We start from the raw sequence: 114519 nt of genomic DNA, 5'->3' as shown, positions 1-114519 counted from the left end.
CTCCCTGAACTACACCATCGCCAACGACGGCGACTCCGTCATCGTCCGACTCATCGCCCTCTCACCCTACAACTGCAAAGCCGATAGCACCGAACAATTACTTTACACTTTTACAAATCCGAAAGTTGGTTTCCTGGCTTCCGCTACGTCCGGCTGTCATCCTATGGCAGTTAACTTAGTAGATACAAGCGATCAGAATTTAGCGCTAGAATGGTATATCAACGGAACATTGATATCCACCGCCAAAAACCTCTCCATTGTTTTGTCCAATACGTCCCTCAATGCAGATTCAATTTTTGAAATTAAACTAATAGGTTCGCATCCCGGAACAGGGTGTAAAGACTCTTCAATTCAACAAATTATTGTTTATCCGCTACCGAATCCGGATTTTAATTATCAAAATGTTTGTCTTGGCGAACAAATTGCTTTTACCGATTTGTCCACCCCTGCTGACAGTATTGTGAGCTGGAAGTGGAATTTTGGAAATGGAGATACTTCGACAAGTAAAAATCCTACATACCAATACCCGGCACCTGGAATATACATCGTGTCCTTGGAAGTAACGGATTCGAGAGGTTGTAAAAATTCTGTGCAGAAACCCGTTACGGTAAGGCCACTCCCAGTTCCTGATTTTTCTGTTGTGACTGGTTGTGGATCCGATACTGTTTGTGTAGGACAGCCAGTCCAGATCACTGACTTAAGTACCTCGGACAGCTTGAGTGGTAACATTGTCCAATGGCATTGGGACATATTTAACAATGGTTCGATCGATTATTCAACCAAAAACATTGTTCACACATTTCAAACCACCGGATTGATTCCTGTAAAGCTAAAAGTTGTTACAGATCAGGGATGCAGTGATTCGATTGTGAAATTTGTAAGTGTGATTCAGAAACCAGCCCCATACTTTAAGTTATCTGCAGACTCCATTTGTGGTCCGGCAAGTGTAAGTATTACGGATTCAAGTCAGGGAATTATCAACTACTACTACTGGGAATTTTGGGCTCTAGATAGTGCCATGCAGAAGGTAGTATTTTATACCGATTCGGGAGCACAAGTCGCCAATACCCCAGTCTTAATGCCATCCTATAAGGAAGACACAACCTATTACGTCACATTGCGGGTAGGCAATTGCTGCGGCTATAACGAAATGACCGACTCTGTTGTGATTAAAACGCTCCCTGTAGGAAATTTTCTGGCATTGCCAGACTCGGGTTGCTCTCCGCTTCAGGTCACGTTTCAGTTGGATGGTTTGGTCGATGGAAGTCCCGATTCCGTAGTTATCGACTTTGGTTTTAACAATCAAAAGGTAACTGTATTTCCTGTATTTGTAAATACCGGTACAGGTCTGGTAAAAATCTGGGGGCAGCAGGTTCAAACCTTCACCTACTCAGGGACTTCACTCGACACTACTTATTTTGTGACTCTTACTGCATATAATGATTGCGGTGATAGCAGTAAGACCATTCCGATAAAAGTTGCGCCTAATACCGGACAGGCATTCTTTCAGAATACTCCATCGATTGGTTGTGCACCCCTGACGGTTCAATTTCAAAATTTCTCATTTGGTGCATCGTATATCGGATGGTGTTTTGACTTCAATCCCATTACTAAACAATGCATGGGTACCACAAGTATTCTGTCCAATCCATCTTATACATACTCCACACCAGGGATTTATACCGCTGCATTATTTGCCAGCAACAATTGCGGTTTTGATACCATTACCACTCAAATTGTTGTATTATCAAGCCCGATTGCTGATTTCGTGGCCAATACTCAAATATGTGAAGGAGATACCGTCTTTTTCCAAAATACCAGTCAGGCGGATTCTGGCTTGATTGTCCAGAACATCTGGCATTTCGGAACCGGTGATAGCTCTTTGCTCAGCCATCCGTGGTATGTGTATCAGACTCCCGGTACTTATCAGGCTTGTTTAAAAGTAATTACCAATTATGGCTGTCCCGATAGCATTTGCTATCCAATCACAGTATATCCAAAACCCACTGTTCAATTTTATGCGCAAGACGTATGCTTCAGTAAGCAACCGGTACATTTTTACGATTCTTCGACCGTTTCTTTGGGCAGTCTTGTGTCGACCATCTGGAAATTTGGTGATGGAAATACATCTGTAACGCAAAATCCACAGCATACCTATAGCCAGCCAGGTCAGTACACCGTAACGCTTATCAAGCAGTCCAATTTGGGATGTATAGACAGTGTCAAAAAAATTGTTAATGTATACCCTGATCCAGACATTGATTTTTCAATGATGCTCATTGCGGGCGACAGCTGTTCTGTGCCACAGACTTATCAATTTAACAATCTCAGCACAAATGCATTCGGATTTGTGTGGGATTTTGATTACATGCAAAATCCCGGTGTCAACACTTCTACGCTTAATAATCCCTCATTTACTTTCACTTCTCCGGGCATTTATCATGTTGCTCTAATAGGGGGCAATCAATTTGGCTGTTGGGACACAGTGGTCAGAACCATTCTGGTCGGAGATGGTGTAGTAAGTAACTTTACACCTGACTCAGCCGAAGGTTGTGTACCCTTGACAATCCAATTCAATGATGCCTCTCTTTATACTCAAGGAGTTGACAGTATTGTAAACTGGATATGGGATTTTGGAGATGGAACGACCGTAAGTGGAATTCCCAACCCGATACATACCTACTTCAACGCCGGAAGTTATACAGTGAAGCTTACAGCAGAGACCGCTTTGGGATGTCTTGACACTGTTACGAAGTCAGGATTTGTGAAGGCCTATTACAGACCAAAGGTGAATTTCGATTTTGAGAAAGAAAACATCAGGCGAGTCAGGTTTATCAATCAAACTGATGAAGGAGGAATTTTTACCATTTACAGATGGAATACAGGAGATGGAAATACAGCAGACTCAACAGACCTCACATATACCTATGAAAGGCGATATCTTGGCAATGATTCTGTGGAAGTCTGTCTCTATGCCCAAAATGTACTGGGATGTGATTCCATGATGTGTAAGAGAATCTGGCTTTGGAGATATAACCTTATAGTTCCCAACGCATTTGCTCCCGATCTGACGGATGTAGGTGAAGGCAATGTATTTCTGCCAAAAGGGCACAGCCTTAAGAAATACGAACTTAAAATATATGACACCTGGGGCAATCTGGTATTTCGTTCGGAGAAGTTAGATGAAAATGGATCCCCATCAGAGCCCTGGGATGGCCGGCATTTAGGCACCGGAAAAGTTTTGCCTATGGGGGCTTATGTCTGGACAATAATTGCGGTATTTGATGATGGAACCATTTGGCCGGGACAAATTCAATCAAATGGTGAATTGTTAAACTTTGGCACTGTGACTCTTATTAGATGAAAAAGAAAATATGGCATTTGATTATCCTTAATACGTGCATTTTATCACTTTTTACCAATGCTCAAAACCCTGTATTTTCTCAAATTCTAATAAATAAAAGCTACTTAAATCCAGCATATGCCGGTTATTCTGGAGACTTGACTTTTGATATGCAATCCAGAATACAATGGTTTAGAGTTCCTTCTTATTTTTTATCGAATGCCTTTGCAATAAACGGGGGATGCAACGCAAACCGCCTGGGATTTTCATTACAGGGCTTAAGCGATTTGAGAGGAGAGGGTTTTCTTCAAAATCACCGAATTACCGGAGCTGTATCCGTTAATTTACCAGGATACACAAGCAGAAAACTAAAAAATAAATTTTTACGCGACCGAAAAACCATCGTTTCTACCGGTTTAGCTATTGGCGTAGGCCAAAGGTTTTTAAATTGGGATAGACTGCTCTTTACTGACCAGCTCGATCATTATTTAGGTATCGTTAGAAATTCCAGTTTGGTAAATCCTCAAAATGTCGTCTCCAATGTTATAGTGGACCTGTCTGCAGGTTCCAGGATGAAAATGGAAATAAGCGATAAGGGTTCAAATATTTCGGCAGGATTTGCTATGTTTCACATCAACCGACCAGTAGAAACATTTTTTTACAGCGAAAACAGACTCCCGATCCGTTATACAGGTCATGTTTTTTTACACCTTCAAACAGAAAAGTATGTAAATAATGCTCAATTTCTTACAATAGGATGGGTTGGAAATTACCAGCAGGAGATGCAGACAAACATCGTTTTATTAATGCGGGATTTCAACTCTGGTTTTATGCTGGGTGGCGGCTTTAGATCAGAGCGAATTTATTTGTTGGGAAAAACAATCGATTCAATCGTTTTACAATTCAACCTCCGTCAAGGCGATGTTATCATAAATTACTCGTTGGATTTTACAGTCTCCTCTCTGGGAGTACATCGCACTTTTGGTACTCACGAGCTGGGCATCAGCTACCTAATGAGCGGTTACAATATGTGCGGTATGTTTTACAAAAGGAACAAAAGGGCTAAAACCGATTGTTTTTTTCTTTACGACGATTTGATGAAAAAGTCTAATTTCATTCTCATACAGCCATAAAAAAAACCATGCTTTCGCATGGTTTTTTAGTTCATAAACAAATAAAATTATGGGCTTACATAGTTAATGGATATGTTAAAATAAAAGGCACCGTCGGTTTGATTTCTCAGGGCATAGGGATGATCCCGCAGTAAATTGAAAAAATCCGATTGCCCTTTTTTCAGCCGGTCGGCATCAAAAGAATACATCACCCGATATCCTGCCTGAACACCCAGCCACCAAAATCCTGCTATCTGACGCTGATAATCTAGTCTGAACCGCAGCTCACCTCTGCGAATTAAAAAATTAACATCCTCAGTACTAAATTGGTTGATCCGATAGCTTGAGCCCTCAAGTTCATACCCGAAGAGCAACATGGAACGCGGACTAAAGGTGTAGCGACCGTGACCTCTGGCAGGCAAAAGAATTTCGGTGCCCCACTTTCTGCTCAGTGATGTCCAATTGTAAAGTATCAGAGGAATATAATTCATTCCACCGGCTCTGTAGGTTCTGGAAATTCCCAAAGCCCATTGCTTTCGGTCGTTTGGACGCTGTCCATATAAAACGGCTCCGGAATACAGCAATTGTCCTTCCAAAGGATTGAGCCATGAAAAATTGCCACTTAGATCCAACTGTATTTGGGCAATAATGAACTGCTTTTCGTCAAAAGGCACGTAAAAGGTATTAACCCAATTAACCGTCCTTAAACCATACTTATCAAGAGTATCGGTCATATGGGCTAGAGAATCTCTCCAGAATTCATGGCTGCGTTTTCGGGCTGTATATTGTACATCCCATGCATTGAGCATTGATTGCCAGAGAAACCGGTTATTGGAAATAACAGGCGTCATCAACTGAAGCCTGAGTCCCCCTGTATACGTAGCGAGGCCTTTTTCTGCATCAAAGTTCAGATTAGAGCTATCGGTTTGAAATGTCCCTAGCTCCGTAAATCGCATCTCATACGGAAGCTGAACATCCCATCCCAGGGAAAAGAACCGCTGAGGAGACAGCCCAAATATTCGGGCATTGGCATACGTTTTTGTAGGCGTACCGAGATATTCTACTTCACTGTAATCATACTCATCCTCATCATCATTCTCACTTTCTTCAGTGATTATCTGTGCTTTGAAGAGAAGGGGATGCAGTATCAGAAGAAATACCGTAAAAAGTGTTAATCGCTTAGCCATAAGAGATCAATCTTTCTTTTTAACGGCTACTCTGGTCCACACATCTGTACGACCAAGTGCTTTAACTCCTATATAGCCTCGAATATCGAGTGTATTTTCATCTTTCATTTTTATGACGCAGCTGTACGTGTTGCCATTTTCAGGGTCATAGATAGTGCCATCTACCCACTCGCCTTTATCGTTGTACACAAAATCTTTTAATATTCTGTAGCCTTTCAATGGCACTTGCCGCATGGATTCATCGGGATTGTTCTTATCTACTTTAGGCTGGTTGGTCACAGGATCAATAGGTTCGCGGAGCCATACAATCTTTCCGTAATATTTGTCTCCGATTTTTTCAATTTTAACACGTGCTTTTCCATGTGAGGGCTCCCATACACCGATTAATTTATCTCCCTCCACATTCTGGGCATTTGCCGTGGTCATACAAAACAGAGGAAGAACCAAGAGAGACAAGAAAAATCTGATCTTCTTCATAGCAACTAAGGTTTTAGTAATTAATAATTAATTTAAATTTAACAAGTGCGGAGAAATCATCATCCAAATCTTCTGCCAAATCCACATCAGCGACTACAGTTACCTGATCAAGTGCAAGGAATTTTTCTATTTTCTTTTGTTCGTTAGCTACAATCAAAGCAGGTTTGGTTTCGCCCTGGGGAATATTGTTGGCAAAAGCTATTTTCTGCATATCCACATTCCTCCCGGTAAGTTCAACCTTTAGATTTTTTACAGGAAATTCGGGAGCATATTCAATGACAACGGATTCAATGCGCGCTGATTTAATGGTATTATTTCTGAGATCATGCTCCGGAAAAAGTTCGCCAAGATTGACTTGCCAAATGCCAGTAGCTGTATTTGACCCCTCATACAGAGGCCCTTCCGCATATACTCTTACCGAAAACTCGGTCTCTGCTTCCTGGTTATCTCTGATGCAGGAAACTACGATGACCATTAAAAATATAAGTTGCAGAGTTGCGTAAACGAATTTCAGATTTTTTTTCATTTTAAATACACTTTAAATGGATGAACTGACAAATCTACAAAAACATGCTCCTGCAATGATGTGGAAAGCTGTATACCCGTTACATCACAATGTACAGGAAATGATTTGTGATTTCTATCTACTAAAACTGCAGTAGAAAGTGAGGCAGGGCGATATTTCAAAAGAGGTTTAAGTGCATAGAGCAAGGTGCTCCCTGTGTTCAATACGTCATCTACTACGACGATGTGTTTATTGCTTATATCTTTTAGTGCAGGAGTCAATACTGGATCAGATACATGCGGCTGGTCCTTGTCCAGCTCTATTTCGTAATGGTGGATTGTGATAGACGAAATTTTTTGAATGAATTCCTCCAATAGCCTGCTGAGAAAATTTCCGCGAGGCTTAATGCCCATAAGATAGATTTCATCTACCTGATAATGGTGCTCATATATCTGCCAGGCCATGCGCTCTATGATATGTACGATGCGCTTGTGGTCCAATACCTGAGTAATACGCTGTTCCATATGAGTATCAATAATCGATAGGGGGTAAAATTTTTGAGGATGCTTCACCGAAGCCGATTTTAAGTCCATCTTTTTCACAAAAACCTCTGATGGTCACCTGATCACCATCAAGGATAAATGTCCGAGAGGAACCATCTGCGAGTACCAGGGGTTTGGTACCTTTCCAGGCCAGCTCGAGCATGGAACCAAAGCTGCCGGGTTCAGGTCCGCTGATGGTGCCGGAAGCCATCATATCGCCAGCGTTTACATTGCAACCGTTTACGGTATGATGTGCCAGTTGTTGGCTTATATTCCAATAAAGGTATTTGAAATTGCTACGGCAAATGGTGGTTGAGACTCCTGATTCAGTCGTGAGATCCACTTCTAACTGGATATCAAAGGTTTTTGGACCACTGGTTTGCAAATACGGAAGCAATGGTTTTTCGGCCTTCGGCCCGTGACACCTAAAAGGTTCCAGAGCTTCCAGGGTGACGATCCAGGGGGAAATTGTCGAGCCAAAATTTTTTCCCAAAAATGGACCAAGGGGTTGATATTCCCATTTTTGAATATCACGAGCGCTCCAATCGTTGAAAAGCACCAGGCCAAAAATGAAGTCTTCGGCTTCATCCGCTTTGATTGGCTGGCCCAAGGGTTTTCCACGACGGGTAATGAAGGCAACTTCAAGCTCGAAATCCAGCTGACTGCTTGGAGAGAAAATCGGATTTCCTCCAGCAGATGGAACTATCTGGCCCCAAGGCCTGTGAATTTCGGTACCAGACACGACAATGCTCGAAGACCTGCCATGATATGCAATAGGCATGTGCAGCCAATTGGGCATCAATGCATTTTCTGCCCCTCTGAACATAATACCAACATTGGTAGCGTGTTCTTTGGACGAATAGAAATCTGTGTAATCACCTACTTGAACCGGCATCAACATCTGTGTAGAAGTGATAGGATAGAAAATCCTGGATTTTACAGCACTATCAGCATTTTTTAAAGCAGGATTTTCGCCCATGAGCAATTCCATCAGTTCCTTTCGCACTTTTAAATGTAACGCCTTGGGTAAGGCTATAAAATCGTTTAAACTTTCTTTCAAAAAAACATTGACATCAAAGTCAACAGGTAAGAAGCCCATCGCTGCCAAAGCGTGAAGATTGATGACCAAATCACCAATTCTGCTAACTGCTGCAACGCTGCCATCTGGCATCTTGGCCAGCCCGTAGGGCAGATGGTACACCGGAAATTCAGAACCATCAGAAACATCTACCCAGGTACTAAGGTTTTTTAATTGAGCGATATGCATTTGATTTGGATATTTGACAAGAAATTAGCGCTGCTAAAAATAAACACAAACCTAATTTTTGTATGTGGAAAGACGATTATCTCTTTGATCTGATCAAAAAAGAGAAGAGACGCCAGACAGATGGTGTAGAACTTATTGCCTCTGAAAACTTTGCTAGCGAACAAGTCATGAAAGCCATGGGGAGTGTACTCACCAATAAATATGCAGAAGGATTTCCGGGCAGACGGTATTACGGAGGATGTGAGGTAGTCGATGAGGTCGAAACCGAAGCCATAAACCGCGCTAAACTCCTCTTTGGAGCTCAATATGCCTGCGTACAGCCACACAGTGGCTCACAGGCGAATGCAGCTGTTTACCTGGCGCTACTAAAACCAGGAGATAAAATCATGGGATTTGATCTGTCACATGGAGGCCATTTGACTCATGGAAGTCCAGTAAGTTTCAGCGGAAAACTCTATCAGGCTGCCTTTTACGGGGTAGAAAAAGAAACTGGTCTTATTGACTATGAGAATGTTCGGAAGCGAGTTCTGGAAGAAAAACCCAAGCTGCTCATCTGTGGTGCTTCGGCCTACAGCCGGGATATCAACTATGCTAAATTTCGAGAAATAGCTGATGAAGCAGGAGCTTTCCTTTTGGCAGATATTTCGCATCCATCTGGACTGATCGCCAAAGGAGTACTCAACGACCCATTACCTCATTGTCATTTTGTAACCACTACTACGCACAAGACACTCAGGGGACCGAGAGGCGGACTTATTTTGATGGGTAATGACTTTGAAAATCCATTTGGTCTTAAAACTCCAAAAGGGGAGATACGAATGATGTCGTCTCTGATAGATGCAGCCGTTTTTCCAGGAGTTCAGGGTGGACCATTGGAACACATAATAGCAGCAAAGGCAGTTGCCTTTGGAGAGGCACTTACCGACAACTTTATGGCCTATATTCTTCAGGTGCAAAAAAATGCTCGTGCCATGGCGGGAGCACTGCTCGATATGAACTATCAAATTATCTCCGGTGGCACGGACAATCATCTAATGCTCATAGATTTAAGAAACAAAAACATCACAGGAAAAGCGGCTGAAACTGCCCTTGGCAAAGCAGGCATCACTGTGAATAAAAACATGGTACCCTTTGACGATAAATCGCCATTTGTCACTTCAGGCATCCGAATAGGAACACCAGCCATCACTACAAGAGGTCTGGATGAAAAGGACTGTATACAATTAGCCTATTGGATCAACGAAGCCATTATACATCACGATAAGGATAACCAATTGGCAAAAATTCAAAAGGAAGTGAAAAAATTTATGAAGCAATTTCCTCTTTTCCACTGGCATAAGATTTAGCGCGGATTAAGTTTTCGTTAATCGGAGAGTAAACTTACCTTTGCATCGGGCAAGTCCCATACAACCAGCTCCCCGTGAATCCCCCAGGTCAGGAATGAAGCAAGGGTGTCGGGTTGTAGCGGTGTGATATGGTAAGCTTGCCCTTCTTTTTTTTCACTACGTACCATGGAAGAAAATCCGTTAAGAGTTGTGATAACCGGCGGACCCGGAAGTGGAAAGACCACCATACTGAATACGCTGAAAAAAAGAGGTTATACAGTTTTTGAAGAGATTTCAAGAGAAATCATCAGGCATAGCCTTGCCACAGGTTCCGACGTACTTCCGTGGAAAAATTTGAATGAGTTTACCAAAGTAGTCTTCCAAAAGCGAGCCCAACAATATTACGAATGCAAAGAAGGCATCTGCTTTTACGACAGATCTGTGGTCGATTCTATTTCTTATCTGCCCCTTGACAATCTGAAACCCGATACAGAAATGAAGACCTGGATCAAAAACAACTCTTATTTTAAGACAGCCTTCATCGCACCGCCATGGAGAGAAATTTACAACCGAGATTCGGAGCGCAAGGAAGACTGGGATACTGCCCAACGAATTTACCAGTTCCTATGTGAAACCTATCGTCAATACGGATATACCCTCATACCCATTCCATTATACACACCGGATAAGAGAGCAGATTTTATACTTAAAACTTTAGAGTCGCTCACATTCCAAAATCTATAACCACTTTTATTCATCCAAAGAATTAAAAAGCCCGTAACCTTAAGATTACGGGCTTTTTGATTATAATAGTAAAACAACTACAGTTTGACAAATCGCTTTATTTCCCTAAAATTCTTACCTTCAATTTTGATAATATAGTTTCCTGCTGGCAAATCCCGCACAGAAATTTCAGCAGCATTGCCATCCTCAAGGGATAGCTGTTTGACAATGCGCCCAAATAGGTCAATAAAACTTACTAAGAAGGCTTCAGATTCAGGTGTAGTGATTGCGATCCTGTCGTTGGAAGGATTGGGATAAATCGATATTTCTGAAGTAAACTGTTCTCGTATGGAAACATTGCTTTTGTAAAAAAAGTCTGTCTTTTCAATCGGGTCAAAACCTGAAATTGATTTGATCTCAAAGATTTCATCCATAATCTTACCACCTGTATAATTTCGAAGATATCTATATCCGCTTGTATCGGGCATTGTGCTCATATAGTCAATAAACAATCTCCCGCTGAAATTACCTTCCGAATCATACGAAAAAATTTCTCTGTTGATAAGTACATAATTGTTGCCAGATAATTCTTCTACATCTAACTGTGTGATCTTGTTATTTGTCAAGGAAGGAGTTATTTTTCCGACTGTATACCAGCCCGAACCGTCGTACTCCTGAATGGTCAGATGGGTCAAATTACCTCCGCTGTAATTGGTCAAATATCTAGCTGATGGTTCGAATTGATTAGTTGCCAGATTTATTTCGTATTGCACATAAGAAGTTGGGCCATATTCAACCGAATAATTAAAATCACTAAACAGATTATATCTTGGATAGATTTCCAGAAGGATGGCATTCAAGCCCAAAAGCAAATCTTCTATCTTAATGTACCCTAGCTCCCAGGTACAATCTTCGAACTTCACAAAATCAATCGGATTTCCAATCATTAAGGGATCTATGGCTAACACAAAGTTCTTCTCTAATCCACTGAGGCTATCGTAAGTGATATTTTTTACGGATAAAACATTTTTAGCAAGACTTCCGTCGCTGGAATTAAAAAACCTAATTTCCGTTGGTTTGGTTGGGTCATTTCCCGTAACAAAGAAAATTGAATCATAGGAAAATAAATTCCAGGAATTGCTGACCCATTCGAAATATCTCACGACGATAAGTCTGCCTTGTGCATCGTAAGTAAATTCAATTTTTTCATCTGGCTGAGTGGAAAGTACCGGATTATTGTTTAACAATACGGAAACAGGCTTTGTACTGCCTGGGTATTGAAAATCGATTATTTGTGAAAGTGCGCCAAACTCGTATTTTTTTACATAATCAACTTTCAGCTGTGCTGAATACTGAAGTAAGTCATACCCCATAAAGACATACTGACTACCGTCCCAGAAATAGTTAACTAATGAATCTGGAATCATCACTGAAGTAGGTTTTTGGTGGTATGCTGGAGTAGCGGTTCCAACTGGTAGTTTCATCAATGCTTTGATTTGCTGAGCCGGATTGTTTAAAATTTTCTCGAGCTGCAGTTTTCTTTTGGCAGCTAAATCCTTTACAGGACCTGCAATGGAAATTGTACTCAACAGGAAAAGTACAAATAAGGTAGTTTTTTTCATGGCATCTTGTTTTTTCGCAAATTTTAATATAGGTAAAGATTAGCGGAGTATTAAAAAAGTTGAATTTGAACCTTTTTTTGCTGCATTAAACACTTTTTCTTTTGGCAAAACGATTGAGCGCGTGGTGATACACCTTCTAAAAATGGCCCTTCATCGCACATCAAGGCACATCTGATCATGAAATGATTATCGCATTTATCATTCATAAAGGCAACGGCGGTTCTTTTTCCGGATTGATCTTGTAAAAAATACTTTACAAATCTTCGATCCTCCAACTTGTGATATTCGACTTTGGTGATTTGATATCCGTCATTTGGCCAATATTTTAATACATAGTCGTTAAGCTCATCGGTATAATGATAGAAATATTTACCAATCTTGTACGCTTCCTCCATAGCACGGCGCCCGGCATATAAAGCCACCAGGCGGTCTCCTATAAAGCTACTGATCATAGGCTGACAATCCTCACATGCACATTTCACATCAACCCCTTCTATAAACATTTTTCCACGACAATCCTCTGAGCAAAGATGCCTGCATTCATAGACCCAACTTTCTTGTGCCAAAGCTGGTATCTGCACAAATAAAAATCCCAACAGATGACCAATCGACAGTATCGCTCTAAGTGAATTGAAGTTCATACCTGATGAGGTTTATATTCATGACAAAATAAAAGTAGAAAGACTCATCAGCAGAAGATTTGACCCTCTGCTTCATCACCGTAAATTTTAGATTCATGGCTCACAAACTTCATGGCAGACATCAGAGCCAGAAGAGCATCGAGGTGATGCCAGGAGGTGATGCCTTCTTCTGCAATTGAAATTTTAGGGTTGAAGAGGCAACACAAGAGCCGTCGACAAGTCAGAAGGTCTGATTTATTGCCTTTGTAGCCGTGTGTGAGTAGCGAAAGCTCGACTGCAAGGAGTTTAGGATAGGTTTCATACACTGGTATTTGATGGTTTTTCAGCTGGTCTTTAAGTCGGATAGCTCTGGCAGTAAGTCCGCCCAAAAACATTGGAGACATAGCGCCCGCCTGGACATCAGCCTTTCGGTAGAAATAGTCGGTACACCCTGCCAGGCCTTTGTACAACCCGGGTAGTGAGAGGGGAGCATCTAAAAACAGAGCATCAGGCCGGAAATGCAGTGCAGATTGAAAGATAAATTGGTCGGCATCTTCATCTTTCTTACAACTGAGAAAATATACCTTGGCACTTTCGTAAACAGCGATGGCAGTAGTGCCCGCATACCTGCTCCCAAAATCTACACCCATTAAAACATCTGTGGGGAGATTGTCTGTCACTTTACCTTGAATATTTCCCGGATTACTTTGGTTCTGTAGTTGAATATTTTCTCCAGTCGAGGTCTGATAAGGATGGGGTGCAATACATTGCCAATGGGAGCTAACGGAAGCTGATAGCTGACGATATCTGTAACCAGAACTCCTTCATCTGTCGTCTTAAAGTGGTGCTCGTGATGCCACATGCTGTAAGGGCCTATGCGCTGCTCATCCACAAAAAATTGGTTCCTGCGGATATGGGTGATTTCAGTGACCCATTCAGTAGGGATGCCCAAAAGAGGTCGTACAGTATACGCGATAATCAAGCCCTCATACATCTCTTCAGGCACAGGGGTCTTGATTATAAAACCCATATCAGGGGGTGTGATTCTCTGCAGGTTGTGTGGAGTGGCAAAAAATTTCCAAACATTTTCGATGGTATCTTTAATGAATACTTCTTCCCTGAGTTGATACATAAGTACTTTTTAGCTCTTAATTTTAAAATCAGGGGAATTGTTTACCAAAGCTCTTTTAAAAACAGAAATCGATTGGATTTAGTTTTCAATTACCTGCCACGTATCTTCAACGTTTCCTTACGCAGTACACATTCAAACAATACCCGATATTATGATGAGAATTTAGACCTGACAGTTTGATACAGAAAAGTGAAAATTCACAAATCTTTATGTGGTATCTTTCTTCTATTAATGGCGAAAAGGTAAATGAGATGATTTCACAATTCCCAATGAAAAAAAGAATTTGAATCCTATGCTGAATCATGAAAATTTGGTAAGTCCAATGTGATGCCGGATGAAATATTAAACCTAATGCATCCTGGTAGTAGAGTAAGGGGATAAACTATATTGTAAATCGCATGAGTACAAATACCAAATTGTGTACTTTCAACGCTATGGTCATTTAAAACGAAGATGAGTGGAACTCGTAAATGTGATAACAAAATTCATGATTTCTATTCCTTCAAACAAAAAAAAGTGTGGAATAGTTGCTTCAAAAAGATATTTAAATACCAAAAACCTTTCAAAAATTGTTAAAATGATTTTTTTTGTTTCGGTATAATCTGTATTGATTATTTTTGTCATGAAATTTAAAACTTATCAAAAATGGAAGCAGAAAAATTAACCCCAAAAACAGTTGCAAATTACCTGAAATCAAATTTTAGCAACAGAGGAGGTCTTAAAAGTGTATTTGCATCTCAATTTCTTTCAAAATTTGAACTCGAGCAGTTGGAAGCATTGAAAGCAGATATCGAAGCTGAAATCCAGGCTCGCTATGATGCTATCGCTCAAGAAAAGATAGCTGAAGTAGAAAAACTTGGCTACAAAGTAATCAAAGCCTAAACTGATAAATTGATATACTAAAATGCGGGCTGCTCTCCTGTACGGAGAGCAGCCTTTTTGTTGTTTATCTCAGCATATGGGTAATAGGTCTGTATAAGCCTGAAGGTTCATAAATAGATTTTGATGCATAGTTGAATACCTTATTAAGACTATTAAAACTCGAAATGCTGAAAAAAATCTTCCCTAACGCCGGTGAGTCAAAAGAATTCAGTTACTTAAGTATTCAACTTAATAATATGCGCAACTTTATATAGCAATTTTCGCTCAAAATAAATCAAGAGCAGTTTTTAGCATATATGGGATTGAATGAGGGAAATACTGATGTCTTTTTTGATGTTTTATAATAGTGGGCAAGGCAAATACTGTTGAGACAGATATTGAAGCACTGTAAAAAAAGCATGGTTGGAACCGGATGGAGGTTTTTGCTATTGCCGGTCATTTTGTTTTGATGTAACTGTTACAGGAAGGCTTATTTCATTACAAAAGAGGATTGTCGGACTTGTGAAAGTTTGATGGTGGAAATAATCGGAAGTTCAAAAAAGAAAAACACAATAAGAAATCAACTACAAAATTGAGTGATGGAAAATTGAAATGTCGGCAACAGGAATTGTGATGATATTTTCAATGGGAGGAAAAATATTCCATACCTATTTATTGAATTGTAGTAGTATACCTGTACTTCAAAAGTGCATGTAGGGACTTCTTCACTGCCGTCTGTGAATGAACAAATCGATTGATATCCTTCAAATCAAAATTCTGTACCGTGTCGTTAGTGGTTGATTGTAAATCTTTGTGTGAACCCGTTTTCAGGAATTTTTTAATGGATGCGCAGGTGATGGAAAATGAATCTGTGCATGTAATCCGGGTTGGATGTATACCCTAAATACTGAATAAACTAAAGTTGAAATCGTATGGAATTCTAAAAAATCTGCTGGACTGAAAATTTCCGCCATTCAAGAAATTACCGACATTCAATATGAATAGCTAATGGGTACTCATTGGGTAGAACTTTGAAGTTTCGATACATAATTTTCGGGGAGAATAGACAAAATTTTCTCAATTGCTGATGGGTGCTACAGGACCAAAAGCGTCTGCACTACATAGACATGGTACTTTGTATTGTTTTATTGAGTTCATAAATATTATGATTTTCTCCGGTCTTCTTAAAATTAGCTAGCAACTTAAACCGTACATGTTGTCTCTTGAGCCTTACATAAGAAGGTTCAGTATACGGAAAACTTCCAAAAAGAAGATGAAATCCCGGATACTCCAGCCTCAACTTCCGGATAATTTGAAGGCTATACGAAAATCTTTCCGGGTACTAAACAGTTATATGGCGCCGATTTCCAAGATACTGTGATACCAATAGCCTGTGTGAGCTCGAAAGGTTATAGAGGTTATAGAAAAAATTATTGCAGTGGCACAACCAAAAGGATATGAAGTCGCTTTTGCAGCATGTAATTAAATATGGATGGATTAGCATGGGATGTGAGTTATAAATTGTCGTGTAAATGATAAATTTCGGATTGGTTGATACGGCAGACCGGCTCATAAGAGGTATTGATATGGATGAGATTAATTTGGTGAGGATCAGACAAAAAGCAGGGTAGTATATCTCAAAAAATGGTGAAGAAGTGACGCGTGATGGCCTGGTTTGTATTTTTGACTGGTGTAGGGTAGGGTTTGCAGGTGTCCTTCAACCAATCAGGAAGTAGTGGTGTAATCTGGTGTTTGTAACCTGTTGACTATCTGAAGCTATCGACCCGGAGAAGTTTAAAAGGGTTTTAATGGAGATTTCACGTTGGTCGACAGGGTGATTCGGACTTAATTTGCCTGCGTTTAAGGGATCGTCGCCGATATGGAATGCGTGAGGGATGCGGAGGGCGCCCTTCTGGGCGGTGCGAAGCACGGAAGCGAAGCGTACCCCGGAGCAGCCCGACCCCGCGCGGAAAGGCCTACTGCAGTAGGCCGTCGAGCGGGGGCACGCCCAAATACAAAATATTGATGAAATGGAAAATATTCTTGAAATAGAGGGAGTATCGAAGGCTTATGGCCAGCATAAGGCGCTGTCGGATGTGACGATGTGTGTGCGAAGAGGTTGTTTGTTTGGGCTTCTTGGGCCCAATGGGGCTGGCAAGACTACGCTGATACGAATTGTAAATCAGATATTTACAGCTGATAGTGGGCGGATACTCTTTGATGGGAGTCTGCTGAGTGCTGTTCACCAGAGCAGGATTGGCTATCTGCCGGAAGAGCGGGGCTTGTACCGAAGCATGAAGGTGGGTGAACAGGCGCTTTATCTGGCAGGGTTGAAAGGGCTTGGAGAGATGGAGGCGAAAAGGGCTTTGAAATATTGGTTTGAGCGACTCGATATAATGGGTTGGTGGGACAAGAAGGTGGAGGAACTCTCGAAGGGGATGGCGCAAAAGGTGCAGTTTGCCATCACGGTGCTGCACGAGCCGGAGCTTTTGATTCTGGATGAGCCTTTTTCGGGTTTTGATCCGGTGAATGAGGGTGTAATCCGGGATGAGCTGATGGAGCTGCATAGGAGAGGGACGACCATCATCTTTTCTACGCACCGGATGGATACAGTGGAGGAGCTCTGTGAAGACATTGTGTTGATAGATCGCTCGAAGGTTGTGCTTAGTGGTCCGCTGGGGAGCATTAAAAAACAGTTTGCCAGAAAGGAGTGGGAAATCGTGGTGAGGGCCAGCACTGGTATGGACCTGCCTGTGGTAAGCGGATATGAGTGTGAAAAGCTCGGGCAACCGAACGGAGATATGGTGGTGAGGGTGATGGACAGGGAAAACAAAGGGATTAATGAATTTCTGACAGCTCTGCTGGCAACGGGCACGGGACAGGTGCAGGCAGTGCGGGAGATTCTGCCGGCTATGAAGGAAATTTTTATAGATGTGGTCAAAAATCAGAGGGATGAATAAGATTTGGTTGATTATCAGGAGGGAATTTTTGTTCAGGGTACGGAAGAGGTCGTTTTTGGTGATGACGATTTTAGGGCCTTTGTTATTTGGGGCTTTGATTGTAGCTCCAGCTTTGCTGTCGAACATTCAGACGGATACCCGCACCATTTTGGTGCATGATAAGGCGATGATTCTGGATTTTGAAGAGGGGAATGAGGACATCAGGTTTGTATACATCGACCCGAACCGGTATTCGCTGGAGGAGTCTAAGGCCATGGTGTTGGAAAAGGGGGAGTACTATGCGCTGCTATATGTGCCTACGGGAGAGAGCTGGGACCCGGATTTTATAGCGGCAGGGATTGCAATGTACAGCAAAAACGACATCAGTCTGAAGGTACAAGCCTTTGTTGAAAGTCTGATTAAGTCAAAGATACAGGAAGAAAAACTCAAATTGCTGGGGGTGGACCCGGCAGTGGTGCAGCAGAGTACAACGCAAGTGAGGGTGCGAACATTTTATCTGGAGGAGGCTACCCAAAAGGAGAGACAATCGTCGACGGAAGTAAAGTTTGTGTTGGCTTTTATCAGTAGTCTGCTCATCTACTTATTTATATTTCTCTATGGAAGTATGGTGATGCGAGGTATAATTGAGGAAAAGGCAAGTAGAATAGTGGAGCTAATCATTACATCGGTGAAACCTTTTCAGCTGATGATGGGAAAGATCATAGGTGTAGCTGTGACAGGATTACTTCAGTTTCTGATTTGGGTGGTACTGAGTTTTGGGATATATGTGTTGACATCTCAGTTGATTTTCAGGGAAAAGTTTGATGCTGCTCGTGTGCTGGCTGCCCAGAGGGCTGAACTGGATAGAGAGGGTAGTGCCTTGCCGATGGATATTGACCGTTCGATTGAGATCATCCAGGCGATTGAGAACATCAATTTTCCGGTGGTGCTGTCGTTGTTTTTGTTTTATTTTTTGTTTGGATATCTGGTATATGGGGCTTTGTTTGCGATTGTAGGGTCTACGGTGGACAATGAGACGGATACGCAGCAGATGGTGTTGCCCATCAGTGTGCCGCTGATTCTGGCCATATTGTCTATGACAGCTGTGGTCGAAAACCCGGACAGCAATCTGGCTGTAGTGCTGTCTTACATTCCTCTGACTTCGCCGGTGATCATGATGGCGCGTATTCCTTTTGGTGTACCTTGGTGGCAGATTGGGCTTTCGATGGTTTTTCTGGTAGGATTTTTTGTGCTGGCTGCATGGGTGGCGGGCAGGATTTATCGGGTTGGAATCCTCCGCTATGGCAAGAAGTACAATTTACGGGAGGTGATTAAGTGGTTTTCGTACAAAGTTTAAAGGGAGAAATGACCTAATCAATGAGCATATTTGCGCATAAGTTGCTTCCAGGTATCGTTTTTTTTAAAGAAGTAGAAGGTTACGGAGTTGTATCTGAGGTTTTGGTAGAAAGCTGTGGAGTGGTGATATATCATACTTAGACCTGTAATGCCGAATTCGGTATAAACTTCGGCAAGAAATTCCGTAATTCTGTCCGGATGCAGCTGACGAAAGTAAGGTGAACCTGACTGGATGACCCTTTGGCAATTGGACAGATATTTGTCGAGAGTGGTATATGGGAGGTCGTAGAAATCGACTTTGAAATAGTTTGGGTTGGAGCTATAGTACCGTACCTTGTACAGGTCGTTTTTTTCGGCGGGGAACAGATTGGGCAAATAGGTGGTGCCGGCGAAATATTTACCTCTTAGCTCTGCTCTTTTTTGTCCATGTGGTGTAGAGAAGTTTAGCCCAATTTCGTGACTAAAAGCATAACTGATACTGCCCAGGGTGCTGGCCGGCTCCCGGCTGATCATCCATTCATAAAAGAGACTTTTGCCAACTGGAAATACGACGCTGATGCAGAAAGCAGTAGCAATGGCCCATAAAAAACCGGTTTTCAGAGATTTATAGGCTTCTTCTGAATACTTTTGTCTGATGCGCTCTGAATTGGCTTTTCGGCGGAGCCATTCTTCTTTGGAAATGCCGTATTTGCGTTTGAAATGGTCTGTATTGGTGGATGTAGTGCGTTGAGGCTCGGCATGTGGAGTATAAGGAGGAGGCTGTGAGTGTTTTCTTTTTTTCTTAGTTTTTCCGGTGAGGTATTCGTAGGCTGATTGAATTTCTCTAAATCGGGAGTGATCGGCGGGGTTGGATGTGCGGTCGGGGTGGTATTTTTTGGCAAGAAGGCGGTAGGCCCTTTTTATTTCATCGGGTGTTGCACCGGGCTTCAGACCCAGAACAGCATAGTAATCGCGTGTGTGATTCAGTTTTTTTTAGTACAAATTTAAGCTGTACTGCTCAAAGATGAAGGGGCTGTTCGCTTGTGACGTGAATTTGGAGCTTGGTTATGGGATGCGGGAAAAGGAGTTTGTAAGCTAACAGGCTGATGGAACCGTCTCGATTCGGTCGCCGGGCTCCGTATTTGACATCGCCTTTTACGGGGTGGCCAATATGTGCCAGTTGACATCTTATTTGATGATGGCGACCGGTGAAGAGTTGAATTTCGACCAGGCTGTAGTTGCGATATTCTTCCACTGTTTGAAGGATCAACTTGGCTGGTTTTGCGGATGGGTGATTGGCTTCAACGACTGCGGATTTATTTGTTTTTTCATTTTTGGAGAGATAGTTCTGGAGAGTAATCTCTACTCCGGGAGGGAGGGAGCCTTCAACAAGTGCTCTGTAAATTTTTGTGACTTTTCGGTCTTTGAACATCTGGTTGATTCGCGCAAGGGCTTTGCTTGTTTTGGTAAATATTACCAGACCTGAAGTGGGTCTGTCAAGTCTGTGTGTGACTCCAAGAAATACATTTCCAGGTTTATTTTTAGTGATTTTCAGATAGTTTTTAACAAAGTCAGCCAGACAGGTATCGCCGGTTTTATCGCCTTGAACGAGCTCTCCGTGAAGTTTGTCGAGGATGATCAGGTGATTGTCTTCGTATCTGATCCGGTTGGGAAGGTCGGATGGAAAGGGGTCAGTATTGTTCGTTTTCATTTGGAAAATCACCGGATTTCACATCGGCTACATACTGACTGATGGCAGTGGTAATTTCCTGATAAAGATTGAGATATCTGCGAAGGAATCTGGGGTGAAACTGATAGGTCATCCCAAGCATATCGTGAATGACCAGGACCTGACCATCTACATCGGCGCCTGCTCCGATACCAATGACCGGAATACGGACTGACTGTGCGACTTTGCGACCCAGATCACTGGGAATTTTTTCTAAGACGATGGAGAAGCAGCCTGTATTTTCTAAAAGCAGGGCGTCGTTGTATAATTTTTCGGCTTCAGCCTCTTCGCGGGCTCTGACTGTATAGGTGCCAAACTTGTAGATGCTCTGAGGTGTGAGGCCCAAGTGCCCCATCACTGGGATGCCGGCAGATAATATTCTTCGGATAGAGTCGACTATTTCTTCCCCTCCTTCAAGCTTTACAGCGTGTGCACCTGATTCTTTCATAATGCGAATGGCACTATTGAGGGCCTGCTTGCTGTCGCCCTGATAGGAACCAAAAGGCAAATCGACCACTACCAGGGCTCTGCTGACAGCCCTTACGACTGAAGAAGCGTGATAAATCATCTGGTCGAGGGTAATTGGCAAAGTGGTTTCATGCCCAGCCATGACATTCGATGCTGAATCGCCTACAAGGATGATATCGATTCCGGCTGCATCTACCATCTTGGCCATTGTGTAATCGTATGCAGTAAGCATGGAGATCTTTTCTCCCCGACGCTTCATTTCCTGCACGGTATTGGTGGTTACTTTTTTTTCACCTGAAGCTGAGGACCTGGCTGTTGACATGTACGTTTTGCTTATTGAACAAATGCAAATAAAAGAAAAAGCTATCATCCAGAGGACGATAGCTTAAAATGGGTGAATAAAACCTTGGGTCAGGCTTGTGCAGCCTCTATGGGCACTACAGATACGAAGGATTTGTTGTCTTTTTTCTTTTTGAATTCGACAATTCCATCTACAAGGGCATAGAGGGTGTGGTCTTTGCCCATTCCGACATTTTTGCCCGGGTGATGACGGGTGCCGCGCTGGCGAACGATGATATTACCTGCGATTGCTACCTGACCGCCAAATATTTTCACGCCAAGTCGCTTGCTTTCTGATTCACGTCCGTTTTTGGAACTACCGACGCCTTTCTTATGTGCCATGACTTTAGTGGTTTTATGCGTTAATATCTTTTATAATCAATTTGCTGATGGATTGGCGGAACCCATTGAGTTTCTGGTATCCTTTTCTTCTCTTTTTCTTAAAGATGAGTACTTTATCTGCTTTTAAGTGCTGGTCTACTACAGCTTTTACGGTTGCACCTTCTATAACCGGGGCGCCGACCTTCACTCCGTTTTCATCCTCCACCAGTAAAACGCGATCGAATGTAATTTCATCGCCTACAGCGGAATGGAGTCTATTTACGAAGAGAGGCTGGTCTTTGCGTACTTTGTACTGATGCCCTGCTATCTCTACTATTGCGTACATTATTAGGGTATTTGATTTAGGGCTGCAAAGGTACATCTGATATCTAAATTAACACCCTTAAGGTAAAAATTTTTCTTTTAGTTTAGGATTTTGCAGCACACATGTTTGCTTGCGGCCAAAAATGACGTATCGCCTTCGTGCAATATGCGAATAGATGAACCAGAGAACCGGGCCTGGAAGCAGGTTGAAGATTTTTAGAAGCTTATATGGAAATCCAAGGATGTCGAGGAGTTTAAAAAATACTTCAGGCCCTTTAAACCATTTTCCATTGTACATCATCTGAACATATTCCTTTTCCGGGCTGGTAGTTGAATACTGGGAGTGAGTAATGCCTCCCAGGTTAGACAATAGGATTTTGTTTTCTTTGTCGACCCGGGCGATCCAATGTGAAATTTTTTCACACAATACACAGTCCGAATCAATAAAGATCACTGCCTGACGCATGCTACTTTTGTGCTTTAGTTGTAATAACCGAATTTATGCATAAAAAGTTAATCCAACTATTTCTGATTTTTAGTTTGGCACTTTCAGGCCATTCACAGGAATTACTCTTTGTCAAAAAGGATAGAAATTTATATGACCGGAGAGAAGCTCAAATATCTGCTACCGATTTTAAGCTCTTTGAATTTGACAACCATAAAATATTAGAGATTTTTAAAAGTGCTCCTGCTTGCGAGTTTTGGGAAAAGTGTTCGTTTAAATATCTGAGTATCCCCGCACCTGATGGGGGGATTTATACTTTCAAAATTGCACAATCTGGTGTAATGCCAGCAGCCATGATGGAGGAATTTCAGACCATACGAGCAATAAGAGGCTATTACATCAGCGGTGACACCTCCCTATACCTGAAGGCCGAAATCGGTCCCCGGGGTTTTACTGCTATGGTTACAGGCCATCCCGAAGGAAGTTGGTTCATCGATCCGGTGTACAGGAACAAACCAGAGCTGGCAATATGCTATTTTAAAAAGCACTTCTTCACTGACAAGCAGGCCCTTTGTCATTTTACGGGTGCTACGCTAAGGGATGATCTCAATCCGGAGCACAGGACCGAAAATATCGGCAACAATGTGGTGGTAGTTGAAAAAATCAGACGAGAATACCGGCTGGCAGTGACCACTACTGGCGAGTACAGCCAATTTCACGGGGGTACAATTCCCTCGGTAATGAATGCCATCATCACTACAATAAATCGTGTGAACAGCGTGTATGAACGAGATATATCCATCAGGTTGGTGCTCGTACCAAACAACAGCACATTAATATTTCTCGATCCAGCTACTGACCCTTTTCAGAACAACAACTCCAACCAACTGTTGACAACCAATCCCAATGTAATCAACAACGCTATCGGGTCAAATGCATACGATATTGGCCACAATTTCAGTACAGGAGGAGGTGGGTTGGCAGCTCTTGGCTGTGTGTGTCTGAGCAACAAGGCACAGGGCGTAACCGGAAGTTCAGCTCCCGTAGGTGACCCATTCGACATAGATTATGTGGCACATGAGATAGGTCATCAATTTGGAGCCAATCACACCCAGAACAACTCCTGCCAACGCAACGGTCCAACGGCGTGGGAACCGGGCAGCGCTTCCACCATCATGGGATATGCGGGCATCTGTCCTCCCAATTTGCAGAACAATTCGGATGACTATTTCCACATCGGTTCCATTGGTGAAATGTACAATTTTGCCATATTGGGCATCGGTAACAGCTGCGCCAATCGTATCACAACGCCTAACAGTGCTCCGGTTGTCGACAGTGTAGTATTGCCGAATTCTTCAATTCCAAAAGAGACTCCTTTCAGGCTGATTGGCTATGCGTCGGACCCGGAAAGCGACCCCATCACCTACACCTGGGAACAATTTGACACAGGTCCTTCCGGAGCCCCTAATAATCCTAGCGGAAATGCACCGATTTTCAGAAGTTTTCAGCCTGTGAGCCACGGAACAAGATTCTTCCCAAGATATCCGTCCATTCTCACCGGTGTAAATGTCGTAGGAGAAATTTTACCGACCTATGGAAGAAATCTCAGATTCAGACTCACGGTAAGAGACGGTTCTGCAGTCAGCTACCGGCAGGTACAACTGTCAGTGGATGGCAATGCGGGACCATTTGTCATCACCTACCCCAATCAGGGGGCAGCAATGAAGTCCGGAGTCATCTCCCGCATCACCTGGAATGTAGCTAATACCGATGCCGGAAACATCAATTGCAAAGAAGTTGACATCTTTCTAAGCACAAACAATGGTTCGACCTGGGAACACTATTTAGGTCGCAGGCCAAATACCGGGGAAGCCCTTGTTATTTTTCCACCAAACATCAGTGCTTCGGCCGCCAGACTTCGAATAGATGGGGTCGACCAAATCTTTTTTACCGTATCCAGATTTTTCAACATCAGCCCAGCTGTTTTAACCACTGAAGAATTGGCTGTTGCTACACTAAAAGCATCCATCTATCCCAACCCAAGCACAGCAGAAAGGGAATGCACCATCTATTTTGAAAAAGCAATCCATGGCAAAACAACCATTGCTATCACTTCACTTGACGGCAAAATAGTATACCAGGATTCGCTATTATTAGATGCAGGTATTCAACGGATACCGTTGATGGTTAAAGGTATAAGTAAGGGTACTTACATCCTTCGAATCACATCCTACGAAGGGGCTCAGTCCCTGAAGTGGGTAATACAATGAAGCCTACTGGTAGAGCGATGTGATTTTCTTCAATACGGATTCTCTCTTTCGGCTTGAAATGGAGAAAACTTCTCCATCGTTTAGCTCCAGGTAACCCCCACTGTACGGGAGGTATTTTCTTACATAATTAATGTTGACAATATAGGATTTATGAATACGTGTTAGTGATGTGTTTTGTAACATTTGGTCATAAAACCGGATGGGTTTGGTGGATTCAATTTTCTGTCCATCCGTTTTTATTATTATTGTGTGCGCTTTAAAGGTTTCAATACGGATGATTTCTTCCTGATTTAAAAAAATAATTCCTTCGTTTGTGTAAACGGGAATTCTATCGTCGACTCTTAGAGGTGCTGCAATCTGTTGTGGCAATTGCTTGGATAGGTCTGCCAAAGGAGTGCTTTTGGCTTTCCTGGCTTTATCAATGGCGGCTGACAATTCGTCCATGTCTACTGGTTTAAGTAAATAATCCACTGCATTAACTCTGAAAGCCTTAATCGCATATTCATCGTATGCTGTGATAAAAATGATGGCAGGCTCATAATCATCAAGGGCCAGCTGCATTTCCTGAATTAATTCAAATCCGCTTTCGTCATTGAGGTGAATGTCCAAAAGTATGATGTCCGGTTTATGATTTTCAATGACAGAAAGCGCCTGGTCAATGGTTGAGGCCGCACCAATTATTTTTACGTCGTTGCATACAGCCAAAACTTTAGACGATAGAGACTCTATAATTCCCTGTTCGTCGTCTACGATAAGCAATTTGAATACCTCCATAGATTCTATTTTACAATTGGCAAAACAAGGTGAACAATGGTACCCGAAGGTAAACCGTTAACATCCATTTTGTCATGTATTTTTATAAATAGCTGTTTTTTTGAAGTTTGACTCAGATATTCAAGTCTTTGTTTGTTGATTTTTAGAGCCAATGATTTTGATTTCACATCAGTTTTTACAGGTAATTCGGATGATTTTATCCTTCCTACCCCATTGTCTTCAATGAATACATCGATGATATTTTCCTTTTCACGAAGATAAAAGGATATTTTAATTAGACCTTTTCGGTCCTTCAAAGGTCGGAGACCGTGAATAATTGAGTTTTCAACATGTGGTTGCAGGATCATGGATGGAATTTGATGGTTTTCCAAAGCTTTTTCATCTGGAAAGTATTCAAATTCATACTCAAAAGATCGTTCGGCACGCATCTGTTCGAGATCGAGATAATTTTTAAGCAAATCAATTTCTCGCTTAAGCGAATGAAACCCCTTGTCACTTCCTTCAAGGATGAGTCGCATCAATCGGGTAAATTTATTCAAATGACGAACTGCCGTTATTTTATCTGCCTTCAGAATATAGCCTTCAATTGATTCCAGTGAATTGTATAAAAAGTGAGGATTCATCTGCAATCGGAGCGCTTTGGTTTCTGTTTCAAGTAATTGTTCTTTTAGAGCTATTTTTTCCTTTAGCTGTCGCATTCGCCACCGTATGAAAATAGAGACAACAAGTATAATCGCGAATGAAGATGAAAGGAGAAAATACCCTGTAAGATAAAATGGCTTCTTGATTAGAAAGGAAATTTCCCCCTCATCAAGCAGCTCGCCAGTACGAGTAAATAATTGATATAAGACTTTGTAACGGTTCGGAATCAGATTGGTCAGATACAGCTCGTTTACCGATGACACAACTGTATCGCTTTTTTGATCTGTAATGATGATAAAACGAAATAGAAAACTGGTCTCTGAAAAAATATCTGACACCGGTTCAAAAATAAAACTGAGCGTGTTTTCAAAACTTCTCAGGGTCAATGGTTTGTCATGAAATTTTTGTACACCATTGACCAGTAGTTTTTCAATTTTGAAATGTGTTTTGAGAGGTTTAAGAAAGTCATCTGATTCACTCTTTAAAATTCCATTTTCGCTCACTATAAAAATGTCGTTCCCATGCCGAACGACCGCATTGATTTGAACATTTCGGGTTAACCAGTCGGAAAATTTAAGGGTGTATGCTGTAGAATTGGAATTACCTGCAATCAGAAGCCTTAATTCATCAGAAAACACAAGTAGGCTATCTCGACCTACGGTTTCTATTAATCTGGGATTTGTCCCAAAATATCTTTGTTCAATTTTATGAAAATCTTTTAAACAAATCCTGTGCAATGTAGCATTTTCAAAAACCCAAATAGCTTTCGAAATTGTATCGAAGTGTACAGAAGTAATTTGGTTAAAAGGATACGATTTAAGCTCATGTAGTGAATCGAGGTTGCAAAGGACAAAAGTTATCATGTCCGGATCGATTAAAACCAGTAAACTATCCGATATTCTGTAATGTTTGATCCATGCGTTATTCAAGAAGTATTGATATTTTTTATCTTTAAAATAAACCAACAAGCCCTTGTCATTCAGAAAACTCAGCTGACCGTAAAATACATCTATATTGCCTATATCAAAGGGAAAATTCATCAGACGATAATGAAGCAATTGATTTCGATACCACTGATAAATACCAGTTTCAGTGTTGAACAATATGGAGTGGTCCATCCAAGGTAAAATCTGAAAAACTATGCCGGTATTCGTGTGAAAAAAATCTGATATTAAGCGAATATTACCTAAATTCAGGTCGCATTGCAACACTTTTTTTCCAAAAGATATATACAGATTATCATGTATGACTCTTTTGTCCAGAATTAATTTCCCAACGGGATAATCAAATGAAGTAAACGAGTAAATGGAATTTAAGAGAAAGCATTTTAATCGTTCGTTTTCAGAAACCCACAATTCATCATTATCAAATAGAAAAATTCTGAAGATATATGTTTTTGAGTTGATAATTTTTTGATTGTCATTTTCATCGATTAAAAAAATTTCATTTGTACCGGTAAGACCAACAATATAATTTTTATTTTTTTGCAGACTATAAATTTGATTTATGGGTTTATGCAATCTGACTTTGTCGATAACATTATGATTTTTTATTTTGATAATTTTTGAACTTGTAAACAGATAAATTATTCCGTTTCTTTCGATTGCATTAAGAATTTTTTCTTTACTTACATATACTTTTTTGATGGAGTTATCTTCCCATTCGGATAAGGTATAGTCACCCTGTATTACGTATAAACTAAGATGGCATGTAAATACTTTTTTTATATTTTTTAATTCGGATTTTAAGAGTAAAAAATCTGAAGTGTTTTTTTCGAATGAGAACAATTCACCGGTGTTTGAAAGGAAATACACGCGATTTTCAAACTGAACAAATTTTCGAATTTTCAAGGAATTTTCTAATGTAGCAATCAAGTAGAACTTTTTGCTTCTTTGACTGAAAAAGTACACTTCATGTTCGGATGCCACCAGAAGACTATCTGAATTGTAGAGAGCTAAGGCATTTACAAATGGGACCCTCAATCCCTCTGGCACACCATAGTAATAAAAGTTTCCTTTTCGATAGTTAATAAGGCCCTGACCTTCGCTGCCAAAAAATCGGAAGGTTTGGTCTATTAAAAGGGCATCGTTGATTTCTGTAGAATAAAGACCGTTTTCGATTCCAAAGGATTTGAACAAAATCGGCAGGTCATAATTTGAAAATGCTCTGGTAATCAGTAAATTACTTAGTATAGTGGCGATGATTATTTTTGAGTGCATTTAATTACTTTTAGTATAATATTATTGCAGCAAATAATTTACCCCATTGCACAAGGTTTTTTTTTCAAAAGTATTGCTGGTAGTTGTTTCATCACTGATTCCCATTCCGCCTATGCAAGGGCAGCCCCTTGGAACAGCTGTTGGTATGCGGGCTTTAGGAGTTGGGGGGATTTATACTGTTTTCGGGGATGCCTTTACGGCCTTTAATAACCCGGCTGCAGGACAAGACATAGAAGGGTCATCGATTGGCCTTTCGGTGCAAAACAGGTTTGGAATTTCCGACTTAAATGTTTATCATTTAGGCGTAGTACAAAGAATCAATCGGACAAGCATTCTCTCCTTTGGCATTGGCTCCATGGGAATTGAAGGATTTTCTGAGAATCACTTCTTAGTGGGTTATGGACTTCCTTTATCAGAATTATTGTCCGTAGGCGTCCGAACGGGATTGATTCATTATTTCCTGGCTGAACGAGGTCATTATCTCCAGCCGATAGCAGACCTGGGTAGTTTCTTTTCGCTTAATCAAAGGCTTAGCTTTGGCATTGTAATTCACAATCCTTTTCAAATCAGCCGAATAAAAGAATACAACGATTATATGCCGGTAGGTGCTTCATTTGGTACAAGGTACACAGCTGGAGAGCAGCTGTTTTTGTTCGCTGAAATTTCAAAATTTGAGCTTCTGCCAGCGCAATTTAAAACTGGAATAGAATGGGGTTGGAAAAAGCATCTTTGGCTCAGGACTGGTTACTCACACACAAACTCGGCCTTCAGCCTTGGGCTGGGTTGGGGATACAAAACCCTGCGGGTCAATCTGGCATTTGTGCATGTAGCACTCCCGGGTGGAATTTCAGGTGCTGATGTATCCTATTTATGGTAAATAAAGTACTTATCACCGGTTTTTGCATCCTATTTTGCTGGTTTATAGCCAGCGGACAGATTGAACTCAATGAGTTGGAACAAGAAGTGGAAGCGATTACCGAAGTGGCGGGAGAGGATGCTGATGTCATTCAATGGGCTGAAAATCTGGACTATTTCAGAGATCATAAGATTAACCTCAACACAGCGGGAAAGGAATTGCTTTCACAGCTTGGATTTTTAAATGCGTTTCAGATATTCAATCTTTTGGAGCACAGAAGAAAATATGGTAGAATAGTCACATTTTACGAGCTTGGGTATCTGAATGGCTTTGACGAGTCGGTCATCAAAAAACTTGAAACATTTACTTATTTGGGTGAAGTCGAGCCCCGGAAATTCAGCTTAAAGGAAATGCTGACACGCGGACGACACCTTACCGTGATGCGGGTACAGTTGGGACTTGAAGAACGTCGAGGATATTTGCTTCGAAGACAGGTAAGAGCCGGAGACACCACTATTGGTAGCTACTATTTAGGTGACCCGAGCCGCGTATTTATCAGACACCGATACACGTTCGGAAATCAGCTAAGTTTTGGATTCACTGGTGAAAAAGACCCCGGAGAGCCTATACTTTGGGAGGCAGGACAAAGGGGTTTTGATTTCTACAGCGGGCACATAGCCCTGATGGGTAAAAAGCGCCTCAAGTCATTGATTATTGGAGACTATCAAGCCCAGTTTGGCCAGGGCCTGGTCCTTTGGAGCTCACTTGCCTTTAGAAAGTCACCATCTGTGCTCAATGTGCAGCGCTTCGGAAGAGGTTTTATTCCCTATAACGGTCTTGACGAAAATCGATTTTTCAGAGGTGGTGCTTTGACTTACACTTTTAAAAACATAGATCTATCAGCCTTTTACTCTCTGAAAAGAATGTCATCAGCCCTCAGCGAAACCATCATCGATGAAGATACAGGTGAAACGATAGTAGAAGGTGGGTCCCTCAGGCTTACTGGTCTTCATAGAACACCTACCGAACGAGCAGCAAGAAAAACCCTTTCGATGGAAAGCGTTGGTGCACATGCAACTGGTGATTTTGGATTTTTCAGGATTGGGGCCACAGCTGTACAGCATCGCTTTGATCCCCCTTTAGCCTCCCCCACCCCATTGTACCAACAATTTAACATTCAAGGAAGAAACATCTGGAATGCTTCTCTCGACTACCAGGTATTATTGCCTTCAATTCAGCTGTTTGGAGAGATGGCCATCAACCAGGCAGGTGGCCTGGCTATGACCCACGGAGCTTATGTAAGCGCCGGAAGCAAACTGACCTATGTATTGTTTTACAGGCACTTTCAAAAAGAATACTCTGCTATCTTTCATGCTCCTTTTGCAGAAAGTACAGGAAATGATGCGGAAAGAGGATTTTACACAGGTTTTCGCTGGGAAGCTGCTCCGAGGCTTTTTATCAATGCTTACGCAGACCTTTATCAATTTGACTGGCCTAGGTTCTCAGCCAGTCTTCCAACTACAGGAAGAGATGTATTTATTCAAGGGGAATATTTCTTGAGCCGTCGGTACAACTTCTACCTGCGCCTGAGAGAAGAAGTCAATCAAATCAATGGACCTGACGAAACCGTAATTCGACCTTTAGCCGAACAAAAAAGATATATCATGCGATGGCACCAAAACATTTTTCCAAATAATAGAATCCATCTGGCCTCCAGAATAGAATTTTCGAGGGCAGAATCGCACAAAGGGCTCAGCAGGGGCTGGTTGGTATTTCAGGATATTCGTTTTTCCTTGCCAAAAACTCCTCTGAAAATAACCTATCGGCTCAGCGTGTACGATACAGATGACTTCGATAGTCGGATTTATGCCTTTGAAAACGACGTCCTCTACTCTTTTTCAGTCCCGGCCCTATACGATAGAGGTACGAGGTCCTATGTCATGGCAGAATATTCTTATAAACGTCTGACCTTTTGGGTCAGATATGCCATTACGAGATTTACTGACAGATATATAATCAGTTCCGGACTCCAGCAAATAGATGGGAACATAGCCTCAGATATTAGGGTGCAGTGCAGATTGAAACTGTAATGTTCCGACGCAATCCTGCTATCATAATATTTTAACGTTTAAAAAAGAACACATCCAATACATACCCCCGGTAAAAGAGCTATTTTCTTACCCATCAGCGTTAACGGAAAATAGTAAATTCCTTTTCTTGATGTTTGTTTTGAATTCTACTGAAAAGGATTTTCACAGCATCGATTGAAAATAACTGCCTTCTGGCAAACCGGAGTTCACATTTGCCGAAACTGCATAATCAAGTATTTCCGATTTGGTGTTTTACTAATATATTAGTGACATGTTTCAACGCTGGATGATACGGTATTTTCTGTTTTTTTGTTTGTTAACCCCGGCATGGCTTTCAGCAACCCACAACAGGGCTGGAGAGATTACCTACCGCCACATAGCTGGCCTTACCTATGAAGTCACCATTACCACCTATACCAAAGAATCCAGTGTAGCTGCCGATCGGTGCAGTCTCACTGTATCTTGGGGGGATAATACCACTTCAGTACTCAACAGAATAAACGGACCAACGGGGCTTTCCTGTGGTCCGGGTATAGGCATGGGAGTAAGCCTTGTGGATGCCAACGACGTAAAGCTAAACATTTACAGAGGTACCCATACCTACCCATCTGCCGGAATTTACATCATCAGCATGGAAGACCCCAATCGCAACGGCGGAGTGAGCAATATACCAGGGAGTATTTCTGTTCCATTTTACATACAAACTACATTGGTAATCAATCCCATACTCGGTCCTAACAACTCCGTCCAACTGCTCAATCCGCCAATTGACGATGCCTGTCTGAATCAACCTTATATCCATAATCCGGGGGCATTCGACCCGGATGGAGATTCACTTGTATTCACATTGGTCAACTGCAGGGGAGCAGGGGGTATTGAATTTCAGACTACTTATGCTCCTAATCTGGTACAAGACCCCATAACCATTAATCAACTCACCGGCGACTTAGAATGGAACGTTCCTAAAAATGTAGGACAGTACAATTTTGCTATCATGATTTCCGAATTCAGAAAGACTCCTTCCGGTCAATATGCACTGATCAGCCAGGTGACCAGGGATCTGCAAATCACAGTGGGACAATGCAGCAATCAACCCCCTGTTATACCGCCGGTTGGTCCATTCTGCGTAGTTGCGGGCGAAACGCTTACTTTTTCTGTTACAGCGTTTGACCCTGACCATCGCAATGTAACGCTTACTGCCACCGGAGGGCCCTTCATCATACCTCCTACAGCTGTACTGATGGGTTCACCATCTGATTCATCATCGGTGACTAGGACATTTCGATGGACAACAGCCTGCAATCATGTACGGCAGCAGCCTTATCAGGTATTCTTCAGGGCCGTTGACCAGGCCTTAACTCCATTTGAAAATGCCTTATCGGCTTACATGACCACTGAAATTCTGGTTATCGGTCCACCGCCTGCTAACCTTCAGGCTGTCGGCTCAATGGGAAAAATTGAACTTTCATGGGATTTATACTCCTGTTCAGATCAAGTGCGTGGATTTAAAATTTACCGCAAAGAAGGGACATCCGACTTTTCGCCAGACAGTTGCCAGACGGGTATTCCTGAATCGGCTGGCTTTAAAGAAATAGGGTATGCATCGGGCTCCAATACCACCTATTTTGCCGATACTACAGTACCTAAAATGGGAGTCATTTATTGCTACCGAATTGTCGCTGATTACCAAAACGGCGCTGAAAGCATTGCTTCAGCCGAAGCGTGCAGTGAGCTGGCCAGAACCGGCCCAATCCTTACCAATGCAGATGTAACAGAAACATCAGAGACAACAGGCCGAATTGACATCAAATGGATCAGACCGCAAGAACTTGATACTAACCTGTATCCTCCCCCCTATTCCTACAAGCTGATGAGAGCTGAAGGCATCAGCGGAACCAACTTCACTGAAATATCCTACTTTGCGTCTCTGACCGATACCAGCTACACGGATACTTTGCTCAATACTTCCGGCATCATATACAGATATAGAGTGGATTTCCTGTCCGGACCATCGCAAACAGTAGTAAATCGCTCATATCCAGCTACGCAGCCCTTTCTGAAAACCATACCCTCCAATAGGGCTATCCGATTAGCCTACGATTTTGACGGCCCCTGGACAAACGACACCCTGATAGCTTATCGTCAAAATCCCGTTACCCAGCTATTTGACTCGATTGGCTTCAGCACAGAACCCACCTATCTCGATACAGGCCTTCAAAATGGTATTACCTATTGCTATTATCTAAAAACCATTGGAAACTTTACAGGCAGCAATATGCCGACACACCTGATCAACCGCTCTCAGATTGTCTGCGATATCCCTGCTGACACAGCTCTTCCCTGCCCTCCAATCGTAACGGCTGATTACATCTGTGAAAATAGATTATTGGAATTTGCCTTAACCTTCAATGATACGGGATTATGCATGCAAGATTTGACCCTCTTGTATTACAATCTGTACTACAAAAGGCGGAAAAGCGAAGACTTTCCGGTTGAACCCGCCATGACCATGATAACCTCCCCTTCGCTGCGTTTAGAAAAAATGACTCTTGCAGGCTGCTATGCATTCACCGCTGTAACCATAAATCCATTTGACCCACAACAAATACCAAAGGAAAGTAAACTTTCTGCCCCTATCTGCCTTCCTTCCTGTCCTGATATAAAATTACCCAATGTATTCACACCTAATGGAGATGGTACTAATGACATCTTTTTGCCAATTCGTTGGATTGATATCCTCGATGGAAAAATCAGTATATTCAATCGCTGGGGACAGCTTGTCTACGAGGCCGATGCAGCTCAATTTTCAGAAGCGGGCTGGGATGGAAAAGACCAATTCACCAATAAATTATGTTCTGACGGAACATATTTCTACGTGATCAGCGTCATGTTTTTATCCGACGATGACCAGCCCGAAATATTTGACTTTAAAGGTTCAGTGACTCTATTCCGTTAAAATCAAATTCCCTTTCATACATCTCAAAACAAAGAATTAAAGCAAATCAATATGTTTGCATTCCTATTTAATCTGTAGATCTCTCTTGTATGACCCTATCAAAGCGAATAAACGAGCTAAACGAAAGCCAAACGCTGGCCATGGCAAGGAAAAGCCGCGAACTGAAAGCAAAAGGAGTTCATGTAATCAATTTAAGCCTTGGCGAACCAGACTTTGACACACCTGACTTTATAAAAGAAGCAGCTAAAAAAGCTATAGAAGACAACTACTCCCATTACTCTCCTGTGGCCGGCTACCTGGACTTGCGTGAGGCTATTTCTGAAAAATTTAAAAGAGACAACCATCTGGAGTATATCCCCGATGAAATAGTGGTAAGTACCGGTGCTAAGCAAAGCCTTATCAATGCCATTATGTGCTTAGTGAATCCGGGAGATGAAGTGATTATTTTCACTCCATATTGGGTGTCGTACACATCGATGGTGCAGTTGGCCGAGGGTGTTCCTGTCTTTGTAAAAGCAGGAGTTGAGCAAGACTTTAAGCCAACGGCCGACCAGATAGAAGCAGCCATTTCACCACGAACCAAACTATTGATATTCAGCTCTCCATGCAACCCCACAGGATCGGTTTTGACCTACGAGGAACTTAGTGAAATAGCCGAAATCCTTAGGAAATATCCACATATATATGCCATATCGGACGAGATTTATGAACACATTGTCTTTGAGGAAAAACACATCAGTCTTGCCTCATTTTCGGAAATAAAAGACCGAGTTATCACGGTAAATGGACTTTCAAAAGGATACGCCATGACGGGCTGGCGCATTGGCTATATAGGTGCCCCCAAAAGAATTGCACAGGCATGTGACAAGTTCCAGGGTCAGTTTACCAGTGGCACCTGCACCATCAGTCAAAGAGCTGCCATAGCGGCCTTAAAAGCCGATCCATCAGAAATCGGATATATGCGCGAAGCTTTTTACCGACGTAGAAATATTGTGATAGACCTGCTCTCCGAAATCCCAGGTTTCAGACTCAATCTGCCCAAAGGAGCGTTTTACGTATTCCCGGATGTTTCGAAACTGCTGGGAAAACACTATATGGGGAATAAAATATCCACAACAGAAGACCTGTGTATGTATCTGCTCAACCATGCCCATGTAAGCACGGTGAGTGGAGACGCTTTTGGTGCGAGCAATTGCATTAGAATCTCCTATGCAGCTTCAGAAAACGACCTAATAGATGCAATTTCTAGAATTCACGAAGCAGTTAACAAGTTAAAAGATTAAGAATATGGCGATTCATACGGATGTAGATTTCATCTATCAAATTTTTGAACAAAGTATTGACGATTACCATATATCCGACAACGTGGATCAGTCCGTGGAAATACCTTATGAAGAAGGTACTTTTGAGTACTTGTTGTACAAAAAAAACAGCATCGACTGCATTCAGTGGCATCTTGAGGACATCATACGGGATCCAGACATTGAGCCGGTAAAAGCCCTTGCTATTAAGCGCCGAATAGATTCACTCAATCAGGGCCGAACCGACCTGGTCGAACTTATAGATGATTTCTATTTTAATTATTACAGCACCATCAAACCGCGACCTGATGCACATCTCAATACTGAAAGCATCGCATGGGCATTGGACAGATTATCTATTTTGTCTCTGAAAATTTATCACATGGAGGTGGAGGCCAGCCGAGATGACGCAGCCGAGGACCACATCGAGCACTGTTCCAAAAAGTTAAATCTCCTTTATACTCAAAAAAAAGATTTGATAACTGCTATAAAACAATTGCTTACAGATATCGCTGAGGGAAAAAGGATTGTGAAAGTCTATCGGGCTGTTAAAATGTACAACGACCCGGCTACCAATCCGATACTCTATCAAAAATCCAAAAAATAGCGATGAAAGTCCTTGCTATTCGCTTTTCATCGATGGGCGACGTAGCGTTGGTAGCAGCAGCTGCCAAAGCGTGGCTCAGTGCAAACCAGAAAAATGAGTTACTGGTGTGTTCCAGACCTCAGTTTAAACCCCTCTTTGAGCCCATTGAGCGATGCGAATTTTTCCCTGCCGACCTGAATAAAGACTACAAAGGACTCAATGGAATGAAAATGCTGGCCGACCAGCTGGTCAATTATTTTGATTTTGATCTGGTAGCTGACTTACACGACAATCTACGTAGCCGCGTGCTAAGTACTTTTTTCAGATTTCAGGGTTTTCAGATTTCAAGAATTAATAAAGGCAGGTCAGAAAAGCGAAAACTCACGCGCAGGAAAAATAAATTACTCTACCCTCTCGCTCATACCGTAGATAGATATCTCGATGCTTTGCCGGGAAAGGTGCTTTGGCAAGACATTTATTTGCCCGTGTACGTTGCTACCGGAAATCAAATATCATCAGGAAGCCTTAAGGTGGGAATCGCACCCTATGCCAAACATCGAGTAAAACAATGGTCTGAATCAAAATTTGCCGAACTTGTCCGCCTGCTGGGCGAAAATCAAATAGAATGCATTGTTTTTGGTAGCCAGGATGAGAAGAGAAACTTTAGAAACCTCTTCCCTGACAGTGCACAATACATCCAAATTCCTGCTATACAAGGCCTTGCCGAAGAAATTCAACTGATGACTTCATTAGATGCTTTTGTGGCCCTTGATTCATTCAACATGCATTTGGCCTATTTATGTGGATTGCCAGTTGTGAGCATCTGGGGACCTACGCATCCCTATATTGGCTTCGGCCCGCTGGGCATTTCAAAAAACTTTATCGTTCAGAAAGAGCTGGAATGCAGGCCGTGTTCTGCATTCGGACAAAAAAAGTGCTTTCGTGGCGATCATGCCTGTATGGAGTCCATCACTACAGAACAAGTCTTTCAACAGGTGAAAAAAGCATTAGAGACCCGAAGGCAACAATCAACACAGGCAGGCCGGACGTCTCCTCCTTAACTAAAAAACCCGGAATCCAATTTTTCCGGGAGCTATACAAAACAAACTAAATTACTTGTCTTCGTGTAATGCGAGATAAGGAAGTTTTGTATGATAAGCTACTTTAGTTGTTACGGATTTGTGAAATATGGATTCGAAAAAGCTGTAATTACGGCTCATCAATGCGATCATGTCGGCTCTTTCTTGTTCAGCAAATTCCAGGAGAGTATTTTCTACATTTTCTCCACTGAGTACTTCAAATCTGTGAGGAATACCTTTTAAATAATCAGAAATTCGCCTTTTTGCATCCAATACGGTCTGATTATCAATACCATAATTTACGATTACATGAGCAATCACAACTTCAGCATTGAAAACAGCCGCAATTTCAGCCAATTGTTGCAGCGCTGTACTGTTTTTCTTGGATTTAAAATCGGCACCAAACACAATTTTTCTCACCCCGTTGAATTTAGAACCAGCCGGAATGGTTATAACAGGTACAGTAACACTTTGCAAAATAGCTGCAGCATTGCTGCCTATCAGAATTTCTTCAATACCACTGGCACCTTTTGTCCCGAGAATGACCATTTCCGCTCCTTCATCTTCTACCAGATTTTTCACCAGTCGCACCGGATTTCCCACAAGGCACCGTGTTTCAAAAGGTATGTTAGCGTTTTTAAGTTTTTCAGCCACTTTTGCCATGCCTGCCTCTGAATTTTCTTTCATAATTTCCAGAAGCGAATGGGTCATCACTGTTTCGGCATATGGCAGATCGTATGCATTCATTGCAATGATTTTAGCTCCTGTTTTCCGGGCAAATTCAATTGCAAATTCAAGGGCGCGATTGGCATTTTCTGAATAATCGGTTGGAAAAATAATTGTTTTCATAACAAGTAAATTACGGGTTCGAAATTAGCGTTTGTATCTTTTTGAATTACATGACAATTATCATCAGGTAAGGCACTAAGCCATTCGTCTAATGAGTATACCTTTCAGATATTTACCTTCGGGATGAAAAATACTAACCGGGTGATCTGCTGGCTGGTCAAGCCATTGGATTACCTGAAAGTCAATTCCAACTTCCATTGCAGCGGACACCACAGTATTGTAAAATAACTCATCGGAGATGTTCTGAGAGCATGAAAATGTCATTATCAAACCTCCCACAGGTATCTTTTTCATGGCCAACGCATTGAGACGCTTATAACCGGTGATGGCATTATGAGTCACCTTATGACTTTTTGCAAAGGCGGGGGGATCCAGCACGATTATATCAAAAGTCCTGTCGATCCTGGTCAGATAGTCAAAGGCATCAGCGACTAAAGATTGATGCCTGCTTCCGTTTAAACCGTTGATTTTTATATTTTTTTCCAAAATTTCAATGGCTCTGCTGCTGGAATCAACTGAAACTACTTCCTCAGCTCCGGCTTTAAGAGCATAAATACTAAACCCTCCTGTATAGCAAAATGTATTTAGAACAGATTTGCCTTTACAAAGTTGGGATAAAAGCTTTCTATTTTCACGCTGATCGATGAAAAATCCAGTTTTCTGGCCATGTCTGATATCGATGTGAAAACAATTCCCATTTTCAGAGACCACCAATTCATCTCTTTCCGTTCCATATATCCATTTATTGGAAACTGTACTGTCGTGCAGGGCATCGGCGCTTTTGTCAAAAATTCCCAAAATATGCCCATCTAGATGTTCCATCAACGCATGGTAAATTGTCGTTCTAAGCTTGTACATACCGGGATGGTGACACTGCATCACACATACTCCGGCGTAATAATCCACGATCAATCCGGGCAAAGCATCACCTTCGGCAAATATCAGACGAAAGCAATTTGTCTGATCCGAATGAAAAAAGCCAAGCTGCCGACGAAATTGAATGGCCTCCCGAATTCTTTCATTCACAATGTCTTCTACCGGCTGGTGTGTGTAAGTGAATGTGAGTACTCTTATCGCTATGCTTCCCTTTCCAAAAAAACCAATGCCTTTAACCGCCCCATCCGAGTTGCAGATCACCACTGGACTGCCCGGTTCGATGTCTTCAGGCATATATCCGATAGCCCCGCTAAAGATCCACGGATGTCTTTGAAAGAAGATTTTTTCTTTTTCCTTACGGATAATAATTTTAGGATAGTGGATGGAAGTAGATTTCGCCATTTTATCTTGTTTGGTTCAATGTCACAAAATCAGGAATTTGGCAGCTTTCCAATGTATATTGCTGCTGATTACACCGGTAAATGTAATGGTCAAAGCCATTTGTGAGCCCGATATAAGAACTTCTAAGAGCTAGGTTGTATCTGATGGCCTGCTGCAGCACTCTATCTGATATAACGTCTCCGGCTTTTTTACATTCAAACAGGATCAGGATGCCGTTTCTCCCAAACACCGCTGCATCAAATCTTTTCTCTGTGTTATAGACTTTAAAACTCTTTTCCACACTGATGGTCTGGGGCGGATATCCCTTCTGAAGCAGTTCAAAGATGAGATGTTGTCTGACCCATTCTTCAGGAGTAAGTGGCAACCACTTTTTTCGAATGATGTCGTAAATGTAGTTAGCTCCGTTTTTAGTCAGTACGGCACTTTCGGGTAATGGATAAAAATTCAGCACAGGAAATTTAGTCAAATCAGGTTTCATAAGGGTAAAAGTAAAGGAATGAAGAAGCAGTGAAAACGAAAAATCAAATAATGATAAACCATCTTGAACAAAAAAAGCCACCCGTTGGGTGGCCTTTGTTTGTGCCTGTCTAAAATTTATTGTAATACTATCCTCCGGGATATTTCGCCTTCGGATGTAGTTACTTTTAGCATATACACTCCTTTGGGCAATGACTTCAGGTCAAATGTTTCACTGAAATTGCCATTGCCAGAGGTAAGGGTTGATTCATAAACTTTTACACCTTTAAGGTCAAAAATTCTCACCGGCAATTTATCTACCTGGTCGCTAAATGTTAGTTCAAATACACCATTGCTCGGATTAGGATACACTTTGAGCATATCCGAAAGGCGATTTTCACTAATGCCGATGCTGAATTTCAATGTGTCACAGGTAGTAGTGCTTCCACATTGGTTAAAAGCTGTAAGACATACGGGATATACCCCATTGCCCGGGAAGGTCACACTTGGATTGAGTTGGCTGCTGGTACCCGCAGAACCAAAAGTCCAATACACTGAATCTGAATGCGTCACAGTTGAGTTAAAGTTCACCACATAATTATTGGTTGTGTAGGTAAATGCCGCTGTAGGCAGGGGCTGAGTGCCAATGGTAACTGGTGTTTTGATGTTGGAACAAGGCGCCCCTGAGTAAAATACTGTAATTTTCCAGGTATTGTTGGGGATGTAGTTATAGGTTGTGTTACAACCGGTGCCTCCCCAGGTCCTTCCGGCATGAAGCTCAAAGACAACAGGGCCGGTCACAGGTCCATTGGCGATAGTGAGTCCACTTCTTGAATACGACATAGTTCCGCCGGTTGAGCCAGTTCCGCTAAAAAGCTGACTTTCTGCCTGTCCGGTTGTGATGCAACGCAATTGCGACCTCTGTTCGCTCATCCAACCACCACCTAATGCCATAAAGTCATATTCCACACTGATGGAATCAATCACTGCTCCTGCAGGTAGATTTATAGTCAGTACACCTGGACAGCTGGATGAACCAGTGGCAGTAGTAAAATTAATATCAGATGCAATATCACCTGCAGTGTATGTAAATGTCTGTGAGCCGATAAAAGAACCATAACCGAGGTAATAGGTGTTTTGTGTCGAGATTGAAGGAACAAAGAAAGATGGACCGGAAGCGATAGGACTAGAAGATGTAGCTGAGTTATACCACAAATAGCTTACTCCAGGCCAGTTTTGAGCATGCAAGGTGATGGTATCAATACCTGAACATGTCAAAGCAGTATCGGCCTTTGGAGCCAAGGGCACATGGGTAGCAGAGAGCTTCAGTGTATCGTTGTTTTTTACTTGGTCATTGGCCAGATTTGTATAAGCTACGATGTTCATATTTGCCCCATTAGCAGTATTGATGGTTCCGATCAGTACAGTATCGCTCTCCCCATTTTGTAAAGTATCGATATAGGTGGCGTTTAATGTTTGTGTAATATCTCCGGTAATGTTGACCACCACAGGAATGTTGCTTACGGGATCAAATCCATTGTTTCGGATAATCATTTTGACTGGTGTGGAGGTACTTCCGCAACCAAGTGCTGAAGGGCTTTGCAAACTAATGGGTTCTACATCGTACTGGACGGGCAAACATACTGTAACCGGGCCTACAAAAGCACTTGAGTCGTTTACAGCGGCACATTGGGTTCTTATATAAAAATCAATACAAGTACCTGATGGTAAACCGGAAACGGTAGCAGGATTGGTCGTCACATTGACAATTGTTCCCACCGCAGATCCGGGTACAAAGCCCACGGGTCCCCATTCGATATCCCAGCTTGAAGCATTATTTCCACCCTGAGTCCAGCTAAACGCTGCAGAGGTTGCAGTATTTCCGATACTGACAAAGTTTTGAGGTGCCGGGCATGCAGGGATATTTTCCACATATATTTCATCAATAAATAAATCCGGCCCGAAACCACTTCTGGCATGAAATTCAAATCGCTGGTTTTTTCCAACGTAGCTGGATGGGAGTTGAATGATGGATTCGCTGAAAGTGGGGGCTGGAGTTGTATTGCCGGCACCTGGTGTATTGAATGCGGGCCCTCCTAGCAGCAGCAATGTATCTGCTATGCCAGTGCTATCGTTTCTGGAAAGAACAATCAGCGAATCCAAAGGATATGTGGAAGAATAGAGATGCGACCAGTAGAATCTGAGCTGTGCTGGCTGACTTATGGTCACATAGGGTGTATTCATCACTGCCCTAATACCACTGCTCCAAGACCAGAAATTCGCTCTGGCCAGACTGACTCCACCTGTGGTAAAGTGGGACCAATTTTGGCTAGCAGAGCCACTGGTGCTAAATGTAAAACAAGAGGGTGGCCAGGAAGTAAAGTCTTCAAAAAACGTCATTGGTACAGCCGTACAGGGTGTAGTAAAGGAAACCGGACCAGTCCAGGTACTAAATGAATTTGCTCCGCAACTATCTCTTACATAAATCTCATATTGTGTATTCGCAGATAAGCCAGTAATTGCAATCGTATTTCCAGTAACAGAACCTGAAGCAACCTGCAGACCAGAGCCGGGTGTGAAACCTACAAGTCCAACCTCCCACTGAGTTACAGAATTTGGATTGTTTTTCGTAAACGATACACTGGCGCTGGTAGCAGACACAGAGGTAACCGTGACAGCAGATGGCGGCAAACAATTGGGAACAGCTTCAATTTCAATAAAATCAAGAAATACATCAGGGCCGAAACCGGATCTTGCCACAAATCTGACATCTACTTTCTTGCCCACATAGACTGAAGGCAAAAGTATTTGCTCTTGCTGAAATTGCCCGGGAGTTGTGGATCCACTGCCAGGTGAGTTAAAACTTGGGCCTTCATGCACCTTCAGGGTATCCCAGGATGACATGGTGTCAATTTTCGCTAAAATGAACAAAGCATCATTTGGATAACTAGCATTATATTGATGTGACCATGCATACTTGATCCAGCTGGATTGATTTACTTGAATTCGTGGCAGTTGCATGGTAGCCGTAATTCCACTTGTCCAAGACCAAAAATTGGCCCTTGCCAAATTCACACCACCTGTGGTGTAATGACTCCAGTTTTGCGTGGCCGTACCGGTAGTTGAAAAATTAAAACACAATGGAGGCCATGTAACAAAATCTTCAAAGAAAGGCAAGGAGAAAGTGCCGCACGTAGTGGCGCCCAATAGCGCCGGAGTCCAAGAGGATGTGGTAGCAGCATCGCATCGCGTCCTTAGGTAAAAGTGATATTGGGTACTTTGAGTAAGCCCAGTAACCGTATACTGTGATCCTGTGAGGTTGGTGATAAGTGTACCGGTACCTTGAGTAAACCCAGCGGGTCCATACTCGAGTTCAAAAGTTACGCTGGCATTAGGTGTCCAGCCAAGTGTAATCTGTGTACTGTCAGCTGAAACCACATTGAAGCCGACGGGGACATTGCAGTTGGGTGTAAACGTAAAAGGACCCTGCCATACTGAAGTATCTCCCACAGCACATATATTTCGTATGAAAACTGCCATAGTCTGACCGGTAGTAAGCCCGGTAAAGTTGTAACTATTGCCTGAGGTAATGGTCACAGTAGTACCGGTGCCCAATGTCAATGGTGAAGGACCAAACTGAATCTGATATCCAATGGATGGACTTAAAGCTGACCAATTTGCTGTAGCAGAGGTATGGGTCACATTGCTAAAAGAAATTGCTCCCGGAGCAAAACAGCTGGGGACTGCCCAATGGTATGTCAGCCCTTCCATTGGAAGATTTGTATTGACAAAAGGCATTGAAGCAGTATTGACGGTACCGGGTACAGCATTGGCCCATGTAGTGGTGGTGGTTACATTTCTGAAATCTGTATTGGAAAATCCTCTAAGACCAATCTGAACAGTGACAGTTGCGGAAGCATTTGCAGTACTGAATTTTCCATATACAATGCTAACTGAGTTACTTGTTTCGTGCAATCGAATCTGAAAATTAATGGTATCAGTAGCATTGTTCGAACCAAAGCGCCTGTAGTTGGTCCACTGAACTACGCAGACCCTGTTAGGAGCCGTACCAATAGTCTGCAATCTGATTTCTGAGGAAGCTCCATTAGCCTGAAGGTCGCGATTAAACCCTGCTATGGTAGCTTGTTTGTTGGCAGGTGCTGTAGAGGTAGAACTTATGGCTGTATAGCCTGCTCCTGACATATTAACAGCCTGATTACCATCTGCTGAAATTCCAAGACGTATCACCCCATCGGCTCTGATGCCGAGCCTGTCATACCCTACGCCATTGTACACAAAAGTAAACCCTATTGGGAATCCGGGACCGGTTTCAATGGTACCTCCTAAAGGTTGGGAAGGATCTACAAACCGTTGATCATCAGTAGTTGCATTGCCCAATACAACCCCCCCGGTTATAGGTACATAGGTTCCGAGAGAATCAACGCTAAAGATATAGCTGTTGACCTGTCCAAATGATGAGTTAATAATGAAACCAAACAACGAAGCAGAAAGTATTCGTTTCAACATAATTTACAAAATTTTAGGCAAACATAAAATAGCCAGAGATCTTTAAGCGAATATGTCCTCCTCAGAGTATAGATTTTTAAGTGTGGCTATATATTTATTTAACATTTTGCATTTGCATCCGTTATTTCTTCCTATTAACGGTTTACGCAAGGACAGAGCATGATTTCACTTCACACTTATCCAAATAATTTAAATCATAAAGCAACTCTTCAGAGATAAACTAAAAATTGTGGTTAAAACAAATTGAACACTTACGAAATTAACCTTCATCATTTTACTTTAGGGCTAAGACTCTACCCCATCTCCATCAGGCCTGTTGGCAATAGTGACACAGTTCTAATGGAATCTTCAACAGTGAATAAAAATCCGATATCTACCAAAAACCTTTACTCAAACCCAATTTTACTTATACCTCATCACCAGACTGTTTTTGATGTACAGAGAGGTGTAGTATCTCAAATCACATGGCCGATACAGAAAGTTCTCATTACTAGGGTATAAACCGATTTAGCAACTTACTTTTTTCTAAAGTAAATATCCAAAGGTACTCCGGTAAAATCGTACATTGACCTCAGTTGATTTTCAATAAATCTCTTGTATGGTTCCTTGATGTACTGGGGAAGGTTGCAGAAAAAGGCAAATTGCGGCCTGGGTGTAGGCAATTGTGTGATGTATTTTATGGATACCGTTTTTCCTTTATACACAGGAGGCGGTGTATTTTCAAAAATCGGCAAAAGCGTTTCATTTAATTGGCTGGTTGGAATCCGGACCTTTCTCCTTTTATAAACCTCCAGTGCTTCCTGTAATGTTTTTAGAAGTCTTGTTTTTTCAATTGATGAAGTAAAAAGAATTGGTACGTCGGTAAATGGCTTAATCCTCTCCAGAATGGCTTTGCGAAATTCAGAGGCAGTTGTTTGGGTTTTATCTGTCAGGTCCCATTTATTCACTGCTATGACAACACCTTTTTTGTTTTTTTCAATTAAATGAAAAATGTTCAGGTCTTGTGCCTCTATTCCCCTGGTCGCATCGATCATCAGGATGCATACATCCGAATTTTCAATGGATTTGATGGCGCGCATCACAGAGTAAAACTCCAGATCCTCGCTGACCTTTCCTTTTTTACGAAGACCAGCAGTGTCTACCAGATAAAAGTCAAAACCAAACATGTTGTAGCGTGTATGCACTGCATCTCTGGTAGTGCCTGCCACATCAGACACAATGTGTTGGTCTCTTCCGGTCAAGGCATTCAGAAAACTGGACTTGCCCACGTTGGGTCGGCCAACAACGCAAATTTTGGGAAGATCCTCAGTAAAATCGAGACTTTTGTCGGCCTCGCAGGGCAAGTGTCCTACAACCTTGTCGAGCAAATCTCCAGTGCCATGACCATTTACTGCTGAAATCGGAAAAACATCATTAAAGCCAAGCTTAAGGAAATCTGCTATTACATAGTCATCAGCAGGGCTATCAATCTTATTTACTGCTAATACATGCGGCTTGCCTGACTTTCGTATTTGGTCAGCTACTTCCTCATCCAGAGGTGAGAGACCTTCACGTCCATCAACCACCAATATGATTACATGGGCCTCATCAATAGCATACCTGGCTTGCTTTCGAATCTCGGACTCAAAATCATCAGATGATCCCTCCGTGTAGCCTCCGGTATCGACAACGGTAAACGATTTGTCTAGCCATTCGGCAGCAGCATATATTCGGTCTCTCGTCACACCGGGAGTATTGTCTACAATGGCTTCTCTTCGGCCTGTAAGCCGGTTAAATAAGGTAGACTTGCCCACATTGGGGCGACCTACTATTGCTATTATTCCAGCCATTGGTCGAGGTTATCGTTTCAATCCTCAAACACACAGGATTGTTAATTAAGGATTTTGCTCGGGTCCTGAAGCTGGAGCTTGCACAGGGAGATCAACTGCCTCTGTAATTTGGCTTTTCACCTCTGTATCCTCATCGTTAATGCCGGTAGAAATATTGATCATGAGCACAAGCACGACCAGGATTATGGAAAGCGTCCAGGTGGCTTTATCGAGGAAATCAGTGGATTTCTGTACGCCTCCAAACAAATTGGTGGTACTGCTGCCGAAAGCAGAGGAAAGCCCCCCACCTTTCGGATTCTGAACCATTACTACCACAATCAAAAGGATGCAAACCAGCACTGTGAGTACAACCAAAAACGTCAACATTTTATTTCTTCTTTTTTAATTCCTGTATTTGGCGGGCAAAGTAACTGCTTTTTTCCGGATTTTTCAACTTTAAAATTTCCAGGGCCTGAATGGCTTTGTCAATATGTCCTTGAGAAATATATAATTCAGCTAGGGTCTCCGTCATTAAATCCGGAGATGTAAAGGTATATTTAGCAGAGAGATCTTTGATATCTTCTGTGCTTTTTGTCAATGTTCGTGGCTTTATCTGTATGTTTCCGGAGAGAAAATTATCAATTATTTTTAGTTTTTCCTGTCTTTTTGGATCTGCTTCAGAATTTTTTTGAAATATTCCCTGATTTTGATTTATTTCTGTTTCTGAAGCCTGTTTAGTACGATGGTTTTCATCAACATTACTGTCGGCTATTTTTAATATCCATTTCGTAAAAATATCGTCTTGAGGTTCTGACTCTGATTCCTTCACGGAGGATTTTTGAGGAAGTTCTGTTTCGGAAGTTTCAACAGGAATATGTGCGAAATTATCCGGTTCATTTGATTCGCTGGGTTGTGTATCAAAAACAAATTCTATAGCCGATTCATTGTCCTCGATTTCTATCGACGCCTCAGTTATATCTTCATCACCTCCATAGGATGGGGAATCTTTGTGATCTATTAGATCAAAAATATCATATTCAGAAGAATAACTTTCCCTGATTGGAACAGTTTCAGAGACATCTGATTCCAGATGTGATGTTTGCGTTTTTTCGTGTGTAATATTTTCAATTTTTGTACTACTCTCAACAGAAGTAATTATTTTGGAATTGACAGGATCTGATACATCCTCCTGCAACGGTTTACTTAGATCATTGTTTAATTGCTCCGCGTGTTCTTTTTGATTCTCATCTGTTGTAATATTCGTTTTTTGATTGATTTCTAATTGTAAATGATTATCATCCTTATTTTTGGCAATTGCACTATATTTATGTTTAAGTCTCTCTAATGTTTCAAGAATTTTCGATGCTCTCTCTTTTATTTTTACCAATTCAGGATTATCGGATGAAGATGCATCTTTTTTAGGTGGATTATAAACTGCCGAATTGATTTGTGTTTTTTCTTTATCAGTTTTTTCAAAAGTTTGCTTTGTAATCTTTTCTATTTGTTCATCAGCAGACTCTGTTTTTTTATCCTTTTCGGATTTAATAGATTCTGTTTTTTCAGTTTTTTGGTCGATTTTATTTTTATCTGAAGTATTTATTTGGGGGGTTACCTCATTGGTTTGCTCTGGTATCTCTTTCGATGTTTTGAATTTGTCGAGTATCCTGCGCTTAAGTTCATCTACATCTGGTTCGGTCCTATTACTGGATGTTTCTTCATTTTTTTGGTCATTGGTTGCACCGTCTGAATTTATCTCTACTGGAGCAGATTTCTTGGAAGATTCACTGAAGATTTCCGTTTTTTCCGGTCCAGTGGATTCTTTTCTGTTTTCGTCTTGAAATTCAGATGATAATGCCTTTTCATTTCCATCATAGTCAAAAGATATCTCTTGGAAAATGTTTTCTTTTTCGGGAATAGGCTTAGGGGGTATATTTTTCAAAGTTTCCCATTCGTGGTAGTCAGGGGATGTTTGACTAGGTAAATCATCTGTTTTATCGCTATCTTGCACATAGACCGGTTCTTCATGATACTTCGTTACCTTGACTTTAGTATTGCCATGTATGAAATCAAACAACTTGGAACGGCTGTTGACGACCACAGCAGCAATTTTTAACTGAGCATTAAAATGATAGTTTTCCTGCTTATTTAGTAAATAGGCATACAGCAATTGTGCAACAGAACAGTATGGATAACGGGCACAGAATTGCTTAAGCAAGTCAGAATCGTCCGGTTGAATTAAATCCGGGTTTTGTATTATTTGATTGATTCTATGCATCTTACCAATTCACTATGGCCCGGTTCAGGATATTTTCGGCCAGCTCTCTGTTTATTTGATCAATGAGCTGATTTTCAATGGCTGCTAAGTTAACATCTGCAGGAAAGTCAACAAACCTTGAAAATCTTTCTTCAAAATTTTTTTTGCTGTCAAGTCTATTGGTAAATTGAACCTTGACCGATATGGTGAGTCTGGTTTGAGCGGCTGCCTGATTGCCCTGTGGTGCCAGAGGTGTAAATGAATATTCAACTATTGAACCTTCGAAATGTAAATCTCCATCTTCTTCTTTTAATTTTAAGGGTGTCTGCTGAAGGATAATGTCTTTAAGCTTTTCGGTAAACAAAAGGCTTAAATTCGGATTGATGATTTGTGCATAATTCGGAAATAAATCGACCGAAAAAGTTTTGGCCTCTCCCACATCTCCACCTGTAAACGAATATCCTCCCGAACAGTTAGTCATTAGAAAGATAATCAAAAGCATACTAACTGTGTAAGTGGCTATGCGTTTCATTGTAGATTGTATTGTTTAATTTTCCGATAGAGGGTTCTTTCTGAAATTCCTAGCTCTTCGGCTGCTAATTTTCGTCTTCCATTGTGTTTTTCAAGTGCTTTTTTGATCATTTCCACTTCGATTTTTTCAAGTGAAAGTACTTCATTATCAAAAGATTCCACCTCAGCTTCTTCATAATCCTCATTAGTCTGAATTTCAAGTGGCTTCACTGTTGGATTCGATGGAGTCAGATTTTCTTTTATGACAATGTTGCCTTGATTTTGAGTTCCGTAAGTCCCTTGTAATTTCTCAGAATTTTTGAAAACTTTTTGAATAAGACTTGCATTTTCTTCTGCAAATCCGGTGGTACCGGATGCGGTTGATTTTATGAGTTCAAGTGTAATGGCTTTTAAATCATTGATATCGTTGCGCATATCAAATAAAATTTTATACAAAATATCTCTCTCGCTGGCAAAATCAGCACTTGAAGTATTTTGATTGGGAATTAAAGTCGGTAGGTTTGCTTTATCGATATCCGGAAGGTACAACTTAAGGACTGAGGGTGTTATTTCTTTTCCTGTTTCGACTACTGAAATTTGCTCAGCCAGATTTCTCAATTGTCGTATGTTGCCCGGCCATCGGTAGTTTTTTAAGATGTCTTCTGCCTCTTTGGAAAGTCTGACAGGAGGTCTCCGATATTTTTCAGCAAAATCAACGCAGAATTTTCGAAACAATAATGGTATGTCCTCTTGCCTCTCCCTAAGGGGTGGGAGGTGGATTTCCACTGTGTTGAGGCGATAGTAGAGATCTTCTCTGAATTTATGTTTTTGAATAGCTTCGAGCATGTTTACATTGGTAGCTGCTACTATCCGCACATCGGTTTTCTGTATTTTTGAAGAGCCTACTTTTATAAACTCTCCGGTTTCCAACACTCGAAGCAGCCTCACCTGAGTCTGAAGTGGCAGCTCTGCTACCTCGTCCAGAAAAATGGTGCCTCCATCTGCCTCTTCAAAATAGCCCTTTCGAGTGGCCAATGCACCGGTAAAGGCTCCCTTCTCATGTCCAAATAGCTCGGAGTCAATCGTTCCTTCCGGGATTGCTCCACAGTTTACGGCTATGTACGAATTGTGTTTTCGGTGCGATAGAGAGTGAATGATCTTGGGAATGTTTTCTTTACCTACCCCACTCTCCCCTGTCACCAAGACCGAAATATCTGTATTGGCCACCTGAACTGCTTTCTCAATGGCTCGGTCCAGTAAGGGGGAGTTACCTATAATGCCAAACCTGTTTTTTATATCTTGAAGGTTGCTCATTGAATTACGTATAAGAGTTCCAGGGGACTTTGCTGGTATATCCTAGTAGTTGTAAGTTTATTGATCACATAGGGGACTTTGGCCTTGATGTGTACTTTAGCTGCCATGGGCAACCGTTTTTTAAACTTTAGCTGCATGTTGGTACCAGTCCAGATCGAGCTCCAAATGAGCGAATCTTTTCGGTCGTAAACAAACACCTCGAATGGAGTCATCAGATTGCCAATGCACAAATCATTTTCCAAGTTTGCGATGCACAGCTGTAACTCTCCTGCTTTTCTTATGTTTTCGTATACGACCTTGAAGGTAAGATTGTCATCGACCCATTTTCCGTCTTCCAGTTTCTGGGCAAATACTGTATTGCTGCAATTCAGTACCAACAAGGTTCCTATTAGACTTCTCAACATGATAAACTGGCTAATTTTCCTAGCAACGTGGCCGACGTACAGTATTCAACAGTTACCCATACTCTATCACCGGGTTTCGCTTGTTCTTTTGGGAATACTACTACTGTATTTTGAGTAGTTCTGCCAAACCAGTGATCTTCGGACTTACGTGAAGTACCTTCGACCAGCACCTCCACCGTCTTGCCTAAGTGCTGCTGGTTTCTGTAGAGGGAATGTTTCTGCTGCAGGTCTATGATTTCGTTTAGTCTTCTGGTTTTTACCTCATCTGGCACATCGTCCCTGAGGTGCCTGGCCGCATAGGTACCTGGTCTTTCAGAATATTTAAACATATATCCGAAATCGTATTTTACAAATTCCATCAGCGATAATGTGTCTTGGTGGTCTTCCTCCGTTTCACCCGGAAATCCGGCAATCATATCGTGCGAAAGCCCGCAATCAGGGATTATGCTGCGGATTTTTTCGATCAGCTCCATGTACTGTTCTCGGGTATGACCTCGGTTCATGGCCTTTAAAATACGGCTGCTACCACTCTGCACCGGGAGGTGTATGTATTTGCAGATATTTGGATATTCAGCTATAGTATACAGCACATCCTCTGTCATGTCCTGGGGATTACTAGTGCTAAATCTGATGCGCATTCCGGGCACAGCCTCTGCCACCCTACGCAGCAATTCCGCAAATCTGACGGCAGATGCTCTGGCTATTTCCGATGCTTTAGCAAAATCTTTTTTCAGACCTCCGCCATACCAAAGATATGAGTCTACGTTCTGACCAAGTAAAGTAATTTCTTTATATCCAGCATCCTGTAACTGTACTGCCTCTTCGATGATGGATTGAGGATTTCGGCTTCGCTCCCGACCACGGGTAAATGGCACTACACAAAAGGTGCACATATTGTCGCATCCGCGCATGATTGAAATAAATGCTGATATGCCGTTGCCACCGAGTCGTACGGGATTTATATCTCCATAGGTTTCTTCTTTCGACAGAATCACATTTACCGCCTTTCGGCCGTCGTTTACCTCTTTAAGCAATTCAGGGAGATCTCGATACGCATCTGGTCCGACCACCAGATCCACCAGCTTCTCCTCATCTAGGAGCTTGTCCTTGATGCGCTCTGCCATACAGCCCAGCACGCCGATTTTTACGGCAGGCTTTGTTTTTTTTAAATATTGAAGGTGCGACAATCGGTTTCGTACAGTTTGCTCAGCCTTTTCGCGAATGGAGCAGGTATTAAGCAATACAAGATCTGCATCTTCAGGATTTTTTGTAGTGGAATATCCCTCGCCGGCAAGAATACTTGCCACTATTTCACTGTCAGAAAAATTCATCTGACATCCATAGCTTTCTATATATAATTTTTTATGCCCTTCTGATTCCAACATCAAGGCTTCCCCTTGCCTGCTTTCGTCTATGATTTTGTTTCCGTAATGATGCATACTTGCCTTCAGATTTTCTGCAAAGGTAGTTTTCTTTCATTTTAGTGACATATTGTCAGCTTTATTTAATGGGTATTTATAGTGTCCTTAGTAAATTTGTACTATAAATTCCTTGAGACATGAAAATAAAAGTCCAACTTTCAGCCCTTTTTGTCATTGCATACGTATTTATTTTTAAGCCTGCAGGTGCTCAATCTGATGAGCAACGATTTAGTCAGGAAAAAGTCACTGAATTTTTACAAATGCATACCGGTATCCCTTCGGATATGTTCGATCGCAATACCTTCAAATATCACTCTTCGGCCTCAATAAGCGGGCAGCGTGTTTCGGGAATTTATTTAGCTACCAGGCCGCTGGAAGATGGAAAGGTATACGAATTCTTCCTCCGAACAGATAAGACATTACCAGCTGGCCCCTACACTGCCTATTATCTGGCTGGATGCTTAAGTTCACGCCTGGCCGGTCTAAATGCTTTTATCATTACCAATGATGAATGTGCTTGCAAAACTTCCAATGCACAAAACTATCTGATGAGGGCCCGGGATGTAAATAATATTTTTTAAGTTCGGCCAAGGGCGCGGAATTGTTCCAAAAAAAACCGTCTCCTTCTTTTTAAGAGACGGTTTTTTTACGTTTAGTGGAGACAGAGATTTTGTCTCTTTAAATCCTTTCCTTCAATCTTTGCCTTGAGTTTTAGAAAATTGGAATTTTAAGCTCCCATGTTGATCTCAATGTAATCTCTACCCGATGATTTCAAAAAATAGGAGATAATGCAGTACCTTAAGATTCCAAATCTGCAAAATCCTGCACGGGTATAAAGAAAGCCGCCTCCTTTTGAGGAGGCAGCATTAGACTAAAATTCAAAACTACGAAAGCATCACTTGTACAACTGCACAACGCGGCCTGATGGTTCAAAAAGATACGCGCACAGCAAATACAAAATTTCGGCCAGGTGCCACTATGCCGGAGCTGTAAGGTCTGTAGCGCTGATCCGTGATGTTTTCCAATCCGGCAGTAATGCCCACCTGACCGTTTAGCTGATAATTGGATTTAAAGTTTAAAGTGTACCAGCCCGGAGAATATGGCCTACCCAGTGGATCTATCGCATAAATTTCTGGTTTTCCGCGTTCTTCTACATTCAGCATGTCGAAAGTAAAGCCCCCGCTGTACATAGCATAAACCTGAAAATTCAGCCGGCTTGCTCTAAAGGTAAGCCTGCTAACCCCAAACCAAGGAGCTGCATGGCGTGATGGACTGACCGAACCATCGTCCATCTCTTCTTCTCCCTTCTGATAATTGGCCTGCGTACTGAAAGTCACTCTTTTACCCAGCTCCAGTTCTACAAGAGCCTGTACGCCCCAGACAGTTGCCTGTGCCGCATTTTGAATGGCCTGCACTCTGGACAATTGTCCATCGTAGAAAATCGAATCCTGACCATTAAGGGTAAAATTTCTCCGCACCAATGCATTGTTTAAAAAGGTATAGTATCCGGTGATGCTAGTTTTCACTCGATCAGAAAACGTTCGGATCACGCTCAGTTCCCCGTTGTAGGCATATTCACTTTTTAAGTCTGGATTGGGTACGGTCACGGAACCTGGTTCAGAGTCAAAAACTTTTCCGATATCATCCACATTGGGCGCCCGAAATCCAGTACTGACCAGAGCACTGATTTTTGTTTTTGAATCCGGATTATAAGCCAGGCCAAGATTTCCCACTACATTGCTAAATGATAAATTTTCCTGCTCAAAAGGAAAAGGGAAAAAATCCAGATTTGGCCTGAAATCGGCCGACACCTCAAAAGCTGTAAATCTGGAACCAACTTCCAACAACAACTTATCCGACAGTCGATGTTGGTATTTGGCATAAGCTGCATATGTCAACCAATCGGCATTGGGATAGCGCGAGCTAGCAGGCTCAGTTACTCCGGTGTTGATGCGCGTATCAGTACCGGTAGAGTGTACTTCGTTCCAAACATACTCCAGACCGTAATACAGGGCATTTTCCTCTTGAAACCTTTTCACGAAATCTGCATTTGCCGAATGTGCCATCACCCGCTCCACACGGTTGCGTCTTCGATTTTGTCCAAAAGACCGGTCGATACGGCTCTCTTCAAAAAATTGAGTAGCCAGGCTCAAGGTCATTTGGTCGTAGAAAACAGTTTGGCCGTGATGGGTGGCCGCCAGGTGATTCATCATCCAGATTTGTGGGCCGTAGTTCCACTCAGCACTGTTGGGCAGACCATTAGCCCTGTATCGGTGCAACCGATCGTAACGCGAATACGACGATGTTTCGCTGTAGTGAAATCCATACCTGATATCCCACTTATGAGAGGGCCTGTATCTGAGTTTTTGCAGGATGTTGTACTGATCGTACCCACTAGGTACTTGCACGCGTGGATCCGGATTGTATAGAATCCTGTCGGTCGAATCTATTCGCGTCGCATAAATCCTCCGTAAATATTCATCAGGTCCATGACTTCCCATTCGCAGGTCATCAAATCTGAAATAACTGATTGCAGTAAGTGAGGCAAACGTTTTACCTCCCACATTCAGCGTCAGATGTCCGGTATTTTCCTGATTGGCCGAGCTGTATCTGCCAATGACTTTACCTGATACCATCACCTCATCGTCAAGGGACAACTCCGGATTCTGCGTGTGAAACGTCATTACACCGCCAATGGCATCCGAACCATAGATAATGGAGCCGGGCCCAAAAATCACTTCTGCCTGCTCCACAACAAATGGATCCAGATTGATCACATTCTGAATATTGCCACCGCGGAAAATAGCCGTATTGAAGCGCACACCATCTACCGTGTACATCAGCCGGTTGGTAGCAAATCCGCGAATCATCGGGCTACCGCCAGCCTGCTGGCTTTTCTGTATAAAAACCTCGCCTGACTGCCCAAGCAAATCGGCAGCGGTTTGCGGCTGAAGCAGCATGATGTCTTTCTGCGCGACGCTTACAGTGCGCTGCGGCACATTAAGGCTGCGCTCTACAAAACGAGAAGCCGAAACCGTCACCTGATCCAAGCTGACGTTTGACGGCCTGAGCAATACCTTAAAACCTTGATTACGAAGCTGTTCAAACGTAAATATCTGAGGTTCATACCCGATTAATCTGATTTCAATCTGCAATGCAGATGCAAAATCTTTAATTTCAGCCTGACCCCGCATATTGGTGTAAGTAAACAACCGAGGTTCTCTGCTCGAAATCGTAGCGCGCTCTACAGGCTCCCCCGTGAACGCGTCTGTTACTGTGAGTCTCTGCGCCAATAACGTAGCAGTCACACCTAATGTAATGATGAGTACAGATATAATTTTTTTCATAGTACTGCGTTTTGATAGAATACATTAAAATTTTGACAATAAAGCACATAGGTCCACTACAATGGACAAGCATCCGTACACCACTTATGTGCCCGAAGAGAAATCAACATTCTTAAAAGACCCGAATCAGGTCTGGTTAAAAGACAATAGTCAGGTCGGGCGGCCGAAAGATGGACACCTTAATATCCTCACCGATTGGTGAGACATAGCAAAATACCGTTTTTATAGACGACCACAAGACAATACATCCTTCATCCAAAGCCCTGTGAAAACCTTTTATAAATACCAGATAACTCAAAAACACTTTGGGATCACCGCCCTGCAAGTCTCGAAGAAAATTTGAAGCTACTGCCGTACGCAGACGCTCAAGCTCAGACTCCTTGTAGTCAGGCCAGCAATACAACACCGTGCCACTATCCGACTCGATCCGTTCTACCACATCAAAATATAAACCTTCGATTACAAATTCTCCATCATCCACCCACTTCACATCCTCTGCCATCAATCTGGCACTAGTAAAGCACGTCAGCTCTTCATATCCCACCACCGAAAGCAATTGCTTTTTCACCTCCCGCCTGAGCATTTTTTTCTGCAGATGATAGATTCCCATAGGCCCGAAGGTAGGAAACACCAGAGCCAATACCACACATAGTGCAGTAACCCTCATCCAGAGCACACCACCTGTTCGAAGCCCTTTCAAAAAATCCTGAATTATCTGCTTTACATTTACAAATGTATGCAACTTTGTACATCACCTTCTAAGAGATGCAAGCATACATTGATGAATGGTTTCAGACTTCAGCCCCATCCATCCAATTGGAAGAAAACATGCTCGTGCTCTATCCATCCTTTTTGCCCTCCAATCTGGCAGACCATGCCCTCAACACCCTAATCACCGATATACCCTGGCAGCAACATAGCTTAAAAATATACGGCAGGCGCATCCCCTTTCCACGTCTGATGTATTGGATGGGCCAGCCAGGCACAGCATACAGATTTTCAGGCAACGAATTTCAACCCCATCCATGGCACCCCGTTGTACTTACCATCAAATCCCTTATTGAGCAAAACTTGCCCGCATCTTTCAATTCCGTGCTGCTCAATCTCTATCGCCACGGCCGCGACTCCATGAGCTGGCATGCCGACGACGAAACCTGCCTTGGCCCCACTCCCACGATTGCCTCCATCAGCCTGGGATCCACCCGTCATTTTGCCTGGAAGCCAAAATTCGTCAAAGGCCCCTCACGCCGAATTCCCTTGCCTCACGGCTCACTCTTGATCATGAAAGGGCAATTCCAGCATCACTACCTACACGCACTTCCCAAAACCTCTCCGCCCAAAGGCTGCCGTATCAATCTCACATTTCGAAACATCGTCCAATGACCTTTTTTTGCTTTTTTGGGCGTGCCCCCGCGCGCCGGCCTTACGGCCTTGCCGCGCGGGGTCGGGCTGCTCCGGGGTGCGCTTCGCTCCCGTGCTCCGCTGCGCTGCGCACCGCCCTGCGGGCGCCCTCCGCATCCCTCACGCAGTACCCCCCGCAGCAGGTCCATACGCCCATCACATTCTAACCCTCAAGGGACCCCGTCCGACTCATAAGCCAGAATACTCACCCTCCCGCTACCTCCCAATCCTCTGCCTCCCCTGCTCCTCGCCGACTTCGATAGCTCGCACACGCTGTTTTTCCGGCTGCTCTTTACTTCCCGCCACACCGCCACTGCATCAGGCCACAACTAGCTAAAACCACCGGCTCGCTTAGCTCGGGATGCCCGGCAATCTCCGCATCCGCGGCCATATCCGATCCCATCCTGGACCCAATGACCACAGCCACCCTTTTCCTTTCATCCCAGCCCTTTACAAGCTCCTGAACCATCTCGCCTTTTTTTCACTGTTTAGGTTTCACTTTCGGCGTTGTCGCCAGGCCGGCAGCCGTTGGCCGGTACAAATTCCGGTTGCAGCGTGCCGGAGGAGCGGAATTCGCCTAGGTTGAACCCTGCGGGGGCGTATGCGCCAGGGCGGAGGCGGATATGAGCTGCAGCGGGCGGGCTATATGGCTCACGGGCGAGGAGGCGGAGCGAGAGCAAGCCACCGCAGCCCGATGAGCCATGCCCGAACCGCAAAGGGAATAGGAGCCGTAGACCGGCCCCCGGCCGCCGACTGAAAGCGGCCGGGGGAGGCGCCCTGTAAGAAAATTGAGTGTATTCAGCGTGTCCGGGGGAGTTTTCCTTTGATTTCCATTCCAAGTTTATTGGCCAGGAGAAGGACACCAAAGAGCTCTGATTGGGGGAATTTGCCATCTTTGATAACGGTGAAGATCAGGTCCTGGAGTTCGTTGAGCTGGGGTGTGATGCCAATGGCTTTCAGGCTGTTGAGCAGGTCTGTGGCAAGCTCTACAATGAGGTGTATGTTTTGGTTTTTGTGGTATTCGGCCACCAGGGTATTGACTTTGAGGGTGGCTGCGTAATTGAGCCTGTTGGTGGGGATTCGGAATTTCCATTTGACGATGATTTCTTCCAGTTCGCGGATTTTTTCGATGTCCGGAAGGGAGGGGGCTGCCAGTTCGTCGTAAAGTTTCTGGATGACGAGGGTTTTGAGGTTGGTGATCAGAATTTCGGGGATGGTGAGGGACTCGTTTCGCATGAGGTTGAGCAGGAGGAAGGTGCGCTCATTGATGCGTTCGTAGAAGTCGAGGGCGTTTTTGACCTGGATGTCCAGGACGCGGTCGAGGAGTTTTTTTTGTTCGTCTTTGAAGAGGTTGAAAAAGGAGAAGGTTCGGGAGGCAAAGTTGTCTTTGATGAGTTCGAGCACTTCGGTGAGGTTTCCTGCGTCGAAGTAGTTGCGGAATTTGCGGACGAGGGAGGCGTATTCGTCGTAGGTGAGGCTGTCGGAGGTATTGCCGATGAGGTGGTGATTGCCGAGGTAGAGGATCACGAAGCTGAAGCGCTTTTGGCTTTGCGTGACTTTGGAGCGCACTTTGGTCTGGCCGACTACGAGAAACTGGCCGCCGGCTTTGATTCGGGTGAGCTCTTCGGCGATGCATTCGTAGTTGAGGACGGTGAGGTTACGGGCGTCTTCTTCGAAGAGGGTGCTGACGGCATAGTGCATACCGACCTGGGTGAGGGACAGGCGCTTGGGGGCTACCAGATTGCGGTAGATGTCGGCCCCGGTGCCCATGGATGGGATGTTGGAGACGGCCTGACCGAGGATCTGGAGAAATTGGGGATAGAGCTCTACCTGGGCGATGTCTTCGGCGAGCTGGATGGCGCGCTCGGCGTACTGGAGGATCTGGATGGTTTCGATACCGGAGATTTCGTTGAAAAACCAGCCGCAGGAGGTGTACATGTAGAGGGCCATTCGCTGCATTTCGAGGGCGCGGAGTATGGTGGTGATTTCGGAGTCGGAGAGGTTGCGCTGGAAGTTTTGTTCGAGGAAGCGTACTGTTTTGGTTCGGCTTCGTTGGGGGAAGATTTCGATGTATTTGTTTCGAAGCAGCCAGGGGTCCGGGTGGTAATTCCGGAGGGTATTTTCGTATATAGCAGAGAGCTGGTCGCGCAGGTAGTCGAGTGCCTGACGGAGAGGGGTGCGCCATTTTTGGTTCCAGTGGGGTTCGCCTCCGGTTTTGCAGCCGCAGTCGCTACGCCAGCGCTCCACGCCGTGAGCGCATGACCAGGAGGAGTTTTCGTGAATTTCTACTTCGTATTGGGGGGGGAATTTTTGCAAGAAGTAACCGTAGTTGGCAATTTTAACATCGGGCATCTTACTGAGGTAGTGAAGGCAATAGGCCAGTGCCATATCGCCGTTTCGGTGGTGGTGTCCATAGCTTTCGCCGTCGGTGGCGATGTGAACGAGTTGTGCTTCAGAAGGTTGCGTGTCGAATGCGTTAAGGAGTTGGTGTGCGAAGTATTTCCCGTCGTTGAGGTACCCTTTGAAGGCTACGCCCATGGAGAGGTCGGCGTGGTAAAAGAAGATGGCGATGGTGCGACCGGAGGGCAACTTGCAGAGGTAAGGTCTTCGGCTATCGATGCCATCGGTCCAATGTTCGGTGTCTATCTTGCGATATCGCCTGGCTTGATATGGGGATAAGATGGTAAATTTAATTTTGTGTTGAGCGAGTATTTCAAGAGTTTCGGTATCGACAGCAGTTTCTGCAAGCCACATACCTTCCGGATTGCGGCCAAAGCGCTTTTTGAAGTCTTCGATGCCCCAGATGACTTGTGTTTCTTTATCTCGTCGATTGGCCAGGGGCATGATGATGTGATTGTAGACTTGTGCGATTGCCGAACCATGGCCTTCGAACTGAACGATGGAGTGCATGTCGGCTTCCAGGATGCGGTTGTAAACTTCGGGCTGGTGGTTTTCCAGCCAACTGAGGAGAGTGGGGCCGAAGTTGAAGGAAATAAAGGTGTAGTTGTTGACGATGTCGACAATTTTTCCTTCGTCGTTGAGGATACGGCTGACGCTGTTGGGTCGATAGCATTCCTGGGTAATGCGTTCGTTCCAGTCATGAAAGGGGTGGGCTGACTCTTGAATTTCTATTTCTTCGAGCCATGCATTTTCGCGTGGGGGCTGATAGAAGTGCCCATGGATGCAGATATACTTACTACAGTCTGCCATAGTGAATCAGCAGTTTATTTTTTGATTTTTTTGAAAATCAATACGGCCAGTGGCGGCAGGTCAATGGAGATGCTGTCTTCCCGACCGTGCCAGTGAATGGATTCGGAGGAGATTTTTGGGTGGTTTTTGTGCATACCGGAGCCTCCGTATTTGGCATCGTCGGTATTGAGAATGAGTTTCCATTGGCCATAGGAGGGTACCCCGATGCGGTAGTTTTTTCTGATTATAGGTGTGAAATTGGCGATGACTACGATGTCTTGGTCAGGATTTCCAGATTTTCGAACATAACTCAGCACGCTCTGCTGCCAGTCATTGACTTCTATCCATTCGAACCCTTCGGGTTTGTATTGTTTTTTATAGAGGGCTTCCTGCTCACGATAGAGCTTATTGAGGTCAATAATGAGTTGTAAGAGCCCCTTGCTGAAGTTTAAATTTTCAAGCTGGTCCCAACGGACAGACGCGTCGTGGTTCCACTCGCTGGTTTGACCAAATTCGGAGCCCATAAACATCAGTTTGCTACCCGGATGTGTAAACATGTAGCCAAAAATGGCTCTAAGATTGGCAAATTTTTGCCATAGATCACCGGGCATCCGGCTTAACAGAGAACCTTTGCCATGTACTACTTCGTCGTGAGAGAATGGGAGGGTAAAGTTTTCAGTATATGCATAAACCAGGCTGAAAGTGATTTCGCCATGATGATATCTGCGGAAGATAGGGTCGCGTTTAAAATAGTTGAGGGTGTCGTGCATCCATCCCATCATCCACTTAAGGCCAAAGCCCAGGCCCCCTTCGTACACAGGTCTTGATACTTTGGGAAAAGCAGTGGACTCTTCGGCAATCATTTGGATATCGGGATGTTCTTTGTAAATGAATTCGTTGAGCTCGCGGAGAAAACTAATTGCTTCCAGGTTTTCCTTTCCGCCGAATGGGTTGGGTACCCATTCACCGGGTTTACGGGAATAATCAAGGTAAAGCATAGAGGCCACGGCATCTACGCGCAGTCCATCGGCGTGAAATTGCTCAATCCAGTACATCGCATTGGAGAAAAGGAATGAGCGGACCTCATACCGGCCATAGTTGAATATGAAGCTATTCCAATCAGGATGAAAGCCTTTGCGAGGGTCTTCATGCTCGTACAGTGCAGTGCCATCAAATCGGACGAGGCCGTGGAGGTCACCTGGAAAATGGGAAGGTACCCAGTCGAGTATCACGCCTATATCCTCTGAGTGGAATGCATCGATAAGGGCCTTGAAATCCTCCGGTGAGCCATATCTGGATGACGGGGCGTAGTAGCCGGTAATTTGATAGCCCCATGAACCAAAAAAGGGATGCTCCATGACCGGCATAAATTCCACATGGGTATAGCCCATTTTTTTTACGTATGGGACTAATTTTTCAATCATTTGCCTGTAGCTTAGAGAAGTGCCGTCGGCATTGCGCATCCAGCTACCCAGGTGCACTTCGTAGATGCTCATAGGGCAGTCGAGGCTGTTTCTCAGGCTAAGGTTTGCTTTCCACTTCTGGTCATTCCATCGATAGTCATCTTTCCAGATAATACTGGCTGTCTTTGGTGGAATTTCGGCTAGGCGGGCATATGGGTCGGCTTTTTCGATTTGATAGCCCCATTGAGTGGTTATCAGGTATTTGTATCGATGACCTTGTAAAGCTCCCGGGACAAATCCTTCCCAAATGCCGGAACCATCCCACCTTGGAAATAGCGCGTGAGCATCCTTGCTCCAGAAGTTAAAATCGCCTATCACTGCAACATTCCGGGCATTAGGAGCCCAGACTGAAAAGTAGGTGCCTGCCTGCCCGTCGAGCTCCAGGGGGTGTGCACCCATTTTTTCATACATTTTAAAATGATGGCCTGATCTGAATAGTGATATATCAAAATCCGTGTAAAGAGAATGAGGAATGGTACTCATATTGAATAATGTATGGAACTGGTGCTAAATAATGTCAAAGTTTGACATCAGAAATTGTCTTTTTCATGATTCGCTAAAAAAATTTTAAACTACCTTTGTGTTTGTATAAACTATATACGGCTCAATGACCATTAACCAGCACATCATTCAATTACTATATTCTTATGACTGTGTAATAATACCCGGTTTTGGTGGTTTTGTGTCCAAGTATTTTCCTGCAGAAATACAGGAAGGTACTTATATGTTCCGTCCCCCTTCCAAACGAATTTCATTTAATGCGAGACTAAAGGAAAACGATGGCCTGCTGGCACATTACATTAGCCGAAAAGAGGGGGTTTCTTATCAGGAAGCCATGCAAATGATTGAGATTTCCGTACGGTCATGGCAAAGAATCATTGAAAGCGGCAATAAAGTAACTTTAGAGGGGATCGGAAAACTCTATTCAGATGCAGAGGGTAATCTTCAGTTTTCTCCTGCTTTGGAGGCTAACTTTCTAACCAGCTCTTACGGATTGGGAATGTTTAGATCACCAGCTATCACCGAAGAGTCTATTGTAGCTCAAACCATAAGAAAGCAAGCTCAGATCGAAGGCAGTGTGGCAGAAAGTCGAAATGCCACAGTTCTGCTCACCAATTTTTACAGTGCGATGAAAGTGGCTGCTGTCTTGTTGGTGGTTTTTACCGTCGTGTATATAGCATATGAAAACAGTCATTATCTGAGTAAAAACAGTACGGATAGCTTTTCCTATATAGGCTTTGTTCCAGCTCACGACAGTCTGAATCAGGGGCCTCCGGACCCGGGAGAAATTAAAAGTGAATTTGAACAAGATATCGACCGTAAAGTGTTGGAGAAATCCTCTAAATCCGATTCAACTTCGGATTCAGAACTTCAGCCTGAGATACCAGGTGCTGCTGATGAATTTAAAACAAATACACTCCATACACAAAAAACCGAACCTTCCAATGTGATGGAAGCAACACATCCCACAGGAGAGAAAATGCATACCCTTTTGAAAAAAGTAAAAATTTCTGCCGGAATTTTTGGGCATATTCAAAATGCACAAAGGAGACAATCAGAGCTGTCTTCTCACCAATTCAGTGCCGTGATAGAACCTGCAGGTTCCATGCACCGAGTCGTCATCTACTGTACTAAAGAAGAGTCCGACTCTGTTCTTGCGAAAGTCAGAGAGACTGTAGTTTCAGATGCATTTGTTGTTCGATAACCAGGTGTAGCCCCTGATTTCGGGGCAATATATCCGGCTTTTACCAGCATCTTCACTTTGAAGCTGCATTTTCAATACTTTCTGTTTCACTGAAACAGAAAGCGAATTGTGACTTTTAAGGCTGTAGGTAAATGCCGTCGATTCTTAGTTTTGTCCACATATTAAAAATGTCTTTTATGAACAAAGGATTTTTTAAAATTCCCGATGTAAAAAATGAGCCTGTAAAGCAGTATGCACCCGGCAGCCCTGAACGAGCCGAACTTCAGGCTATGTACGACAAGCTTTGGAATTCTGTACGCGATATTCCCATGTACATTGATGGTAAGGAAGTACGCACCGGTAAAACCGAACGTGTGAAACCACCACACGATCATCACCACAATGTAGGTCATTATCACATGGGCGATGTGACCCATATTCAATCGGCTATCGATGCAGCACTAAAAGCGAGAAAACAATGGGCTGCCATGAGTTGGGAACAGAGAGCCTCCATATTTCTGAAAGCTGCAGATCTAATCGCCGGTCCTTACCGCGCGGAGATCAATGCGGCCACTATGATTGCACAGAGCAAAACAGCCTTTCAGACTGAGATCGATGCTGCCTGTGAGTTGATTGACTTTCTTAGATTTAATGTGAAATATATGGCAGAGATCTACAATGAGCAACCCAACTCCCAGCCCGGTATCTGGAATAGAATGGAATACCGTCCGCTGGAAGGTTTTGTCTTTGCAGTCACGCCGTTTAACTTCACAGCAATCAGCGGAAACCTGCCTGCCTCTGCTGCCCTGATGGGCAATGTGGTGGTATGGAAACCCTCGCTCTATCAGGTATACTCGGCCTATGTGGTGATGAAAGTCCTTATAGAAGCAGGATTACCAGCCGGAGTCATCAATATGATTATGACAGACCCCGCAGAAACTGCCCGTGTAGTTCTTGGAAATCCTGATTTTGCAGGTATTCACTATACCGGTTCCACTACGGTATTCAGGTCTATTTGGAAAACTATAGGAGAAAACATCCACCTCTATAAATCATATCCCCGAATCGTTGGTGAAACCGGTGGGAAAGATTATGTATGGATGCACCCATCAGCAGATGCGACTGAAGTAGCAGTAGCGCTGATCAGGGGAGCCTTCGAATATCAAGGACAAAAGTGCTCTGCAGCCTCAAGAGCCTATATACCAGCCAGCAGATGGAAAGAAGTCAATGAACTACTTGGCCGCATGCTTTCTGAGATTAAAATGGGTTCACCACGCGACTTTTCAAATTTTGTAACGGCGGTCATACACGAAGGAGCTTTTGACCGAATTGTAAATTATATTGAAGATGCCAGGAAAAACCCCGATTGTCAAATCATTTACGGAGGTAAATACAATAAATCCGTTGGATATTTCATCGAGCCCACTGTGATAGTGACCAAAAACCCCAAATCACGCACCATGGTAGAGGAAATTTTTGGCCCTGTTTTAACAATCTACATCTATGAAGATGCGCAATGGGAAGCATCACTTGAACTTGTAAACGAAACCAGTGAATATGCACTGACCGGGGCCATCTTTAGCAGAGACCGTTATGCGATTGAAACTGCAACAATACGACTGGTGGACAGTGCGGGTAATTTTTATATCAACGATAAACCTACTGGAGCCGTAGTCGACCAGCAACCCTTTGGAGGTGCACGTGGCAGCGGTACCAACGATAAAGCAGGTTCCAAACTTAACCTACTTCGATGGGTTAGTGCCCGGTCGATCAAAGAAACATTTGTGCCTCCTATCGACTACACATATCCCTTTATGAAATAAGCTATAATGTATTCGGTTATGGAAGTGACTGTCGGCAACTGTGCTGATGGTCACTTTTTTCATGTTAAATATCTGAAGCCATGCAGAGTATAAAAGAAAAATTTACAGAATACATACACAATCTTCAACAGCGTATTTGTACAGCTCTGGAAGCAGAGGATGGATGCAGCAAATTTGTTGAAGATCAATGGGAACGCCCGGGAGGAGGAGGAGGAATTACAAGAATTATTTCAGATGGAAACGTCTTTGAAAAAGGTGGTGTAAATACATCGGTGGTCCACGGCGAATTGCCAGAAGTGATGATGCAGCGACTCGGGGCAAATCACCGGAAGTTTTTTGCCTGCGGAATCTCATTGGTCATACATCCACGAAATCCTTTTGTGCCTACCGTACATGCTAATTTTAGATATTTTGAACTATATGACGACGAAGGAAAATTGGTAGATTCATGGTTTGGAGGTGGTGCAGATCTCACGCCCTACTATATCTTTGAAGAAGATGGCAGGCACTTTCATTCGACTCTAAAAGATGCTTGTGACAAACACTCGATTGAATACTACCCTCAATTTAAAAAAGAATGTGACCAATATTTCTACATTGCACATCGCAAGGAAAACCGAGGCATTGGAGGAATTTTCTTTGACTACCTCCGACCTGACGAGCAAACGTCAGCAGCGGCTTGGCTGAACTTTGTGACCGATGTAGGAGACGTCTTTTTGCCAGCTTATATACCCATCGTTCAGAGACGAAAAGACCACCCTTATACCGATGAACATCTGCGCTGGCAAGGAATCAGGAGAGGTAGATATGTGGAGTTTAACCTGATCTACGACAGAGGAACTCTATTTGGACTTAAAACCGATGGTCGGGTAGAATCTATATTGATGAGTTTGCCCACTACAGCTCGCTGGGAATACGACCATCGGCCAGCTCCAGGTAGTGCAGAAGCAAAATTGATAAAAGCACTTCTGCACAGAGATTGGATTAATACTTATGAAATTTCCGACTATTGAGGCCATTCGGAAGGACTCAAAGATTCAGATAAAAACTTAGAATAAGCAACTTCAATTACTTCCGTTCCTTAACTTTGGGTTAATCAGCATCACGGGTGAAGAATTTTGTTAAAGCATTGAAATACAATATAATATGGATGTAGAACTAAAAACCACTGATCAGAACACTGAGGAAAAGAAAAAAATTCTTTCCCGATACAAGATCCTGCTTAAAACCTGCGCACACAAGATAGATAAAGAGGACAAAATGCTGATTCGCAAAGCCTTTGATGTAGCTATGGACGCACACAAAGGCGTGCGACGCAAAAGTGGTGAACCTTACATCCTTCACCCTCTGGAAGTAGCGATAATCGTATCCCGTGAAATTGGCCTAGGACCTACCTCCATTGCGTGTGCCTTGCTCCATGATGTGGTTGAAGACTCAGATTACACCCTTGAAGATATTGAAAGACTTTTCAATAAAACCATTGCTAAAATCATCGACGGGCTGACAAAAATTTCCAACGTATCGGATCTGGATGTCTCCATACAAGCTGAAAACTTTCGCAAAATGCTGCTCACCATCTCAGACGATATCCGTGTGATTCTCGTCAAACTGGCAGATCGCCTGCACAATATGCGCACGTTGGACGACTTGTCAGCCTATAAACAGCAAAAAATAGCTTCAGAAACACTTTATCTGTATGCACCACTAGCGGGCCGACTTGGGCTCTACAACATAAAAACCGAACTCGAAGACTTATCGCTAAAATATACAGAGCCTGAAATATACCGCGAAATAGAACAGAAACTCAAAGAATCAAAAGCTGACGACACCCGCTACCTTACTCAATTTACAGAAAAAATCAGAGAACTTCTTAAAAAAGAGGGACTTGTATTTTCCATAAAATATCGGACAAAGAGCATTTATTCCATCCGGAAAAAGATGCGCAAGCAAGGCATACCCTTCGAAGAGGTATACGACAAGTTTGCCATACGCATCATCCTCGACAGCCCTCCCGAACACGAAAAAGCCGATATCTGGCGAGTGTACAGCATAATCACAAGTCTGTACAAGCCCAGTCCGGAGCGATTCAGAGACTGGGTGTCAGCTCCCAAATCCAACGGATACGAATCACTACATACTACCGTGATGGGACCAGACGGCCACTGGATCGAGGTACAGATTCGTTCGAAGAGGATGGACGAAGTCGCTGAAAAAGGCTATGCTGCACATTGGAAATATAAAGAAGACGTAAGTGCTGATAATCATCTGGAAAAGCTTATCGAAAAATTCAGACAGCTCCTCGAAAGTCCTGAAACCAATGCGGTAGAGTTTGTCAACGAATTCAAAACCAATTTGCTTTCAGAAGAAATCTTCGTTTTTACTCCAAAAGGCGACCTAAAAAGACTGCCACAGGGATCTACTCCCTTGGACTTTGCCTTTGAAATCCATACCGACGTCGGCCTGAAAACCCTCGGAGCCAAAGTTAATGGTAAGCTGGTCCCCCTCAACTACAAACTGCAAAGCGGTGACCAGGTAGAAATCATCACTTCGGCCAAGCAAAAACCCAAAGAAGAATGGCTCAACCATGTAGTCACCTCCAAAGCAAAAGCTAAGATCAAATCGTCTCTTAGAGAAGAGAAGCGCATCATCGCCGACCGTGGTAAAGAAATTCTCAGTCGAAAACTCTCATATATTAAAATCAAGCCTACGGAAAAGGTCATCAACCGAATGGTTCAATTTTTTAAACTGGCCAATAGCCAGGAACTCTTTTTCAAAGTAGGTAGTAAAATCATCGACAACGAAGACATAAAAGAATTTGCCAGAAACTACAACCAGGGACTGATGGCCTACCTGCGGAGAAAATTCAGCAGGTCCGATGTTTCAGATTCAACTTTAAAAAAATCAACTACCGAACAGGATCCCAAAATCCTGGTCTTCGGACAAAATGATGAAAAACTGGAATATCGCATAGGCAAGTGCTGCAATCCTGTACCCGGAGATTCGGTATTTGGCTTTCTGGGGTCTGCAGGCGGTATTACCGTACACAGGAACGACTGTCCAAACGCAATCACCTTACAAAGTAATTATGCCAACCGAATTATAAAAGCCCGCTGGGTTGCCGAGCAAAAAGGTGACTTCACAGCTGTGCTTCTCATAAAGGGCATTGATACCCTAGGTCTGGTAAACAAAGTCACTCAGATTATATCCAACGACCTGCATGTAAACATCAAGGCGATCAATATATTCGGAGAAGCTGGCGTTTTTTCAGGTGAGATAACCCTGATAGTCACTGATAAAATGCACCTGACCAAAGTAATTGAAAAGCTTAAAAACGTAGAAGGTGTTACTTCCGTAACCCGTAAATAAATCATTGACCAAAAAAACATATCAACTTCTAATTTAACCTCGGACAACAAAGACCTTCCCGATTTTAAAGGAATTTATTGAAATTTTAATGCTTTCCAGACTACGCTGTAATGGCCAGAAAACTATTTTAGCCCAAAAATGTGCCTTATGGCAATTGTATATTACACCAATATCCGCTGCATTTACGGCATCACCGCTGACCAAAATCAACCAGCAAGAGGAGCAGAGCTATCCTCTCCCATAAAACTCAGCAACGCCTACTTAAAGACCGAAGATGACCTGATTGCTGACTTTGGCCCGATGGATAGTTTTAAATCTCCCGAAGCCGGGGCAAGAATCATCGATTGTGAAGGTAGGTCAGTGATTCCGGGATACTGCGATAGCCATACCCACATCGTCTTTGCACGATCAAGACATGAAGAATTTGTAGATAAAATCAAAGGCCTCACCTACGAAGAAATTGCTGCTAAAGGAGGAGGCATAATTAACTCTGCCTTACACCTACGCAAGATAGAGGAAAGTGAGCTGGTAGAATTGGCACTGCAGCGAATAGATTCAGTAAAAAAAACCGGAACAGTGGCACTGGAAATTAAGAGCGGGTATGGCCTTGATCTGACTTCTGAACTGAAAATGCTAACCGTAATACGCAGACTTAAGGACCTGACCAATCTCTGCATCAAATCAACCTTTTTAGGAGCACACGCTGTTCCTCCTGAATTCAAAGGCAATCAGCAAGGATATGTAGACCACATCGCAGAAGTAATGATTCCTAGAGTCGCCGATGCCGGACTGGCTGATTTTGTAGATGTCTTTTGTGACAAAGGATTTTTCACACCGGAACAGACTGAAAAAATCCTGGAAGCTGCCAATCGTTACAACCTGAAGCCAAAATTGCATGCCAATGAGCTCGCATTTTCCGGAGGCGTACAGGTTGGTGTAGCCCACCGTGCAGTAAGTGTTGACCATCTGGAATGTTCCGGCGATGAGGAATTTGAACTTCTCGCAGATAGCAATACAATTGCCACCCTGCTTCCTGGCACAGCATTTTTTTTAGGTCTCCCCTATCCAAATGCCAGGAGGATGATTGAGAAAAATGTTGCCATTGCATTAGCATCAGATTTCAATCCCGGCAGTTGTCCATCGGGAAATATGAATTTTGTAGTGGCCCTAGCTTGTATCAAAATGAAGTTATTGCCTGAAGAAGCATTGACAGCGGCAACCCTCAATGGCGCATTTGCCATGGAAATTGACAGAACCCATGGAAGCATCGAACGAGGCAAGACGGCTTCATTTTTGATCACACAGGCGATAGAAGACTTGAGTCAGATACCGTATTATTTTACTGAAAACTTAATTTCTAAAACAGTAATCAATGGAAAACCGGATTGAAAGCCCGGCGATGGAGCGGCTCACCTTCGTAAGCGAAGAAATGGTAAAAGCACAGATCATCAGCAGACCAGGTGAAATAAAATTGGGGAATATATGTACAATTCCCCAAGATGAAGGTGAGCTATTTTCTCTTTTGCAAAACCCGGAAATCAAATATGTGATAGTAGGAATACCAGAAGACATCGGGATACGGGCCAATTTTGGCCGTGCCGGTGCCGAAAGTGCATGGAGATATTTTCTGCAGGCACTGCTCAATATGCAAAGCAACGATGTATTCAAAGGCAAAAATCTGGCTATTCTTGGCAGTTTGAATTTGAACGACCTGATGGCAACCGCATCAGGGCTCAATCCACAGCATGATGCAGACTTGCAAAAACTCAGAGAACTGACCAACGAAATTGACCAGGTAGTCGCAGAAATGACCGAACTGATAGCAATGCACAATAAAGTGTTGATCGTCGTTGGCGGAGGTCACAACAATGCATTCCCCATTATAAAAGGATACGCAAAAGCTCTGTCCAAGCCAATGGCAGTAATGAATTTTGACATGCACGCCGACCTACGAGCACCTGAGGGAAGACACTCAGGCAACGGCTTCAGCTATGCCATACAAAACAACCTAATAAAATACTACCATATCTTTGGTCTCCAAAGCGAATTCAACAACGAACAAATCTTTAAAACCATCGAAAAATACAGTGACATCGTCACCTATACCTCATACGATGAACTGTTGTCGGTCAAACGAAGCGAATGGCTTCTGATGATGGATCGTGCCTTGGAAAATTTCAGTATAGAACCCTGCGGACTGGAGATTGACCTGGATGCCGTGACGGGCTATCCTGCAAGCGCATTCAATCCGTGCGGCTTTTCTCCGGAAATGATGCGTTCCCTCATCAAAAGAGCAACAGCGCTCCTTGAGATTAAATATGTTCACCTGGCTGAAGCGGCACCAGAACTCGCCACATTGCCGATTGAAAAATTAGCAGCCGGAAAATTTCTGGCACAAATCGCATTGGATGTAATAAAAAGCCTTGAAAAAAAATCTAATTAAAAGATTGTGAAGCTTATCCCTTTAGTTGAATGTGTGCCTAATGTAAGTGAAGGCCGAAATAAAAAAGTAATACAAGAAATTGCCGATGTCATCAGTTCTGTGCCGGAAGTGATGCTGCTGAACGTGGACTCAGGTATATCGGCCAACAGAACTGTTTACACCTTCATAGGTCAGGTAGATGCTGTGTTTGAAGCAGCTTACCTCATGTATCAGAAAGCTTATGAGCTGATCGATATGTCAAAACACCAAGGCTCACACCCCAGGATAGGTGCTGTAGATGTTTGCCCTTTCGTCGCATGGAAAGACATTAGCGAGCAGGAATTGATCGATAAAGTGGCGAAATTTGCCCATAAAGTAGCTGATAATCTTGGAGTATCCGGCTACTTTTATGAAAAAAATGCTCACAGTAATATGCGATCAAATCTTGCTAATATTCGTAAAGGTGAGTATGAAGGTCTGATGGAAAAATTGAAAGAAAGAGCATGGAGACCAGATTTTGGAGAGGTCAATCCTGATGTGATACGAAAATTTGGCGTCACAGTGATTGGTACAAGAAACATCCTGGTAGCCTACAATGTAAATCTGATCGATAAGGACGATAAAATTGCAAATGAAATTGCTGCGGAAATTCGCGAATTGGGAAAAATAGTTCCGGCTCCGGGTGGAGGTTATGTGCGTATTCCCGGATTGCTAAAGAGCGTCAAGGCAATAGGTTGGTACATCCCCGAGTTCAATCTCTCACAGGTATCATTCAATCTGGTAAACATCAGTGTCAATGGCATGGGTGAAGTATACATGCTCACTGAAACACTTGCAAAAAGAAGAGGCATCGAATTAAAAGGATCAGAACTGGTAGGAATGGTACCATTAAGTGAGATACTGCGTAGTGCCCGTTACATCCTGGAACGCAAAAATGTCCGCAGTGCACATCAATTTTCGGAAAGAGAGCTTGTCGAAAAGGCAGTAGAACTCCTCGGACTCGACCGGGTAAAACCCTTCAGTCCTGAAGAACACATTATAGAATATAAAATGGCAAAGTTTCTAATTTGAAATTTTGAACAAAAATCCATTGTCTGAAAACACAAATCCCTGCATTTCTGGACGAAATGCAGGGATTTTTCATTCTCTGGAAAATTTTACATATCAGCAGATGCAGTAGTAAACCGTTGGTAGAGGGTACTCTTATTTAAATCATTCGATTTCAGAATATACTGCATTTCCAATTGAGCGAGAAACTGGTAAAACTGCATGCTGTTTTGCAACTCCTGCTGTATAGCTTTTCGTTTATTTCTAGTAAATTGCTTGAAATATCGGAGCTCTTGATCCAGTTGATCGGCAAATAGGTTCATTAAATTCATAGCCTTCTCATTAGCTCCTGCTCGTAGGTAAGCTTCTATAATACCAAACATAAAATAGTTAAATTCAAACTTTTCAAGTGGCATTTTTTCCATACAAAAGTCTAGAACTTTTACTGCCTTCTCGTTTTGGCCTTCGGCGGCAAGTTGAGAAGCAAGGCGGGCATAGATATTTCGGAAATTATAACTCAATCTCTTGTTGGTCTCATCCAGGTAAACTTCAGGCAGTTCCATGTTGCCAAACTGGAATTTGTTCATCAGATTGTCGTACATAATTTCTGTATCTACCTTTCCAAATTCAAATCTTTGTCCTTTCTCAGCAAGTTTTACTGGTACAAATCTGTAAGCCAAACCCTCCAATCTGAAATACTCCGTAAGAAAGAAATAAGACTTTTCAGAACTTCCGACAGTGATAGAGAAGTAAATAGGCCTGGTCCAGTCGTTTTGGGTAAGAAGATCGATTACCATGATATCGCGCTTGGCCAAGTAATCCATATCCAAATCTACATCAACATAGTCGAGGATTTTGTCGGTATCGTTGATACTGACGACCTGATTGCGCAAAACAGCTTCTTTATCAACCGGAAACCGAAGTCGCTTCACCGGATAGTATTGAAACTCTCGCATTCCACTGTATGCCTGAAATCTGGTAATCGGGTCATCACTTTTGATCCAACGCATAAAATCGCTGGCCATCCAACGGGCATTGGCAGGGGCAATATTTGGACGTTGCTGGTAGTAAACCACATCGCGAGTACCTTGCTTGTATTGATCCCATTCTAGCGAAAAAGGCACTGGTTCACTATCATAAGCTTTACGTTTCATCTGGTCGATATACCAGTCTGTGTTGAGTAAACTGAGATTCACTACCCTTACATCTGTTCGATATCCTTCTACTTCCTGTACATACCACAGCGGAAAAGTATCATTATCCCCATTGGTAAAAAGAATGGCATTCGGTGCACAGCTGTCAAGATAGGCTTTGGCAATATCTCGGGCGGTATATCTGTTGGCGCGCGTATGGTCATCCCAGTTTTCTTTAGCCATTAGACCTGGAACAAGTATAGTGCACAATGCGGTGATACCCAAAGCGTGAATGGGTTTGTTGAATTTTTCTCTAAGCGCGTCGATTAAACCAAACACACCAAGACCAATCCACATTGCATAAGCGTAGAAAGAACCCACCACCGCATAATCGCGCTCCCGTGGTTCGAAGGGCTTTTGATTGGTGTAAACGATAACCGCAATCCCTGTAAATACAAAAAACAATAACACAGCCCATGCATCTTTTGAATTTACTTTAAAGTGATACAAAAGACCAAAAATCCCCAGCAGCAATGGAAGAAAGTAATATGTATTGCGGGCACGATTGTTTTTCATGTAATCCGGCAAATTTTTCTGAGGACCCAGTCGCATACTGTCTATGAATGAGATTCCTGAAATCCAGTTCCCTTTGGTCAGCTCATAACGGCCTTGTTCGTCGTTTTGTCGGCCAGCAAAATTCCACATAAAATATCTCCAGTACATGTGCCCAAGCTGATAGTCAAAGAAGAATTTGATGTTTTGAGCCAAAGTTGGTTTTTTCTCAGGATTTCTGATGTTTCCAATTTTTATGTAATTCTGTACATGTTCTGGATCGTCACTCCACATCCTCGGAAAAGGTCCGATGGTTGATTTATCCCAGTTGCGTTCGGAAAATTTTGCATCATATGAGATTACATATCGCTTTGCCTCTTCGTCGCGTACATATATGGGTTTACCGTCTTTAAAAGGTCTGTTTTTGTCGAGCTGGGAGTTGAAGTATTGTCCGTATAAAATAGGAAAATCACCATATTGCTCCCTTTTATAGTAGGCCAGAAGACTTAGTGCATCTTCTGGATTGTTTTCGTCTATCGGCGGATTGGCATTGGACCTGATGGCCAGTGTCAGAAAGCTCGAATACCCAAGAATGATATAAAAAATTGATAGTGAAATAATATGCATGTAGTAAAACCCCTTCTTCTTAGCATACCAAAGTGACCCAATGAAGGCACCAGCTATCAGTAATGTAGTAAATATAGTACCTGTATCGAAAGGGAATCTGAGGGTGTTCACCATAAAAATTTCCATAAAACCATAGAGTTGGAGCAGGAAGGGAATCAGAAACACAAAAATCACCCCTAAAATTCCAACTCCTATAGCATTGGCAATGAGGAAATTAGTAATTGTAATCTTCTTATATTTTTTAAAAAAGTAAATCATGGTAATAGCAGGGATGGTAAGAAATACCAAAATATGCACCCCTACTGAAAGGCCTACCAAAAAGGCAATTAGAATCAACCAACGGTCAGCTCGCGGATTGATATCCAACTCCTGTTCCCATTTCAGAATAGCCCAAAAAGCAATGGCCGTAAAAAATGACGACATCGCATACACCTCTCCCTCTACGGCTGAAAACCAAAAGCTATCGCTAAAAGTATAAGCCAATGCTCCTACGACTCCACTGCCTAAGATGGCAATCATAGTGATCTGATCATTTTTTCCAAGGCTTTGAGCCAGTTTTCTGCCAAGGGCTGTAGTGGTCCAGAACAAAAAGAGTATGGTGAAAGCGCTGGAGAGAGCCGAAAGGGTATTGACCCAAAAAGCCATTTGCGTCCAATCTCCGAAAGCAAAAATGCCCATCACTGCGCCGAGCAATTGAAAGAGAGGCGCCCCAGGAGGATGACCTACCTGAAGTTTTACAGATGTTGCAATGTACTCTCCACAATCCCAAAAAGATACAGTTGGTTCTAGTGTAAGCATGTACGTCAGCAAGGCGATTCCGAAAACAACCCAACCTACCAGATTATTCCACTTTTTGTAGTGTTCCATATTTTATTTCACAACTTGTTTCCCGTGGGCGAAAATAACAATAGCGCATCGAGTTTCCCTTAATTTTTAACAGTTGAACTTCGGGTACTTATTGTGATAGCATTTATTATACAGATGTAAAAAGCATATAATTTATTGATTTTAAATAATTTGTTTAGATCAATTGCAGCATTGAACTGTAAATTGCCCTTTTTAAAAACCGTTAAATAATTCATTAAATATTAGATCAAGCAATAAGCCCTTGTGAAATTTTTCAATTTGTCGATGCTATCAATTCATCAACTTACCTCTTTGCTTATTTACTTTCTTGGAGTATTTATTATGGTAAACTCTATAGAAAAGAGAACCATTGTACTCAAATAAATCAAATAACTTACTTAGATTTTAACCTTTGGCAACCACAACTTTCGGGAACCTTTTAGAAGATGAAATCGGTCATGACATTACATCCCCGACACTTGCAAAATATATTGGGATTTGAAAATTTTTCGATCTGTGTATTGCGAAGTACTTCTCAGTTTTATTGGATATCGGAAGGTTTTTAATTTTTTTATGTAAAAAGCAAAACCCCGCCAGAAGCGGGGTTTTAATTGGAACTAAGTGATTTAAAGTCCACTGATAACTTCTGCCATTTTTTTACCAATCTCTGCAGGCGAATCCACTACATGGATACCGCATTGGCGCATGATAGCCTTTTTGGCTTGAGCAGTATCATCTTTACCACCGACTATAGCACCCGCATGCCCCATAGTACGGCCTTTTGGAGCAGTCTCACCTGCTATAAATCCGACAACAGGTTTTGTACCATTCTCTTGAATCCACTCTGCGGCAAGTGCTTCGTAATTACCGCCAATTTCTCCTATCATTACGATGCCTTGAGTTTCAGGATCATCCATTAGCATCTTAATGGCTTCCCTGGTGGGAGTACCTATGATGGGGTCACCTCCAATTCCAATAGCAGTAGTGATGCCCAAACCAGCTTTCACAATCTGGTCAGCAGCTTCGTATGTAAGAGTACCCGACTTTGATACGATACCTATGGACCCCTTTTTAAAAACAAAGCCTGGCATGATTCCGACTTTAGCTTCTTCGGCAGTAATTACTCCCGGACAGTTTGGACCAATCAGGACCGTTTCTTTGGTCTTCAGATAATTTTTTGCAACGACCATATCTCGTACAGGAATACCTTCAGTAATGGCAACTATGACCTGTATTCCGGCTTCTGCAGCTTCCATTATTGAGTCGGCAGCAAAGGCAGGAGGCACAAAAATGATGGAGACATCTGCTCCAGTCTCTTTAACTGCCTGCTCCACCGTATTGAAAACCGGTCTGTCCAGATGCTTGGTTCCACCTTTACCGGGGGTCACACCTCCCACAACCTGGGTACCGTATTCAATCATTTGTGAGGCATGAAAAGTACCTTCTTTTCCTGTAAAACCTTGCACGATTACTCTTGAGTGTTTGTTGACAAGTACGCTCATGTGATTCTAGAATATGAGTATTGTAAAAAAACTGAGCAAATGTAGAGCTGAAATAAACTGGATTTCCTATCCACAGGCAGCGAAAGAGGTTAGCAAAATTTAAATTTTCTATTTTACTGATTTTGAAAAACAAAAAACATTTGCTTAACTATCCATTTTTTATTTTTGCAAAATTAATATATTTATGCAAATTAAATATATATTTATGGTGTCCAAAATACATACTCCTTGCCCCCGGTGTCAGTCCACTCAGGTAATAAAAGCCGGAATTGTAGCTGATCGACAGAGATATAAGTGTAAATCCTGCCAATACTATTATACAGTGTCCAAGCTTGGAAAGACCATAGATGAGTACTACATCATCAAAGGGCTTCAGCTGTATCTGGAAGGATTGAGCTTCCGTGAAATTGAACGACTGCTTGGAGTAAGTCATGTGACTGTGAGCAATTGGGTCAAAAAATTTGGAGTAAAAAAACTGGAAGACCTTCGCTATCACCCTTCTTACAAAATTCTGAATCACAACGAACTCAATGAATTTATAGCTGACCGGAATAATTTGGCTAGTCATGGAGTATTAATTACGGAGGTAGGTGATAAATACATGGTGATCAAATGGGAGCGTTTCAGAGAATAACATATATATCCTTTACAAAATATATATGTTAAATTGTCATTAAGAATTGAGTGAGGGTACTTTAGCCAAACAAAACACAGAACCCACCAAACACAAAACACATGAAAATGAGCAGAACCCTCAAAACCAGTCTCCTAGCCCTGGCTGTAGTCTATCAGACATACGGTCAGGGCTCGGAAGAATATGGCTCCGGTCTCAAAATCAATATTGACCAAAACGGTTCCAAATATGTACGATTCATCATTTGGAACCAGATCTGGAGCAGAGCCATTGAAATGAATCCTGGCTCCGTCGTAAACGGGCAACCTGTGGATTGGCTTTACGACATAGGAATCCGCCGTGCCCGTATGCTTGCCTATGCGCAGATCAACAAAAGATTTCTGATTTTGACCCACTTTGGCATCAACAATCAGACTTTTATCAATGGAGGTGCTCCAATGGGAGGAATGACAGGAAATGGAGGAACATTTACCAGTGGAAAGAAACCCGGTATATTTTTTCACGATGTATGGAATGAGTACGCTGTAGTGCCGTCCATAAATCCAGAGACGAATAAAGCCAACAAAAATTCGCTTTACATCGGCACTGGATTGCATTACTGGCATGGGGTGTCGCGTATGACCAGCGCCAGTACATTGAACTTTCTGGCCGTAGACGCTCCCATCTTCAATTGGTTTACCATTGAATTTGCAGATCAGTTTGCCAGATATTTTGGAATTTATGCAAAAGGAAATTTGTTTGACCGTCTGGATTACCGTGTGCACTTGTCGAGACCTTTTGCTACAAATCTGGAACTTCCCAGAAGCAATGGCCTGCCCATACTGGACCGTGCCGTTGAAAACAATACGGGTAGCAATAGCTGGATTCAGGCAGGATATTTTATGTGGCAGTTTCTCGACAAAGAATCCAATGTATTGCCATTTACCGTGGGTACTTATGTGGGTACAAAGCGAGTATTTAATATCGGTGGAGGTTTTCAGAGAATGCCCAATGCTACTAAACATTTCGTATACAATGGAGAAGATACGGTGATCAGTAGCAATACTGCCAACATCGCAGGCCTTGACGTATTTCTTGACTTGCCTTTTGGCGGGGCATCCAATCAAGCGTTTACACTCTACTCTGTACTGTATAACCACCAGTGGGGACCAAATTACTACCGGACAGTGGGCATAATGAACGAAGCCTCTACTCTAAAAGACCCTAATTATACCGGAGCGATCAGCTTCAATGGCTTTGGAAATACACGCCCTCTCATTGGCACTGGCCAAATTTGGTACACTCAAATAGGATACCTGCTTCCAAAGAAATTTTTAGCCAAAAAAGTAAGAGGTGAACAGCCATTAAATGGCTCCCCAATTATCAACCACTATCCCAATACCAAGACGCGTATAGACCGAATACAGCTTTTTGGTGCCTATACGCTTCACAATCTGGAACGCATTGGGGTACCAGTTCATTCCATTGATGTGGGATTCAACTACTTTATAGCCGGGCACCATGCCAAGATCACATTGCAGTACTCCGCGCGTCCCCATATTCCAATCGACAACGGTCTTCGGCAGGAAGGCTTCAAAAGCGAATTTATCTTACAAACACAAGTATTTCTGTAATTTCAAATCCATAATCTAAAATCACAAAACACATGAAAAAGAACAACAACCTTGAGATGTACTGGAAGGAGAACATCAGTTACCTTTCTATTCTCCTTCTAATTTGGTTTTCAGCCTCTTACCTACTAGGTATTATCCTGGCTGATACACTTAACACCATCAGGATCGGTGGTTTTAAACTTGGTTTCTGGATCGCTCAGCAGGGATCTATATACACGTTTATCGTGCTGATTTTCTTGTATGTACGAAAAATGAATCTGTTGGACAAGAAGTACAATGTAAGCGAAGATTGACAAACCTCTAAAATCAACTAATATGGACATTTTAAGCTGGACCTACATCATTGTAGGAATTACATTCGGCCTCTACATTGGCATAGCCATTTGGTCGAGAGCTGCATCTACAAAAGAATTTTACGTAGCAGGCGGTGGGGTGTCACCATTAGCCAATGGGATGGCAACAGCGGCTGACTGGATGAGTGCCGCATCCTTTATCTCCATGGCCGGAATGATTTCATTTATGGGATACGACGGATCGGTGTATCTGATGGGTTGGACAGGAGGCTATGTGCTTCTTGCCCTGCTTTTGGCTCCCTACCTTAGAAAGTTCGGTAAGTTTACCGTTCCAGACTTTGTAGGCGACCGATACTATTCTCAAACTGCCCGATTGGTCGCGGTAGTGGCTGCCATATTTGTTTCATTTACATATGTAGCTGGACAAATGAGAGGTGTAGGTATTGTTTTCAGTCGTTTTCTGGAAGTGGATATCAATACCGGTGTGATCATCGGAATGATTATCGTGCTCTTTTATGCAGTGTTAGGAGGTATGAAAGGTATCACGTACACACAGGTAGCTCAATATTGTGTATTGATTTTTGCCTACATGGTGCCAGCAATATTTATCAGTCTGCAGTTGACCGGTAATATTCTACCCCAAATGGGCTTTGGTAGTACCTTAAGCGATGGCACCTATCTACTCGATAAACTCGATGGTCTGCTCACAGAGCTGGGGTTCAATGCATACACGGATGGTTCAAAACCAATGATTGACGTGCTCTTTATCACAGCTGCACTCATGGTAGGAACAGCGGGATTGCCCCATGTGATTGTCAGATTTTTCACTGTTCCAAAAGTACGCGATGCCCGCCGTTCAGCAGGCTATGCGCTTGTTTTTATTGCAATTCTCTATACCACAGCACCGGCCATAGGCGCGTTTGGGATGTATAATATGATCAGCAATATCAATGAGAAACCCATCGATCAACTGCCAGCATGGGTGGGAAATTGGAGCAAAACCGGATTGATCAAATATGAGGACAAAAACGCTGATGGTCACGTGCAGTATCGCAAAGACCCTGCTGCCAATGAGCTGACCATCGATAAGGACATCATGGTTCTGGCCAATCCTGAAATTGCACGCTTGCCTAATTGGGTAGTAGGTCTTGTAGCTGCTGGAGGTCTTGCAGCTGCATTGAGCACGGCAGCGGGACTTTTACTTGTAATTTCTACAGCCATCAGCCGCGATTTGCTCAAGAACGCAATAGCACCCAACATCACTGAGAAAAAAGAGCTTCTTGCTGCCCGTATTGCTGCTGTATTTGCCGTGGTAATTGCAGGATATTTTGGTATCAATCCTCCGGGTTTTGTCGCCCAGGTAGTTGCTTTTGCTTTTGGTCTGGCTGCTTCATCTTTTTTTCCAATTATTATAATGGGAATATTTTCAAAGAGAATGAATAAGGAGGGCGCAATAGCCGGAATGATTTCTGGTTTGTTCTTTACACTTTCCTACATAGTCTACTTTAAATTTATTAACCCGGAGGCGAATACACCCGATCATTGGTGGTTTGGAATTTCTCCAGAGGGAATCGGTACCCTTGGCATGGCCATCAATTTTGCTGTGGCTTATATAGTAAGTAAATTTACCCCGGAACCCCCGCACCACATTCAGGAATTGGTGGATGATATACGCATTCCCAAAGGTGCAGGCGATGCGCACGTTCATTAATGTGAAACATGTCCGGGGAGTTTAGCTTCCCGGACTTAATCTTTGACTTACATGAATGCCAAAAAATCAGATATGCTGCTGGTCCTTGTTGCCTTCATAGGCTTTCTAATTTGGAACTATCCGATATTGAAATATCTGAGTCTGCCATCATTGGGGATTTTTAAATTGTTGTTTTTGTTTTCAAGCTGGATCGCGATTGTGTTGTTCACCAGAAAAATTGTACAAAAAAGGTCAATAGAAAAATAAACAAATGAATGCAGCTGTCCTTATCTTCAACGTAGCTTTTTATCTAAGCATACTATTTGGGATAGCCGCCTACATTGATCGCAAACAAGTTGTTGCAGATATTTTGTCTTCCAATCCTTATGTGTATTCTCTTGGACTGGCTGTATATTGTACCGGATGGACATATTTTGGGTCTATAGGCCGAGCCTCTACCGGTCATCTTGACTTTCTTACCATTTATCTCGGTCCTACACTGGTAGCAGTACTCATGCCGGTAGTATACAGAAAAATGCTGAGAATCAGCAAAGCACTTAAAATTACAACCATTTCTGATTTTATCACTACCCGATATGGAAAAGGAATTTTCATCGGAAATCTAGTCGCAGGACTTACCGTACTGGGTATAATTCCCTATATAGCTCTGCAAATCAGAGCCATTTCTCTGGGTTTTCAGACCATTCATTCACCTGATGGCTCTATCGGGCACCTAACCTTTTGGCAGGATCCTGCACTTTACCTGACTGCCCTACTCGGACTTTTCACTGTGCTATTTGCCACACGTCGCATAGCTACCGCTGAAAAAAACGCTGGTCTGGTGGTCACTATCGCCTTTGAATCTCTGGTCAAACTGGCCGCTTTCCTTCTGGTCGGAGTTTTCATCTCTTACAAAGCCTTTGGTCCGGGTTCCGACGGTTTTACAGCCGGAATTGAAAATTATTTTTCCAAATACTCACCTTCTGAACCTGACTATTTTTCCTGGTTTTCGATGCTGGTGCTCTCAGCATTGGCATTCCTGATGCTACCCCGTCAATATGAAATGGGCATTGTAGAAAACGACAACGAAGCACAGCTTTTTAAAGCTTCATGGTTGTTTCCTTTTTATCTGTTTTTGATCAATCTCTTTGTGATACCTATAGCAGCTGCCGGCAATAAGCTGCTGCCTGATTCAAATCCTGATCAATACATCATTTCCTTGCCGTTGTATTTCAACAATGAAACCATTACATTACTAACCTACATTGGAGGTTTTTCGGCTTCCACAGGCATGATCATCGTAAGCACTGCAGCACTTAGCCGCATGCTTAGCAACAACATACTCATTCCTGCATTCCTTCAAAATGCATCTCTACGCCGACTGATTTCCAGTGAAAATCTCTTGCCGGTGTACACCAGGCGATTTTCAATTATTGCCATTTTATTGCTTGCATTTATTTACTATCGCTCCTTGTCTGATAAATATTCTCTTGTTTCAATTGGTTTGATTTCGTTTGCTGCTGTTTCTCAGTTTGCTGTTAGTGCTTTAGGGGGGATGTACTGGAAGCAGGCAACTAAAAGAGGAGCTATTGGAGGACTGGTGGGAGGCTTCGTTATCTGGTTTTATATTCTTTTACTGCCTTCATTATTAAGCCCTGAAATGATGAGCTCATTTCACCACAACTTAGATTCCTTGGGCTTGAGTTTTCTTTCGCCTCTTAGCTTTATGGGTATGACGGATATTGACCCTATTGGAGTAGCTTTTTTCTGGAGTATGCTGGTGAATTTATCTTTATATTTTTGGCTATCGATTTTGGATGAACCTAGTCTGTCTGAGATCAATCAGGCAGAAATTTTTACCGGTATCTTTACTTATGGGGCATCCGTAGAGCAATCAGTGGCGTGGAAAGGTTCTGTAAAGGTCCGCGACGTACGCCAGCTGCTTACCAGATTTCTGGGCGAAGCCCAAACTCACTCCATCATCCGACAGTTTGCGTATCGATATGCCGATATCTCCATTTTAGATGATTCACCGGCTGATGGCCGATTGGTAAACTATGCTGAGAAGTCGCTCTCCGCTGTAATTGGCAATAGCTCAGCTCGTATGTTGATCAGCTCCATTGCAAGGGAAGAAAAGGTTTCGCTAGACGAAGTGGTAGAAATTTTAAAGGAATCCCAAGAACTCATACGACTTAATCGCGAACTTGTACGCACACACCAGCAGCTGCAAAGGGCTACGGAAGAACTTCAAAAATCCAATAAAAAACTGCGTGAACAGGAGGAACTCAAAGATGAATTTCTTTACACCGTAACCCACGAACTACGCACTCCTCTCACCGCTATTAAATCGCTGATCGAAATCTTGGTCGACAATGTCGACCTACCTGAAAATCTACGCGAACATTATCTCCAAACCATAAATCGCGAAACCGATCGAATAAGTCGCCTAATCACTCAAGTTCTGGACCTTGAAAATTTCGAAAGCGGAAAACATCAGCTGCACATCGATGAAACCGACCCAGTGGAATTGATCCGTGAATCCATCGCCAGTATGGATGAAATTATCAAACAGAAAAATATACGTCTGAGCATCGACCTTCCCAAATTGCCAAAAATCTGGTGCGATCGAGATAAAATTACACAGGTCATTATCAATCTGTTGGGCAATGCTATCAAGTATTGCAACACGGAAAAGGGTGAAATTCAGATATCAGCCTATGTCTTTGATAATCAATTGAAAATTAACATATCGGATAACGGACCCGGAGTACGTCACGAGCTTCGACAGATCATTTTTGAGAAATTTTATCAGGCACCAAACCAAACCATCCGAAAGCCCAAAGGATCAGGTCTTGGTCTGGCGATCTGTAAAAAAATTATACAGCTGCATCGCGGCCGAATATGGGTAGAGGAGTCCGATACCTTGCCTGGTGCTCGCTTTTCTTTCACAATACCTTTAAATTATCGACATTATGACTGATGAAGATATTAAAGTTCTAGTAGTAGACGATGAACCTGCCATCATCATGTCTCTTGATTTTTTAATACGCAAAGCCGGCTATGAGCTTTTTATAGCACGCAATGGTCAGGAAGCACTGGATATTATAAACCATCAAAAACCCCACATTGTGGTTCTTGATATTATGATGCCTGACATTGATGGATTTGAAGTATGCCATTTAATAAAATCAAATCCTGAAACCATAGGAATCAAAGTGATTTTTCTATCAGCTAAAAGCAGACGAGAAGACATCGACCGTGGCCTTGCTCTTGGAGCCGATTTTTATCTGACAAAGCCCTTTTCAAACAAATTGATTATGGAAAAGATTCGCCAACTGGCTGATGAACTACTACGGCAAAACTTAGATTCAACTCAATCCATAAATTAACCCTCTAAAATCCCCAACACCATGATGAATTTCAGAATTTCCTCCCCCGAACAGTATGAAGTAGCCTATCGGCGCAGTGTAGAAGACCCGGAAGGTTTCTGGGATCAGATCGCCAAAGAATACCACTGGTTTGAGCCATGGCATAAAACCCTTGAATGGGAATTTTATACCCCCTCCGTAAAGTGGTTTATAGGTGGTAAAACAAACATCACATACAACTGTCTGGACCGCCATCTCAAAAAACGCGGAAATAAGCTTGCCTTGATCTGGGAACCCAACGATCCCAAGGAAAAATTTGTGCGACTAACCTATAGAGAGCTCTATGAACGCGTATGCCAATATGCCAATGTATTGAAGCGCAATGGAATTAAAAAAGGAGACAGAGTCGCCATCTACATGCCTATGATTCCTGAATTGGCCATTGCCGTATTGGCCTGTGCACGCATAGGGGCTGTTCATTCGGTAGTATTTGCCGGTTTTTCAGCAGTTTCGTTAGCCGACCGCATCAAAGATGCCGGCGCCGTGGCTGTGCTAACATCCGACGGGCTAAACCGAGGTACTAAACAAATTCCGGTAAAACGCGTGGTTGATGAAGCCATTTCCATGGGGTGTGATACTGTTAAAAAAGTCATCGTGACCGAACGTCTGGGCTGGGCCGTGAACATGGTGGATGGCAGGGATGTATGGCTTCACGACGAACTCAAACACGTCACCAAAGAATGTCCGGCAGAGCCAATGGATTCAGAAGATCTGCTATTTATCCTGTACACCTCCGGCTCTACCGGAAAGCCCAAAGGTGTGGTACACACAGTAGGCGGTTACATGGTATACACTGGATATACCTTTCTCAATGTATTTCAGTATGAAGAGTCTGATGTATTCTGGTGTACAGCTGATGTAGGTTGGATCACCGGACACTCCTATCTGATTTACGGGCCTTTGCTCAATGGAGCGACAACTCTGATGTTTGAAGGAATTCCCACCTATCCCGATGCTGGCCGGTTCTGGCAGGTCGTTGATAAATATGGTGTTAACATCTTTTATACAGCCCCTACAGCTATCCGATCGCTGATGGCTGCAGGTATCGATCATGTACTTTCGTATTCTCTCGATTCCCTTAAGGTATTGGGCACTGTAGGCGAACCCATCAATGAGGAAGCCTGGAACTGGTACTACATTCACGTGGGAAAAGAGCGCTGTCCGATAGTAGATACCTGGTGGCAAACCGAGACAGGCGGCATTTTGATCTCAGCCCTTGCAGGTATATCAAAACTAAAGCCTGCACATGCCGGATTGCCGCTTCCTGGTACTCAACCGGTACTACTTGACCAGGACGGCAACGAAATACCAGGCAACGACGTAGAAGGCTACCTCTGCATCCGCCATCCATGGCCCAGTATGATTCGTACCACCTATGGCGATCACGATCGTTGCCGCCAGACGTATTTCTCTGCTTTTAAAGGATATTATTTTACAGGCGATGGAGCCCGGAGAGATACTGAAGGTCTGTACCGCATTATTGGCCGTGTAGACGATGTAATCAATGTCAGTGGACATCGCTTTGGCACAGCTGAAATTGAAAATGCCATAAACCTTTGTAAAAAGGTAGTGGAATCTGCTGTAGTGGGGTATCCTCACGATATCAAAGGCCAAGGCATCTACGCCTTTGTCGTCACCGCTGAGCCAGTAATTAATCCAGACCTTATTCAGGCTGAAATCATTGAATCTGTTGTAGCTGCAATCGGAAAAATTGCCCGTCCGGATAAGATACAATTTGTCTCCGGACTTCCGAAAACTCGTTCAGGTAAAATTATGCGTCGGATCCTCCGAAAAGTGGCAGAGGGAGATGTATCCAATTTGGGCGATACTACTACATTGCTCGATCCGGCTGTGGTAGATGAAATCATTGAAGGTGCCCGCCTTGTAAAAGTTGCTCAGTAATCTCTTCAGCAACATTTTGAAAGCCCGGTGAAAACACCGGGCTTTATTAGTAATTGTACTAATTGCTCTAGATGCTTGTGAGTCAACAAACTACTACCTGTTTCAGATATGGTAGTTGATGATCAGGTTATAATTGGACATCATCACCCGATTGAAAACATAGCGAAGATCTCCATGCGTATTGCCCACCAAACCTTTGTAGACATAAAGCGCCTGAAGGTTTAATCCATGTAAGGGACCTTTAAAGGAGTAATTCAAAAAGATATTGAGCTGATTGTAAGATGGTAGCCCATATTTATTTTGCCGAAAATTGAGCACGTCAGGCAACTCATACCATCCAAAGGCAGTACCATACATTAAGTGTTTTTTTGGCCGATTTTCATAGCGAAGTGTAAAAGCATGGGTATTGGCCGTACCTTCGTTACGCTCTCGTGCCATAAAGGTGTAAAACGGTTCTATACCCCATTCCCTAGGAAAAAGAAATCGATCGCGATCGAGTATATGAGTGTAATTTAAAGTGAGCTGGTGCGATCGAACGGCTGCTCCCATCCGAAAACTGAAAAATGCTGCTGTATGCCCGGGAAGCATATATGCTTTTGATGTATCTGAATTACCGCCATTGCCGCTGGAGGTTTGATATCCTGATTGTAGTCCGGCTATCAAGATGGTATGCTTGTTAACCTTTTGTCTGATTTCTTTCTGAAGAAAGTGAAGGTTGAAAACGTTGTGCACATGATAGTGCCAGTAGCTGAGCTTCAAAGCTTTGGAGAGATGGATATCAGCATTGAATATGGTAGCATACCTGCTAAAGATCGAGTTGCGGTAGCCCGAAGGTGTGCCATTGGGATTCACTCCTACAGGATAAAATCCAATGCTTTGACCCACTGTAAACCAACTTACAGAAGACCGTGGACTCATACCATAGAAAAAACCTGACTGAATATGCAGATGCTTCCACTCCTTTATCTCAAGCCATAGTCCATCCTGAAGAGAAGGCCTCATACGACCATCTTGTGGATTAATAAATGGCGTCAACAGGTTTTGCCTTCCTAATGTTATTGTGCTATTGCCCTTCAAGTAGCGGATGAAAAGTGATTCCAGCCGTTCGAGATTTGCGCGGTTGTATGGATCTTGCAAATCAAAGTTACCAAGTTCATATCGGCTTTTGCCTCGACCGAGGGGGTCAACAGCTCCTAGGTCGTTTGATAATACGTTGAAGAGGAAAAATCCACTAAATCCAGCTGTGATACCCTTGTAGACTGGGGTTTTATATCCGATCCCCGCACCCATGGCCAATGAATAATAGTCAGTGAGAGGACGATAATTATCCGTAGCCATAAAATAGGTTCGCATATGCCCGGTTACCTTTCCTTTCATAAGAAACTTTTGAAGGTCAGCTGAAGCAGTATCTGTTGAATTAGCAGCTGCATATGCTCTCTGCATTCCTAATGCAATTAGGAAGAAAAACAAATACTTCACTTTATTTTGATGAATATGTGCGAAATATTGTTATACAAACTGGTAATCAACTCCGTACACTTGAGTAAGAAGATTGGATGGAGCATCAAGTGCTATAGCATTTCCTTTTGGAGTTGGCGTTACAGGGGAATTAGCCGCGAGATAATTCCGTATCATTGAATGCATGGAAATGGGTAAATTTTTTGCGTTTCGGACATTTGAAAACCGACACAGCACATCCTCTGGGTCTCCTTCACGCTCACATGCCACAATAGTGTACATCCTGTTATTATCTAAAGGTTGTCCTCCGATAGTGATGGATTGCACACGCTGTCCTTTTCCAGCATAGGCTTTAAAAGTAACCTTCATGCCATCAAACTTTACTACCCATCCACCAAAGCGCTCTTTGGCATTTTGTGCGAAGACGTTGTGCAGTTCTTTTTCAATCCATTGGCTGATTTGTTCACCTGTCACCTGACCTGTGCGCAAGGTAGCATCCACCGGAAACATATCGTAGAGATAGGCCGAGGTGATGGGAATATTATCGGTATGATCAGTTTTAACCCTTGGCGGACAAAATCTGAAACCATTTGAAAGGACAATATCTGCATCAGGTAACTGCCACCTCATGGCATCGAGGATAAGAGTGTCAATGGTATTTTCGATGACAAAGTATCTGTACAAAGGCAGCGTACTATACCCAATTACCATGTGCAAATCCTCAGCAAATGGTTTCTCGAGCTCATCGATCAATTTTTGCAGTTTTTGGTCTGGTTGGTACTGATTAGATGTAACTTCCTCAAGCTTGTATATCTCATCTACAATTTTTCCATCTTGAACCACAAGCTGAAGTCTGCCTACGAACGAACCGAAAGCTCCTGGCTCTACTACTTTAGCATACTTGCCCTGAATTGGCCGTCTTACCCGCTCATGGGTGTCACCCCCCAGTATGATATCTACTCCCTCACAGGCCGGTTGATTGGATAAGTAGATCTGCTGGGATAGGCCGAGATGGGCCAATATGATTACATATGCACATTTTTCCTGATTTCGAAGTACTTCCACAAAGTGAGCAAGGTTTTCTTCCGGTTCTGTATATACAATTCCACGGCTATAGGCCGGGGATTGGCGCTTGGGAACCAGAGGATCTGTATACCCCAGAAATCCAATTTTAATACCAGCCACATTCCAGATGTAGTAGGGTGGAAAAATCATTTCACCCTTTTTTCCATTTCCCGCATCATGAAACATGTTGGCACATACTTTCGGACCACGGAGCGAGCCCATTAGATCTTGCATTGCAGATTTGTAATATACGACTTCCCAGTTTCCGGGTAAATAAAGGTCATAATTTAAATAGTTAAGTATTGGCACAAGAGCTTTTCCGGTTGTCTTCACCGAAAGCTCACTACCCTGGAACATGTCTCCCGTATCGACAATAAACGTGTTTTTATAGCGCTTGCGCTCTTGGGCGAAGAAGGAAGCCAGATGTGCATAGCCACCACATTGTCTGAAAACAGCTTGATTGTTTTCCCAGAAAAGTTCATCATGAGGAAAAACCTGGCAATGTACATCTGTAGTCTGAAGTATGTTGAGAATAGTCCGCCCGGAAGTTCCTCTGTCCGAAAATTCCTCAATTTCTGTTTCTTCATCCTTAGCCCACAGTCCATGCCAGAGTCCTGAGCTCAAGCCTGCAGTAGAAAGTAGAACCTTTTTAAGGAAATTTCGTCTTTTTTCTGAGTACATTGTATATATGTGTTTGTGTTTTTAATGATTGCAACGATAATGAATTACATCGATTTTTATAGTGATTTGGGTTACACTATATATAAGCTGCCGATTGTAAAAAGTTAACTTTCAAATCAGATCTAAAAAAAAAACAATACCATCCGGTGGATTCCAATTTCTCATAGACAATTGAATTCCTTAAGCCATTTCAAAGACCTAATAAATATTATTAAACCAACAAAAACGCAGTAACAATCGGTGTATCCGATACACAACATTGCTCAGAGAACCCCTATTTTTGCCCATGACTCAGAAGAACTGAATGACATGTCAGAAACAGCAACACCTTACAAACCCAAAAATAAAGTCCGCATTGTAACTGCTGCATCTCTTTTCGATGGACATGACGCAGCTATCAACATCATGCGCCGGATTATGCAAGCCACTGGATGTGAAGTCATACATCTCGGTCACGATCGATCGGTCGAAGAGATTGTAAACTGTGCCATTCAGGAAGATGCACAGGCCATAGCAATCACTTCATATCAAGGGGGGCATATGGAGTTCTTCAAGTACATGTACGACCTGCTGAAAGAAAAAGGAGCCAGCCACATCAAGATTTTTGGCGGTGGTGGAGGCACCATACTTCCAACTGAGATTCAAGAGCTCCACAACTACGGAATCACAAGAATATACCATCCCGACGACGGGCGCGCTATGGGCCTGCAAGGCATGATCAATGATGTGGTGATGAAAGCCGACTTTCCGATTGGTTATCCCCTGAACGGACAGATAAAAAAACTTGGCAACAAACCGGAAAACTGGACTGCCATTGCACGACTTATTTCAGCAGCTGAAAACTTTCCCGACGAAAGCCGTGCCGAACTGGAGGCTATCAAAAATCTGGCTGAAGAATCTCATACCCCTGTGCTTGGCATCACAGGTACCGGTGGAGCTGGCAAAAGTTCTTTGGTGGATGAATTGGTAAGGCGTTTTATATTGGACTTTCCCGATAAAACGATAGGCATCATATCAGTGGACCCCTCCAAACGCAAAACAGGTGGAGCCTTGCTCGGTGATCGTATCCGCATGAACTCCATTCATCATCCTCGGGTCTATATGAGATCACTGGCTACCCGACAGAGCAATTTGGCTTTAAGTCGCTATGTGGGCGACGCCATCAGCGTGTTAAAAGCTGCCAATTATGATTTGATCATTCTCGAAACTTCGGGTATTGGCCAAAGCGATACTGAAATTCTCGACTACAGCGACGTATCACTCTATGTAATGACTCCTGAATACGGTGCGGCTACCCAGCTGGAAAAAATTGACATGCTCGACTTTGCCGACTTGATTGCACTAAACAAATTTGATAAACGAGGTGCTGCGGACGCTCTCAGGGATGTAAAAAAACAATATCAGCGAAATCACCAGCTGTGGAGTAAACCATTAGATGAAATGCCAGTATATGGCACCATAGCCAGCCAATTCAACGACCCGGGAATGAATCGCCTTTACAAAGCTGTAATGGATACCATTACAGCCAAAACGGGAGCAAACTTGAAGTCTAACTTCGCTGCAACCGATGAAATGTCCGAAAAAATATACATCATTCCACCTCAAAGAACCAGATATCTATCAGAAATCACTGAAAACAACCGCAAATACAATAAATGGGTTGAACAACAAGCTGAAATTGCTCAAAAACTCTACAACATCCACAGCACCATAGAACACCTAACTAATACAGACCTAAATTACAAAGACGAGCTTATCGCACAGCTTAAGAATGAATTTGATAAAGTAAAACTGGACCTTGACCCACACAATTGGCAACTGATCGAAAAATTTGATGATAAAGCACAGAAGTATCGGAATGACGAATATATATTCACGGTTAGGGATAAGGAAATTCGAATTAAGACCTACACAGAATCGCTGTCACACCTGAAAATTCCGAAAATAGCTACCCCGCGTTACAAAGCATGGGGCGACCTGCTCAGATGGCTGCTTCAGGAAAACTTTCCAGGAGAGTTTCCTTACACTGCAGGCATCTATCCCTTTAAGCGCACAGGTGAAGACCCAACGCGAATGTTTGCCGGTGAGGGCAGTCCTGAACGAACCAATAAGCGCTTTCACTATTTAAGCCTGGGGATGCCGGCCGCCAGATTGTCTACTGCTTTTGACTCTGTGACCTTATATGGCAGAAATCCAGATTTAAGGCCAGATATTTACGGTAAAATCGGAAATTCAGGCGTGTCCGTCTGCTGCCTGGATGATGCCAAGAAACTTTACTCAGGTTTTAATCTGGCAGCACCGACCACCTCCGTGTCCATGACCATCAACGGACCAGCTCCTATGCTCCTGGCATTTTTTATGAACACAGCTATCGACCAGCAATGTGAATTGTACATCCGTCAACACGGTCTTGAACACCTTGTAGAACAAAAACTCAAAGAACTATACGACGACAGAGATCTTCCCAGACCAGGATACAACGCTCCACTTCCCGAAGGTAATGATGGACTTGGATTACTTCTACTCGGAATCACCGGCGACCAGATACTCGAACAAGAGACCTATAATCGAATTAAGGAAGATACTCTCGGTGTAGTAAGAGGTACTGTGCAAGCCGACATACTTAAAGAAGACCAGGCGCAAAACACCTGCATTTTCTCTACAGAGTTTGCCCTTAGGCTAATGGGCGATGTTCAGCAGTATTTCATCGATCACAGAGTCAGAAACTTTTACTCTGTGTCCATTTCAGGCTATCACATAGCAGAGGCTGGCGCCAATCCCATTACCCAATTGGCCTTTACCCTTGCCAATGGATTTACCTATGTGGAATATTACCTCAGCAGAGGTATGGACATTAACGATTTTGGGCCCAATTTAAGCTTCTTTTTTTCCAATGGAATAGACCCTGAATATGCCGTAATAGGTCGGGCTGCACGCAGAATTTGGGCTAAAGCAATGAAATATAAATACGGTGCATATCCAAGGGCCCAGATGCTCAAATACCACATACAGACTTCAGGGCGATCACTGCACGCACAGGAAATTGATTTCAACGATATCCGAACCACGCTACAGGCCCTTTATGCCATTTATGACAATTGCAACTCGCTCCATACCAACGCCTACGATGAAGCAATCACCACCCCGACCGAAGAATCAGTTCGCCGGGCCGTAGCGATTCAGCTCATTATCAACAAAGAACTAGGACTTGCCAAAAATGAAAACCCACTTCAAGGCAGTTTTATCATCGAAGAATTGACAGATCTGGTAGAAGAGGCCGTGATGCTGGAGTTTGACAGAATCACCGAACGCGGAGGTGTACTTGGTGCTATGGAAACTATGTATCAGCGGTCTAAGATTCAGGAAGAATCACTCTATTATGAAACGCTCAAGCACACAGGCGAATTACCCATCATTGGGGTAAATACTTTCCTGAGCTCTAAAGGATCCCCAACCATCATCCCGGCAGAGGTCATCAGAGCTACAGAAGAGGAAAAACAACAACAAGTAGAAACCGTCCGAAGATTACATACTTTCAGACCAGATAAATCTACTCAAATGTTGAGAGCCATTCAGGAAGCAGCTATTCGAAATGAAAACATTTTTGCGGTATTGATGGAAGCCTCCAAATACTGCACACTGGGTCAAATGACCGAAGCTATGTTCCAGGTTGGAGGTCAGTACAGGCGAAATATGTAATCAAATTTTCTGGATGCTGTATACCGTCTCAAATTCATCAGGCGGTATTTTTTAGTAAAATGTAGTAAAATCTAAAATCATCTATCACCTGTTACATGCACTATTGCTAATCGAAATAAATTTAATTGTCAAAAGCGAAAGTTTTAACCGTATTGTACATCCGGCAAAATCAATATCTTCAGGATAGCTCCAAAAGATTAATTGCCATTGGAAAGTTACTAATTACGGCATCTTTTTTAATACAGATAGGGACTAATTATACAGAAAAAAAACCTCCTCTTGATCAGAGAGGAGGTTTTGTAAAAAAGTAAGGTTTCTGCTCTATCGATTAGCGAAATGATATTTTTTGTGTTGCTACTTTTCCACTAGCATCAAAGATTTGAAGCATGTAAACCCCTGAAGACAAATTGTTTTTGAAAATTCTGAAGTCTCCGGTAGCCCTGTTCCACTCATTGATGAGACGGCCGCTGAGATCTGTCAATCTCAAGGTATAATTTTTATCGCCTAATCTGACAGTCATCATATCGCTGGATGGATTTGGAAATATTGCAAACTGATTAGCCGAAAATTCGCCAACACTTATGGTCAGTTTCTCACAACTGTTCCACTTATATTGGGCTACGTCATTGTTTCCTGTGCGTGTGTAAACACGGTTGAAACCACCGATGCCATTGGGTTCCACACAATTTCTATCATTTGGATCCGGAAATGACTCTTCGTTAGCTCCTACCGTCACATCTCCGTTTACAAATTTGTAGTAGAGAACTGCAGGGCACAGATTTGGCACCGTTACTTCATATACTCCGTTTCCAATCGGCGACATAGCTACCTTACCATCCTGCCATGCAGGATTTGTAAAATCACCTATTAAAAAGATCGTGTCAGCCGGCACCGGTCCATTGCTCATGTCCACGCGAAAAGTTACCGGTCCATCAGCAGGCTTTGGTGTACACGGGGTTGTCTGATTAAAGCAGACTACAGGTACCATCTGATTTGAGGTGATGTTAATCATTCGGTTGGGTAGGCCTTCCCAGTTGGTGTTGCCACCGCTGTGCGTACGGAATTTGTACTCGTGCATTCCACTGTCTACATCCAGAGTTACCACATACACATTTGGATTAGTAGCAGAAGGATTCATTTTGACACCTGCCCCCCAATTGGCCAAAGTACCAGCTATTGTGACAGAGTCAAAGGTACCGCAAAAATTTTGCATATCTACTTGAAAGGTCACACTATACTTTGGAATCGGACCTGCAGGACAGGGAGTACACATTCCAAAGCATACGACTGGTACAGTGGTAGCACCGGTGATGGTTACTGATCTATTGCCATTGGTTGCACATGTACCTGGTACACTCTCATCCGTACCCCATGAATTGCCATTGATAAACTTGTATTCATAGGTGCCGGCTGGAATATTGACCGTAACTGCGTAAACCGTCGAAGTGCCAACCTGAGTAAGCTGAGTAGCAGAAGGATCCCAATTATTAGAAAACCCTGCGGCTTGCTGAAAGTTACCGGCAACGTGTACCCCATTGCTGCTGACGGTTTGTGTCGCCATATCCACCTGAAAGGTGACTGCGAATGTTTGAGCCAATAGTACACTACTCGATACTAAGGCACTTAGAAGAAGGTAGATTTTTTTCATCTTTTCCGATTTTTTTAGTTAGTGTATTTTTTACATTTACCGCGAAAGTAGAAAAAAATCAAAATATGGAAACAAGATTTTTATCATATTTTTCGAATGGTCAATATTTCCCAATTAAAAAGTCAGGTGTATTTGTTAAAATCTTACTGATATTTTTATCGCTAAGTAATATCCAATCTTTAACAGCACAAAAAAAATCCAATTCGTTTGTTGAACGCATTGATCCTCCGATGTGGTGGAGCGGAATGAAGTGGAGCGAGGTAGAATTCCTCGTCAAAGGCACTCGTTTAAATCAAACAACTGCAGAAATCATCTCTGGCCAAGCAGAGATTATCAGCTTAAAATCAGCTCCCAATCCTAACTACCTGTATTTGACGGTCAGAATACCTGAAAGCCCAAAGAATCAGGATATCACCATAAAGTTTATACAGGGGCGCAGAAGCCATACTATCAAAATACCTATAAGACCAAAATCTCATATTCAAGTAAACCCTGTAAATGAGTCTGATGTGATATATCTGATCACACCGGATCGATTTGCCAACGGAAACCCTAAAAACGATCGAATCCCTGAGTTTTTTGAAAACACTATAAACCGAAAAGAACCATTCAGTCGACATGGAGGTGATATACAAGGTATAGCCGACAAAATCGACTATTTAAAGAATCTGGGAGTCTCAGCCCTTTGGATATCTCCATTATTGGAAAACAATCAGCCTCGGGAAAGTTACCACGGATATGCCATCACAGATCTCTATCGAATTGACCCCAGAATGGGAACCTTGGAAGAATATCTTAAGCTCAGTGAGTCTCTCCAATCAAATGGTATCAAGCTGATTAAAGACATGGTGTTTAACCATTTCGGAGATAAGAACTACCTATTTACCGATATACCCGACTCGAACTGGTACCACTGGTGGCCAACTTTTACACGTACCAACTACAGAGCTACTACCTTAATGGACCCATACCGCTCGGAATACGACTACAAGTTAATGACGGAAGGCTGGTTCGACACTCATATGCCCGACCTCAATCAAAAAAATCCTCACCTGGCCAAATATCTGATTCAAAATACTTTGTACTGGATAGAAATTGCACGTCTCAATGGCATTCGAATAGATACATACGCCTACTGCGATCAGGATTTTATGAACCAATGGATTACTGCAGTAAAAAATGAATACCCTGAGCTGTATGTAGTTGCCGAAATCTGGGAGCATACTGTGCCCCCACAGTTGTTTTTCGACAACGGACTTCCCCAACGCCAGTTAGCCGACACCAAACTAGATGGAATCACGGATTTCCAACTGCACTTTGCTATAATGGAATCACTGAATCGCGAACCTGGATGGGCTGAGGGTTTAAACAAACTCTACTACATCCTTGCCTCCGATTACCTCTACAAGAACCCGGAAAGGCACCTTACCTTTCTCGACAATCATGATGTAGCCAGAATTTTTGGAGTATTAGGTCGGGATTGGAACAAAATGAAGCTAGCCCTTGGCTGGCTGTTGACCTTAAGGGGTATTCCATGTCTGTATTACGGTACCGAAATCCTTATGTCTGAAACAGAGGGACATGGAAAAATCCGACAGGACTTCCCGGGGGGCTGGCCAGACGACACAATCAATAAATTCACTCCTAATGGCCGCACTTCTGAAGAAAACATTGCATTTGAATTTATAAGGGATTTGATTGGAATAAGAAAAAATCATCCAACAATTGCCAACGGAAAGCTCACACAATATGTTCCCAGAGGCAAGGTGTATTTCTACACTTTGGAAGATCAAAATACTGGCCGAAGGTACATAGTTTTTTCAAGCATATCCGACAAGGAAGAATTAATTAAACTCGATGCAAATCTGAATATCCTGGAAATGAAATATCTGTTTGGAGATGCTCTTACGCTCAGGGACAAAAACACGGAAGTTTCCATAGTAGTAAGGCCCTATTCATTTAGCATTTATGAAATTAAATAAATGAGATAAAGGTTTCTGACCAGTATCAGAAACCTTTTTACTTCCATTCATCCATTGATTAATTTCAATTATAGGCAAATCTTGGTAGCCTCAGGAATTCTTTAATTAGTGTTTCTGTTTAGAAAAAATCGGTGTCGATTTAAGAGAGTGTTTTAGGTAATGCTCTCATTTGAGGTTTTAAATATTTCTGAATTACAAGTTGCGTGTTCATGCATTGCCTTACGACCTTTTGAAGTGAACTTTGCTACAATGAGCGGTTTTTTGCGAAATTCTTTATTGATTACTGAATTTATCACCTTTTCCAAATGACTGAGTTGAATACTTACATTCATCTAGGTTGTTCCCCTTAATTTTTCCATTTTTGTAAAGCATAGCTGTTCCGTTTGTCTTTTGAAGTGTCATACTCGCAAGCCTTAATCAATTGTGGAGCAGAAGATTAAGTTTTTAAATTCATTGTCTTTAACAACACGCCTCGAACCAAATATTCGCTTATCGGGCTAATACAAGTAATCCCCGGAGCAGAAGTCCGGGCGTAAAAATGCTGCAATGCCCATAGGAAAGACCCATAACCCTTTGATTCAAATTGATTAAAATTACAAAGAGGAACCGGCTACTAAACTTGAGGATTCAAAAAATATAATAAAAACACTTTATGCTAAAAAAACCATCCGGCTTTGAGACCGATGATAAGTGCGATTACAATCCAAATAAGTTTGCCTGAATAATTGTTTGGTAAGTTACAATCTATTGAAGTTGCCACTTGTCCTTCTTTTCCATCCAGAGTTAGAAAAGTACAAATCAATCCACCACCCTCTAAAATATTGGCCCCACAATCCAGGACTTACGATAGTTTGTATAGGTCGTAGCAATGAAATTCAATAGATCAGTCGTGGGAATAAATACACTTCTAATAAGGTACAGTGGAGCATGTTCTTTGAAGTTTTGAATGGAAGCTGTAACCATCTGTCCTGCAATGTTGAAACTTCCCTATGGAGTAAGTTAAGTTACTGTTACTGTAAATTTCAAGGAATTTAACGGGTTTATACAGCAATCATTAATTTTTTCGAGCAAGGTTCATCGTAATTTATAATTAATTTTCCGTCATTTCCAAAAAAGAAAAGGAACCTTCCGGACTTCTATGGGTTGGTTTTCTGTTTGAACACCAATAAGATAAATTCCTGGTTTGAGGGGCGGAAGCTCACATTCATGCATTCCGGCATCCATTACCAAATGCTTTTGAAAATATAACGAACCAGACAGACCATACAAGCTGACCTGAACCTGGCAGGGTTTAACTGTTGCGAAAACCACTTTTCCATGGGTTGTAAACCAATTGAAATACTCATGTCTGAACCATAGCGGTTGATGTAAATAATTTTTCAAAAGATAAAGGTTGTAAAAACCTTCCGAAAAATGTTCACAATACGTACTTATCCCGAGCATCTGAAAGTTTTTAAAATCTCTTGTAAGGGAAAAAAATAAAGGCATTTGATCAGCTGCTGCCGAAATGCAATAGTTTCCGGACTATCGTATGTGCAGTTTCAATGCTACAGTATCAGGCACCAGAACTTGCTCCATACAATTAACTGCCAAAGGCGTGTCAGCAGAGAAATACAGGTCGGGCAGCGGGAAAGAATTGGTAAGTTTTAATCCATCAAAGTAAGGGTCATATCCAGGGCCTGTCCCATTTCGCAGACGCAACAACAATCTGTCATGATTCTTTGCAGAGTCGGACTGCTTCCACACAAATAAGTCCAACCTTCCTTCATTAAATTGTGGTTTTGTGAAACTTTGTTCAGCCTGATTTACGCGTTTGGAACTCAGGAAGGTCAAAGAATCCGCCTGTCCGGATGCATTTCTAACCCAAAAAGCTTGCATAGGGGGTAGATATCTGAGCGGATTGGCTACATCGCCCTGGGTATAAACACTCCATTGGCCTATGGCATCATTTCTCAGGTAGATAGCACCTGCATTGCCTGGTACAACCTGACCCTCCCAGTCATAGAATGTTGTAAACGGATTGGCTATGAGGTTCCAGCCGTCTAGTACAGTGGAGGCAAAAGAAGTGTAAGTTGGGACAGCAGTATACCCCAAATAGACCTTGTAATTTTGAGCCATAGGGGAATAGCCGGTTATTTTTGCTTTACCAGGTAAATTCATTAAAAAGGTTCCAAAGTTATTTTGACCGAAAAAGGCCATAACTCCTTTTCCCGGTTGTAATACCAGAGCTTGAGATGCCGGAGCTTGATAGAAACCCGTATCTGGATTCCAAAAATATATACCCCCTCCAACTTGATGGATGTTGAAATGAGTCCCTGAACTTTGGTGCAATGCACTAACAGGCATCTGAAATGGTGCTCCCAGATAGTGCCATCTTCCTTCATTGCTATTTTTTGCTTGTAGCCACACATTGAAATCTACTTGAACAGAGGGATGGATGTTGTTGTGCTTCAGGACTGCGGTATGTTGTGCAGAGGCATCGACGAGCAGCACTCCTCCTCCTGAGATGTAGTCAACTTCTAATGAAGCACCTGGTAGTATTTTAATCGCAGTATTTTCTGAAAGCTCCAATAGAGAAACCTGTGCAATGGTATCCAGCAAAATTGTATCGCCTGTACCTTGAGGAATATACACTGCGTCACCAGTGGTTGGTAAGGTGCCGGTGGACCAATTGGAAGCAACTGTAAAATTGCCGGAAGTAGTTGCTGTCCATCTTACAGGCATTTTCGCTCCTGAAATCAGCAGGGTGAATTCCTGCATACCACCATGAAGACTGTCCTTATGAGTTATTTCAATCAGATAATTTCCAGTCATATTAGCGGGAGTACATACCTGCTCAACATTATCTTTGGAATTATCGCCGGAGGTAAACGGAGATCCGGGATTATCGGGATCACCACAAAATGGAAAATACGTGGTTGACAGGTCAGACTTTTTTACTCTTAGGTCCAAGTCGTTTACCAGCCTCTTAGTTCTGTTGTTTAATATCTGACTGTTGATGGGCAGGGGAACCGTAAAATAATCGGTGTATACGAGCGTGACCGTCAGAGAGTCTACCGGATACACCACCACTGGAATCACAATAGTATCACCCTGATTCAAAACACCTTCTCTGAGGAAATAATCTTTTCCAGCGGTAGAATCTTTTTTTAGAAAAGATGCTGCTTTGAAGGCGTTGATAACTCCAAAACCGGTTTTGTAATCAGGTGGCTTACCAAAGCGATCAGCCGTATGAATTAAAAGCCCCTTTAATGTTGAAGATTTTGGTGCAGTACCATAAATGTTTTTATAATATCCACGCAGCAGAGCTGCTACCCCAGACACCACTGCAGTAGCTGCAGAAGTCTGTGATATATTGGTATAACTGCTATCCGAAACAATGGCAGGAACTACTATACCTACACCAGGAGCTACTAGATCTGGTTTAATACGCCCATCATCAGTAGGACCCCATGAAGAGGAAGGATGCAGATAATTTTCCAAAGGATTCGTATATCCATTTGTATCTGTGAATATACATCCAATACTCAAAACATTTTTTGCCACGGACTCAGGACTAAGGCAATCAAATCCGCTTGTACCCCCATCTGCCTGAGGATTTATGGTTGGATGGTTGGTAATATCCACCCAGGTATTTTGTGAATTGTTGAAATAAAACTTCTGTGCACCCGTAGGAGGTCCGTTTCCTCTTTGATTGCCGACAGCAAAAACAGCTAAATGATACGGATTGTAATACAAAGCTGAATCAATGCTCTTGGCTACTTTGGTATACGACCCAAATCTCCATGCCTCAATAAGTGAAATTGTATCGGTACCATACCAATACCATTTGGAACCAGACTGCACCCATCCGGGAAAAGTAGCATGACTGTGATTAGATATACCTGTTCCTGTTGTAGCTTGTATTTCAAGACCAGAAAGGTATTTTTGCCAATTGCGCACCTCAATAACGGCTTGGTGTGCAATTCCCCGAGAAGAATCCACTAACCCTGCAGAAGCAATAATGCCTGCTACAGAATTTGCATGTAAACTGAATGTAGTACTGTATTGAAGAGAATCGGCATGCGCGATTCGACCGGATAATTCCTGATGAGTCTCTCGGACCTTCCCAAAATCAAAAATCCTGACAGTATCGCCGGCTCCTGATAAATTAAACCCCTGATTCGAAAAAGAATACAGCAAGTTGGATTTTACAGATTTACCTGCATCACGAGCAGTTGGTCCTGAGAGCAGTTCAGGCTGTGCATGTAGTATTACTAAGATATTAAAAAAAGAGGCAAAAAACCAATATCTCATACCATAAATATAGAATACGATTGACGAAGTTTTATAGTTACTTTTTAGCCAGATTGTTTTACTTCATAAACCAATAAAAATTCTTCAAATCAAATTTCTAATCATCATCGATTTTGTTCCTTAATTACTGTTAATTTCAGCAGTCCAAGATGAATGCAATTGTTACTCCGGAAAAAATATCAACACAAAAATACTTATTCAATCCATTTAAAATGGACCATTTAAAAGGGTAAAACATTTATAAGTATTTCAGGAGGCGGTTTATTGATTCATATTTCCACGCTCAAAGCGTATACCAATAGGGTGTTTTTAGAGGCATTAGAGATTGGTAAAGTCAGGTACCTGTAATCGATGGTTTACTACCTGGGATATTGCGAATCAGATATGCTATTGTTAAAATGATTGAGTGTAAAAAACAAATTGATTAACTCTTATGCACATCCTTTTATGAATTTTATAAGCTCTGTGAATTGCTGACCATTGCCAAATACAACACATTCAATAAAATGCCCCGCGGGACCCATGTGTCAGAACTGAAAATCTGCCCGTTGTATTAGTTAGAGAAAATTTTCTGGATGTAAGCGATTAGTTTTCCTTCTTCTTTTTTCCAATTCAACTCTTCTGCTGCCCTTTTTAATCCATCCTTGTAGAATGACTTTCCTACCTTTATGATTTGATAGACCGTTTTTGCGATATTTGATGGAGAGTGATCGGGAATCACTTCTCCGATGTTGAATTCCGATATCAGATGTTGTACCTCCAGAGATCCGCCACCTAATATCGGCACCCCGCAGTGGATGTAGTCAAAAACTTTATTGGGAAGACTGTAAAGGTAATTCGGGGCGACAGGTTTATCGAGGGCTGCGCCCAGATCCGCCAGATGAGTAAATCCAAGCATTTCGCGATATGGCATAGGGGGCAAGACAACCACTCTATCAGAAAGCTGATGCTTCAGAATTTGGAAATGGATTTGGTCAATTGCGTTACCGCTTCCAATAATAAGCAGCTTCACAAAAGCAGGTAGATACAAGAGCGATTCTATTAATTCCTCATTGCCCCTGTCCACATTCAATCCCCTGCCCTGAACAACGATTAGGAAGTCCGTTTCCGCTATGCCAATTTCACATCTGCTGTGTAAGGCAATTTCTTCCGGGATCGGCGAGATATTTCTGACAAAATACGTCTGAATTCCATATTCCTTCTGATACAATGCTGCAATGGAAGCATTTACTGTAAGCATCGAACTGAGCCGTGGCAAGAGTAAATCCTCCAGACTTTTCCATACCTTGTACCGCAAGGGCCTTTTAAAAACTTCAGGACTTCCACAAAAATATTCGTGACTGTCGTAGGCTATTGGTAATCTTTTTATTCGTGAAATTAAAAAATTAGGTAAAAGGGTGTCCAGATCATTGGCCCAAAGACCATCTGCTTTATGCAGAAGCAAATACATAAACAGCCAAAGTTGATAGCAGGTATAGAAAAGGATACCCCGTTCGGTGGGTAGTGTAAATCTGACTGTTTTATAAGGTCTTGTGAGTGGTAAACTGTTTCTGAGCTTTCGTCCTACACATATCACCTCAAAGCCAGACTTCTGTAAAGTCACACAGGTTTTGTGTACTCTCTGATCAGTACTTAGGTCAGAAGTAGCCGATACAATAATGGTCCTAATGGTTCGCATACTTTTGCATCTGCAATTTTACATAGTATCGGATGAGTTTAATCCCGGAGATTCGTATAGCAGATTTTACCTATCAACTTCCAGAAGATAAGATTGCCTTATACCCCTTGCCACAAAGAGACGAATCGAAACTTTTGGTCTATAAAGATGGTTGCATTGAAGATTCGAAATTCCTTCATCTGGACCAATACCTGCCAAAAGGAGCATCTATTTTCTTCAATCAATCAAAAGTAGTTTTTACAAGATTATTTTTTGAAATACGCAGTGGGCAGAGACCTGTTGAAATATTCTGCCTGGAACCGGCAGATGGCCAAGAGCTTTACACTGCACTTTCCAGCCGAAAACATGTAAAAATGCTTTGCATGGTGGGCAGAGCTAAGAAGTGGAAGGACCACTCAATCTCAATGCAGATACCTCACAACAAGGGAATTACTACACTTTATGCCACTAAAATCAGCAGAAAAGGTGCTGTATTTGAAATCTTATTTGAATGGGACGATGACATGTCCTTTGCCGAAATTCTTGAACTTGCTGGACATGTACCTTTACCTCCTTACATCAGACGACTGGATGATGAGCTCGACAAAAGACGCTATCAAACCATTTATGCTCAGGTTGAGGGTTCTGTAGCTGCTCCTACTGCTGGTCTACATTTTACAGATCGCGTTTTTAACTTATTAAAAGAAAAAAACATTTCATTCCACTTTCTAACCTTACATGTAGGAGCTGGAACTTTTGCGCCAGTTAAAAGTGAATACATCTCTGGACACAAAATGCACGGTGAGCTTATCGAAATCCGCCCCGGATTGTTAAAAGCCATGCTGGATAGCCCATTTAAAGTAGCAGTAGGTACTACTAGTCTCAGAACGTTGGAAAGCATCTATCACCTGGGCATCCGAACATTGCTGTCTAAAAACCTGTCGGCCGATGAACTCGAGCAATGGTGTGGCTTTACGCATCCAAAAAACATTGATTTTAAGCAGTCAATTGAAACTCTGTTGGAATATTTTGACAAAAAAAATATCCAAAGCCTGAAGCTTAAAACTCAATTAATCATTGCACCAGGTTATAAAATTAGAACCATCGACGCTCTAATAACCAATTTTCATCAACCAAGCAGTACTTTACTGCTTTTGGTATCAGCAGTGACTGGTGGCCGTTGGAAAGAAATTTACAACCACGCTTTATCTTGCGACTATCGCTTTCTAAGCTACGGTGATAGCAGCCTTTTGTTTATACACCATTAATTCAGATAATATGCCGATACTACAATTCAAAAACATTGTCATCCAATTTCTTTTGACATTTAGTACCCTCACAGGTATCAGTCAATCCATTGAGATTGAGCCCGTATGCAAACTTCCCAAAGAACTCAATGAAAATTCAGGTATGGCTGCATGGGGAGATACTCTTCTCTGGTTGGTCAATGACAGTGGCAATGACCCGGTTTTGTATGCCATTGATACATCGTGTACTATTGTGAAGAAGTTTTGGGTCGCCAATGCTGAAAATTTCGACTGGGAAGATCTTGCAACCGATAAAGAGGGTAATCTTTACATAGCTGACATTGGAAACAATTCCAACAAAAGACAAACTCTGGTGATATATAAAATTCCTAAATCGGAATTGTTGAGTTTTTCTGATACTATCACGCCAGAATTTTCAATTTGTTTTTTTTATTCTGATCAAATAGAATTTCCGCCTGTAAAGGAAAGGAGATATTTCGATGCTGAAGCACTTTTTCATTTCAACGATTCCCTTACATTGATCACAAAAAACCGGACAAATCCGTTTGATGGCAAAGCTTTGATGTATAGGATCCCTCCTATGCCTGGCAATTTTTCCCTGAATGTGTTCGATACACTATTTACAGGTTTGGGTCTTATGGAACTGCATTGGGTTAGTGGTGCTGATATCTTCAACGATGCCGTTGTAATAGCTCTAAGCTATGACAAAATCATCCTGTTCGATGTGCATAATCCGGATAAAAAAATTTCACTAGATCTGAAGTTGTATAAGCAATTTGAATCCATTGCGATTGGGGATAAATACATGTATATTTCTAACGAAAAGAATGTGAAAAACAAACCTATACTATATCGGGTAAAATTGACAGAATTAGAAAAATATTTTAGAAAAATTCAGGATTTATGATTTCTTTTTTTTGCCCTTTCCAGGGTGATGTTTCTGAATTCTTCATCTTCATGATAGCGTTTTTTTGCTCTTTCAAGCACTTTCTTCCTGTATTCCTCATTGTTGTGATACAGATCTTTATACCTGCATTTAATCTTCTCCCTGTATTCGGGGTCGGATTGATACTTTTCTCTAAGCCTGGAAAGTATTTTGTCTTTATTCCTTTGATAGTATGTGTTTTTATCGCCGTCCATTTTTCACTTTTGAGGCAAAATAATAGGGTTCGTACCCCTAGTCTCCACGGATTTTATAAATTGATTTGTTCAATGAGCGAAAAAGCAAAAAAATCTTTTCTACGATAATTTACCAGCGCTGCATCTGAATTTTTATCGTGTTCTGTAGTCAAATAGGAGACAGTACGCGGAAAACATGTACCATCGATATCTGTTTGTAGCTTTGCATCATAGGGCACATTACCATGGAATTTAAACTGGAGGCTCCATACAAACCTACGGGAGATCAGCCGGAGGCGATTCGCCAGCTGGTTTCAGGGTTAAAAAATGGCGAAAGGGCTCAAACGCTTTTGGGTGTGACCGGTTCGGGCAAAACCTTTACCATGGCCAATGTAGTAGAGCAGATTCAACGACCAACTTTGGTTTTAAGTCACAACAAAACATTGGCCGCTCAACTCTATGGTGAGTTCAAGCAATTTTTCCCTAATAACGCGGTAGAGTATTTTGTCTCTTATTACGATTATTATCAACCAGAAGCTTACATTCCATCTACTAATACATATATCGAGAAAGACCTTTCCATCAATGATGAGATTGAAAAGTTAAGACTCAGTACCACATCTGCCCTGTTGAGTGGCAGAAGAGACGTGCTTGTAGTAGCCTCTGTTAGTTGTCTCTATGGCATTGGAAACCCTGAAGAATTCAGTAAAGGTGTCATTGAATTGTACAAAGGTCAGGTCATAGCCCGCACTAAATTACTTCACCAGTTTGTAAGCTCATTATACAGTCGTACAAGCCATGAATTTGCCAGGGGTAGATTTCGAGTAAAAGGTGATGTGGTTGATATTTTTCCGGCGTATAGCGATTATGCCGTACGCATTCATTTCTGGGGAAATGAAATAGAGTTATTGGAGGAGGTTGACCCGGTTACAGGCGCAATATTGTCTGAATTTGAAAGAGTTAGGATTTATCCGGCCAACATTTTCATGACTTCGCCTGTACGACTGCAAGAGGCTATCAGACAGATTCAGCACGACCTTGTAAAGCAGGTAGACTTTTTTCTTAAGCAGGGCAAGCCATTGGAAGCTAAAAGACTGGAAGAACGAACAAATTTCGACCTTGAAATGATCAAAGAACTCGGCTATTGCAGTGGAATTGAAAACTACTCCCGCTATCTCGATGGCAGGGCTCCCGGTACAAGGCCTTTTTGTTTAATAGATTATTTTCCAAAAGACTGGCTTCTGATCGTAGATGAAAGTCATGTGACCATTCCCCAGGTGCGAGCTATGTATGGGGGTGATCGTTCACGTAAAGAGACTTTAGTCGAGTATGGATTTAGGCTTCCGGCGGCACTTGACAACAGACCATTGCGATTTGAAGAATTTGAATCTCTAATCAACCAAGTCATTTATGTATCGGCTACTCCCGGCGATTATGAGCTTCAAGCCTCAGGAGGAGTCATTGTGGAACAGCTCATCAGACCCACCGGAATGCTCGATCCAATCGTAGAGGTCAGGCCCACGACCAACCAAATCGATGACCTAATGGATGAGATCCAAAAGAGAGTGGAGCTGGACGAAAGAGTGCTGGTCACTACTCTTACCAAAAGGATGGCCGAAGAGTTATACAAGTACTTTTCAAGATTTGGAGTTCGTTGCAGATACATTCATTCTGATGTAGATACATTGGAACGCGTGGAAATATTGAGAGATCTCCGTATGGGGTTGTTTGACGTTCTGATAGGAGTAAATCTGCTTCGCGAAGGGCTCGATTTGCCGGAAGTGTCGCTCGTAGCAATTTTAGATGCCGACAAGGAGGGTTTCCTTCGCAATGAGCGCTCACTTGTTCAGACTATCGGCCGTGCTGCCCGCCATCCGAATGGCATGGCCATCTTATATGCCAACACCATCACGGATTCCATGCAGCGTACAATCGATGAGACCAACCGACGAAGAGCTGTCCAAAGTGAGTATAACTCAAAACATGGTATTACGCCGAAAATACTACAAAAATCCCTTGATACACATCTACCTGTGGCCTCCCGTCAAAACCTCGCTGCAGAGCCGATGGAAAATTTCCTGATTTCTGAACCTGAGACACCTTACCTACAGTCACCTGAGACCTTGAAAAAGCAGATAGAAAAAACCCGAAAAGAAATGGAGCAGGCGGCTAAAGCTCTCGATTTCATCAAAGCAGCACAACTAAGAGACCAAATGCTCTCGTTAGAGGCAAAATATAAAGAACTCTATTCCCTATAATGCAGGAGCATATCCCTTATATTCACAGATGTTTTCAACTTGCCAAAAATGGAGAATACACCGCCAGACCCAATCCCATGGTAGGTAGTGTAATTGCGTTTAAAGGCAAAATTATCGGCGAAGGATGGCACCACAAACCCGGTGAACCGCACGCTGAGGTGATGGCTATTAATTCGGTAGCTGATCAACTTCTTTTACCACACTCAACCTTATATGTCAACCTTGAACCCTGTTCTCACTTCGGACGTACACCGCCTTGTTCTCTTCTAATCCTTGAAAAAGGAATCCCTAAAGTAGTGATTTCCAACACCGATCCCAATCCATTGGTCTGTGGCAAAGGTGTGCAAATGCTTAGGGAACACGGGGTAGAGGTCATTACCGGTGTTGAGAGCTCTTTGGGCTATGAGATAAACAAACACTTTTTCACCTTTCACACCCAAAAAAGACCTTACGTCTATTTGAAATGGGCTGAGTCCTTGGATAGATTTATCGCTCCTATTAACCAACCAGTCAATAAACCCTTTATAATAAGCAGCAAACAGAGCCTTAGATTGGCACATAGATTAAGAGCTGGTACTCAAAGCATTCTCATTGGTTCAGAGACTGCTTTAAAGGACAATCCATCACTTACAACCCGTTTGGTAAAAGGCCCTGACCCTTTGAAACTTGTCATTGACAGATACAGAAAATTGCCTGAGTCGTTGAATATTTTTCGCACACCTGCTCCAGCTATTCGTATAGTGGATTCCCGCTTTGCAAAAGAAGAGGATATTGCCATCCAAATGGATAAAGATTGGAATTGGTTAGGTGCCCTACTGGACCAACTTTATAAAAAGGGAGTGCAAAGCCTTCAAGTGGAGGGGGGAACAAGGGTTCTATCGGCCTTTATCGCCAAAAATCTCTGGGACGAGATCTGGCTGATAAAGTCACATACCCGACTTTTTGATGGAATTCCGGCCCCTCCAATAGATGGTGTATGGTCTTATTTTGAAAGTAGTTTCTATTCGGACTCAGACCTGGTTCTCTGTTTCAAAAAAAAATAAATTTCGGATACTTTCGTTTTTGGTATATTGACTCGTAATACTTTTGAAAAAACAATTCACAACATGAAAAAATTTGTTTTAACGGTCTTTATCACTGTTCTCCTTGCGAGCTGTAACAGTGAGCTAAAAGAAGAAATTGAAACCTTAAAATCTGAAAAATCCGAGCTGGAGCAGCGCTCCAAAGAGCAGGACAGCATCATTTCGATTCTTACAGAAGTTATAGAAGATGTTCAGCATAATTTGAATGTGATACGTGAAAAAGAAGGAAGGATACGTCTGGCAGAAGAGGCTTCTTCTGAAAAATTCAAAAGTCTGAAAGATGCAGTTGTTCAGGACATTCAGGATGTTAATTCGATTATCGAAGAATCAAAGGCAAAAATCAATCGATTGAATCAGCAACTGGCTTCTTCTAAGGGGCAAATAAAAAATCTCGGAGTATTGGTTGAATCCTTGAAAAAACAACTTGAAGAGAGGGAAAATACCATTGCAGAGCTTACCCGAGCAATCGAAGAAAAAGATGAAACCATCCGTCAGCTTACCCGAAAAGTACAAATCATCACTGAAGAAAGCCAACGAACCATCAGTGCCAAAGAAGCCGAACTCAACAGATGCTATTACATCATTGACACCAGGCGCAATCTGAAAGATAAGGGAATTATCGACAGTCAAGGTGGATTTTTAGGCATTGGTCGTGTGAAGACCGTATCAGGATCAGTGGATCCTTCTTTATTTACGGCAGCTGATATGAGAGAGCTTAATCGACTGGAGCTGGATACCAGAAGCATTAAGCTCATTAGTGAGCATCCCACGGGTAGCTACAGCATCGAAAGAGAAGGTAAAAAAATCAGTGCACTCGTGATCGAAGACCCAAAAACTTTTTGGAGTATAAGCAAAATTTTGGTCATTATGATTGATTGACCTATTCACCGAGTGGTATTATAGAAAATTGATGTTTTAAAAAAACGCCTGTACGAATGGTTGTATGGGCGTTCACCATTTTATTCCATGAATTGTTTATGATATGAAAATGTGCAATCCTCATTATCCGACTAATCAATCCGCGATTGTCATACACACTTACACGCAGAAAATAATTACCCGGAAAAAAGTCCAAAGCCGGTAGATGTACCTGCACCGTAGCCTTTCCCGGTTTGAAATTCAGTGATGAATCTCCGCTAAGCCCGGGATCCAGATGAGTGATAAAATTTTCTTTTATATCAAATACATTGATTCTGAGTTGAATATTTTCCATTACTTCGGATATCGCAAGTTTAAGACTCAAAAGAGCAGGCTCTCCTGTGTGGTAAACTGAAGGCTTCCGGTCCCATTCTACCATTTGAATATCAATGAATTGACTTTCATAATGGGCGTTTTCGACGGACAACTGAGCAGTGTAGTATTCTTCAAGGACATTGTCCAGGGTACCTGTTTTTTTAATCATCCCTTTTTCCAGCCATACTCCATATTCACACAGCTGGTACAGCAACTGAGTCTGATGACTTACAATTACAAAGGTTCGACCTTCTTTTTCTTTAAGATCCAGCAATTTAGCAATACATCGTTGTTGAAATTGTAGATCTCCTACCGCCAGTATTTCATCAATCAGCAGTATATCGTAAGGCATAAATACTGCAGCAGAAAATGCGAGGCGTAGATACATCCCATGGCTATAATATTTCAAAGGACGGTGAAGAAAATTGGAAATACCGGAAAATTCAATTATTTCAACACTCAGTCGTCGAATTTCTTTGTCAGACAACCCCGATAGCCGACCATAAAAATAGAGATTTTCCCAACCGTTTAACTCAGGATGAAATCCAGCACCGGGATCTATTAAAGCAGCAACTTTACCCTGTGAAACAATACGGCCAGAAGTAGGCTTGGAGATTCCAGCTATTAATCGAAGTAAAGTTGATTTACCACACCCATTTGGTCCTACCAGAGCTAGTCCGGTACCTTTAGGAACTTTTAAACAAATATTACAGAGGGCCTGAATATTCTGGCCATCCTTAAATGCGTAAACCTTACTTACATCTTCTACAGATATCAATGTCTGTTGTTCAAACTCGCTCGAGGGCATTTTTTGCATATTTACTGTAGAGAGCTAAAGACAAATAAAATAATGCGAAAACTATAACGGTAGCGATACAGTAATTGACCAAGGATGCATCTGAAATCACTGTATCCACTAAAAAAAACGGGGGATATGCCAGTAAAAGGCACATGACATCACCTGATGGTCCCAAACCTGCCAACTGGATTACAACCACTACCAACTGAAATTGCAGGAGCAAGGGCAAAGCATGCAATACGTCTCTGTACCTATGGCTTAGAGTACATATCAGTAAACCCAAACCTAGCCCGAATAACATAAAAATCTGTATTACATAAAAATATTTGATTCCATCGGCTCCCTCCGCCAGAATTCCGCCCAACAAAGCAATCAATGAATACATGCTCCATTCCGGAATAACTACGACAAGCCTGCTTGCGGGCAGAAAGAGTACTGGTAAGTTTATTTTATTTAAAAATGGCTTCTGATTCACCCATATTGAGGCAGTCTGCTGTACCATACCAGAGCTTAGAATATGCCCACCCAGTATGGTAAGCAGTTTTGTAAGATGAAGTGATTGGATTTGAAATTCAGTCTTGATAGAAAGTAAAGCAATAGGTGCCATCAAGAGCACCAGCGGAAGCATGAGCCAAATCCACCCCAATTTCGTATGCACATACCTTACCTTTAAATCTCTGAAGCCGAAAGCAACTACTGCCTGTCGTAGCGCCCAAACCTCCCTCAAAGCTGCAGCGAGCTTTTGCGGTTCAGAGTCGTTGATAAGTCCTCCAGGTCTCAAATTTTCCAAAGTCAGGTGTGATTAATTTTGCCAATTGAATCAGGTCGGTTTTAATTTTTTTTCCAAATGTATTTCTGAAATGCTCAGGCATGGGAACCTGATCACCTTTGTTTAGGATATCTGCAGAAACCTGTATAGAATTACTGTTTATTTTTAAAAATTCACAGATTGAAATAATGCCTTTCTGAGGATTTTGATAGAAATCTTCAAAGATTGCAATAAACAATTGTTTTCTGTCAAAATAGTAAAGCCATCTGATGATCTGGATGCAATACTTGCTTCTGGACAAATAGCTGTAATTCTGCAACCTTGACTCCGGAATATCTGGTGATGAAAAAGCTGTTCGTATACTTTCAAAAAGCAGCGCAAGTCTGAAATCCAGCTTTTCAATTCCACGATTGTAATTCATTCGGTATTGTGACCAGGCCCTTTCTATTGGGTCTCTTAGCAAAATAACAACATTGGCTTTCGGAAACTGGTCTTTGATTCGTCTTGGGACCTCTGGATGAAACAAATAATATGGACTTGACTCTAGAAGAAAAATACCATCTTTTTTTTTAAATTGGCTTAGATAATACTCTTTTCCCCTCTTATAGTTGAAGTCGAAATAATGCAGTTCTTTCTTTTTTGCTGGAATGACTTGAGGATGAGTTGTAAGCCAGTGAAACAATGTGGTGGTACCGGCTTTTTGTGCTCCTGCGATTATACAAATCCTGCCTTCAGACATCAGCTTATACCAGTGCCTTGAGTTCTTTTACAAACCTCGATGCTAAATTGTCTGCTTCTACCTGACTTTTGGCCTCCGTGTAGATTCTGATAATGGGTTCGGTATTAGACCTTCTCAGATGCACCCAACTTTCAGCAAAGTCAATTTTTATTCCATCCACATCGATGATTTTTTCATTCTTATATCTGTCTTTAATTTTTAGTAACAATGCAGCAGTGTCCATTCCTGGCAATAGTTCAATTTTGTTTTTACTCATATAGTAAGAAGGATATTTAGCCTTTAATTCAGAAAGTTTTGTGCCTGACTTAGCCAAATGAGTAAGAATCAATGCCACACCGGCCAGTGCATCTCTTCCGAAGTGGAAGTCTGGCCAGATGACTCCTCCATTTCCTTCCCCACCGATGCGGGCGTTGACTTCTTTCATCTTCTTTACCACATTTACTTCGCCTACCGCAGCAGTATAGTATTGACCACCGTATGAATACGTCAGGTCAGCCAAAGCTCTTGAAGATGACAGATTGGATACAGTGGAGCCGGATTTTTGAGACAAAAGATAATCCGCTACTGCCACCAGTGTGTATTCTTCACCAAACATTTCACCTTTTTCATCGATGAGCGCCAATCGATCTACATCCGGGTCAACTACGATACCCAGATCGCAATTTTCTGATTTCACCAGTTGCATTATATCTTCAAGATGTTCGCGAAGGGGTTCCGGATTGTGCGCGAACCAGCCTGTAGGTTCACAGTTTAGTTCTTTTATTTTTTTTACTCCAAGTGCTCTTAACAATTTAGGAATGGCAATACCACCACTGCTGTTGACTGCATCAACAGCCACTGAAAAATCAGCCTGTCGTATGGCCACCACATCGATCTCGGGTCTCTTGAGCAATTCTTCTATATGATCATCAATTGCTTCATTGTATTCAGTTACATTTCCAAGATGTTTCACTTCGGCAAATTCATAATCGCTATCTCGGATCATTCTGACCAGTAGTTCTCCCTCTTCTGCACTGATAAATTCTCCTTGTTCATTTAGAAGTTTCAGAGCATTCCATACTACAGGGTTGTGAGATGCGGTAATGATTATACCTCCGTCTCCTTGATGTCTTTTAACAGCTACCTCCACTGTAGGTGTCGTACTCAATCCCAGGTTGATTACATTCACTCCAGCTGCTACAAGGGTATTGATGACCAAAGAAGCAACCATCGGACCTGATGGCCTGGCATCCCTGCCGATCAGCACAGTAGGTATTTTATTGGGATTTTTTTTCTTTAGCCATTGCGCATAGGCTGAAGTGAAAGCCACTATATCAATTGGTGTCAGATTTGTACCAGATTTACCACCTATCGTCCCCCTGATACCTGAAATAGAAACAATTAATGCCATAAATACGTGTGTATTATTTTCCTGGTTACTTGAAAGGAATCTTTTCTGATTCTCAACAAATAGACCCCCGATTTGTACGTAAGGGGTAAGCTTATATAATCGCTGCTGCAGATGGTCTGACTGAGGACACGTCCTTGAATATCCAAGAGCTCTACTACTACTCCCGACACTACGTGATTAAAGTTCACATGTACCAATCCTTGCGATTGCCAGATGGTTACATCTGAGAGGAAATGTTCTGCAACGTTAAAGAATCTGTTGGTATTGATAGGCTCTTCCGGGGTTAGGTTCACGGCGTATTCTTTTAGTGTAAACGATTTGCCATCCGGTGCTATATCGACTTTGGCCCAGCCATAATGCGTATTTTCGTTTTTTTTGATGGCAAATCCAAGAAATTCATCGATAGCTCCACCATTCCATGGATCGTTGAAGATAAACTGACCATTTTGTGCAAATGACATCCCGCCTTCCACTTCCGGGTTTAAAAATGGTGTTTCAGGACCTATAAATTCGTTGAGGGAAAACCTGCTGGCAAAGGCAAAAACAGTGGGTATAATACCTGCTACGCGATGTCCCTGTTGCCCTAATGGCAAAACCGATATGATATCAAATGTATCGTTTCCATCAATTACACCGAATTGAGAGCGTATAGCAAAATCAGGAACTGTGTCCTGGTCAAGGTCGATTAAGAGCAGTGTGTCGCGGTCTATTGTATTAGGTGTGACAATAGTGTGAAGAATCTGGGCACGCACCAGTCCACTGGTCAAAAGGGCAATGACTATGAAAATTGGTTTCAACATTTTGAATGTATAAACGCGAACAAAAGTACGCATTAGCAGTATCTTTACGACAATCTGTAAAACCGGTTAGAATACGGATGTATTTGTGGTTTTGAATATCAAAAAATAGTTTTCAGCAAGTGAAGAGTGAATTCCAACCTAAATTTTTTACAGTATTTACTTCTATTTCTGGCATTTAGCTAATTCAACATGGATATTTTTACCTGTAATCAGGCCTACAAGATGAATAAGTTTGGAAATGTCTTGATTGAAACTTTAGAAAGATGAACATTAACCAGGATATTGCATCAAAGAGGCTGAGATTGACAATAAACAAAAAACCCCGGCACGAACCGGGGTTTTTACAAATTATAAGGAGGGCAGCGACATACTCTCCCGGCTTGTGGGCCAGTACCATCTGCGCT

At 42.5% G+C, this 114519-nt stretch carries 82 protein-coding genes, 1 other RNA gene and 2 pseudogenes; 39 read left to right on the top strand and 46 right to left on the bottom strand.

Annotated elements, in window-relative coordinates:
- Window positions 1–3364: PKD domain-containing protein (locus tag DES35_RS09160; protein ID WP_114366408.1), on the top strand; the 3364-nt coding region annotated here is incomplete at its 5' end.
- Entirely contained in the window at window positions 3361–4476 is a 1116-nt protein-coding gene (locus DES35_RS09155) for a PorP/SprF family type IX secretion system membrane protein (protein WP_114366407.1), read from the top strand. The genes DES35_RS09160 and DES35_RS09155, both read left to right, overlap by 4 nt.
- Before the next feature lie 47 nt (window positions 4477–4523).
- Here DES35_RS09155 and DES35_RS09150 read toward each other — a convergent pair whose 3' ends face one another.
- Genes DES35_RS09150 through fahA form a run of 5 tightly spaced genes read right to left on the bottom strand, consistent with a single transcriptional unit; the run spans window position 4524 to window position 8433 of the window.
- Window positions 4524–5642 carry a DUF6268 family outer membrane beta-barrel protein gene (locus tag DES35_RS09150; RefSeq protein WP_114366406.1) on the bottom strand — a complete coding sequence of 373 codons (1119 nt, stop codon included), beginning with the start codon at window positions 5640–5642 and terminating at the stop codon, window positions 4524–4526.
- Between the two features lie 6 nt (window positions 5643–5648).
- Complete coding sequence (locus DES35_RS09145) at window positions 5649–6119, bottom strand: DUF2147 domain-containing protein (RefSeq protein ID WP_037361257.1); 471 nt, start codon at window positions 6117–6119, stop codon at window positions 5649–5651.
- A gap of 13 nt (window positions 6120–6132) precedes the next feature.
- Window positions 6133–6645 carry a hypothetical protein gene (locus DES35_RS09140; protein ID WP_037361255.1) on the bottom strand — a complete coding sequence of 171 codons (513 nt, stop codon included), beginning with the start codon at window positions 6643–6645 and terminating at the stop codon, window positions 6133–6135.
- Window positions 6642–7148 (bottom strand): phosphoribosyltransferase family protein, encoded by a 507-nt coding sequence (locus DES35_RS09135; protein ID WP_037361252.1) that lies wholly within the window; start codon window positions 7146–7148, stop codon window positions 6642–6644. The genes DES35_RS09140 and DES35_RS09135 overlap by 4 nt, the downstream gene beginning before the upstream one ends.
- 7 nt (window positions 7149–7155) lie before the next feature.
- Entirely contained in the window at window positions 7156–8433 is a 1278-nt protein-coding gene (gene fahA / locus DES35_RS09130) for a fumarylacetoacetase (protein ID WP_037361249.1), read from the bottom strand.
- Between the two features lie 62 nt (window positions 8434–8495).
- Between fahA and glyA the strand changes: the two genes are divergently transcribed.
- The 3 genes from glyA (at window position 8496) to DES35_RS09115 (ending at window position 10502) form a co-directional block, all read left to right on the top strand.
- Window positions 8496–9779 carry a serine hydroxymethyltransferase gene (glyA, locus tag DES35_RS09125; protein WP_037361247.1) on the top strand — a complete coding sequence of 428 codons (1284 nt, stop codon included), beginning with the start codon at window positions 8496–8498 and terminating at the stop codon, window positions 9777–9779.
- Between the two features lie 47 nt (window positions 9780–9826).
- An RNA gene (gene ffs, locus DES35_RS09120) (signal recognition particle sRNA small type) lies at window positions 9827–9925 on the top strand.
- A 19-nt stretch (window positions 9926–9944) separates the two neighbouring features.
- Entirely contained in the window at window positions 9945–10502 is a 558-nt protein-coding gene (locus DES35_RS09115; protein ID WP_037361244.1) for an AAA family ATPase, read from the top strand.
- Between the two features lie 77 nt (window positions 10503–10579).
- Here DES35_RS09115 and DES35_RS09110 read toward each other — a convergent pair whose 3' ends face one another.
- The 4 genes from DES35_RS09110 to DES35_RS09095 are packed head-to-tail and all read right to left on the bottom strand — an operon-like array spanning window position 10580 to window position 13855.
- Complete coding sequence (locus DES35_RS09110) at window positions 10580–12103, bottom strand: T9SS type A sorting domain-containing protein (RefSeq protein ID WP_114366405.1); 1524 nt, start codon at window positions 12101–12103, stop codon at window positions 10580–10582.
- Window positions 12104–12153: 50 nt separating this feature from the next.
- A complete protein-coding gene (locus tag DES35_RS09105; RefSeq protein ID WP_114366404.1) occupies window positions 12154–12744 on the bottom strand; it encodes a hypothetical protein in 591 nt (196 codons plus the stop codon).
- A 47-nt stretch (window positions 12745–12791) separates the two neighbouring features.
- The gene (locus DES35_RS09100; protein ID WP_125039477.1) at window positions 12792–13403 is read right to left on the bottom strand and encodes a DUF429 domain-containing protein; all 612 of its coding nucleotides are present in this window, start codon (window positions 13401–13403) and stop codon (window positions 12792–12794) included.
- Window positions 13400–13855 (bottom strand): SRPBCC family protein, encoded by a 456-nt coding sequence (locus DES35_RS09095; protein ID WP_114366403.1) that lies wholly within the window; start codon window positions 13853–13855, stop codon window positions 13400–13402. Before DES35_RS09095 ends, DES35_RS09100 begins: the two co-directional genes overlap by 4 nt.
- A 645-nt stretch (window positions 13856–14500) precedes the next feature.
- Here DES35_RS09095 and DES35_RS09085 point away from each other — a divergent pair.
- The 3 genes from DES35_RS09085 (at window position 14501) to DES35_RS09075 (ending at window position 19012) form a co-directional block, all read left to right on the top strand.
- Window positions 14501–14737, top strand: a complete 237-nt coding sequence (locus DES35_RS09085) for a hypothetical protein (protein WP_037361231.1) — start codon at window positions 14501–14503, stop codon at window positions 14735–14737.
- Window positions 14738–16746: 2009 nt separating this feature from the next.
- Entirely contained in the window at window positions 16747–17676 is a 930-nt protein-coding gene (locus DES35_RS09080; protein WP_037361229.1) for an ABC transporter ATP-binding protein, read from the top strand.
- Entirely contained in the window at window positions 17669–19012 is a 1344-nt protein-coding gene (locus DES35_RS09075; RefSeq protein ID WP_037361226.1) for an ABC transporter permease, read from the top strand. Before DES35_RS09080 ends, DES35_RS09075 begins: the two co-directional genes overlap by 8 nt.
- A 17-nt stretch (window positions 19013–19029) precedes the next feature.
- Here DES35_RS09075 and DES35_RS11690 read toward each other — a convergent pair whose 3' ends face one another.
- The 7 genes and pseudogenes from DES35_RS11690 to DES35_RS09045 all read right to left on the bottom strand — a co-directional run bounded on the left by DES35_RS11690 (window position 19030) and on the right by DES35_RS09045 (window position 22637).
- Window positions 19030–19524, bottom strand: a complete 495-nt coding sequence (locus DES35_RS11690) for a hypothetical protein (protein WP_037361223.1) — start codon at window positions 19522–19524, stop codon at window positions 19030–19032.
- Window positions 19525–19845: 321 nt separating this feature from the next.
- Window positions 19846–19914, bottom strand: a pseudogene (locus DES35_RS11805) (hypothetical protein); the annotation flags it as partial.
- A 94-nt stretch (window positions 19915–20008) separates the two neighbouring features.
- Entirely contained in the window at window positions 20009–20701 is a 693-nt protein-coding gene (locus DES35_RS09065; protein ID WP_051889484.1) for an RluA family pseudouridine synthase, read from the bottom strand.
- Window positions 20682–21509, bottom strand: a complete 828-nt coding sequence (panB, locus tag DES35_RS09060) for a 3-methyl-2-oxobutanoate hydroxymethyltransferase (protein WP_037361221.1) — start codon at window positions 21507–21509, stop codon at window positions 20682–20684. The genes DES35_RS09065 and panB overlap by 20 nt, the downstream gene beginning before the upstream one ends.
- An 89-nt stretch (window positions 21510–21598) precedes the next feature.
- A complete protein-coding gene (gene rpmA / locus DES35_RS09055) occupies window positions 21599–21868 on the bottom strand; it encodes a 50S ribosomal protein L27 (RefSeq protein ID WP_037361218.1) in 270 nt (89 codons plus the stop codon).
- Window positions 21869–21881: 13 nt separating this feature from the next.
- A complete protein-coding gene (gene rplU, locus DES35_RS09050) occupies window positions 21882–22193 on the bottom strand; it encodes a 50S ribosomal protein L21 (RefSeq protein ID WP_037361215.1) in 312 nt (103 codons plus the stop codon).
- 57 nt (window positions 22194–22250) lie between these two features.
- Window positions 22251–22637 (bottom strand): thiol-disulfide oxidoreductase DCC family protein, encoded by a 387-nt coding sequence (locus DES35_RS09045; protein ID WP_114366402.1) that lies wholly within the window; start codon window positions 22635–22637, stop codon window positions 22251–22253.
- A gap of 35 nt (window positions 22638–22672) precedes the next feature.
- Between DES35_RS09045 and DES35_RS09040 the strand changes: the two genes are divergently transcribed.
- Window positions 22673–24886 (top strand): reprolysin-like metallopeptidase, encoded by a 2214-nt coding sequence (locus tag DES35_RS09040; protein WP_114366401.1) that lies wholly within the window; start codon window positions 22673–22675, stop codon window positions 24884–24886.
- A gap of 3 nt (window positions 24887–24889) precedes the next feature.
- Here the strand turns inward: DES35_RS09040 and DES35_RS09035 are convergent, their stop codons facing one another.
- Both DES35_RS09035 and DES35_RS09030 read right to left on the bottom strand, forming a co-directional pair.
- On the bottom strand, window positions 24890–25660 hold the full coding sequence (locus DES35_RS09035; protein ID WP_037360572.1) for a LytR/AlgR family response regulator transcription factor: 771 nt from the start codon (window positions 25658–25660) through the stop codon (window positions 24890–24892).
- Window positions 25661–25665: 5 nt separating this feature from the next.
- Window positions 25666–28521, bottom strand: coding sequence for a sensor histidine kinase (locus tag DES35_RS09030; RefSeq protein ID WP_051889449.1), 2856 nt, complete (start codon window positions 28519–28521; stop codon window positions 25666–25668).
- A gap of 46 nt (window positions 28522–28567) precedes the next feature.
- Here DES35_RS09030 and DES35_RS09025 point away from each other — a divergent pair, with 46 nt between their 5' ends.
- From DES35_RS09025 to DES35_RS09000, 6 genes are all read left to right on the top strand, one after another.
- Window positions 28568–29398, top strand: a complete 831-nt coding sequence (locus DES35_RS09025) for a PorV/PorQ family protein (protein WP_037360568.1) — start codon at window positions 28568–28570, stop codon at window positions 29396–29398.
- A complete protein-coding gene (locus tag DES35_RS09020; protein WP_037360565.1) occupies window positions 29392–31467 on the top strand; it encodes a helix-hairpin-helix domain-containing protein in 2076 nt (691 codons plus the stop codon). The genes DES35_RS09025 and DES35_RS09020 overlap by 7 nt, the downstream gene beginning before the upstream one ends.
- Window positions 31468–31738: 271 nt before the next feature.
- The gene (locus tag DES35_RS09015) at window positions 31739–34423 is read left to right on the top strand and encodes a T9SS C-terminal target domain-containing protein (protein ID WP_037360563.1); all 2685 of its coding nucleotides are present in this window, start codon (window positions 31739–31741) and stop codon (window positions 34421–34423) included.
- 89 nt (window positions 34424–34512) lie between these two features.
- Window positions 34513–35706, top strand: a complete 1194-nt coding sequence (locus tag DES35_RS09010; protein WP_114366400.1) for a pyridoxal phosphate-dependent aminotransferase — start codon at window positions 34513–34515, stop codon at window positions 35704–35706.
- 4 nt (window positions 35707–35710) lie between these two features.
- Window positions 35711–36331, top strand: coding sequence for a DUF4254 domain-containing protein (locus tag DES35_RS09005; protein ID WP_037360559.1), 621 nt, complete (start codon window positions 35711–35713; stop codon window positions 36329–36331).
- 2 nt (window positions 36332–36333) lie between these two features.
- Window positions 36334–37371, top strand: a complete 1038-nt coding sequence (locus tag DES35_RS09000) for a glycosyltransferase family 9 protein (protein ID WP_084180226.1) — start codon at window positions 36334–36336, stop codon at window positions 37369–37371.
- A gap of 51 nt (window positions 37372–37422) precedes the next feature.
- On the opposite strand, the gene DES35_RS08995 is transcribed toward DES35_RS09000, so the two are convergent.
- From DES35_RS08995 to miaB, 11 genes are all read right to left on the bottom strand, one after another.
- Window positions 37423–38238 carry a universal stress protein gene (locus DES35_RS08995; RefSeq protein WP_037360556.1) on the bottom strand — a complete coding sequence of 272 codons (816 nt, stop codon included), beginning with the start codon at window positions 38236–38238 and terminating at the stop codon, window positions 37423–37425.
- A 75-nt stretch (window positions 38239–38313) separates the two neighbouring features.
- Window positions 38314–39516, bottom strand: a complete 1203-nt coding sequence (locus DES35_RS08990) for a class I SAM-dependent rRNA methyltransferase (RefSeq protein ID WP_037360554.1) — start codon at window positions 39514–39516, stop codon at window positions 38314–38316.
- A 1-nt stretch (window position 39517) separates the two neighbouring features.
- A complete protein-coding gene (locus tag DES35_RS08985) occupies window positions 39518–39994 on the bottom strand; it encodes a type I restriction enzyme HsdR N-terminal domain-containing protein (RefSeq protein WP_125039478.1) in 477 nt (158 codons plus the stop codon).
- Between the two features lie 116 nt (window positions 39995–40110).
- Window positions 40111–44499 carry a fibronectin type III domain-containing protein gene (locus DES35_RS08980; protein WP_114366398.1) on the bottom strand — a complete coding sequence of 1463 codons (4389 nt, stop codon included), beginning with the start codon at window positions 44497–44499 and terminating at the stop codon, window positions 40111–40113.
- Between the two features lie 515 nt (window positions 44500–45014).
- Window positions 45015–46328 (bottom strand): ribosome biogenesis GTPase Der, encoded by a 1314-nt coding sequence (der, locus tag DES35_RS08975; RefSeq protein ID WP_114366397.1) that lies wholly within the window; start codon window positions 46326–46328, stop codon window positions 45015–45017.
- Window positions 46329–46373: 45 nt separating this feature from the next.
- Window positions 46374–46694 (bottom strand): preprotein translocase subunit SecG, encoded by a 321-nt coding sequence (gene secG / locus DES35_RS08970; protein ID WP_037360543.1) that lies wholly within the window; start codon window positions 46692–46694, stop codon window positions 46374–46376.
- A gap of 1 nt (window position 46695) precedes the next feature.
- Window positions 46696–48582: a hypothetical protein gene (locus tag DES35_RS08965; RefSeq protein WP_051889447.1), complete on the bottom strand. Its 1887-nt coding sequence runs from the start codon at window positions 48580–48582 to the stop codon at window positions 46696–46698.
- Window position 48583: 1 nt separating this feature from the next.
- On the bottom strand, window positions 48584–49093 hold the full coding sequence (locus DES35_RS08960) for an LptE family protein (protein WP_051889446.1): 510 nt from the start codon (window positions 49091–49093) through the stop codon (window positions 48584–48586).
- The gene (locus DES35_RS08955) at window positions 49090–50385 is read right to left on the bottom strand and encodes a sigma-54 interaction domain-containing protein (protein WP_037360540.1); all 1296 of its coding nucleotides are present in this window, start codon (window positions 50383–50385) and stop codon (window positions 49090–49092) included. Before DES35_RS08955 ends, DES35_RS08960 begins: the two co-directional genes overlap by 4 nt.
- Window positions 50382–50789 (bottom strand): hypothetical protein, encoded by a 408-nt coding sequence (locus DES35_RS08950; RefSeq protein WP_114366396.1) that lies wholly within the window; start codon window positions 50787–50789, stop codon window positions 50382–50384. The genes DES35_RS08955 and DES35_RS08950 overlap by 4 nt, the downstream gene beginning before the upstream one ends.
- Window positions 50783–52228 (bottom strand): tRNA (N6-isopentenyl adenosine(37)-C2)-methylthiotransferase MiaB, encoded by a 1446-nt coding sequence (gene miaB, locus DES35_RS08945; protein WP_114366395.1) that lies wholly within the window; start codon window positions 52226–52228, stop codon window positions 50783–50785. Before miaB ends, DES35_RS08950 begins: the two co-directional genes overlap by 7 nt.
- A gap of 119 nt (window positions 52229–52347) precedes the next feature.
- Here miaB and DES35_RS08940 point away from each other — a divergent pair, with 119 nt between their 5' ends.
- Complete coding sequence (locus DES35_RS08940; protein ID WP_114366394.1) at window positions 52348–52791, top strand: hypothetical protein; 444 nt, start codon at window positions 52348–52350, stop codon at window positions 52789–52791.
- 348 nt (window positions 52792–53139) lie between these two features.
- Here DES35_RS08940 and DES35_RS08935 read toward each other — a convergent pair whose 3' ends face one another.
- On the bottom strand, window positions 53140–55557 hold the full coding sequence (locus DES35_RS08935) for a TonB-dependent receptor (protein WP_114366393.1): 2418 nt from the start codon (window positions 55555–55557) through the stop codon (window positions 53140–53142).
- A 136-nt stretch (window positions 55558–55693) separates the two neighbouring features.
- Window positions 55694–56299, bottom strand: a complete 606-nt coding sequence (locus DES35_RS08930) for a hypothetical protein (protein ID WP_125039479.1) — start codon at window positions 56297–56299, stop codon at window positions 55694–55696.
- 23 nt (window positions 56300–56322) lie between these two features.
- On the opposite strand from DES35_RS08930, the gene DES35_RS08925 reads away from it, so the two are divergent.
- Window positions 56323–56940, top strand: coding sequence for an alpha-ketoglutarate-dependent dioxygenase AlkB family protein (locus DES35_RS08925; RefSeq protein WP_114366391.1), 618 nt, complete (start codon window positions 56323–56325; stop codon window positions 56938–56940).
- An 816-nt stretch (window positions 56941–57756) separates the two neighbouring features.
- Here DES35_RS08925 and DES35_RS08915 read toward each other — a convergent pair.
- Window positions 57757–60168, bottom strand: coding sequence for a DUF3536 domain-containing protein (locus DES35_RS08915; RefSeq protein ID WP_114366390.1), 2412 nt, complete (start codon window positions 60166–60168; stop codon window positions 57757–57759).
- A gap of 14 nt (window positions 60169–60182) precedes the next feature.
- Window positions 60183–62093 (bottom strand): 1,4-alpha-glucan branching protein GlgB, encoded by a 1911-nt coding sequence (gene glgB / locus DES35_RS08910; RefSeq protein WP_114366389.1) that lies wholly within the window; start codon window positions 62091–62093, stop codon window positions 60183–60185.
- 124 nt (window positions 62094–62217) lie between these two features.
- Between glgB and DES35_RS08905 the strand changes: the two genes are divergently transcribed.
- From DES35_RS08905 to ftcD, 7 genes are all read left to right on the top strand, one after another.
- Complete coding sequence (locus tag DES35_RS08905; RefSeq protein WP_114366388.1) at window positions 62218–63315, top strand: HU domain-containing protein; 1098 nt, start codon at window positions 62218–62220, stop codon at window positions 63313–63315.
- Between the two features lie 176 nt (window positions 63316–63491).
- Window positions 63492–65117: an L-glutamate gamma-semialdehyde dehydrogenase gene (gene pruA, locus DES35_RS08900; protein WP_114366387.1), complete on the top strand. Its 1626-nt coding sequence runs from the start codon at window positions 63492–63494 to the stop codon at window positions 65115–65117.
- 89 nt (window positions 65118–65206) lie between these two features.
- Window positions 65207–66130: an oxygen-dependent coproporphyrinogen oxidase gene (gene hemF / locus DES35_RS08895; RefSeq protein WP_037360600.1), complete on the top strand. Its 924-nt coding sequence runs from the start codon at window positions 65207–65209 to the stop codon at window positions 66128–66130.
- 133 nt (window positions 66131–66263) lie between these two features.
- A complete protein-coding gene (locus tag DES35_RS08890) occupies window positions 66264–68483 on the top strand; it encodes a RelA/SpoT family protein (protein ID WP_114366386.1) in 2220 nt (739 codons plus the stop codon).
- 147 nt (window positions 68484–68630) lie between these two features.
- Window positions 68631–69872, top strand: a complete 1242-nt coding sequence (gene hutI / locus DES35_RS08885; protein WP_114366385.1) for an imidazolonepropionase — start codon at window positions 68631–68633, stop codon at window positions 69870–69872.
- Window positions 69856–70926, top strand: a complete 1071-nt coding sequence (locus DES35_RS08880) for a formimidoylglutamase (protein WP_114366384.1) — start codon at window positions 69856–69858, stop codon at window positions 70924–70926. Before hutI ends, DES35_RS08880 begins: the two co-directional genes overlap by 17 nt.
- Window positions 70927–70932: 6 nt before the next feature.
- On the top strand, window positions 70933–71976 hold the full coding sequence (ftcD, locus tag DES35_RS08875; RefSeq protein ID WP_170125731.1) for a glutamate formimidoyltransferase: 1044 nt from the start codon (window positions 70933–70935) through the stop codon (window positions 71974–71976).
- An 86-nt stretch (window positions 71977–72062) separates the two neighbouring features.
- On the opposite strand, the gene DES35_RS08870 is transcribed toward ftcD, so the two are convergent.
- Both DES35_RS08870 and sucD read right to left on the bottom strand, forming a co-directional pair.
- A complete protein-coding gene (locus tag DES35_RS08870) occupies window positions 72063–75131 on the bottom strand; it encodes a DUF2723 domain-containing protein (protein WP_114366382.1) in 3069 nt (1022 codons plus the stop codon).
- Between the two features lie 605 nt (window positions 75132–75736).
- On the bottom strand, window positions 75737–76612 hold the full coding sequence (sucD, locus tag DES35_RS08865) for a succinate--CoA ligase subunit alpha (protein WP_037360506.1): 876 nt from the start codon (window positions 76610–76612) through the stop codon (window positions 75737–75739).
- A gap of 184 nt (window positions 76613–76796) precedes the next feature.
- Here sucD and DES35_RS11800 point away from each other — a divergent pair.
- From DES35_RS11800 to acs, 8 genes and pseudogenes are all read left to right on the top strand, one after another.
- A pseudogene (locus DES35_RS11800) lies at window positions 76797–76922 on the top strand (transposase-like zinc-binding domain-containing protein); the annotation flags it as partial.
- A 12-nt stretch (window positions 76923–76934) separates the two neighbouring features.
- Window positions 76935–77246, top strand: coding sequence for a helix-turn-helix domain-containing protein (locus tag DES35_RS08860; protein ID WP_235183094.1), 312 nt, complete (start codon window positions 76935–76937; stop codon window positions 77244–77246).
- Window positions 77247–77353: 107 nt separating this feature from the next.
- A complete protein-coding gene (locus tag DES35_RS08855) occupies window positions 77354–78859 on the top strand; it encodes a porin (RefSeq protein WP_114366380.1) in 1506 nt (501 codons plus the stop codon).
- A gap of 32 nt (window positions 78860–78891) precedes the next feature.
- On the top strand, window positions 78892–79152 hold the full coding sequence (locus DES35_RS08850) for a DUF4212 domain-containing protein (RefSeq protein WP_037360504.1): 261 nt from the start codon (window positions 78892–78894) through the stop codon (window positions 79150–79152).
- 22 nt (window positions 79153–79174) lie between these two features.
- A complete protein-coding gene (locus DES35_RS08845) occupies window positions 79175–80863 on the top strand; it encodes a sodium:solute symporter family protein (RefSeq protein ID WP_037360502.1) in 1689 nt (562 codons plus the stop codon).
- Between the two features lie 250 nt (window positions 80864–81113).
- Complete coding sequence (locus tag DES35_RS08835; protein ID WP_114366379.1) at window positions 81114–83822, top strand: ATP-binding protein; 2709 nt, start codon at window positions 81114–81116, stop codon at window positions 83820–83822.
- A complete protein-coding gene (locus DES35_RS08830; protein WP_037360494.1) occupies window positions 83815–84231 on the top strand; it encodes a response regulator transcription factor in 417 nt (138 codons plus the stop codon). The genes DES35_RS08835 and DES35_RS08830 overlap by 8 nt, the downstream gene beginning before the upstream one ends.
- 21 nt (window positions 84232–84252) lie before the next feature.
- Complete coding sequence (gene acs / locus DES35_RS08825) at window positions 84253–86172, top strand: acetate--CoA ligase (RefSeq protein WP_037360492.1); 1920 nt, start codon at window positions 84253–84255, stop codon at window positions 86170–86172.
- A gap of 102 nt (window positions 86173–86274) precedes the next feature.
- Here the strand turns inward: acs and DES35_RS08820 are convergent, their stop codons facing one another.
- On the bottom strand, window positions 86275–87615 hold the full coding sequence (locus DES35_RS08820; RefSeq protein ID WP_051889442.1) for an OprD family outer membrane porin: 1341 nt from the start codon (window positions 87613–87615) through the stop codon (window positions 86275–86277).
- 66 nt (window positions 87616–87681) lie between these two features.
- A complete protein-coding gene (locus tag DES35_RS08815; RefSeq protein WP_037360489.1) occupies window positions 87682–89376 on the bottom strand; it encodes a bifunctional metallophosphatase/5'-nucleotidase in 1695 nt (564 codons plus the stop codon).
- 309 nt (window positions 89377–89685) lie between these two features.
- Between DES35_RS08815 and DES35_RS08810 the strand changes: the two genes are divergently transcribed.
- Window positions 89686–93075, top strand: a complete 3390-nt coding sequence (locus DES35_RS08810; protein ID WP_114366378.1) for a methylmalonyl-CoA mutase family protein — start codon at window positions 89686–89688, stop codon at window positions 93073–93075.
- A gap of 328 nt (window positions 93076–93403) precedes the next feature.
- On the opposite strand, the gene DES35_RS08805 is transcribed toward DES35_RS08810, so the two are convergent.
- Window positions 93404–94723: a pullulanase X25 domain-containing protein gene (locus DES35_RS08805; protein ID WP_084180224.1), complete on the bottom strand. Its 1320-nt coding sequence runs from the start codon at window positions 94721–94723 to the stop codon at window positions 93404–93406.
- A 65-nt stretch (window positions 94724–94788) separates the two neighbouring features.
- Between DES35_RS08805 and DES35_RS08800 the strand changes: the two genes are divergently transcribed.
- Window positions 94789–96705 (top strand): alpha-amylase family glycosyl hydrolase, encoded by a 1917-nt coding sequence (locus DES35_RS08800; protein WP_160172007.1) that lies wholly within the window; start codon window positions 94789–94791, stop codon window positions 96703–96705.
- A 1524-nt stretch (window positions 96706–98229) separates the two neighbouring features.
- Here DES35_RS08800 and DES35_RS08785 read toward each other — a convergent pair.
- Complete coding sequence (locus tag DES35_RS08785; protein ID WP_114366376.1) at window positions 98230–101001, bottom strand: S8 family serine peptidase; 2772 nt, start codon at window positions 100999–101001, stop codon at window positions 98230–98232.
- 553 nt (window positions 101002–101554) lie between these two features.
- The gene (locus DES35_RS08780) at window positions 101555–102679 is read right to left on the bottom strand and encodes a glycosyltransferase (RefSeq protein ID WP_037360469.1); all 1125 of its coding nucleotides are present in this window, start codon (window positions 102677–102679) and stop codon (window positions 101555–101557) included.
- A 32-nt stretch (window positions 102680–102711) separates the two neighbouring features.
- On the opposite strand from DES35_RS08780, the gene DES35_RS08775 reads away from it, so the two are divergent.
- Complete coding sequence (locus DES35_RS08775; protein ID WP_114366375.1) at window positions 102712–103926, top strand: S-adenosylmethionine:tRNA ribosyltransferase-isomerase; 1215 nt, start codon at window positions 102712–102714, stop codon at window positions 103924–103926.
- 10 nt (window positions 103927–103936) lie between these two features.
- Entirely contained in the window at window positions 103937–104833 is an 897-nt protein-coding gene (locus DES35_RS08770; RefSeq protein WP_051889440.1) for an NHL repeat-containing protein, read from the top strand.
- On the opposite strand, the gene DES35_RS08765 is transcribed toward DES35_RS08770, so the two are convergent.
- Window positions 104821–105066, bottom strand: a complete 246-nt coding sequence (locus tag DES35_RS08765) for a hypothetical protein (protein WP_037360465.1) — start codon at window positions 105064–105066, stop codon at window positions 104821–104823. The genes DES35_RS08770 and DES35_RS08765 overlap by 13 nt on opposite strands.
- 224 nt (window positions 105067–105290) lie before the next feature.
- On the opposite strand from DES35_RS08765, the gene uvrB reads away from it, so the two are divergent.
- The 3 genes from uvrB (at window position 105291) to DES35_RS08750 (ending at window position 109264) form a co-directional block, all read left to right on the top strand.
- Window positions 105291–107303: an excinuclease ABC subunit UvrB gene (uvrB, locus tag DES35_RS08760; protein WP_114366374.1), complete on the top strand. Its 2013-nt coding sequence runs from the start codon at window positions 105291–105293 to the stop codon at window positions 107301–107303.
- Window positions 107303–108346, top strand: a complete 1044-nt coding sequence (gene ribD, locus DES35_RS08755; protein WP_037360460.1) for a bifunctional diaminohydroxyphosphoribosylaminopyrimidine deaminase/5-amino-6-(5-phosphoribosylamino)uracil reductase RibD — start codon at window positions 107303–107305, stop codon at window positions 108344–108346. The genes uvrB and ribD overlap by 1 nt, the downstream gene beginning before the upstream one ends.
- Before the next feature lie 63 nt (window positions 108347–108409).
- Window positions 108410–109264, top strand: coding sequence for a Cbp1 family collagen-binding glycoprotein adhesin (locus tag DES35_RS08750; protein ID WP_114366373.1), 855 nt, complete (start codon window positions 108410–108412; stop codon window positions 109262–109264).
- A 1-nt stretch (window position 109265) separates the two neighbouring features.
- Here DES35_RS08750 and DES35_RS08745 read toward each other — a convergent pair whose 3' ends face one another.
- From DES35_RS08745 to DES35_RS08725, 5 genes are read right to left on the bottom strand one after another with little or no spacing between them, the layout of a single operon-like run.
- On the bottom strand, window positions 109266–110426 hold the full coding sequence (locus tag DES35_RS08745) for an ABC transporter ATP-binding protein (protein WP_170125730.1): 1161 nt from the start codon (window positions 110424–110426) through the stop codon (window positions 109266–109268).
- Window positions 110407–111207 (bottom strand): hypothetical protein, encoded by an 801-nt coding sequence (locus tag DES35_RS08740; protein WP_125039481.1) that lies wholly within the window; start codon window positions 111205–111207, stop codon window positions 110407–110409. Before DES35_RS08740 ends, DES35_RS08745 begins: the two co-directional genes overlap by 20 nt.
- Window positions 111167–111925: a sulfotransferase family protein gene (locus tag DES35_RS08735; protein ID WP_051889500.1), complete on the bottom strand. Its 759-nt coding sequence runs from the start codon at window positions 111923–111925 to the stop codon at window positions 111167–111169. Before DES35_RS08735 ends, DES35_RS08740 begins: the two co-directional genes overlap by 41 nt.
- 4 nt (window positions 111926–111929) lie before the next feature.
- Window positions 111930–113315 (bottom strand): phosphoglucosamine mutase, encoded by a 1386-nt coding sequence (gene glmM, locus DES35_RS08730; protein ID WP_037361457.1) that lies wholly within the window; start codon window positions 113313–113315, stop codon window positions 111930–111932.
- Complete coding sequence (locus DES35_RS08725) at window positions 113306–114115, bottom strand: T9SS type A sorting domain-containing protein (protein WP_211306550.1); 810 nt, start codon at window positions 114113–114115, stop codon at window positions 113306–113308. Before DES35_RS08725 ends, glmM begins: the two co-directional genes overlap by 10 nt.
- Between the last annotated feature and the right edge of the window lie 404 nt (window positions 114116–114519).

The organism is Schleiferia thermophila, from assembly GCF_003337435.1.
GTDB classification, from domain to species: Bacteria; Bacteroidota; Bacteroidia; order Flavobacteriales; family Schleiferiaceae; genus Schleiferia; species Schleiferia thermophila.
This window is presented reverse-complemented; position numbering and strand designations above follow the sequence as displayed.

Coding starts and splice junctions, on each gene's coding strand:
- DES35_RS08890 (WP_114366386.1), top strand. CDS start 66,264: ATGGATGTAGAACTAAAAACCACTGATCAGAACACTGAGGAAAAGAAA.
- DES35_RS09145 (WP_037361257.1), bottom strand. CDS start 6,119: ATGAAGAAGATCAGATTTTTCTTGTCTCTCTTGGTTCTTCCTCTGTTT.
- glmM (WP_037361457.1), bottom strand. CDS start 113,315: ATGGCATTAATTGTTTCTATTTCAGGTATCAGGGGGACGATAGGTGGT.
- sucD (WP_037360506.1), bottom strand. CDS start 76,612: ATGAGCGTACTTGTCAACAAACACTCAAGAGTAATCGTGCAAGGTTTT.
- DES35_RS08805 (WP_084180224.1), bottom strand. CDS start 94,723: ATGAAAAAAATCTACCTTCTTCTAAGTGCCTTAGTATCGAGTAGTGTA.
- DES35_RS09015 (WP_037360563.1), top strand. CDS start 31,739: ATGTTTCAACGCTGGATGATACGGTATTTTCTGTTTTTTTGTTTGTTA.
- panB (WP_037361221.1), bottom strand. CDS start 21,509: ATGTCAACAGCCAGGTCCTCAGCTTCAGGTGAAAAAAAAGTAACCACC.
- DES35_RS11690 (WP_037361223.1), bottom strand. CDS start 19,524: ATGATCAGCCGGGAGCCGGCCAGCACCCTGGGCAGTATCAGTTATGCT.
- DES35_RS08925 (WP_114366391.1), top strand. CDS start 56,323: ATGCAAGCATACATTGATGAATGGTTTCAGACTTCAGCCCCATCCATC.
- DES35_RS08990 (WP_037360554.1), bottom strand. CDS start 39,516: ATGGCGAAATCTACTTCCATCCACTATCCTAAAATTATTATCCGTAAG.
- DES35_RS09105 (WP_114366404.1), bottom strand. CDS start 12,744: ATGAACTTCAATTCACTTAGAGCGATACTGTCGATTGGTCATCTGTTG.
- DES35_RS08815 (WP_037360489.1), bottom strand. CDS start 89,376: ATGTACTCAGAAAAAAGACGAAATTTCCTTAAAAAGGTTCTACTTTCT.
- der (WP_114366397.1), bottom strand. CDS start 46,328: ATGGCTGGAATAATAGCAATAGTAGGTCGCCCCAATGTGGGCAAGTCT.
- DES35_RS08855 (WP_114366380.1), top strand. CDS start 77,354: ATGAGCAGAACCCTCAAAACCAGTCTCCTAGCCCTGGCTGTAGTCTAT.
- uvrB (WP_114366374.1), top strand. CDS start 105,291: ATGGAATTTAAACTGGAGGCTCCATACAAACCTACGGGAGATCAGCCG.
- DES35_RS08955 (WP_037360540.1), bottom strand. CDS start 50,385: ATGAGCAACCTTCAAGATATAAAAAACAGGTTTGGCATTATAGGTAAC.
- DES35_RS08780 (WP_037360469.1), bottom strand. CDS start 102,679: ATGCGAACCATTAGGACCATTATTGTATCGGCTACTTCTGACCTAAGT.
- DES35_RS08965 (WP_051889447.1), bottom strand. CDS start 48,582: ATGCATAGAATCAATCAAATAATACAAAACCCGGATTTAATTCAACCG.
- pruA (WP_114366387.1), top strand. CDS start 63,492: ATGAACAAAGGATTTTTTAAAATTCCCGATGTAAAAAATGAGCCTGTA.
- DES35_RS08770 (WP_051889440.1), top strand. CDS start 103,937: ATGCCGATACTACAATTCAAAAACATTGTCATCCAATTTCTTTTGACA.
- DES35_RS09065 (WP_051889484.1), bottom strand. CDS start 20,701: ATGAAAACGAACAATACTGACCCCTTTCCATCCGACCTTCCCAACCGG.
- DES35_RS08820 (WP_051889442.1), bottom strand. CDS start 87,615: ATGCAGAGAGCATATGCAGCTGCTAATTCAACAGATACTGCTTCAGCT.
- DES35_RS08940 (WP_114366394.1), top strand. CDS start 52,348: ATGAAAATAAAAGTCCAACTTTCAGCCCTTTTTGTCATTGCATACGTA.
- DES35_RS08745 (WP_170125730.1), bottom strand. CDS start 110,426: ATGCCCTCGAGCGAGTTTGAACAACAGACATTGATATCTGTAGAAGAT.
- rplU (WP_037361215.1), bottom strand. CDS start 22,193: ATGTACGCAATAGTAGAGATAGCAGGGCATCAGTACAAAGTACGCAAA.
- DES35_RS09095 (WP_114366403.1), bottom strand. CDS start 13,855: ATGTATCAACTCAGGGAAGAAGTATTCATTAAAGATACCATCGAAAAT.
- DES35_RS08775 (WP_114366375.1), top strand. CDS start 102,712: ATGAGTTTAATCCCGGAGATTCGTATAGCAGATTTTACCTATCAACTT.
- DES35_RS08765 (WP_037360465.1), bottom strand. CDS start 105,066: ATGGACGGCGATAAAAACACATACTATCAAAGGAATAAAGACAAAATA.
- DES35_RS08835 (WP_114366379.1), top strand. CDS start 81,114: ATGAATGCAGCTGTCCTTATCTTCAACGTAGCTTTTTATCTAAGCATA.
- rpmA (WP_037361218.1), bottom strand. CDS start 21,868: ATGGCACATAAGAAAGGCGTCGGTAGTTCCAAAAACGGACGTGAATCA.
- acs (WP_037360492.1), top strand. CDS start 84,253: ATGATGAATTTCAGAATTTCCTCCCCCGAACAGTATGAAGTAGCCTAT.
- fahA (WP_037361249.1), bottom strand. CDS start 8,433: ATGCATATCGCTCAATTAAAAAACCTTAGTACCTGGGTAGATGTTTCT.
- DES35_RS09155 (WP_114366407.1), top strand. CDS start 3,361: ATGAAAAAGAAAATATGGCATTTGATTATCCTTAATACGTGCATTTTA.
- DES35_RS09085 (WP_037361231.1), top strand. CDS start 14,501: ATGGAAGCAGAAAAATTAACCCCAAAAACAGTTGCAAATTACCTGAAA.
- DES35_RS08845 (WP_037360502.1), top strand. CDS start 79,175: ATGGACATTTTAAGCTGGACCTACATCATTGTAGGAATTACATTCGGC.
- DES35_RS08830 (WP_037360494.1), top strand. CDS start 83,815: ATGACTGATGAAGATATTAAAGTTCTAGTAGTAGACGATGAACCTGCC.
- DES35_RS08915 (WP_114366390.1), bottom strand. CDS start 60,168: ATGGCAGACTGTAGTAAGTATATCTGCATCCATGGGCACTTCTATCAG.
- DES35_RS08985 (WP_125039478.1), bottom strand. CDS start 39,994: ATGAAACCTGATTTGACTAAATTTCCTGTGCTGAATTTTTATCCATTA.
- DES35_RS08810 (WP_114366378.1), top strand. CDS start 89,686: ATGTCAGAAACAGCAACACCTTACAAACCCAAAAATAAAGTCCGCATT.
- secG (WP_037360543.1), bottom strand. CDS start 46,694: ATGTTGACGTTTTTGGTTGTACTCACAGTGCTGGTTTGCATCCTTTTG.
- DES35_RS08785 (WP_114366376.1), bottom strand. CDS start 101,001: ATGAGATATTGGTTTTTTGCCTCTTTTTTTAATATCTTAGTAATACTA.
- DES35_RS08725 (WP_211306550.1), bottom strand. CDS start 114,115: ATGTTGAAACCAATTTTCATAGTCATTGCCCTTTTGACCAGTGGACTG.
- DES35_RS08880 (WP_114366384.1), top strand. CDS start 69,856: ATGGAAAACCGGATTGAAAGCCCGGCGATGGAGCGGCTCACCTTCGTA.
- DES35_RS09030 (WP_051889449.1), bottom strand. CDS start 28,521: ATGCACTCAAAAATAATCATCGCCACTATACTAAGTAATTTACTGATT.
- DES35_RS09045 (WP_114366402.1), bottom strand. CDS start 22,637: ATGCGTCAGGCAGTGATCTTTATTGATTCGGACTGTGTATTGTGTGAA.
- DES35_RS09010 (WP_114366400.1), top strand. CDS start 34,513: ATGACCCTATCAAAGCGAATAAACGAGCTAAACGAAAGCCAAACGCTG.
- DES35_RS09080 (WP_037361229.1), top strand. CDS start 16,747: ATGGAAAATATTCTTGAAATAGAGGGAGTATCGAAGGCTTATGGCCAG.
- DES35_RS09000 (WP_084180226.1), top strand. CDS start 36,334: ATGAAAGTCCTTGCTATTCGCTTTTCATCGATGGGCGACGTAGCGTTG.
- DES35_RS08995 (WP_037360556.1), bottom strand. CDS start 38,238: ATGAAAACAATTATTTTTCCAACCGATTATTCAGAAAATGCCAATCGC.
- DES35_RS08750 (WP_114366373.1), top strand. CDS start 108,410: ATGAAAAAATTTGTTTTAACGGTCTTTATCACTGTTCTCCTTGCGAGC.
- DES35_RS09110 (WP_114366405.1), bottom strand. CDS start 12,103: ATGAAAAAAACTACCTTATTTGTACTTTTCCTGTTGAGTACAATTTCC.
- glgB (WP_114366389.1), bottom strand. CDS start 62,093: ATGAGTACCATTCCTCATTCTCTTTACACGGATTTTGATATATCACTA.
- DES35_RS08800 (WP_160172007.1), top strand. CDS start 94,789: ATGGAAACAAGATTTTTATCATATTTTTCGAATGGTCAATATTTCCCA.
- DES35_RS08980 (WP_114366398.1), bottom strand. CDS start 44,499: ATGTTGAAACGAATACTTTCTGCTTCGTTGTTTGGTTTCATTATTAAC.
- ribD (WP_037360460.1), top strand. CDS start 107,303: ATGCAGGAGCATATCCCTTATATTCACAGATGTTTTCAACTTGCCAAA.
- DES35_RS09150 (WP_114366406.1), bottom strand. CDS start 5,642: ATGGCTAAGCGATTAACACTTTTTACGGTATTTCTTCTGATACTGCAT.
- DES35_RS08850 (WP_037360504.1), top strand. CDS start 78,892: ATGAAAAAGAACAACAACCTTGAGATGTACTGGAAGGAGAACATCAGT.
- DES35_RS09005 (WP_037360559.1), top strand. CDS start 35,711: ATGGCGATTCATACGGATGTAGATTTCATCTATCAAATTTTTGAACAA.
- DES35_RS09040 (WP_114366401.1), top strand. CDS start 22,673: ATGCATAAAAAGTTAATCCAACTATTTCTGATTTTTAGTTTGGCACTT.
- DES35_RS08870 (WP_114366382.1), bottom strand. CDS start 75,131: ATGGAACACTACAAAAAGTGGAATAATCTGGTAGGTTGGGTTGTTTTC.
- DES35_RS09140 (WP_037361255.1), bottom strand. CDS start 6,645: ATGAAAAAAAATCTGAAATTCGTTTACGCAACTCTGCAACTTATATTT.
- DES35_RS08905 (WP_114366388.1), top strand. CDS start 62,218: ATGACCATTAACCAGCACATCATTCAATTACTATATTCTTATGACTGT.
- DES35_RS09135 (WP_037361252.1), bottom strand. CDS start 7,148: ATGGAACAGCGTATTACTCAGGTATTGGACCACAAGCGCATCGTACAT.
- DES35_RS09035 (WP_037360572.1), bottom strand. CDS start 25,660: ATGGAGGTATTCAAATTGCTTATCGTAGACGACGAACAGGGAATTATA.
- DES35_RS09115 (WP_037361244.1), top strand. CDS start 9,945: ATGGAAGAAAATCCGTTAAGAGTTGTGATAACCGGCGGACCCGGAAGT.
- glyA (WP_037361247.1), top strand. CDS start 8,496: ATGTGGAAAGACGATTATCTCTTTGATCTGATCAAAAAAGAGAAGAGA.
- DES35_RS08935 (WP_114366393.1), bottom strand. CDS start 55,557: ATGAAAAAAATTATATCTGTACTCATCATTACATTAGGTGTGACTGCT.
- DES35_RS08950 (WP_114366396.1), bottom strand. CDS start 50,789: ATGTTGAGAAGTCTAATAGGAACCTTGTTGGTACTGAATTGCAGCAAT.
- DES35_RS09075 (WP_037361226.1), top strand. CDS start 17,669: ATGAATAAGATTTGGTTGATTATCAGGAGGGAATTTTTGTTCAGGGTA.
- DES35_RS08960 (WP_051889446.1), bottom strand. CDS start 49,093: ATGAAACGCATAGCCACTTACACAGTTAGTATGCTTTTGATTATCTTT.
- miaB (WP_114366395.1), bottom strand. CDS start 52,228: ATGCATCATTACGGAAACAAAATCATAGACGAAAGCAGGCAAGGGGAA.
- hutI (WP_114366385.1), top strand. CDS start 68,631: ATGGCAATTGTATATTACACCAATATCCGCTGCATTTACGGCATCACC.
- DES35_RS09020 (WP_037360565.1), top strand. CDS start 29,392: ATGGTAAATAAAGTACTTATCACCGGTTTTTGCATCCTATTTTGCTGG.
- DES35_RS08735 (WP_051889500.1), bottom strand. CDS start 111,925: ATGTCTGAAGGCAGGATTTGTATAATCGCAGGAGCACAAAAAGCCGGT.